Annotated in this window: 79 protein-coding genes and 1 riboswitch (1 of these 80 running past the window's edge); of the genes, 19 read left to right on the top strand and 60 right to left on the bottom strand. The window is 50.5% G+C overall.

What is annotated here, in order from left to right; all coding sequences use genetic code 11:
• The 7 genes from B1728_RS20965 to B1728_RS20935 form a co-directional block, all read right to left on the bottom strand.
• Nucleotides 1-3,465: the 5' end (the start) of a chitobiase/beta-hexosaminidase C-terminal domain-containing protein gene (locus B1728_RS20965; protein WP_079912357.1), read on the bottom strand. 6,045 nt of this gene lie to the left of the window's left edge; only the first 3,465 of its 9,510 coding nucleotides appear in the window; its start codon is at nt 3,463-3,465; its stop codon lies beyond the left edge, outside the window.
• 78 nt (nt 3,466-3,543) lie between these two features.
• Entirely contained in the window at nt 3,544-11,157 is a 7,614-nt protein-coding gene (locus B1728_RS20960; protein ID WP_079912356.1) for an S-layer homology domain-containing protein, read from the bottom strand.
• 97 nt (nt 11,158-11,254) lie between these two features.
• The gene (locus B1728_RS20955; protein WP_079912355.1) at nt 11,255-16,717 is read right to left on the bottom strand and encodes an Ig-like domain repeat protein; all 5,463 of its coding nucleotides are present in this window, start codon (nt 16,715-16,717) and stop codon (nt 11,255-11,257) included.
• 368 nt (nt 16,718-17,085) lie between these two features.
• A complete protein-coding gene (locus tag B1728_RS20950; protein WP_079912354.1) occupies nt 17,086-20,148 on the bottom strand; it encodes a hybrid sensor histidine kinase/response regulator in 3,063 nt (1,020 codons plus the stop codon).
• Nucleotides 20,149-20,167: 19 nt separating this feature from the next.
• Nucleotides 20,168-21,277 carry a response regulator gene (locus B1728_RS20945; RefSeq protein ID WP_256865445.1) on the bottom strand — a complete coding sequence of 370 codons (1,110 nt, stop codon included), beginning with the start codon at nt 21,275-21,277 and terminating at the stop codon, nt 20,168-20,170.
• A gap of 455 nt (nt 21,278-21,732) precedes the next feature.
• Nucleotides 21,733-22,587: an NAD-dependent epimerase/dehydratase family protein gene (locus B1728_RS20940; protein WP_079912352.1), complete on the bottom strand. Its 855-nt coding sequence runs from the start codon at nt 22,585-22,587 to the stop codon at nt 21,733-21,735.
• A complete protein-coding gene (locus B1728_RS20935; protein WP_079912351.1) occupies nt 22,584-23,834 on the bottom strand; it encodes an MFS transporter in 1,251 nt (416 codons plus the stop codon). The genes B1728_RS20940 and B1728_RS20935 overlap by 4 nt, the downstream gene beginning before the upstream one ends.
• Nucleotides 23,835-23,965: 131 nt before the next feature.
• Here B1728_RS20935 and pdxR point away from each other — a divergent pair, with 131 nt between their 5' ends.
• The gene (gene pdxR / locus B1728_RS20930; protein ID WP_079912350.1) at nt 23,966-25,375 is read left to right on the top strand and encodes a MocR-like pyridoxine biosynthesis transcription factor PdxR; all 1,410 of its coding nucleotides are present in this window, start codon (nt 23,966-23,968) and stop codon (nt 25,373-25,375) included.
• A gap of 78 nt (nt 25,376-25,453) precedes the next feature.
• On the opposite strand, the gene B1728_RS20925 is transcribed toward pdxR, so the two are convergent.
• The 3 genes from B1728_RS20925 to B1728_RS20915 form a co-directional block, all read right to left on the bottom strand.
• The gene (locus B1728_RS20925) at nt 25,454-26,014 is read right to left on the bottom strand and encodes a DUF1697 domain-containing protein (protein WP_306293544.1); all 561 of its coding nucleotides are present in this window, start codon (nt 26,012-26,014) and stop codon (nt 25,454-25,456) included.
• An 82-nt stretch (nt 26,015-26,096) separates the two neighbouring features.
• Nucleotides 26,097-26,714, bottom strand: coding sequence for a cyclase family protein (locus B1728_RS20920; RefSeq protein WP_079912348.1), 618 nt, complete (start codon nt 26,712-26,714; stop codon nt 26,097-26,099).
• Nucleotides 26,715-26,800: 86 nt separating this feature from the next.
• Complete coding sequence (locus B1728_RS20915) at nt 26,801-27,271, bottom strand: GNAT family N-acetyltransferase (protein ID WP_079912557.1); 471 nt, start codon at nt 27,269-27,271, stop codon at nt 26,801-26,803.
• A 244-nt stretch (nt 27,272-27,515) separates the two neighbouring features.
• On the opposite strand from B1728_RS20915, the gene B1728_RS20910 reads away from it, so the two are divergent.
• Together B1728_RS20910 and B1728_RS20905 are read left to right on the top strand one after the other, a co-directional pair.
• Nucleotides 27,516-27,827: a PadR family transcriptional regulator gene (locus B1728_RS20910; protein WP_079912347.1), complete on the top strand. Its 312-nt coding sequence runs from the start codon at nt 27,516-27,518 to the stop codon at nt 27,825-27,827.
• Nucleotides 27,828-27,845: 18 nt separating this feature from the next.
• Nucleotides 27,846-28,475 carry a DUF2812 domain-containing protein gene (locus tag B1728_RS20905; RefSeq protein ID WP_079912346.1) on the top strand — a complete coding sequence of 210 codons (630 nt, stop codon included), beginning with the start codon at nt 27,846-27,848 and terminating at the stop codon, nt 28,473-28,475.
• 212 nt (nt 28,476-28,687) lie between these two features.
• Here the strand turns inward: B1728_RS20905 and B1728_RS20900 are convergent, their stop codons facing one another.
• The 6 genes from B1728_RS20900 to B1728_RS20875 all read right to left on the bottom strand — a co-directional run bounded on the left by B1728_RS20900 (nt 28,688) and on the right by B1728_RS20875 (nt 39,786).
• Nucleotides 28,688-29,851 carry an anti-sigma factor gene (locus tag B1728_RS20900; protein ID WP_079912345.1) on the bottom strand — a complete coding sequence of 388 codons (1,164 nt, stop codon included), beginning with the start codon at nt 29,849-29,851 and terminating at the stop codon, nt 28,688-28,690.
• Complete coding sequence (locus B1728_RS20895; RefSeq protein ID WP_079912344.1) at nt 29,848-30,348, bottom strand: sigma-70 family RNA polymerase sigma factor; 501 nt, start codon at nt 30,346-30,348, stop codon at nt 29,848-29,850. Before B1728_RS20895 ends, B1728_RS20900 begins: the two co-directional genes overlap by 4 nt.
• A gap of 234 nt (nt 30,349-30,582) precedes the next feature.
• Entirely contained in the window at nt 30,583-36,102 is a 5,520-nt protein-coding gene (locus B1728_RS20890) for a family 43 glycosylhydrolase (RefSeq protein ID WP_079912343.1), read from the bottom strand.
• Between the two features lie 142 nt (nt 36,103-36,244).
• The gene (locus tag B1728_RS20885; RefSeq protein ID WP_079912556.1) at nt 36,245-37,810 is read right to left on the bottom strand and encodes an extracellular solute-binding protein; all 1,566 of its coding nucleotides are present in this window, start codon (nt 37,808-37,810) and stop codon (nt 36,245-36,247) included.
• A gap of 71 nt (nt 37,811-37,881) precedes the next feature.
• Nucleotides 37,882-38,775, bottom strand: coding sequence for a carbohydrate ABC transporter permease (locus B1728_RS20880; RefSeq protein WP_079912342.1), 894 nt, complete (start codon nt 38,773-38,775; stop codon nt 37,882-37,884).
• A 33-nt stretch (nt 38,776-38,808) separates the two neighbouring features.
• Entirely contained in the window at nt 38,809-39,786 is a 978-nt protein-coding gene (locus tag B1728_RS20875; RefSeq protein WP_079912555.1) for an ABC transporter permease, read from the bottom strand.
• A 379-nt stretch (nt 39,787-40,165) separates the two neighbouring features.
• On the opposite strand from B1728_RS20875, the gene B1728_RS20870 reads away from it, so the two are divergent.
• Entirely contained in the window at nt 40,166-42,421 is a 2,256-nt protein-coding gene (locus tag B1728_RS20870; protein ID WP_256865444.1) for a helix-turn-helix domain-containing protein, read from the top strand.
• 150 nt (nt 42,422-42,571) lie between these two features.
• Here B1728_RS20870 and B1728_RS20865 read toward each other — a convergent pair whose 3' ends face one another.
• The 5 genes from B1728_RS20865 to B1728_RS20850 form a co-directional block, all read right to left on the bottom strand.
• Nucleotides 42,572-43,021, bottom strand: coding sequence for a hypothetical protein (locus B1728_RS20865; protein WP_079912341.1), 450 nt, complete (start codon nt 43,019-43,021; stop codon nt 42,572-42,574).
• A 124-nt stretch (nt 43,022-43,145) separates the two neighbouring features.
• A complete protein-coding gene (locus B1728_RS36895; protein WP_256865443.1) occupies nt 43,146-43,268 on the bottom strand; it encodes an NUDIX hydrolase in 123 nt (40 codons plus the stop codon).
• Nucleotides 43,269-43,293: 25 nt separating this feature from the next.
• Nucleotides 43,294-44,025, bottom strand: coding sequence for an aminoglycoside 3'-phosphotransferase (locus tag B1728_RS20860; RefSeq protein WP_079912340.1), 732 nt, complete (start codon nt 44,023-44,025; stop codon nt 43,294-43,296).
• A gap of 63 nt (nt 44,026-44,088) precedes the next feature.
• Nucleotides 44,089-45,210: a nucleotidyltransferase domain-containing protein gene (locus B1728_RS20855; RefSeq protein ID WP_079912339.1), complete on the bottom strand. Its 1,122-nt coding sequence runs from the start codon at nt 45,208-45,210 to the stop codon at nt 44,089-44,091.
• A gap of 256 nt (nt 45,211-45,466) precedes the next feature.
• Complete coding sequence (locus B1728_RS20850; RefSeq protein WP_079912338.1) at nt 45,467-45,826, bottom strand: winged helix-turn-helix transcriptional regulator; 360 nt, start codon at nt 45,824-45,826, stop codon at nt 45,467-45,469.
• Between the two features lie 134 nt (nt 45,827-45,960).
• On the opposite strand from B1728_RS20850, the gene B1728_RS20845 reads away from it, so the two are divergent.
• The gene (locus B1728_RS20845) at nt 45,961-46,593 is read left to right on the top strand and encodes an NAD(P)H-dependent oxidoreductase (RefSeq protein ID WP_079912337.1); all 633 of its coding nucleotides are present in this window, start codon (nt 45,961-45,963) and stop codon (nt 46,591-46,593) included.
• 116 nt (nt 46,594-46,709) lie between these two features.
• Here B1728_RS20845 and B1728_RS20840 read toward each other — a convergent pair whose 3' ends face one another.
• From B1728_RS20840 to B1728_RS20830, 3 genes are all read right to left on the bottom strand, one after another.
• Nucleotides 46,710-47,036, bottom strand: a complete 327-nt coding sequence (locus tag B1728_RS20840) for an AzlD domain-containing protein (protein WP_079912336.1) — start codon at nt 47,034-47,036, stop codon at nt 46,710-46,712.
• Entirely contained in the window at nt 47,027-47,761 is a 735-nt protein-coding gene (locus B1728_RS20835) for an AzlC family ABC transporter permease (RefSeq protein WP_079912335.1), read from the bottom strand. The genes B1728_RS20840 and B1728_RS20835 overlap by 10 nt, the downstream gene beginning before the upstream one ends.
• A gap of 113 nt (nt 47,762-47,874) precedes the next feature.
• Nucleotides 47,875-48,690 carry a TrmB family transcriptional regulator gene (locus B1728_RS20830; protein WP_079912334.1) on the bottom strand — a complete coding sequence of 272 codons (816 nt, stop codon included), beginning with the start codon at nt 48,688-48,690 and terminating at the stop codon, nt 47,875-47,877.
• A gap of 390 nt (nt 48,691-49,080) precedes the next feature.
• On the opposite strand from B1728_RS20830, the gene B1728_RS20825 reads away from it, so the two are divergent.
• Nucleotides 49,081-49,734 carry a FusB/FusC family EF-G-binding protein gene (locus B1728_RS20825; protein ID WP_079912333.1) on the top strand — a complete coding sequence of 218 codons (654 nt, stop codon included), beginning with the start codon at nt 49,081-49,083 and terminating at the stop codon, nt 49,732-49,734.
• Between the two features lie 163 nt (nt 49,735-49,897).
• Here the strand turns inward: B1728_RS20825 and B1728_RS20820 are convergent, their stop codons facing one another.
• The 11 genes from B1728_RS20820 to B1728_RS20770 all read right to left on the bottom strand — a co-directional run bounded on the left by B1728_RS20820 (nt 49,898) and on the right by B1728_RS20770 (nt 64,472).
• Complete coding sequence (locus tag B1728_RS20820; protein ID WP_079912332.1) at nt 49,898-51,337, bottom strand: 4-hydroxyphenylacetate 3-hydroxylase family protein; 1,440 nt, start codon at nt 51,335-51,337, stop codon at nt 49,898-49,900.
• A gap of 13 nt (nt 51,338-51,350) precedes the next feature.
• On the bottom strand, nt 51,351-51,932 hold the full coding sequence (locus B1728_RS20815) for a UbiX family flavin prenyltransferase (RefSeq protein ID WP_079912331.1): 582 nt from the start codon (nt 51,930-51,932) through the stop codon (nt 51,351-51,353).
• A gap of 33 nt (nt 51,933-51,965) precedes the next feature.
• Complete coding sequence (locus tag B1728_RS20810; protein ID WP_079912330.1) at nt 51,966-53,360, bottom strand: UbiD family decarboxylase; 1,395 nt, start codon at nt 53,358-53,360, stop codon at nt 51,966-51,968.
• Nucleotides 53,361-53,362: 2 nt separating this feature from the next.
• A complete protein-coding gene (locus B1728_RS20805) occupies nt 53,363-55,246 on the bottom strand; it encodes a TRAP transporter permease (protein ID WP_079912329.1) in 1,884 nt (627 codons plus the stop codon).
• A 25-nt stretch (nt 55,247-55,271) separates the two neighbouring features.
• Complete coding sequence (locus B1728_RS20800; protein WP_079912328.1) at nt 55,272-56,330, bottom strand: TAXI family TRAP transporter solute-binding subunit; 1,059 nt, start codon at nt 56,328-56,330, stop codon at nt 55,272-55,274.
• A gap of 47 nt (nt 56,331-56,377) precedes the next feature.
• Entirely contained in the window at nt 56,378-56,722 is a 345-nt protein-coding gene (locus B1728_RS20795; protein ID WP_079912327.1) for a cupin domain-containing protein, read from the bottom strand.
• 163 nt (nt 56,723-56,885) lie between these two features.
• Nucleotides 56,886-57,536 carry a GntR family transcriptional regulator gene (locus B1728_RS20790; protein ID WP_079912326.1) on the bottom strand — a complete coding sequence of 217 codons (651 nt, stop codon included), beginning with the start codon at nt 57,534-57,536 and terminating at the stop codon, nt 56,886-56,888.
• A gap of 229 nt (nt 57,537-57,765) precedes the next feature.
• A complete protein-coding gene (locus tag B1728_RS20785) occupies nt 57,766-59,796 on the bottom strand; it encodes a methyl-accepting chemotaxis protein (RefSeq protein ID WP_179136118.1) in 2,031 nt (676 codons plus the stop codon).
• A 73-nt stretch (nt 59,797-59,869) separates the two neighbouring features.
• A riboswitch (cyclic di-GMP riboswitch) is annotated at nt 59,870-59,968 on the bottom strand.
• A 409-nt stretch (nt 59,969-60,377) separates the two neighbouring features.
• Nucleotides 60,378-60,884 carry an ADP-heptose synthase gene (locus B1728_RS20780; protein ID WP_079912324.1) on the bottom strand — a complete coding sequence of 169 codons (507 nt, stop codon included), beginning with the start codon at nt 60,882-60,884 and terminating at the stop codon, nt 60,378-60,380.
• A 201-nt stretch (nt 60,885-61,085) separates the two neighbouring features.
• Nucleotides 61,086-63,125: a beta-galactosidase gene (locus tag B1728_RS20775; protein WP_079912323.1), complete on the bottom strand. Its 2,040-nt coding sequence runs from the start codon at nt 63,123-63,125 to the stop codon at nt 61,086-61,088.
• A gap of 441 nt (nt 63,126-63,566) precedes the next feature.
• On the bottom strand, nt 63,567-64,472 hold the full coding sequence (locus B1728_RS20770; RefSeq protein WP_079912322.1) for an AraC family transcriptional regulator: 906 nt from the start codon (nt 64,470-64,472) through the stop codon (nt 63,567-63,569).
• 211 nt (nt 64,473-64,683) lie between these two features.
• Here B1728_RS20770 and B1728_RS20765 point away from each other — a divergent pair, with 211 nt between their 5' ends.
• Nucleotides 64,684-66,003, top strand: coding sequence for an ABC transporter substrate-binding protein (locus B1728_RS20765; protein ID WP_079912321.1), 1,320 nt, complete (start codon nt 64,684-64,686; stop codon nt 66,001-66,003).
• Nucleotides 66,004-66,141: 138 nt separating this feature from the next.
• Nucleotides 66,142-66,597, top strand: coding sequence for a GNAT family N-acetyltransferase (locus tag B1728_RS20760; protein ID WP_079912320.1), 456 nt, complete (start codon nt 66,142-66,144; stop codon nt 66,595-66,597).
• 127 nt (nt 66,598-66,724) lie between these two features.
• Here the strand turns inward: B1728_RS20760 and B1728_RS20755 are convergent, their stop codons facing one another.
• The 7 genes from B1728_RS20755 to iolD all read right to left on the bottom strand — a co-directional run bounded on the left by B1728_RS20755 (nt 66,725) and on the right by iolD (nt 74,871).
• A complete protein-coding gene (locus B1728_RS20755; protein WP_079912319.1) occupies nt 66,725-68,194 on the bottom strand; it encodes a CoA-acylating methylmalonate-semialdehyde dehydrogenase in 1,470 nt (489 codons plus the stop codon).
• A gap of 17 nt (nt 68,195-68,211) precedes the next feature.
• Nucleotides 68,212-69,042 carry a class II fructose-bisphosphate aldolase gene (locus B1728_RS20750; RefSeq protein ID WP_079912318.1) on the bottom strand — a complete coding sequence of 277 codons (831 nt, stop codon included), beginning with the start codon at nt 69,040-69,042 and terminating at the stop codon, nt 68,212-68,214.
• A gap of 34 nt (nt 69,043-69,076) precedes the next feature.
• Nucleotides 69,077-70,072, bottom strand: coding sequence for a 5-dehydro-2-deoxygluconokinase (gene iolC, locus B1728_RS20745; RefSeq protein WP_079912317.1), 996 nt, complete (start codon nt 70,070-70,072; stop codon nt 69,077-69,079).
• Between the two features lie 24 nt (nt 70,073-70,096).
• The gene (iolB, locus tag B1728_RS20740; RefSeq protein WP_079912316.1) at nt 70,097-70,918 is read right to left on the bottom strand and encodes a 5-deoxy-glucuronate isomerase; all 822 of its coding nucleotides are present in this window, start codon (nt 70,916-70,918) and stop codon (nt 70,097-70,099) included.
• Between the two features lie 16 nt (nt 70,919-70,934).
• Nucleotides 70,935-71,960, bottom strand: coding sequence for an inositol 2-dehydrogenase (iolG, locus tag B1728_RS20735; protein WP_079912315.1), 1,026 nt, complete (start codon nt 71,958-71,960; stop codon nt 70,935-70,937).
• Between the two features lie 124 nt (nt 71,961-72,084).
• Nucleotides 72,085-72,966: a myo-inosose-2 dehydratase gene (gene iolE / locus B1728_RS20730; RefSeq protein WP_079912314.1), complete on the bottom strand. Its 882-nt coding sequence runs from the start codon at nt 72,964-72,966 to the stop codon at nt 72,085-72,087.
• A gap of 39 nt (nt 72,967-73,005) precedes the next feature.
• On the bottom strand, nt 73,006-74,871 hold the full coding sequence (gene iolD / locus B1728_RS20725; RefSeq protein ID WP_079912313.1) for a 3D-(3,5/4)-trihydroxycyclohexane-1,2-dione acylhydrolase (decyclizing): 1,866 nt from the start codon (nt 74,869-74,871) through the stop codon (nt 73,006-73,008).
• A gap of 534 nt (nt 74,872-75,405) precedes the next feature.
• Between iolD and B1728_RS20720 the strand changes: the two genes are divergently transcribed.
• Complete coding sequence (locus B1728_RS20720; RefSeq protein ID WP_079912312.1) at nt 75,406-76,770, top strand: glycoside-pentoside-hexuronide (GPH):cation symporter; 1,365 nt, start codon at nt 75,406-75,408, stop codon at nt 76,768-76,770.
• A gap of 24 nt (nt 76,771-76,794) precedes the next feature.
• On the opposite strand, the gene B1728_RS20715 is transcribed toward B1728_RS20720, so the two are convergent.
• Nucleotides 76,795-78,012 carry a helix-turn-helix domain-containing protein gene (locus tag B1728_RS20715; protein WP_179136117.1) on the bottom strand — a complete coding sequence of 406 codons (1,218 nt, stop codon included), beginning with the start codon at nt 78,010-78,012 and terminating at the stop codon, nt 76,795-76,797.
• 125 nt (nt 78,013-78,137) lie between these two features.
• Between B1728_RS20715 and B1728_RS20710 the strand changes: the two genes are divergently transcribed.
• Entirely contained in the window at nt 78,138-80,354 is a 2,217-nt protein-coding gene (locus B1728_RS20710; RefSeq protein ID WP_079912310.1) for a glycoside hydrolase family 3 C-terminal domain-containing protein, read from the top strand.
• A 29-nt stretch (nt 80,355-80,383) separates the two neighbouring features.
• A complete protein-coding gene (locus B1728_RS20705) occupies nt 80,384-82,036 on the top strand; it encodes a sulfatase family protein (protein WP_079912309.1) in 1,653 nt (550 codons plus the stop codon).
• 69 nt (nt 82,037-82,105) lie between these two features.
• Here B1728_RS20705 and thrS read toward each other — a convergent pair whose 3' ends face one another.
• Nucleotides 82,106-84,028 carry a threonine--tRNA ligase gene (thrS, locus tag B1728_RS20700; protein WP_179136116.1) on the bottom strand — a complete coding sequence of 641 codons (1,923 nt, stop codon included), beginning with the start codon at nt 84,026-84,028 and terminating at the stop codon, nt 82,106-82,108.
• A 547-nt stretch (nt 84,029-84,575) separates the two neighbouring features.
• The gene (locus B1728_RS20695; protein WP_079912308.1) at nt 84,576-85,580 is read right to left on the bottom strand and encodes a LacI family DNA-binding transcriptional regulator; all 1,005 of its coding nucleotides are present in this window, start codon (nt 85,578-85,580) and stop codon (nt 84,576-84,578) included.
• A 297-nt stretch (nt 85,581-85,877) separates the two neighbouring features.
• Between B1728_RS20695 and B1728_RS20690 the strand changes: the two genes are divergently transcribed.
• Nucleotides 85,878-87,353 (top strand): protein adenylyltransferase SelO, encoded by a 1,476-nt coding sequence (locus tag B1728_RS20690; protein ID WP_079912307.1) that lies wholly within the window; start codon nt 85,878-85,880, stop codon nt 87,351-87,353.
• A 60-nt stretch (nt 87,354-87,413) separates the two neighbouring features.
• Here the strand turns inward: B1728_RS20690 and B1728_RS20685 are convergent, their stop codons facing one another.
• From B1728_RS20685 to B1728_RS20655, 7 genes are all read right to left on the bottom strand, one after another.
• Nucleotides 87,414-88,724, bottom strand: a complete 1,311-nt coding sequence (locus B1728_RS20685; protein WP_079912306.1) for a CehA/McbA family metallohydrolase — start codon at nt 88,722-88,724, stop codon at nt 87,414-87,416.
• Nucleotides 88,725-88,749: 25 nt separating this feature from the next.
• Nucleotides 88,750-89,541 (bottom strand): endonuclease/exonuclease/phosphatase family protein, encoded by a 792-nt coding sequence (locus B1728_RS20680; RefSeq protein ID WP_079912305.1) that lies wholly within the window; start codon nt 89,539-89,541, stop codon nt 88,750-88,752.
• A gap of 351 nt (nt 89,542-89,892) precedes the next feature.
• A complete protein-coding gene (locus B1728_RS20675) occupies nt 89,893-90,777 on the bottom strand; it encodes a carbohydrate ABC transporter permease (RefSeq protein WP_079912304.1) in 885 nt (294 codons plus the stop codon).
• A 22-nt stretch (nt 90,778-90,799) separates the two neighbouring features.
• Complete coding sequence (locus B1728_RS20670) at nt 90,800-91,690, bottom strand: ABC transporter permease (protein WP_079912303.1); 891 nt, start codon at nt 91,688-91,690, stop codon at nt 90,800-90,802.
• A 61-nt stretch (nt 91,691-91,751) separates the two neighbouring features.
• The gene (locus tag B1728_RS20665) at nt 91,752-93,404 is read right to left on the bottom strand and encodes an extracellular solute-binding protein (RefSeq protein ID WP_079912302.1); all 1,653 of its coding nucleotides are present in this window, start codon (nt 93,402-93,404) and stop codon (nt 91,752-91,754) included.
• A gap of 261 nt (nt 93,405-93,665) precedes the next feature.
• The gene (locus tag B1728_RS20660) at nt 93,666-94,469 is read right to left on the bottom strand and encodes a response regulator transcription factor (RefSeq protein WP_079912301.1); all 804 of its coding nucleotides are present in this window, start codon (nt 94,467-94,469) and stop codon (nt 93,666-93,668) included.
• Nucleotides 94,470-94,543: 74 nt separating this feature from the next.
• Nucleotides 94,544-96,280, bottom strand: coding sequence for a sensor histidine kinase (locus B1728_RS20655; protein ID WP_256865442.1), 1,737 nt, complete (start codon nt 96,278-96,280; stop codon nt 94,544-94,546).
• Nucleotides 96,281-96,679: 399 nt separating this feature from the next.
• Between B1728_RS20655 and B1728_RS20650 the strand changes: the two genes are divergently transcribed.
• On the top strand, nt 96,680-97,090 hold the full coding sequence (locus B1728_RS20650; protein ID WP_079912300.1) for a VOC family protein: 411 nt from the start codon (nt 96,680-96,682) through the stop codon (nt 97,088-97,090).
• A gap of 72 nt (nt 97,091-97,162) precedes the next feature.
• Here the strand turns inward: B1728_RS20650 and B1728_RS20645 are convergent, their stop codons facing one another.
• From B1728_RS20645 to B1728_RS20620, 6 genes are all read right to left on the bottom strand, one after another.
• Entirely contained in the window at nt 97,163-99,658 is a 2,496-nt protein-coding gene (locus B1728_RS20645) for an O-antigen ligase family protein (RefSeq protein ID WP_179136115.1), read from the bottom strand.
• A 194-nt stretch (nt 99,659-99,852) separates the two neighbouring features.
• The gene (locus tag B1728_RS20640) at nt 99,853-100,854 is read right to left on the bottom strand and encodes an ABC transporter substrate-binding protein (protein ID WP_256865441.1); all 1,002 of its coding nucleotides are present in this window, start codon (nt 100,852-100,854) and stop codon (nt 99,853-99,855) included.
• 376 nt (nt 100,855-101,230) lie between these two features.
• Nucleotides 101,231-102,160 (bottom strand): cysteine synthase A, encoded by a 930-nt coding sequence (gene cysK / locus B1728_RS20635; RefSeq protein ID WP_079912298.1) that lies wholly within the window; start codon nt 102,158-102,160, stop codon nt 101,231-101,233.
• A 331-nt stretch (nt 102,161-102,491) separates the two neighbouring features.
• Nucleotides 102,492-102,929, bottom strand: a complete 438-nt coding sequence (locus B1728_RS20630; RefSeq protein WP_079912297.1) for a carboxymuconolactone decarboxylase family protein — start codon at nt 102,927-102,929, stop codon at nt 102,492-102,494.
• A 109-nt stretch (nt 102,930-103,038) separates the two neighbouring features.
• On the bottom strand, nt 103,039-104,223 hold the full coding sequence (locus B1728_RS20625) for a multidrug effflux MFS transporter (RefSeq protein WP_079912296.1): 1,185 nt from the start codon (nt 104,221-104,223) through the stop codon (nt 103,039-103,041).
• A 93-nt stretch (nt 104,224-104,316) separates the two neighbouring features.
• Nucleotides 104,317-104,760: a MarR family winged helix-turn-helix transcriptional regulator gene (locus B1728_RS20620; RefSeq protein ID WP_079912295.1), complete on the bottom strand. Its 444-nt coding sequence runs from the start codon at nt 104,758-104,760 to the stop codon at nt 104,317-104,319.
• A 278-nt stretch (nt 104,761-105,038) separates the two neighbouring features.
• On the opposite strand from B1728_RS20620, the gene B1728_RS20615 reads away from it, so the two are divergent.
• On the top strand, nt 105,039-106,538 hold the full coding sequence (locus tag B1728_RS20615) for a discoidin domain-containing protein (RefSeq protein WP_079912294.1): 1,500 nt from the start codon (nt 105,039-105,041) through the stop codon (nt 106,536-106,538).
• A gap of 222 nt (nt 106,539-106,760) precedes the next feature.
• On the opposite strand, the gene B1728_RS20610 is transcribed toward B1728_RS20615, so the two are convergent.
• Nucleotides 106,761-107,357 carry a TetR/AcrR family transcriptional regulator gene (locus B1728_RS20610; RefSeq protein WP_079912293.1) on the bottom strand — a complete coding sequence of 199 codons (597 nt, stop codon included), beginning with the start codon at nt 107,355-107,357 and terminating at the stop codon, nt 106,761-106,763.
• Nucleotides 107,358-107,553: 196 nt separating this feature from the next.
• Complete coding sequence (locus tag B1728_RS20605) at nt 107,554-108,312, bottom strand: 3-oxoacyl-ACP reductase family protein (RefSeq protein ID WP_218672313.1); 759 nt, start codon at nt 108,310-108,312, stop codon at nt 107,554-107,556.
• 743 nt (nt 108,313-109,055) lie between these two features.
• On the opposite strand from B1728_RS20605, the gene B1728_RS20595 reads away from it, so the two are divergent.
• The 5 genes from B1728_RS20595 (at nt 109,056) to B1728_RS20575 (ending at nt 115,259) form a co-directional block, all read left to right on the top strand.
• Nucleotides 109,056-110,447: an N-acetylmuramoyl-L-alanine amidase family protein gene (locus B1728_RS20595; RefSeq protein WP_218672312.1), complete on the top strand. Its 1,392-nt coding sequence runs from the start codon at nt 109,056-109,058 to the stop codon at nt 110,445-110,447.
• A 20-nt stretch (nt 110,448-110,467) separates the two neighbouring features.
• Nucleotides 110,468-111,043: a GerMN domain-containing protein gene (locus B1728_RS20590; protein ID WP_079912290.1), complete on the top strand. Its 576-nt coding sequence runs from the start codon at nt 110,468-110,470 to the stop codon at nt 111,041-111,043.
• A 362-nt stretch (nt 111,044-111,405) separates the two neighbouring features.
• Nucleotides 111,406-112,920: a sensor histidine kinase gene (locus B1728_RS20585; RefSeq protein ID WP_079912289.1), complete on the top strand. Its 1,515-nt coding sequence runs from the start codon at nt 111,406-111,408 to the stop codon at nt 112,918-112,920.
• 6 nt (nt 112,921-112,926) lie between these two features.
• Nucleotides 112,927-113,619 carry a response regulator gene (locus B1728_RS20580; RefSeq protein ID WP_079912288.1) on the top strand — a complete coding sequence of 231 codons (693 nt, stop codon included), beginning with the start codon at nt 112,927-112,929 and terminating at the stop codon, nt 113,617-113,619.
• Nucleotides 113,620-113,753: 134 nt separating this feature from the next.
• Entirely contained in the window at nt 113,754-115,259 is a 1,506-nt protein-coding gene (locus tag B1728_RS20575; RefSeq protein ID WP_079912287.1) for an IMP dehydrogenase, read from the top strand.
• Nucleotides 115,260-115,343 lie beyond the last annotated feature (84 nt).

The following is a 115,343-nucleotide window of genomic DNA, read 5'->3' as shown; positions in this document are numbered from 1 at the left end:
TTCGGAAGTAACGGAAATTTTATCGGAAATGCTGTTATTGGCAATCAGGCTCCGGTTCTCACCGACCATACCGCCGATTAGTGAACCTTCTGCATTTACCAATAAGGTACCCACGGCCCGGCTGTTCTGAAGGGTACTAACCGCTTTGCCCGGATCGGCAGTCGGGTCTCCCGCACGCCGGTCGTTGATCCCAACGATACCGCCTACTGTGGAGGAAACCGCAGTCGGTGTCACCTTCAAGCTGAGTGCAGACGTATTATTATTGATAAGAATAGAGGTCGTTTCCGTCCCTAGATTATAGCCGACCATACCGCCGACTACCGAACCAGGTCCATTTACAACCAAATTAACGGAGCCCGATGCGAGTTTTTCCATTCGGGTTTGGCTGCTATATCCCGCGATACCGCCAATATGGGGTGACTCAGCAGCAGCCGTGCTGATGATAAACAGATTGTTTGCATTGATTTTGACTTCGTCACCAATGATCTTGCTGTTTTCGATGCGACCTGCGATACCTCCGGCCTTGGCATTGATGCCCGCGACAGATAATGTAGCGTAATCAGGAAGCTCCGCATCTACCGAGAAATCCTTGATTTCTGTATTTTTGGCATATCCGGTAATACCGCCAAGAACGTTGTTGGCTCCCGATGATTGGATCAGCACTTCTTCTCCTGCTTGCACCGAGACGCTGTTAATGCTTGCTGGCGATGTACTTCCGTCCGGTGCTTCGGATCGTCCAACGATACCGCCGATTTCTCCTGCTTCACCACTATTCTCAAGATGATGCTTCTGGGCCTGCACATTGGCAATCGCGCCGAGGTTTTTACCGGCAATACCCCCGATTTGGTTCGCAGAACCTGCTGCTGTCATATGAACATTAGAGGCCGAACTCTTAGGCGTGGTCTTGTCGTTTTCCCCAAATAGTCCGCCGAGCTTAAGCGCATTGCCTTGGGAGGTGATAGTGATATCTTTGCCCTCAATGACCAAGCTGCTGTCGGTCCCATTCCCTATTACCGTGTCCTGAACACCGGCAGCACCACCCACCTTATTCTCGGAGCCCGATACTTGAACGGATAGTCCCTCAATAGAAACAAAAGTTTGCGGCGCTCGGTTTAAACCGATGGCTCCACCTGCATTACTTTGATCCGCATTGATTTGAATGTCGACTTGCTTAACCTTTGCGGAAGCCCCTGCCGCTCCAATTTGTGCTTCAGGCGTCAGCATACCCGCCATGGCACCCAAGCTGTAGCCGGTTCTTCCCGCTTCATTCAGCAGGGCGATCCGGGTTACTAAAGTGTCTGCACCCGAAATAGTGAGAGGTCCTTCATTGCGGCCAATGATCCCCCCCGCTGTCAATCGGTCGATGCCGTTGGCAGCAGCAAGCTTCACACTATCGCTGCCGGATGCGTCAGCATCCCCAACGACCACTTTGCCGCTAATGGCTCCTTGCGCGGTACCGGCAATTCCCCCGGCAAAGCCGTCTGCCGTTTGAACAATTGCTGTCAAATACTTGATGGCTGCTGTATCGACAGTACCTTTCAAGTAGCCCGCTACACCCCCGATGAAGCCGTCGGAAGTGATCGCTGCTTGGCTCTCCTTCGTGTTTCCTGCATTGACGTTGGAAAACGTACCTCCATCCACATATCCGGCAATACCGCCGGTATACGTGCTAGCGCCGCCGCCTGTGGATACAATCGTACCACCCTTGTAGGTTTGAACTCCGTTAACTACAGCCGCAGGGGTTCTGCTAAAGGAAGCATTGCTGATGCTTGCACTGCCGCCTGCCATATAGCCGACGATACCGCCCGTACTAACTGTACTTTCGGGAGCGGATGATGCAGCCGTGACGGTAATATCATTGGCAAACGTTACGTTTGCTACCGTTTTATCCGGGCTATCTGCCGGAAGAAGACCAATGTATCCTCCCGTATAGAGCTTTGTCTTACCATCAACCTTAATGTCTCCCTTACTCGTGACATTGCTGATCGTATTCCCTGTTCTCGCATAGGCCCGGTTGGAAATAACACCTCCGGTATAAACGCCGGTTCCGCCGCTTACCGTAATCGTTCCGCTGTTTTCATAAGCCGATGGGGCTGTACTTTCGAATAAAACCCGATTCTCAGCATAACCGATCAATCCGCCGGTATAGGCTTCATCCGGTTTATCCGCTAGAGCTCCGCCTGTTACGCGGATCGCTCCGGTATTTTTGGCATTTCCTTTAAAGCTGAAATCCCCTGTTGCATAACCGATCAATCCGCCGGTATACAGATGATCTTTACCGGATGCCGTCACGTTAACGCTATTCACATAGCTTTTTTCCCAGGAAAGAGCACCTTCGATATAACCGGCAGCCCCCCCTGTGTACACGTTGCTTCCGCCGTTGTTAGTTACAACGCCCGTATTGTTAAACACAATATCTGTACTCGCGGTGCCCAATGCTCCCGCCAATCCGCCTGCGTAGGATCCGCCTGCAGAAGAAGCGTTAATGTTGACGGAGCCGCTGTTGGAAGTATTGGCAGAAAACTTCGCCAGCCCGTTAGCCTTGCCCACGATACCGCCGGCATAATTTTTCAAACCGCCGGATACGGTAACCGTACCGGAGTTCGAGATGATCGTATTGTCCGTATCCATCACAATGGAGATCGGCGATTGTCCGATTATTCCCCCGGCGTACACATCCTGACTGGTCTTGCTTGTCGCGTTCAGCGCGCCTGTATTCCACGTTTTAACCATATTTCCGTACACGCTGCCTGTAACCCCACCGGCATAAACGTTGCCACCGAGAGCAGTTACTGCACCATTATTTTTCAAGTTGGATAACGTCCCTCCCCCTTGACCGACGATTCCTCCCACGTAAGTGTCGCGGGTCTTCGAATCGACTGTAATGGGCATATCATTAGTGATGTCGTACAAAATGCTGCTGTTCACCATCTTACCGACGGCTGCACCCACATAGACATCTTGAGTCACTGAGGTCATGGTAATACTGCCGGTTCCCGTAAACTTAAAGCCGCCTACGGTAGCTCCGTCCATGTACCCAATGAAGCCACCGTACATGGTATTGTCGCTTACGGTCATGCCCCTAATTTCTTTAGTCACTCCGCCTGCGGCAATCAGCGTACCCTTGAAGGGTCTGGCATCCGTTCCGATAGGCACCCATTGGAGTCCGGACAGGTCCAGATCCTGGCTGATCTCCAAAATTCTCCCGCTGAACCCGTTGACAGCTACCCCATTCCGGTTGGTCCCATCGTTAACGAGCTTGGCAACGCCTGCCAGCTTAGCCGGCGTATCAATCGTATAGGTTCTGTATTCTGTTGCGTTGTCAAACCAGCTCGTATCCGCGTTACTGCCATCCGTCCAATGGCTCGCGCCTGCATTGGCACGGAATGTCATAAAGCCAGCTATTAACGCTAAAACTACTATAGCAAATCCAATCGCATAGATGGATTTTTGCTTCAATGCCATCTTTACACCGCCTTAGTTAGGTAAAAATCCGAAGAGCTACCGGCGAAAGTCATTTTGACTTAAGCCGGTAGCTTTCGTTTATGGATTGCTTGTGATCCATGAATCAAGCCTTACCGCAATGGCGGCCGCTTGCGCCCTTGTCAGCTCGTCCTGCGGATTCACTCTGCTGTTGTCTCCCTCAATAATGCCATTCTTGATGCAGATGGCTGCCGGTATTCTTGCCCACTCAGGGACGCTTGCCGCGTCTGAGAAGGTGCTGAGCAGCTGATCGGCCTCCTCCTTGGAGATCTCGTCGGCTAACCCAAGCGCTTTAAGCAATCTACCCGCCATGGTCATCGCTTCGATTCTTGTCAACGTTGCCTGTGGCGCGAAGGTGCCGTCGGCAAAGCCGTTCACGATGCCCATTTGAGCAGCTACCGACACGCTGCGTTCATACCAGTCTCCCGAATTTACATCCGTGAACGAAGCTTGACCGTTCTTATTCATCATCCCCGCTGCACGCAGCAGGATCGTCGGATATTCAGCCCGGGTAATATGGCTTTCCGGATCAAACTGGTCCTTGTCTTTCCCCAATACGAACAGCTTCGCAGCCGCATGGCTGATGCTGTCCTTGCCCCAGTAGCCGTCCTCTACATCAGAGAATGTTTTTTCGTTTCGGATAAAGGCGATATTTCCGTTCCCGGTCAATTGCACATCGACATAAGACCCATTGCCGCTATGATTCAGCTTCCAAGGCAGCGGTGTCCAAGCTCCCTCCGGATTTTTCAGCATAACCGCTGTAAGGTGGCTCGAGTCGATGGAACCCGGTACCGGTACGCGAAGCGGTACGTAGTTGCTCCAATTGGACGCCGGAATATTCGTCTTAATGGAAACGCCTTGTCCTGCTCCCAGTAAGGTCGAATCCAGACTGTCCGCTATGCTGCCCAGTTCTCCCAGCTCGTAGCTTTCGTTCTGGAATATATGGACCTCCAGGTTTCCTTTCAGATCCTGCAATTGGTTAGGCGTTAAGGTCAACCGCGCCAAAGGAACATCGATGACAAGATTCCGCTGCTTGCTTACCGCATGCTGTACCACCGCCGGATCTACCCGGAACGTATAGCCCCTCACGGTATTATCCAAAGAGGTGATCACGATGTCTCCGCTGCCTGCAGTATCCACATTTGCCGCCGTAATGTCGGCAACCAAAACATTATCCTGCTTCTCGGCATTCATGCGCTGCTGATTAATGGTAATTTCCGAGGTTTCCGTTGGCGTTGGAATTCCTCCGAAACCACCGCCACCTCCGGCACCGCCGCCTCCTTTGGACTGCCATACATTGGCGGACAGTCTGCCTGTTGAAGCTACGGCCAGCTTGCCCGTGGAGGTTCTTTTGGCAATGACAACGTCATTTCCGGCTTCTGCATTTATGATTCCGTTTGCAGGCAGGATACTCCAGCTGCTGATATCCTGATTCAGCTTCGGAAGCACTGCGCTTGTTCTGGCAAACACCTTGTACGCCAGCTGATAGCCGAGCATTTCACCAGCATCGGTTACCGTTACTTTCGTTCTGCTGCTATCGTTGCTCAAAGCCGAGGTGGCCGCCATGATGGTTCCCAGCTCTGTCGGTGCTGGAACCTCTACCGCAGCCGCAGCCATAGCCTGCAAGGTAACCCCTTCTGCGACCTCATAGCTTGCCTGAACCAAACTTGCTCCTCTCGATTGCGCTGTGATCGTTCCATCGTCTTTCAGATCGACCGCGTCGCCTGACAGGACCGAATAGCTGACATGCCCTGGAACGGCTACCTCTTTGAACTTCGGCTTGCCTTGAGCGTCCTTGCCATCGGACACACGCAGGAAGGCTTCCAGCTTCTGGCTGTCTCCGCGCTTCATGACCGGCACTTGATGAATGACGAGCCCTGCCGGAACTTCATAACGATCATTCGTCACCGATACAACAGCCGTATTCTCGTTGCCGGCTCCATCGACCGCCTTGACGGTAAGCTCAGCCGTCGGACCGTTGGATTCTACAGCCACCTCACCGGAGAATTGGCCGTCGTCCTGCACTTTCAGAACGGTTTCTTTCCCGTTTCCGCTCACCTTCAGAACGGCATCATTCGAGCTTCTGCCAGAGAATACAATCTTGCCGTCCTTCGTTCTGGCACCTGTTAACGGCTTGTCCAGATACAATACAGGAGCAAGGGTATCCACGGTCAGATACAGCATCTTCACCTTGCTGTCTTTGGTTTTCGTATTTGTGGTGAGCAGCTCAATAGCATAAGTTCCATCCGTCGTAAGCGGCTGCTTCAGCTCAAGCACACCGTGGCTTCCGCTGCCATCATTGTCGAGATGAACCTGGCCAATCGATTGGTTGTCGTAGAAGGCCTCTACGGCAACATCCGGCTGATTCGAGAACAGCTCGATACTTTGCTGTTTCACATTGTTGGTCAGCCAATCGATTTTCGGCTGAGGCTTCTGCAGCAGCTCCTTGCTTGGTTGAAGCTCCGGCTTCACAGGCACCGGAAGCAGCGTATTGGCGCTATCTACCCGGTTCGCATAATGGTAGTTTTCATTTTTATCCAGCTCCTTGGAAGGCTTGACGACAGACGACACGCCTATCGTATACTCCTGGCCAACCTGCAATCCGACATACTTCACTTCAGCCGGATCTACGGGCTTGGCGTCCAGGCTCTTCGGATCCGTCTTGGCTTCCGATGTCGTGGTAGGGGTCCAGCCGCCGAGCATAATGCCTTCGTATTTGCCTGTTGCAGGATTCCAATGGTTTGCAAGCTCTTTTTCCGTGAACATGAGCTCACCGAAATTGTTGTAAGGCTTCAGCTTGCCTCCCTGCTCCTGCATGGCATTAATAACATAGCTGTGTTCGAAATTGTTCAACTCGTCCTTCTTTGCAGCCGGTTTGAAGGATAGACTGAAATACCCGTCCCCTGCCGGCTCTATCGTTACGTCACTAACGGCCTGCGGAGCTAGACGATCGATGATCTCGAATTGCTCTGCCGAGGTTTTGGTACCGAAGGTGGATTCGGATTTGAGCTCGGCACGCAAATAATAATTGCCCTGCTGCAAAAGCCCGGTAATATCTTGTATATCCTCTTCGCCACCGTTTTCGTTCAGGGATACTTTAGTAACGTCAATCACTTTATGGCCGTCGGCAGCCGGAACATTTTTGGCAATCAGAATGCCCGGATCCCCTGGTTCAAGCACATCTTCCCCGTTTGCAAGCTTCGTAGTAGCAGCACTTACCGTATCCTTGGTCAAATACAGATTGACCGTATCTTCCTTCTTGGCATTGGCGACTGTCCAGCTTGCCGTGAATTTGTTCTTGTCGCCGGCATCCTTGGTCAAGCTGACGTTTTGCAGCTGAGGCAGAGTAGGCACATTCAGCAATCGGCTCTGTACCGCCGCCTCGGAGGTAAGGGTCCATGTACCGCCATTCGCTACGCGATCCTGCGGAACTATGATGTACGCCTTCCAATGATCCGCTTTATCTCCGTGCTTGGCGTCGGCCTTGATATGCTGTGTAAAGGCTGTCGCTTGCGGATTCGTATTTTTCTCATCAAAAATGATCGGGTAAGGCTGACCAGCCGCATCCTTCAACGTCAGGTTCGGCAGATCCTTATCATATTCCACTTCAATGATCGCGTTGCCGGATACGTCATTCATCGGAATTTCATGAATACGTCCGCTGTTTTTCACTTTGATGCCGCCGATACCGATATTCATGGCACCGTTATCCAGCACTTTAACACCCTTATCTACATCGCGGTATACGATCTCATGAGTTTCCTTTTCCGATTCTACCCAAGAGGTTGCGACTGTCTTGACCCCTTGCCCGATAACGAGCAGACGCGGACCGCGTTCCGGATCGTCGATCAGCAAATGAGTAAACCCGTCAGGAAGCTGATCGCTGGAGGTTCCGAATTCAACCCCGCCGCCCCAGTAATAAGTAATTCCTAGGGAAATGAACAGGATGCCTACGCTTCCCCATACCTTGTCGTTGTTCACCCCGAAAAATACGCTGGATAACGGCATACCGCCGACAACCGGCACTTCTTCAGGAATTTGTATCTTCGCTCCGATATAGCCTTCAAAGTCCGTCCGGTGCTTCTCCAGATTTTGTCCGACGAACACCCCGACTCTACCTACGATGACATTCCAGCCGCCAATATCGACCTCGGCCTGCATTCTTACGAACCATGGGGTTACCCATTGTGCTTCGATCAGCGCTTGGGTCAGCATTTTGATTAATTCTTTATCCTCAGGATCACTTTTTGGAGAATAATCGAGCTTCCCTTGGAGCGCGATTCCCGTCCGCTTCAGTGTCAGATCGATATCGCCAAAGAAGTACGCAGGAGCAATACCGAACCGCAAGCTGACGCCGGCCTCAATGACAAGCGGGAACGGATCATCCTTGGTTCCCCCGGCAATCGTATCTGCCAGCTCACGGACCGCTCCGCGTATTCCGGTCAAATAAGTTGCTCCGGTAATCAGCACTCCCGGATTTTTCAGCGAAGCACTGAAGCCAAGCACATCCGGCAAAATCCGTCCGTCATCCACTTTCTTGAACGCGATTTCGACCCCGATTTCCGTCATGCTTTTCAATTGGGCATCGAATTTTAATCCGTAAGTATTGGAAATGCCGTCAACCGGCTGCACATAGTGAACAATGTCGATCTCACCGCTCGGCTTCTTAGGACCTTCCGGATCTTCCTTTGCGTCTTTCTTATCCTTGTTCTTTGGTTCGAATAACCCTAACTCTTCATTCAAATCAAATTTCAGTCCGGCTTCAATCCCGACAAAGCCTTTCTCGTTAAATTGGACATTGCGAACTTCAGCGTTCAGCACCTTAAGCGAGATGGTTCCTCCGAAGGAGACGCCGCCGGGTCTAAGAATAAAATCGTTAAACGATAACCCAAAGCCGGAAAAAGTAAAGTTCGGCACGGCGAACAAGCTGTGCTTGTTGAAGTAGACCAGCTCGATCATTACCTGACGCAGCGGATTCGCTTTGTCTCCCAGCGCACCTGAAGCCCATTTTAAGGAGCCGTTTAAGCTGTCGTCCTCTTCATTTCCTTTTTTCTCGGGATATTCCGCTTGCGGAATGGTATACCCTTCACCTAATGTTTTCTCAAAACCGTTGAAGAAATCGAGCGTCCATTCTCCTTTATGGAAAACAAATCCGCTGTTCGCTACACTAAGCGTTCCGTCCCCCTTCACAAAGAGCGTGTCGAAGAATGGCATGCTGTCATAGCCGTTCATCCGCTGTTTGGCACCGAAAATATCCAGCTTGCCACGGGCAAACACCATATCCTTACCCCGATAAGCAACGGCCCCGTTAATAATCGCCGGCTCGGTCTTCGTATCGACAACAACCTGGCGATCGTTACCGGTGCCCGCCTGCTTGATCATCCCGCGGATGTCTACCAGCTTCTCCCGAGCTTCATCCGCGAAAAATTCATCCATTTCCTCTTCCGACTCAAACATTTGGTAATTGTAAGCAGGAACTTCCTTCAGCTTTTCATCGTCCAAGAACGCCGCCAAATCGAATTCCGGATCCAATGCCTTGCTTGCTGTACCGAAAAACGCCTTGGTTTGCTTGTACACCGTTACAGCGCTGTACAAATCCTCTCCCTTTTTAAACGGCTCTCCCGGAAAAGCTTCATTGATCTGTTCCAGCAGCTTACCGTTCAACGAAGGCGTCACATGGCTTAAATCGACCTTCTGCTTGTACACGGCCATCAGCTTCGCCTCACGGACACGGTTGATCTCGTTATCCGTTACGGCAAAGGTTTGGGAGGTCGTGATGTCATACATCGCAGCGATTTCCGGATCGCCCCCGGTATCGCCTTTATAATCAATTTCTACCTGGTATTCACCCAAAGGCAGCTCAGGCCCAAGTCCTGCTTGGATCACTTTTCCCTTGTTATCTACCAAGTCTCCGCCACGATACGTAATGCGCATATCTCCGGAGAACCCGTCATCAGTCGGTTGGATAATGACTGAGCTTTTGACCGGAACCTTATAACGCTTGCCTGTCACCTTCTCCTTAAGGAAGAGGTCAAAGTTCGGCTCACTGGTCTCATTCCCTGTATTGTAGGCATCGATATTGGAAATATTGGCCGTAATGTATTTTACATCGGTGCTGTACACTTCTTTAGGAGACAGACCGTATGCATACGTTGGTACGGCATTGCCGATAGCCGGCAATAAAATAAAGTTGGACTTACTCGATTCATATTGGGCTTTAATCCCTTCGTCCGTCTGCCCTTCGAGCTTGACCTGTGTTTCCGGACTTCTCGCCGTCAGCAAATACTGCTTGGTTGTCGGCCAAGGTCTTCCCTTCGCCTGTATTTTAAAGGATGCGGTAACGGTCTCACCCGGCTTGTATTTCGGAATAATGCCCTTCTCCGCTTCCTCCGGCGTAGCCGTTTTTCTAAACTCCAGCTTCTTGTTTCGAACGGGCTCCGTCAGAGCTTTGCCATTCGCGTCGCGCATAATGTTGCCGGACTCATCCAGCTTGACGAAGCTGAGTCCGGAATCCAAGGTCAGCTCGACCTCGATTTTGGACTGCTCCATGTTGTACATAGCGAGATTTTCTACTTCGGCATACATATCAAATATGCCCTCGTTGGCATAATTGCTGTTGTCGCTTAGAGTAGCCAGCTGCTGCGGGGTATCGAGATAACGAATGGAGAATACTTTATCCGGTTCGATAATTTCCCCTAAGCCGTACACCGTTTCAAACGTTTGTATCGCATTGTTCGCAAGTGATTTCGGATTCCAATAGAAAGCAACGGCCGAATCCTTCGTTCCGTAATCGTTCGTATCTCTCGTAAAATCAAGATTAGGGTTCGGCGTATAGTCCCATTTGGTATTCGCCAGACCGTTCCAATGACCAACGATCATTTCATCGACGATGTTAATATTTTTTTCAGCAAAGTTATTGAAGCCATAAGCCATGACGTTGGTAGCCTGCGGATTCGTCGGATCCAGCTTATCCCGCATCACCCAATAAGGCGGCAATTTATATAACGGTCTGTCCTCCTCCGTAATCGCCGGGTCATTCTCCGGATCGTGAACAAGCTTTCTCTCGACCAATAGAGGCGCCTTGGACGCGGTTCCAATCTGGAACTCAGGACCGTCATTCCCTCCTACCATCGTGTCCAGCAATATCCGGGAGCCAAGCTCTACCTGAGCGCCGCTTCGGTTGATGACCTCATAGCGGATGTTCACATTGCCTGCGTTTTTCTTATCCGAGCTGTCGCTATAGAGCATCAGGATCTGTTTGATTTCTACACCCTTGATCCGCCAAATCGTTTCGATCTGTTTGGTGCCATCGGTGTTCTCAACAACTCGAGGGGGAGTTACCTCTGAGAAAAAATTAGCCCCAAACTTGTACGGATTTCCGAAAATATAATCGGTTCCATCAATCCGAAACGTCGTAAAGGAAGTTTCCGGATCATCGCCACGGAACAGCATGTTGACGTTATCGTCCTTTTTGCGAATCGGCTGTCCGGCTACCGTTCTTATGCCATACCGTCCGGTACCATTATCGACTGTAATTTTAATGAAGTCATTTTGCAGCACCGTCACTTTGGGAGCACTAAGCTCAGCCGCAAGAACGGACGCAACCTGGGCATTCGAGCCCATGATGAAAATGAGTGCGAATAATAAGACAAGCGTCCTTTTGAGAAGCTTCAATTCAACTGCCTCCTATCTTTAACCCGTAAATGCCATCTTTTTAACAAGGACAAGGGCGCCCTTGGCAAGAGGCCCTTGATCCTATCTGTTTTGACGATTAATCTTTCTTGCCGATAAAGAAGGTTGAATATTCACGTTCCCGCTCCTGGTTTCTCACAATGATCGTGTACCAGCCTGTTTCAGGGAAGGTGACCTTAAACTTGCCGTTCACCAAGTCGCTGTACGAAATTTTGCTGGCGATGTACTTCATTTGCCCTTCCCTGTACAGACCCGGCTGATACATCAGATCGTAAGTACCCCATTCGTTAACCTGCTGCTGCCCGTTGACTTCCATGATGTTGTACTTCGAGATGTTGAAGGTCAGCGTATTTTTATCGAACAAGGCCGATTCTCCGCTGGAGGCGGAAATAAGTACATCATCGGCGAAGATGAGCATGCCGTCGCTCGAGACCACAGTCACGTCTTGATAAGCTACCGAAGTATTGCCTACCTGATCCTCGGCGGTGTAAGTCACGCGCTGGCGTCCAAGCTTGGACAGATCCAGTCCGCTGATCGTAACCTTGATGTCTTGTGTGGCGGACACATTGTCGCTTACGGTATATCCACCCAAATCTCTGGTCACATCGAAGTCTTGTTTATTTTGCGTAATGCCGACCGACGACATATTGAGCTTGATCTCCGGCGGAGTGTTATCCAAGCCTTTGATTGTTACAGGAACTTTCCTCGTATTCCCGAGAAGGTCCGTCAGGGCGACCAGGGTCGATCCATCCGCTGAGAACGTACGCGAGTAGCTGTACGATCCGTCCGCATCGCTGATTTGATTCGTATACTGGCCATTTACTTGAATTGGCGTCGTTCCTGCAAATACTTTATTGACCTTATGCTCCTGCTGTCCGGTCAGCGTTACCTTCATTTTGCCCTTGGCATATGGCTGTCCGTTTATCGTTACGATTTTGCTGTCCGGCAAGGCATTGCCGTCTTCATCGACAAAGGTATACGTTATCGCAGCCGGTGTCGGAGCCGTGGAGATGATATTGTTTACCTCGCCCTTCACCACAGTCGTATTGCCGTACTGGTCGGAGACCGTAAACGAAGCGGTGCCGTTGTCGAGCAGCATCACACTATCCTTGCCATCCACGTAGAAGATTTGCTTGTTTTTGTCATTGTCATCTTTTTCTACCGTTAAGGTGACTCCGTTGGAGTACAGCACTTTGCCGTTATCGTCCACAATCGTTCCGAATGTCTTGCTGCCATTCTCACCGTAAGCATAAGAACTCACGACTCTTACTTTCGGCGTGCTTTTATCGATATTACTGACGGTTGCTACGGCTTCGCCTTCATTCCCCGCCTCGTCTTTAAACTTAAATGCGAATGTGCCGTTTTCATTAAAAGTGTAGGTCGAGCGGCCCTCAGGGGCAGTAACCGTAACCGGTTCGGATAATCCGGTCAGCTGAACCGTTACATTCCCGTTCGTTTGCGTTGTCGTCAAATATTCAACCGTGCCTTTCGGTTCAATCGTATCCACATTTTTAACCACAGCATACAGGGTCGCTTTTCTGGACGCATCGGCGTTGTCCGTCAGATCAAAGGAATACAGTCCGTTTTGACTGACATGGAACGTATTGCCGGTACGTACCGGTGTTGAAGGATTCACTGCCGAAGGCACGACTTTGATCCCCAGCGGAGCTGCGATATCAATATCTACTCCTGTTTGTACGTTGACTGGCCTCTCGGTGCTTAAGGTCGCTAAGGCATAGACCGGCATCTGTTTGGATATGCTGCCCGCATCAAGACTCTTGGGTTCACCGACAACTCCCGTAGGCGTTCTGTATTTCACTTGAATATGCAAATCGCTGGTTTTGTTCGTAGGCACCTTAAGTGCAACAAAGTTCGTATAAGGACGCCATCTGAGCCAATTAGCCCCATTGTCGGGAGATACGGAGAAATCGTAACCGCCTTTATCTACCGATTCTTCAGCCAATCCGAGCTTCACAATAGCCGTATAGCCGTCTTCTTCATCGCCGTACAAGTAGATCAGGTCGGATGTCACATCGGCAGGAGGCTTGTCGGCACCCTCAGACTTCGATACAACAAACACTCCGGACGTTTTTGCAATGACGCTGTTGTTCGCCCCATCGGTAGCCCATACATACAGACGGAAGCTTTTTTGCTCCCCTGGCTGAAGCACAGCATTGCTAATTTCAACTTGCCCACCTTCCGGCAAATCGGACCATCCTGGGGACGCTTCGTTAGGAGCTGGAAGCTGATCGTCGATCCATTGATATTTCTTTTGCAGCCCTATATTGCTCATGCGATCATTCACCGTTGCGGTTACCGATTGCTTATCTTGCGGATAACTGACACCGGTCTTGCTGAAAGTAACCGTTGGAGGCTCGTTATCGAAAGCGTATTGCTTGGAAAAATAATACGTTTTCTCAAAACCGCCGTCATTGACCTTGATCAAAATATGAATGTACGGCTTACCATTTAGAGACGTATCGGCAGGTACCGTATAGATACGCTCTCCATTACTCCCGTTGTTATAACTGGCAAAGGCTTTAAATGAAGCTTCTCCCGGGCGCAGCTGGCTGGAAGTAACCGCGTAACCCGCATACGTTGCATAAATAAGATTGTTCACAGATAACAGGGCTTTCCCCTGGTAGGTCGATTGCGTTACAGTTCCCGAGTACGTCGTTTGTGTCACTGTTCTTGTATAAGTCGTTTGGGTGACGGTTCCCGGGTACGTTGCGGATGTCACCGACATCAGCGATAGAGGTCCCTGACTGTTAAGCCCCATGAGCTTAAATTGCACATCGTGGCTTTTTACATAGACCTCCATATTGGAGTCAGGCTCAAAGCGGCCGCTGATTTGATCGGAGGAGTTGACTGTAATCTTCTGGCTGTCAAACATCCGTTCGTTGCCAGCCTTATCACGCGTTTTCACTTTCAGAACATACTCTCCATCTTCAACAACCTCGTTTTGAGTTGTTACTATAGCTTGGTTTCCTGCAAGAGGCATCCATGCCGCTTCTTCTATTGAGTTGGATTCTTTGACCCATTGGTAGAAGCTGCTGTCTACGCCGCTGTGCTCATCCGTGATGCTGAGCTTCATTTGAACCGCAGCCGTATTGTCTCCGCTGATTTCTTCGACAGCAACCGTCGGTGCCTTATTGTCGATCTTGATGGTTCCTACGCTATGTACCCAGTTGGAATCGTCTTGTTTAAAGTCGTCTAATGGCCAAACCTCCAGGTTGCCGTAGTCGCCCACTTGGGCTAAGGCTTTATTGTCAGCATAAAAGATTTTATCTGCTTCAGAGCCCGGAGCCTCTGCTTTCCACGCTTCGTATTGCTCAGGGTGACTCTCAACATACTTCTGTTTTTTCTGGTATTGCATCAGTTCCCTGGCTGAATCCCAGGTCATATCGGCAGTCCAAGTATGCAAGTACCATTCGCCGCTTTTCTCCTCAGCCAATGCCTCGGACGGTACAGCGATCAGGTTTGTTTTGTTGTTAGCGACGTTAAGCTTGATATCCTTTTGTAGTCCTTCAGTATACAAATCTTCCCCAGGCTGCTTGGCCTTGAGAGAGTATCTCTTAAGCGCTGCAAAATGATCCGCTTCTTTGCCTGCAAAAGGATCGTTCGGGCTTTGACTCCACATGTAGTAGACCAGCCCTACAGCAGGTGCAGACGATCCCGTCATATTGGAAGGACGGTAAATCCCTCTGCTTGGTCTAATCTCTCCCGGTTGGTTAGGATCCAGCGGTGGCACGATCAAAGGTGGGTCGTTAGCGTCAATCGTGACCTTGCCTGATTTCTGATAAATCTTGTCGGTAGCTCCGCCCGCTTCATACCGGTAGCTGACCTCCGGATTCGTATTATCGATGGACAGCTGAGCCCAGTCTATTTTGGAATTGACCTTCGAGGCGTCCTCGCCATCCTCCGGATCGGTGAAGATATCGTCATAGTTAGCTGGCTGAATCAGCATATTGCCTGCATAATCCTGAAGCACGTTAGTATCTTTATTCTGATTGGTCGCAGGATCAATGACCTGATTCTCATGGGTCAAGGCTATGACCTTAAGAAGGGGAGCCTCTATGTCCACACCATCTGGAATTTTCAGTTTGAAGGTCCATTTATCCGTCTTATCACCTGAAACATACTTCGCTCTCATCCCGTTATTCAGAAGCAGGTACGTTTGATCTGCTTTCCACCCCGTTTTTACTTTGGCTTCTTCCGTCAGCTGTACCGTGAAATCAAAGCCGTCGTTCCGGTTCAAGGTGACTCCGGTCAAAATTTCCGGCTGAATCCCGTTGCCTACCTTCGTATATTTAGGCCGTACAGCGTCTACGATGACCCGGAAACCGCCTTCCTTATAATTGAAGGGATCGACATTCGTTCCTGCCTTCAAGTGTTTCTCGCCTACTGTAGTTGCTTGGCTTACTTTACTGAAAGCTGAAAAATCACGGACAACATTCCCCGCTGCATCGGCCAGCCTGGCACCAATGAGCTTTTGCTCCAACGAGGAGTCCATCTCGTAGGTATCGCTATTTGCGGCCTCCTCTGCTTTGGTTCTCGGTATTACCGGTTCCAGAGGAAGGTTGCCGCTATGATGATACTTGGTAGCGGTATATTTATACTCAATGCTTGGACTAAGAGGAACCTTGTCGTAGCTTTGAGAAAAATTGGCTGCGGTATAGTTTGTATTCGTTAAATATTGCTGTTCGCCCGCTGCCGGCAAACCGGTACCTGCCGGATTGACAAACAGCTTATGCTTAAGAAAAAGATCGCTAAACGCCGAACTGACCGACGTTGGTCTTACGGGTTCACTGAAGTTATAGGCGATGCTGATAAATTCATCCTTTTTGGCGTATAACTCACGTTGGCCAATTTTTTCATTTACTTCCGACACGCCACTGCCATTAAAGGTATAATCCTGCAAGACAGGAGCGACTTTGTCACTAAATTTGACGAATACGCCATAGGCTCCAGCCCCTTGTCCTTCTATCCCGACTTTAACAGTGATTACCGTTTCCGGCGTAATAGTCTCCGTCATGTCTCTATAGAAGGTATCTCCGCCATGTGAGCTTCCTGACAATTCTTTATCGTCGATGGTTATCGAAGCTGATGTTACCCTAGTTTTGCACCATGCAAGAACGCAATCAAACTCATTGTAGGCCAGCTTGTTCCAACCAACGAAAGCCTTAGCATGTCCACTCTCTGCAAGAGCACGCAAGGCAGGATTATCTTTAACTCTAATTTCGAATGAATAGAAAGCACCATCATCCCCACTAGTTAGTAGATCACCACCACCGACACTTGCTTGGGTACGTCCTAAAGTTTGAAAGCCCGATAAGTTATTCAAAAAATTCGGAAACACATTATCCGCAGAACACGATATATTCTCAATTCGGGCTACACCAACATACACTGGTACGTCTACCGTTCCACACGGATCGCTCGCCGCCTCTACCTCAGGAACATCCCAGGGCAGCAGCGAAAATAACATGCTCAAGCATAAAATGATTGAGCACCATCGTCTTGCCGTCTTGCTGTTAAGCATTAAAACTAGACCTCCTCAGATAAATAGAATCCTTGATGACTAGGCTATCGTGAACGCCTTTTGTCCGGTATGCCGGAGTCTTAGAGAACTACCCCATCTTGCCTACTAGGACCTTCCTAATGTTTTTTTACATCTTACGACACCAAACCTTAAAGAAACCTTAAAAACTAGTTCTTAAGACTCATAATTTATCGAATGTTGTAACAACCTGTATCCTAAAGATTTATTTAGAAAAAAAATGAACCCCGCAAGACGGTGAGTTGGCTTGTAAGCTTAATCAGCTGCTTCACAAGAAGTCCCTAGGCTTATAAAAAAAGACAACCTTCTCCGATTCGCATCGGTGAAGATTGCCGTCTTGGTGCAGCACATCAAACGATATTTGCTTTTGGAATAGAGTCCCGGATCGCTTCCATCGGAATCAGTACCGTGACCTTAGTGCCTTTTCCCGGTATGCTTTCCATCCGCAATTCGGAATGATATTCATATTGGAGGCGTTTCATAATATTTTTAAGTCCGACTCCCCGGCCAGCCTCCTGATTCTGATCCAGCAGCTGCTCGATCTTCTCGGCTTCCATCCCAACCCCATCATCTTCAACCTGAAAGCAATAATGGTGTTGGGTTTTGTTTGCGGTAATTTTCACTGTGCCTCCCTCGGTTAGTCCGCCGATCCCGTGACGGATTGCATTTTCAACAAGCGGCTGGAGCAGCAGCGGCGGGATGCTGACGCCGTGCATCGTCTCCGATACGTTATATTCAACCCTCAGCCTGTCTTTAAATCGGGCACGCTCAATCTCGACATAAGAACGGATCAAGCTCAGCTCTTGAGAGAAGGTAGTCCGCTTCTGAACATTGCTGAAACGGAAGCTGCCGCGCAAATAATCAGCCAAATCCGTTATTAATTTCCGTGACTTTTCCTCATCCGTATAGCTTAAGGCAATGATCGTATTCAGCACATTGTACAGGAAATGAGGCTTGATCTGGGACTGCAGGAAGGCCACCTCCAGCTCGATTGCCTTTTCAAGCGAATCCTTCATCAGCAGCAAGCCTTTGACCCTCGCCTTCAGCTCCATCGCATCGAACGGTTTCGTCAGAAAGTCATTGGCCCCCGCTTCGAAAGCAGCGAGCTTATCTTGAGGCTGAGACGCGGTCGTCACCATCAACACCGGCATCTCCAGCAGCGTATATTTGCTGCGGATCTTCTGGCATACCTCGAACCCGGACATTCCAGGCATCATCAGATCCAGAATAACCAGATCGACCGTGTTAGGCATATCAAGCTGCTCGACCGCCTCATACCCGTTCTTGACGGCGATGACATTACAGCTCAGCGGCTTAAGCGCATCGATCAAAATTTTCAGATTCGCAATATGATCGTCCACAATGAGAATCGTATGCGGCCCTTCGCTCTCCATATAATAAGGAGTGGAGAAGGATTCCGTCAGCTTGCCGCCCAGTTCACCATGTGCCGGTCTCTCCATCTTGACGCCATCGCTATTTCCGGCAGATGGAAGGCTGAAGGTAAATGTAGTGCCTTCGCCTTTGACAGAAAAAACCGAAATGCGGCCATGCTGCAGCTCAACCAGCTGCTTCACGATAGGTAACCCTAAACCAAAGCTATGACTTCCCGATGATTCAAACGATTGAAAGGGTTCGTAGATAAGCGCGATAGCTTCAGGGTCGATTCCTTCTCCCGTGTCTTTGACTGAAATTTCAATAGTCCCGTCCCGTTCCTCCGCAGATACTTCAATGGTGCCATTTTCCGTATGCTTCACGGCATTATCGAGCAGATTGTTCAATATTTGCCGGAACCGGTTTTCATCCGCGAGCACATTCGGCAAATGCTCCGGAACGTTATTGATTAAGCTTATCTGTTTGCCTGCTATTAGGAAGGAAAAGATCCGCAGGACAATATCCACCGTAGTACGCACATCCACCTTCACAGGCCTGACCGTCAGGTCTCCCTGCCTGAGCCTTGACAGGTCTAGGATATCCAAGACCAGCTGCGACAGCTTCTTGCTGATGCTGTGCACCAGCTCCAGCTTCTCCTTCTGCTCCACTGGCAGAGGCTTGTGCTCATCGCCGATCATCGATTCTGAAATCATGATAATGCTCTGCAAAGGCATTTTAAATTCATGCGAGGTTTTCGACAGAAAGTCATCCTTCAATTTATCTGCTTTAAGCAGCTGCAGGGAAAGCTGCTCGTTCTTCTTGAACGAATTGGAAAATCGAAGCGACATCAGCAAGGCAAGCATCAGCAGTACCAGGAACACCTCGAAGGGAAAGGTGAGATATAACGGTACATTCGTATAAACATTGAAGCTTTGAATCATGGAGTGGTAATTAAAGGATATCGCCGCTACGACCAGATATAAGCTGCCTTCCGCCCGATGAAAAGCGGCCAGCACATACACGTACGTCGCATATAAAAAAGGGGCCGTGGCGTAAAAAGTCGTAAGTACCCTAAGATATTTGCTATTGTTAATATCGACAAGCCCGATTAGCATCAGGCACAATCCGAAGCCTATTCCCACATACACCGTCCACTTGGAGCAAAAGGGGCGAAATGCCGTATACACATACAGCAACAGCGAGATACAAGCGGCGTACACCGAAATCGTCTGCATGCGGATATAGAGGCTGTAGGGGACGTTGTCAAATAACACAAATAGCAGTCTTTCTCCGCGCGTCGATAAGTACACGGTCGTAAATAAGCAGAGAAGGCCAAAGGCAGCCAATGAAAAATCGCTTTTCCGCTGCAGATACATGCCGATAAAATAGATGCCGATAATAAAAAAGCAGCAGATTGAGATTAAATCGTGAGCAAGAGCGGTATCCCGCAGCTTGGAAATCTGCTCCGAATAGCCGAAAAATATAGAATTGGAAATTCCGCTGCTGGTGGCGAAGTCGTAATTGGCGGCTTGGACGATAATTTCATTCCAGCCTGGCTTCAATGTAAAATAGCTTACGTACGGCTTGTTACTCCCGGTGTAGGAGCCTTGGTCCGGTCTGCCTGCCGAGCCAATGACCGCTCCATTGACCAGAATCCGATTGGACATTTGAATGGACAGCGTCTTTAATCCATAGGTTCGACTGGTGTCATCTACACGAATTTGCAGACGGTAAGTAGCCATACCAAACATATCCATCCGGCTTCCCCATGAACCGGGTACGTTGATCAGATCATGTGAAGCATCCGAACTAGGGGCAGAAAGCAGGTCATCATGCCCAAGCAGTCTGCCGGGATAAAATTCCCACTCCCCGTCAAGCGGAACCGCTCCATTTTCGAAAAAGAGCCATCCGCTAAGATCCATACGGCCTCCAGCCGCCACCGGAGTACGTTTCTCGTTCGCCATGAACATATGATATAAAAATCCGTAGCTAACAGCTAACATGATTAGAGTTACCGCCGCTGCGGCCAGTTTTTTTCTCATGCTGGTCTCCTCGAATGAATTAGGCGAAGCTTCTGTACAAGCGAACCGTCTCTTCTTCCAGCTCGACACCGAGATTGACTCGAACCGCGTGATCCAGCTGCCGGAATATTTTCATGGCCTCGTTACGCTTGTCCGTATGGAGATACAGCCGGATCAGATCTCTCCCATCCTTCTCCGAGTCGGGGGAAGCTGTCAACACATGCCGCAAGCTGTCCGCAGCAAGCGCCATATTGCCGGTTCTCAAAAAATGGCCGTATGCCGTCCTCAACGTTTGTATGTATTTATTCTTCAGCTCTTCTCCTTTCCACATCGCCCAATGAAAATCACAGCCCTGCAAATACTCCCCCTTATACAGCACGTTCAATTTTTCGTATTGCTTCTCACTCATAGCCTGCTCGGATGCCGTCTGCTCGGCTAGTAACAGGAACTCCGCGACATCGCTTTGAGTTCCTTCCATGTCGATGGCGTAGCCTCTGCCTGCTTTCGTTACCTTCAGCTTGACGTGGTTAGCCTGAAAGCTTTTTCTCAAATACGAGAGGCATGTATACAAATAAACTTTCGCTTTATCCAGCTCAGACTCCGGCCAGATCGAGTTAATCATCACCGCAGCATCTGCTTGATGCCCCGCATGATGAATCAGGAATGCGCAAAGCTCTTTTTCCTTATTCGTCTTCCAGGAAAGCAGACCGTTGGCCGTCTGAATTTGGAAGCCTCCAAAGCATTGAACGTAGGTTCCAGCTCCAGGCTCAGCCTCTGTCGAGCTGTTATTCGGCTGCAGCTTCACAAATCGGGAAATGGTATTTCGCAGGCGTTCCTTTGTAAACGGCTTCAAAAGATAGTCTATGGACTGAAGCTCAAAGGCTTCGACTGCATACTCGGAATAGGCGGTGGTAAAAACAATTTGGGTATGCGGAGCTGCAGCCTTAATCCGTCTCGCTGCTTCTATTCCCAGCATACCCGGCATCTGGATATCCAAAAATACGGCATCCGGCTGCAGCTGTTCCAAAGCATCAAGCGCCTGCATCGGATTCGTATAGCGGCCGGTCACCGTTACACTGCCAATTTCGCGCAATAGGATTTCCAGAATATCCAGCGCATTCTCTTCATCATCGATAAGTATAACGCGCATTAGCTTCATTCACTCCTTGTGAAGGGATAGGGTCAAAGAGGCTGCTGAAAGGGGAGTGGAATCTTTCATGTCTTAGCTAAAAGCATTATACACTGCCGATTCTTAATAAATCTACTAGGTAAAATAACCTGATTCAGGTACTAGCGGGGAATCTCGAAGTTTAAAAATTATATTAAGATCAAATAGGACTGCCTAACGGCAGTCCCCAGATTGTCGAGAAACCTATAAGGCTTGAACTATTGCTAATATACTACGGTGGGGTATGCCCCTCCAGCCGCTGTTGAAACCCGTGAAAGGGATCAGATTTAGTGGTATTTTCACGGGTTTCAAAGGCGGACGTAAACTCTTCCGAGGAATACCCCACCTCCATATTTAGCAAAGTTCTCGCAAAACTAGGTTTCTCGACAGACTCATAGGACTGCCCAACGGCAGTCCCTCACTGATTTTCTACTATATCATTTTAAGCTTTGTGCAAATCCGGATCTCCAGGAAGAGTACATCGGCATCCACCCTAACTCTCCCCGTGCTTTGGTGTTCGATGCCCCGCGTTCACCCCGATTACTTCCAGGTTTATACACGGGGGCAGGAGCATTCAGGGCTTGCGCGTAAACAGGCAGCCACTCCTTACCGGAAGCGGGCTCATCATCTACGATGTTTACCGCTCCTGTGGGCCAATCCAGTGCCTGGACAGCGGCATTTGCCGCATCCTCCACATGTAGAAACGACGTGAGTCCGTCCGTTGCCGGCAGCTCACCATTTCGTACTTTTTCCGCCATGTCTCCCTTGACGTCATACCAAGTATCCGGTCCGTAGAGCATTCCATACCGGAGAATGACGTGGTGCGGCATTTCGGCTACGGTCCTTTCCAATGCAACAATTCCATTTATCATTGATATGCGGGGCAGAGGTGCATGAATATCCAAAGGAACTTCTTCTGTTGCAGGATGATCGCCAGGCTCATATGCCCAAGAGATGCTTTGTGCGATCATATGCCTAACCCCTGCCGCTTGTGCGGCATCCACCAGATTGCGGGTTCCTTCTATTCGAATCCTGGCATTCTCGGCGAAATTCCAGTTGCTTAACGAAGTCAGCTGATGAATAATCACATCCGGCCGCACTTCCCCTATTGCCTCAATCATAGCCTCACGATCAAACACATCGACTACCATAGACCTTGCCCCCATAGCTTCAATGAGGGGCCTCCGTGCTTCATCATGGGTCATTCCAATGACCTCATGACCCGCTTGCCCTAGCTTGGGAAGCAGGAAACGACCGATAACCCCTGTGGAGCCTGCTACAAATATTTTCATCCTATTCCCTCCTGCATGCTTGTAGTTTGAGTCACCGCTTTTAATTTCTTATTCGTATTTCGAGAGCAGATAAGAGCTTGAATCACCATTAATATAACCGTGACGAAGATCAATAGCAGGATCGCCAAGCCAAATTGGTGCGTCATGTCATTAAACCAGCCCAAAAGGATGGGTCCTAATGCCCCGATAATGTATCCCGCCGATTGCGTCATGGCAGCCAGGGAGGATGCTTCCTGCGGACCTGAGGCCGCATCGATCGGGAGCAAGGTTCCAAGAGCAAACAGCATCCCCGATCCAAAGCCTAGCAGCACAGCTGCTAACCAGGGAACCATCGTGCATAAAATCAGCAGGAATCCGATGAGCTGCAATAACGATGCGGTAAGCAGCCACAACAAGCGGGATGGGACACGCTTCAGCAGCAATTGCAATACCCAGCTGCTGGGAATCTGAACTACAGCAAAGATTGTCAGCACATTTCCCGCATAGAGGCGGGAATAACCGAGGCTTTCTGTGATAGGCGACAACCACGCCATTAACGAATAAAATACGAATGCCATGAGACCAAAATGCAAGGTCAATAGCCAAGCCCTCTTACTTCCCCAGGGCAGCTTTGCCGCCTGAGCTGGATCAGCCGCACCCTTGGGAGCCTCCTCCCTTTGTCTGACAACAGCATACCACACCGGTGCTGCTGCCACAGCCAGCATCGCCCAAAAAGCCAGCGACATCCGCCACGAATGGGCGGCCATTTGCAAGGGAACGGATAAGCTGGAGCCTAGTGCGGCCCCCAGAGACAGGGCCATAGAGTAAACGGCGATCATCATGGGGATATTGCGCGGGAAATGCCTCCGGATAAACCCTGATAATAAAGGCCCCATCGCCGCAATCCCCAAGCCTGCCAGGACCGAAGTCACCAAGAGAATGGCTGTGGAATGTACGACCAGGCGCAGCATGGTGCCCCCGCTGATCAGCACCAGTGACCAGGCAATAACCCGCTCGATTCCGATACGTGCGGCAATTTTAACAGCAAGCGGTGAGAAGAAGCCCATGCACAAGACAGGGATGGAGGTCAGCAAGCTTGCGACAGCGGCATTCATCCCCAATTCTCCCCGGATGCTCTCAAGGACAGGCGCTATGCTGCTGATCCCCGGCCGCAAATTTAAAGAGGCCATGAAGAGGGCTGCGATCATGAATCCATCGGCCATCTTGCCCTTCTTACCGCTTCTCTCAAGCTGCAGCCACAGACTCATCGTTTCTACCTTCCTCCCATGTTTTGTTTTCCATTGGCAATGTCCATGTTATCATGTTAAATTGGTAGCATTAAGTACCACATTCCGTTTAAATTAAGCATACCAATTCAGGATCAAAAGGGGGCAGCCTTATGCCAAGACAGCCCATGTCCCACCCTGCCGGGACGAAAACAAAGCAGGTTTATACCCTTCTGCGGGAGAGAATCTTTCTGGGCATATACCCGGCTGGCAGGAGATTGCCGTCAACGAGAGATCTTGCAAGCGAATTCGGGGTATCACGGGCACTTATCGTGGAGGTCTATGAGCAGCTGATCGCTGAAGGCTATTTGGAAGGCCGACAAGGCTCGGGCACTTATGTCGTGGATTTTGGCGGCCGACGGCCCTCTCCGGTTTTTCAGCAGGAAAGCCTCTCCCTTGACGCAGCCAATTCTATAAAAACTACTACAGGCTTCCATCGCATTGATTTCCGCCCAAGCTTCCCGGCACTGGAGCATATTCCCCGCAAAAAATGGAAGGAAACCGCCTCGGCCGTATACGAAACTACAGATGCATGGGAATACGGCTATGACCAAACGGAGGGCCATCTCGAGCTCCGCACGGTCATATGCCAGCTCTTACGAAATACCAAGGGGATTCATTGTCTCCCGTCCCAGGTCATTATTACGGCCGGTGCTACCCAGGGCATAGCCCTGCTGTGCCAGCTTTTATTGAAACCCGGAGCTGCCATGGTCTCAGAGGATCCGACTGCTACCTTTATTTATGAGATGTTTGCCTCTACAGGCGCTGACATTGTACCCGTTCCTGTCGATGACCACGGACTATGCATCGATGATATCCCGTCTTCCGTTCGGCCCAAGTGCGTCTTTGTTACTCCTTCCCACCAATTTCCGTTTGGCAGTATTCTGTCGATAGGGCGCCGTATGGAGCTTCTGGAGTACGCCAGGCAGACGGGCTGTTACATTATCGAGGATGATTACGACAGTGAATTCCGCTATGCGGGAATTCCGGTCCATGCTTTAAGAGAGCTGGATGCAGAACGGGTCATCTATGTCGGAACCTTCAGCAAAAACCTGTTCCCTGCACTCCGGATAGGCTATATAGTAGTGCCTAATGAACTGATCGCTCCTCTTCATCGCCTGAAGCGCCTGGCGGATATGCAAAGCCCGACTCTGCCCCAGCTCACTCTGGCAAGGTTCATAGCCGAGCATCATTTGGAGCGTCATATCGCCCGTATGAAACGCATCTATGGCAAAAGACGAAACCGTCTCATCACCTGCTTATCCGAAGCGTTCGGCAGCGGGGTCCGAATATCCGGCGATGCCGCGGGCCTGCATCTGGTAGCGGAGTTAAACAAATACAAGCTGGATTCCTATGCAGCTGCGCGGCTTGCGGAACGAAACATTACCATTTATCCTGCGGAGAAATATACCATCGCCAAAGGACAGTACGAAGACCGGCTCATTATGGGATTCGGCAACGTGTCGGAACCAAACATTGCGGAGGGGGTTAAAGCCCTTGCGGAGATTTTACAAGCGGAATAGCGGAGGATACACGACCACCCAGGATAGGTTGGAATGAGAAAGCAGGCCCTCAAGAAGGCCTGCTGAGCTTGCCGCGGCTTAAGACTCCATTGCCAGCCCTAGAGCCAGCAGCTTGGATACTGTCTTCCAGTTGCGTACGGTGGTCGGAACCTCCAGCTTGGCAAGATTCGTCGCCAGCTTGGAATCGCGGACGCTGTAGCGGAATAAGAGATAAATCTCCCGTCCCGCTGCATGATATTTATCATCCGCGGTTTGGTACGGCTTTAGTTTTTCGAGCTTCTCCGGCAACGGCTCTTCCAGCAGAAACGCCACATATAAGCTTTCCGCATCGGAGGCCGCATCCGCTTCGGCAATTTCTTCTTCAGTAAATGGGCAATGGGCAGCCACCTCTCGCAGCTCGTCCAAAGTTCTTAAAACGACTGTAATAGCGAAGCCAAATGTGTTCTCCAGCTCCCGCTCCATTCTTTGGCGCAGCGATCCATGCTCTTCATTGGACTCGAACAGCACATTGCCGCTTTGAATATAGGTTTGCACGCGGCTTATGCCGTCCATTTGTTCCATCATTTTCTTCAAATCGGCCATTTTGACTTTATTTTTGCCGCCTACATTAATCCCCCGCAGCAGTGCGATATAGATCATCAATGCTTCATCTCTTTCTTGTTAAAATTATTGAATCCATCGTCTCCGTTAAAACAACAACACCGCCGCTTGACCCTGTCGTCTATTCCGCTTTCGCAACAACCCGGGCTAAAGAAGAGTCCGCTTTAATAGATAACGGCAAGGCTATAATCTCAAAAGATGGCACTTGCAGCAGCTTCTCCACATTCGTCAAATTTTCAATAATCAGAATGTCGTGTTGAAACAAATACTTATGGATTTCAAATGGGTATGAGTCCGGTGACGGGAAATCCAGCCCGATCATTTTCACTTGCTTCCGCACCAGCAATTCTGCAAATTGCAGGGTCAGCACAGGATGATCCGTGTAATACCGGGGTTGTCCGTAATATTGACTGTACCCTGTATACAATAGGACGATTTGCTTTTGCTGAATGTGCTGCTCATATTCCGCTTTGTAGTCGATCGTTCTATTTTGGGAGACATCAAGCAGACATCCTTCCCCTATAAAGGTTTCCACTGGAAATTCATTAAGATACTTATCGCAATCCAAAAGATGCATAGGCCCGTCGATATGCGTACCGGCATGCATATTTGCGGACAACTGATGGTTAGTATAGCCATCTTGCTTGATATGCTTGGAGCGTACTAGCGAGGTTCCGGCGTCTCTAGGATACACAGACATTCCGTCATAAATGGGATGCGAGAGATCTATGATTCTCATTCAAGCTTCCTCCGTTGATTTAATGCGAACCAATATGATTTAGGTTAAGGGAATGAGGTGGCCAGCTCGGGATTTTAACGGCTTCCTCATAACGACTTGATCATTTTATAATTCGCTAATTTCACCCCTCTGCGCTCTACCACCTGCGATTCCAGGACCCGATACCCCCTCTTTTCAAAAAAAGGCTTGGCCGTAATGCTCGCCTCTACATCGATCTCAACCAGCCCCAGCCGTCTTGCTTCCTCTTCCAAACTATCCACCAACATCGAAGCAATGCCTTGTCTTTGATAGTCTTTGTGAACGTACAGCCTGTCCAGATGTCCCTCAGAAGTCATATCCGAAAAACCGGTAATGACCCCGTCAGCCTCAGCAACATAAGTGACATTGCGGCTCATCGAAGCTTCCCAGGCTTTCAGCTTCAGGGCTTGCTCATCTCTCGGCGCCCATGCATCCAGCTGCTCTTGCGAGTAGTCTCTGCCGTTAACCGAATGGACGGTTTCGTAGAACAGCGAGACGATCTGGTTCATATCGGAAGCTTGAAATCTTCTCGTTTTCATAACGGTCCTCCCTAAGGGAAATATTGCCATCAGTCCATTATACGGCTTTGTACGCTTTGAGAAAACCTTTCCTTTCTCAAAATCCTCAAACATAAGAATGACCCCAGACGATGCCCTTTCAACCCCAATAGAGTTCATTCCTCTCTAAGGCTTTTTCCCCATTGTAATATACAGTCAGAATGTATATAGTATAACTATACAGTTCGACGATATACAGTTTGGTTGAATAAAAAGGAGGTCCTATATGAGTCGCGATAAGCATTTACCGCTCACGGAAACCGTCTACTATATTCTCTTGGCTTTGATGGAGCCAGCTCATGGCTATTTGATTATGCAAAAGGTGGAGGAGCTCAGCCGCGGGCAGGTCAGAATGGCGGCAGGAACGCTGTATGGAGCGGTTGAGAATCTGCTGAAGCTTCAATTTATACAGCCCGTTCAAAGCGATGATAGCCGGCGCAAGGTTTACGCTATTACAGATAAAGGCAGAGAGATTTTGCGGCTCGACCTAGAACGAATGATTCATATGATTGAAGTAACCAAACCTATTCTCGGTTAAGAACGGGAGGAATGACAGATGAGAAAATTCAAGTTTTTTTTAAACTTTGATAAAGAAGAGCAATGGTTGAACGAGATGGCGAAGCAAGGGTATCAGCTAACCAATAAATCATCGTTTGGATATGAGTTTCAACCGGCGAATCCTGAACCTGCCATGATCAAAATCGATTACCGCACCTTTAAAAAGAAGGGGGATTTTGAAGATTACCTGGCGCTATTTGAGGATTGCGGCTGGAAGCACATTGCAGGAACGAAGAGCTCCGGCACGCAATATTTTAAAAGAAGCGACGCCCGTGGAAATGAGGATATTTTCTCTGATGCCGACTCCAAAGCAAGCCGCTATAAACGGATATCGGAAATGTGGATTACCCTGGCGGCAACGTTTATTCCTATTTTCGCCGCATTGGTTTCCACCGGGTCGATTAAAGTAGGGGCACTTCTGAACCCCAAGTTGTTATATTACACGCCAGGATTGTGGGAAAAAACCGGGGCTTCCTTTTGGACCGCCTTCTTGTTTGAAACTCCGTTCGCTTTCTTTAGGGGCTTCTTCTGGATGATCATTCCGCTCATGATTATTTTGTATCTTTTCTTTGCCTACAAAGCCAATAAGCAGTACCAGATGACACAAGAAAATAAGCACATAAAATGAAGGTAAAGCAAGCAGGAGCTGACCAGGACCCCAGATGTGGGTTAACCCGGGGCAGCTCTCTTTTTATATTACCGGCTTTCCTGCAATAATCGTCTTTTCGGCGGTAGAGGGAAACGGCAGTAAAATAACCCCACAAAGTGAGCCTTGGCTTCGAACCTGATTCAGGTACTTTGCGGGGAGCCCCGAAAAGCCTCCGGCTGCCTGCTCCTCTCTCATGGACGGTCATGCCAATTCCATAAGCGCACTTCGCCCACCCGAATAGTGGACACCCACGGTTCCTGCTGCAGCTTCAGCAGCTCCTTGGTCGGACCTGTCAGGACGACGCCATACAGCTTAACGCCGTTTGTTTCAAGATATTGAACGGCGGAATCCAGCCGAAGCCACGGGGCAAGACGCTGAGTGATTCTGGAGTATTGCTGCAGAAGATGGAGCGTATCCATAAAATTTTGCTCCCTGACCTGTCCGTCTCCATAAGATTGAATCCCGGGCGAGGAGGAGCTCGTTATGACAACCTTACTGAACCACCCCGTTTTTTGCTCCTCATAGCTGTCGACCTTCATATCCTTCTTATGCCAAATAGGTATGGACGGAAAGCCGACAGGGGCCATCACCGCCGGATCGTCCTCAGTCCTCTTCTCTTGATCCGTGTAAGCGGCGAACCAGACCGGATCCATATTTTGGTTTTCAAGAAGCTTTAGCAGTTCATCGGTCGTGTACAACCGGTCCAAGGAGACGAATACCTCGGAAACCGTGCCCTCCGGCAGCTTATCCAATCGACTCCACTCCGGGTCCGCTTTATGCTTGGCATCAGGAAGCTGGAACAAATAAGCACCAGAAGCAGAGGCTTCATTACGCCACGTCGTTTGTTCAATCCCCGGCCACCCCAGCAAGAACGAGAACTGAAAATCCCCGATCGACGACTCCATCGACCCTATTTTCTTTCGCAGCGTTCCTTTGTAATCCATCGTGAAAAAGGCGCTCGAATTGCTGCCTCCGCTCACACTTAAATTTGGCCTGGTCAGCGATATTGCCGAGGAAATAACGTCTTGGTACACAGCGGAGCGATCGCCAAGCCCGTAAAACAATCCGGTCAATATAGCACTTACCATGGTTAGAGAAATGAGAATCCCGATTGCGGTCAAGGCCGTTTGCAGACGGGCTTTCCATTTGCTCTTGCGAAGCAAGAAGGCCTCTTTGCTGGTTGAAGCCGCCCCATCCTGGAGCGGACCACGTTCCTCCTCCTTGCCCAGAACCTCGTTCAAATAGTTCTGGTAAGCTTCCATTTTATCCAGCTCTTGCTCCAGCTGTTCTTTCTCGCTGCCTGTTAATTTGCCTTCCGCATAGTCCTGTAGCTGACGTTTGAAGTGTTCGCTCATAGCTGCTCCTTCCTTTCCTTATGCTGCCTTAAGGCTTGCCTGGCGCGATACAGTAATATTTTAAAATGTGAAAGTCGGATCTCCATAATATCTGCAGCCTCCTGATAGGACAGCCCGTGAAAGTCATGCAGCAGAATCGCCTGCATCTGAAGCTCGGGCAAAGCATGAATGACATCTCCGATCTGCTCCCACTGCTCTTGATCCAACACATATTGATCTGGGGTACGATGATCCGGCAGCCGGGCAAAAAACTCCGCTTGGGTCGGAACGCTCCGCTTCTGCTTGCGATAGGAATCCACGAATGCGTTGTAAGCAACGCGGAACAGCCATGGCTTTACTTTATCGTCCTTGCAATGCTCCAGATACAGGTAAGCCCGGTAAAACGTTTCTTGAACCAAATCTTCCGCAGCATGATGATCCCGGCAGAGGGAGAACAAATACCGGTAAACATCTTTAACATATAACTGATACAAGCTGTCCAATGAATACCGTTTCATTCCATCCCCCCTCTCTCTATACACGAATGAAATCCGGGAAAGTTACACTCCTTCAAAAAAAGTTGGCGCTTTAACCAGTTCCGGAACAAAACAAAACTAAGGCGGGCCTCGATTTTCCTGGGTTTGGCACTGCAGAAAAAGACCCTCCACCTTTCCCTAGTCGGAAAGATAAAGGGCCATGAGGACTATGCATACGGTGTTGTAAACTAAGATCGCTTATCTAAGTAAGACCGGTTAACGTGCTATTGCACTCGCATCGCGCAGCAAATATCCGGCCGCCTCTTTGGTAATATGCTTGTTACTCTGCGCCTCCACCTCGTGGATAAACGCTTTGATATTGTTATGCTCCAGCTTTACCTGCAGGCTGTTGGCAATTCCGGCGTTATCGATCCAGCCGTTCTGTACGAACCTGGCGACTAAAGCTTTCAGGCCGTCAACGCTTGCATAGGTTTGGAATGTCACGGTGGAGCTCTTCGTGTTGCCGGCGTTATCACTCACGGAGACCGCTAGCGAATGCGAACCGAGCGGCAGCGTATACAGCGCAATGGCCTCTCCAAGCTTGTAGGGTTTCGAATCCAGCGTCGCCTGCGCTGTGCTCTCATCGATCCCCGATACATCGTCCTTCATCGTGATTATGGGCAGCCAGGTGCCGGCATCACTCATACGATCGTATACCACGCCTGTCACTGTAATCGTCGGTGCCTCCGTATCCAGCTTGATAGTGACCTTTTGTGCGGCTTCTACGTTGCCCGCCCTGTCCGTTGACCGGTAGGTGAACGGATTCATACCATTCTGCTGCACCGTCACTGCCCCGGTATAGCTGAGCCACGTGCCGCCGCCGTCCAGGCTGTACTCCGTCTTGAGCGTGCCAGGCAGGTTATCGTATACAGCCAGACTAACCGTCACGGGATGTACGTACCAGCCGTTCTTTCCGTCCGGCAAGACCGGTGTTACTGCCGCTGTCGTTACCGGAGGCTTACGGTCGACCGGGTAACCGAACACCTTCACTTCCCCGAGCTGAGGCGTATACCAGTTGTTGCCCGGGTTGTTCCACAGCGCGGCATCGATCATCTTCACGCGCACGTATCGCGCTTCGACCGACAGCTTATCGGATGTGAACCCGTAATCCTTGTTGTCTGTACGATCCAACGCGGTCGTGAACGTAACGCCATCCTTACTTGTTTCGATCTGGTACCTGTGGTAGCCCTCCGACCCGTTTACCAAATACCAGGAAATCTGGATGCGGCTTAAGTCATACACATCCTCCAAGTCTACCATCCACCACTTCGGCCAGGAGTTATTGGCAGCTGTCCAACTGGTGGTATAGTCCCCGTCGTTGGCATAGGATGCCGGTTTCCCATCGGCCGAGTCCTGTGCCATGGCAGGCTTGCCCTGAGACAGGAGCATGCCATCTTGAACCGGGACAACGACCCCCGTCTTGCGGTTCAAAAGAACCTGATCGTAGTAATCATAAGAAGCATATCCGTTATCCAGCGCTATCGGCAGCCAGCGTTGCTTGGAGCCCATGGCCCCACTGGCCCATCCTTGCAGCCATCGATTCGCTTGCATGACATAGGAGGTCGTATCCGTTCCACGGATCGTCCAGACGCCCCCGGACTGGGCGGAGAAGGTCGTCGAATTCCCGATTCTTCGCAGCTCCGAATACGGCCCCTCAATGGACGTTGCAGACGAATACATTCCCTTGCTCGGATACCATCCGGCCGCCTCGGAGGTAAACAGATAATAAAAGCCGTCCTTCTTGATCATGGAAGGCGCTTCACGATGCTTGCCTTCATGAATTTTGGCCGCTTGCTTCTCGACGGTAAGATAATCCGGACTCAGCTTATACAAGAACAAATCATTGTTATTGTTTCCTGCCGAGATGATATATCCCGTGCCATCGTCATCCTTAAAGAACGTCATGTCACGAGAGTCGTTCCCGTTCGGTCTGAAGCTGCCGTGGAAGGTCATCTCCTCTCCGGGATAGCCCGATAAGACGGCTGCTCTGCCAAGGGAATAATCCTTATTATTTTCATAGTGCAGCCAGACGACAATCTTGCCTGTTCCCTCATGATAAGTAAAGTTCAACGATTCGAACTTGCAGGCAGCCAGCTCCGGATGGGAGTCCCTGGTGAGAACCGCCTTCTTGGGCGTCCAATGCTCCCCGTCCTGCGAAGTCTGGACATTCACCTGCTTGAAGCCGCTGCTGTCCCGTTCGTATTCGTAATAGTAGGATGTCGAGCCCACTTGGATCGTGGGGAAAATCTTCGGATTGCCCGCTTCATCCAGCCACTTCATCTCTACGGTGTTGTCATAGGTTTCGAGCTGATCGGGCACGACGAACGTTCTTACGCTCGCCACGGCCGAATCCTCTGATTCTCCGCCGTTATGGAAGGCTTTCACCTTATAGTAGTAAGTTTGATTCGCCGTTACATTAAGATCGCTGTAACCCGCCGCTCTGCCGGTATAAATCTCGGAATACGTACCGTTCCTGTCGTTCGACCGATACAAAGCATACCACTGCGCATTCGTCACCGAGCTCCAATTGAGATTCACACTCGTTTCCTTGGTTTGGCTTGTGGTGATGAACGGCGTCGCCGTAAGTCCGGCCGGCGGGTCAAGCTTCCTGTCCGAAGTATAAACCCTTACCTCATGCAAGCCTCTGTACCAGGTGACAGGCTTATCCGCATTGTTCGAATGGCCGAATTCGCCCAAAATCGTTACTTTAACATATCGGTAGGTGCCGGACAGCTTATGGCTTAAGAATGAGGTCGTCTTGTTCTTGCTCTGGTCTACCAATGTTGTGTAGGTTACATCATCGTTGCTGGCTTCGACCTTATAGGTGTAATAGACCTCTGAGCCGTTCGTCTCTCTCCAGCTCAAATCGATGCGGCTCAGATCATATTCGCGCTCCAGGTCCACCCGCCAATACGCCGGAAAGGAGGTGCTGTTCCAATCGAAATAATTCGAGTAATTGCCATCATTAGCCGCGGATGCGCCGAAGCCTGATGCCTGCCCGCTTGCTGTCACCGGCTTGCCTTGAGATACCAGCAGGTCCTTGGACGGCTGTACTTCGCCCGTTGCGGCATCAAAATTCCATTCTCTCTCGTAATTCATGTCCGCGATCCCGTTCTCCAGCTGGAGAGGAAGCCAAATATATTGGGAATTGCGCAGCTCCGACGGATTCCAGCGATCCCCCACATAGATCGTATGGGTCTCTTTGCTGCCGTTCAGTGTCATAATAAACGCAGGCTGCGTATAAAAGCTCGTCGGATCGCCGAACAGCTTCAGTTCCGACCAGCTCGCCGGGTCCTTGATGTTCTTCGTCGTCGTGTACTTGCCCTGGTTCGGGTACCAGCCGGATTGCCCCGAGGAGAACATGTAGTAAATGCCGTCCTTCTTCACTAAGGCCGGTGCCTCCCGACGGACATTCTCCAATATGGTGTACATGTGATGGTCAAGGTACAAATAATCGTCAGTCAGCTGAAAAAAGCTGGTGTCGGCTCCGTTATTAGTGGCCGAGATTAAATAAGCCGTTCCGTCGTCATCCTGGAACAAGGTGAAATCCCGGGAACCGATCCCGTACGGCCGGAAGTGATACAGGAAGGTATAGGGACCGTCCACCGTATCTGATACCGCCACGACCACATTAGAAGGGCTGTAGCTGTTGGCTGTTTCCCAATGCCCCCACATGACATACTTTTTCGTGGCGGCATTATAGAGCACTTTCGGGCGCTCAATCTTCGAATAAGCCAGCTCCGGGTGGGAATCGGGCTTCAAGACTGTATTGCGGTATTCCCACGTCTTCAAATCCTTCGAGGCATAGATCGATACCCCGTACAGCACCGCCGAGTTATGCCCCTTGTCCTCGCCGAACCAATAATAAGTATCATCGACCTTGAGGATGCTGCCGCCATGAGCCTGGATCATACCTCCGGACGTATCATACCAATATTCTCCATTGCGGATCGTACCGCTGTATGCGCTTTCGTCAATGACAATCACTTCTGCTTGAACGCGGGTTGTTCCGCCCTTCACTGTTCCTCCGGCTGTGAAGGTACTGACAGCGGCGTAATGCTTCGGGTCTACAGCATCCCATGCCACTTCCAAATTCGCATACAATCCGTTGGTGTAGTCGACCTTCACGAGCTCAGGAAGTCTGGGCGCGATGCCTGCTTTGGTGGTCAGCTTAAGAACGTTCGACGACTTGAGGCTGGAGAGCTCGTTGACAAGATAGCCCCACTCTTTCTCCGAAATGAGCTTGAAGCTGCCGGTGACCGCATCGGCTGGCATGGAAACACTTGAGTTCTCCTTTGACCAGCTGCCAGCTGAATTCAACGCAGAATACAGCGACCAGCTTCCATTGGCGAACTCGTATTTATACCACTTGTCCTCCGACAGAGCCTTAAAGACAGACGGATCTGATCCTGCCGTCCCCAGCGCCTGGTCCAGGATCGATTGCGGTACGGCGCTCCCGCCGTTCAGCCCCGTCCAGGCCTTACCGTCCCGGCTGACGGCATAGAACAGTTCCCCCGGCAAGGAGCTTTTCTTGCGGTATTCCATTAAGTAACCGGTAAAAGGGTCCTGCGCACGGATTGTCACCGTAAAGGATTTGGTGTCCGTTGCGGCCCCCCTTTTAATAGTTGCCGTAAGCTTCACGGGAAGATCCGCCTCTCCGATCATAGGCCGGCTGATGACTCCGTCCGGACGCAGATGAGCTTCATGATCGGACTTCCAGCTGATTTCCGATAGGTACGCTCCCGTATGCGGAAGGCTCAGATGCCCCGTAACGACCTCCGGAACCGTAAGAGCCGCTTTATCCAACGCTACCGAATCAGCATCAGAAGGTGAGGCCGTCGTAACGCTGAGGGCCGGGGAAGGAGGGGATTCGTACCCGTTCTGCTCGACCGAAACGTTGTAATAATACGTAGTTCCCAACGTCAGATTTTGATCCTCGTAGGACGTGCCCACCCCATCATACACCAGCACAAAGCCGCTATCCGGCTTCGCGGAACGGTAAAGACGATACCTTACTTCTCCCTCTGCTGCAGCCCAGCTTAGTGGAATCGTAGTAAAGGTTGGCGTGCCCGCCGTTAATGCCGGGGCGGCCGGCTTCGGATCCGGGATCGGCTTCACGGCAATATCGTCCATCCCCGCTTTGCCCCATTTGGTCCGAAAGCCAATTTTACCGGAGGCTAGCGAGCTGTCGGTCACATTAAAAATCAGATTGCCGTCCAAATAGCACCGTATGGAGGCTCCTTCCAGAGCCATTCGCATCGTGTACCACCGGCCCTTTTGAGTCGGGAAATTGACGGAGGCCAGAGTGGAATCCGTTCCATTGACCTTCTTGTTCAGCTCCAGCTTGTTAATGCTCGTAGGATTCAGCCTGAAGTAGTAATAATTATTGGTATCCTTGAATCGGGCCAGCATACCGGGATAAGGTCCGTCATCAACCAGCTGTATCTTGGTCTCATAGATATAGTCCGTCCAACCGCTATCCCCTGCCGTTGCATAGGCTTCCTGGCTGGTGTTGCTCTGATACAGCATTTTGTTGCCTGAAGCAGTCCCATCATCGGTGACCGACCATGTCCCGCCCGATATCGTCCAGCGGGCAAAGCTTCCGTCCTCGAAGGTATCGGACAACAATACCGCTTGGTTTGCGGCGGCTTCAGCCTGACTAACCGAAGCGAACGAAAGGATTCCAGCCGCTTGAAGCAAAATCAATACTATGGACAGCCATCTTCTTAAACGCAATGCTCACACCCCACCCGTTCTAAAATGGTTTTCGTATACCGAAATAAACCGCTTACATTTTGATTTGCGCCTTCACGCAGGAAAGGCTTTCGGACCGGTACTTACCTATACCTAGGTTCACCGGTCCTGTTCCTATAAACTCCTACTTGATTCCTTTATTCGCCGTGTATTCAAGCCATTGCTTCTTATATTCAGCCTGCACCTTCTCTAGCCCGGCTGTTTTGGCTTTGCTCAAGAAAGTATTTAACCCTTCATCGATATTAGCGACCAGTCCGGCCTGCAGCGGATACAAATACTGCTTCTCTACCTGCTCCAATGCCGCACGCTCTGCCTGATAAGAGGTGTAATCTTCTGCGAAACCGAGGAAAATGTCGGGCTTCTGGATTTTGTCCAGCTCATCGAAGATCGCTTTTACATTGTCATAGCCTTTGTCAAACAGCATGAACTCCGGATTTCTCCAGGCCCATCCCTGCATGCCTTCACGCGGGAAGCCGTTTGTGTTTTTATCGCCCAGCATCGTGTAGTAGCCGTTTTCAATTTCGAAGTTTTTGCCTTGAATACCGTATTGGGTCAGCCAATTATATCGTTTGTCCGTAACCAGCTTCTCGTAGAAAGCCAACGCCCGCTCCGCGTTCTTGCTGCTCTTCGGAATGGCGAAGCCGTTATGAATCGGATGCACAGGCGTAGCAAAGCCGATGGTCAGCCCGTATGGATGATACCCGAGATCCCAATCCGGATGCGCCGATTTCATCTTGATAAGGGAATCGTTGAAGCGGGTCGGGTTATCGCCGATAATGGCCGCCGCTTTCCCGTTGACGACTTGGTCCGGTATAGTGTCTTTAACGTTCAGGACGTTTTTAGGGAAATACCCGTTATCGGCCCAGCGTTTGACCATAGTCAGCTCCTTCTTCTGCTCATCGGAGCCCCAGTAGGAGTACACCTCGTTCGGCTTATCGTATTTGATCCCTATTCCGTAAGGAATCGGTCCGCCGATCCATTTGTTAAACTCGCGAATCCGGTCCGTCAAGCCGGAAATGTCCGAATTGGCGGCAAGAGGCATAATTGTCGGCTCGTTCTTCTTGATGCCGTCCAGATAAGCCTCGAAGGTAGCCAGGTCAACAGGCTTCGGCAGGTTATATTTCTTGCGCAGATCCTCGCGCCATACAAACCCGTTCGTGACATACTCCTTGTAGGTAGCCGGAACGGTGTAAATCTTGTTATCGATCTTGACCGCATCCCACATATCCTTCGGAACATGAGCCTGCAGCTTGGGCGCCGCTTTGGGCAGCAGATCGTCGAGAGCAAGGAAGGCCCCGCTCTTCGCATAAGCCTGGAACTTGGTCCACTCCGCCGTAAAAATCAAGTCGACGGATTGCCCGGAGGACAATAGCAGCTTATATTTTTGCTCCCAATCGGTCCACGTGGTGAAATTGAATTTCACGGTTGCATTCAGGTCGGCCAGCGCCAGCTTATTGACCTCCTCTTCTATAATAGGAAGATCCTTAGGCGCGCTGCCCAGCATGTAAAATTGCAGCTCGACCTTCTTCGAGGTATCGACACCTGCCTTCGCTGGGGTCTGCGAACCGGCGGGGGCATTATCGGAAGCGGCAGGCTTGGGGGTATTGCTAGCGCCCGTACATCCGGACAATGCCGTCGACAGAAGCACGCTTGCCATGAACAGCGATGCGGCTGTTTTTCCTTTATTCATTTTCATGTACATCCTCCCTTAAGTTCACTTGATATATATTAGCCGGGCGGGAATGGAATCCTATCCCGGATTTAACCTTTTACCGCGCCAATCGTCAAGCCCTTGACAAAATACCTTTGAATAAATGGATACAAAAGCACGATCGGCCCCGTTACGATTAGCGCCATCGCCATTTTCGTGGATTCCGTAGGAATATCCTCCCCAAGACTGATGCCGGTGCCCGCCCCCATATTCGTAATAAAGGCAATCGTATTAATGATGTTGTAAAGATAATACTGCAGCTGGTACATCGACCTGTCATTGATGAACAGCGAGGAAGTAAACCAGTCGTTCCAATAATGAAGCGCGAGGAACAGCCCAACGGTGGCAATTCCCGGCAGCGAGAGCTGAAGCACGATCCGGTAATAAATCGTAAAGTCGTTAGCCCCATCGATCTTGGCCGATTCAATGATTTCGTCAGGCACGGCCGAACGGATAAAGTTCTTCATTAGAATTATGAGAAACGGGGACATCAGCCCAGGCAGCACCAGGATGGCATACGTATCCATCAACTTAAAATATTTGGTCAGCATGATGTACCAAGGGATCAGCCCGCCTCCGAACAGCGTGGTGAAATAAATGTAGAAGGAGAAGCGGTTGCGGTACTTGAAATCCTTGCGCTGCAGCACATACCCGGCCATGGTGATGAAGAAAAGACCGAGCAGCGTGCCGATCACTGTCGTGGATGTAGTTACCCAGTAAGCCTGCAGTACCTCTTCCGGAAACTTGAATACCATCCGGTAGCCCTCGAAGGAGAACTTCGCCGGAATCAGGTGATACCCGTCCCGGATGATGCTTTCATTGTCCGTAAAAGAGGCCGAAATAATCAGAAGAAACGGAAACAAGCAGGCAAGCGTGACGAGGGTAACGACAATATAGGCCATCGTTTGGAACACATTGTAATACTTCTCTTCCTTGATCTTCATAGAATCCTCTCCCTGGCGTCATTGGCATGTTCACTAGAACAACGCGTACTCATCGTTAATTTTTCGGATAATATAATTGACCGTCATAATCAGGACAAATCCGAAAAGCGATTGGTATACCCCTGCCGCCGTAGCCATGCCGATTTCAAAGGTCACCTTCAGCGAACGATACACGTACGTGTCGAGAATATCGGTCGTGTTATAGAGCAAGCCGTTATTGCCGACAAGCTGATAAAAAAGGTCGAATTGACCCTTCATGATGCTGCCGAGAGCGAATAAGAGCAGCATGACGAAGGTGGTTCGCAGCATGGGAACGGTAATATGCCAGATCCGCTGCAAAATGTTCGCTCCGTCGATTTTGGCCGCTTCGTAGTATTCGTCGCTTATGCCGGTAATGGCGGCCAGATAGATGACCATGCTGTAGCCGATGTTTTTCCACAGATAAAAGAGGATGATCAGAAAAATCCAAACCACCGGCTTGCTGTACACATCCACAGGCTCCATTCCAAAGCTTTTGAGCGTTGTATTCATTACGCCGGTTTCATAATTGAACACGTTATAGACGATAACACTCAAAATAACAAACGATACAAAGTACGGGAGAAACATAATCGACTGCGTCCATTTCTTGAACCATTTGGTCTTCAGCTCACTGAGCATAATGGCTAAGGCTACCGCAAGCACGTTGCCCAGCACGATAAAGGCCAGATTGTATCCGAACGTGTTTAAGGTCAGCTGAAGCAAAATACCCGACTTCCATAAAAAACGGAAGTTCTCTAAGCCTACGAATTCACTCCCGAACAGGCTCGTATTAAAATCGAAACGGGTAAAAGCATAGTAGATTCCAACCATCGGAAAATACGAATTAATCAAAAAAAACAAAACCGCAGGCAGCAGCATCAAAAACATCACGCGGTTTATTTTCACCTCATGCCAGAAGCCTCTCTTCTTGCTGCCCACCTGCTTATCGGCTTCACCAGCCTGGATCCGGTTATTATTTCCCTCCATCATTGTGCTTGCGTTCAACCTGTATCACCTTCCTTGAATAATCTGCCGTTGTTCTATTCGTCGTTGGAGAATCCCCTGACCATGGCCCTGACCTTGGGCTGGGGTGTTCCCTGATTCGAAGTATAGGGGATGCCTGTTCGGATGGAAACTGAAGCTTCCGGAGGTTTGTGAACTATGCTGCGATGGGGTATATGAACAATAGCTACAGGAATGAATCCCGGCTGCAACCGCCTCAATCTGTTGCACTATGGCCTCACTTCCGGTCCGCAGTTCACAAAAGTAAGAATAGTTCACTTCGGTTGTGTTTTTTAACTGGACTACTTTTTGTCTGGTATAGTATGATTTCTACACGATTTCCTAGTTCGGAGTGGAGGTGCCCCTAGTGAATGTGAATATCCGATCCTTTGTAAAAAACCGCAAGCTCTACACGGTCTTTCTCATGAGCATCACTTTGTGTATTGCGGTAACGCTTATGATCTCTTCATACGTCTATTATAGAAACTACACGGGCATTGCTTTGGAGCAGGCTTACCAATCCGATGTGAACAGCTTGACCGGCAAGAGTAAGGAAGTCATTGGCATGACGGACAGCGCACAGGCCCTTTCCTTTCAGATTTACCGCAACAGTACGATCGGGAAGCTGCTGTACTATCCGGTTCCCAATATTTATGACGTCACAGCCGCTATGGTGGAAATTTCCAACTATTTGAATTCCATGCTGTTTATCGAATCGATTCTGGTGTATAATTCGGCTTCGGATACCTTTTACGTAGCGGCGCATTCCGGGCAGAACGGAATTTTCACGCGCAGCGAGCTGGCGGATACCGGCATTCTTGATATCCTGTCACATTTCAATGAATATAAACCGTTTACACCGATCCCCAGATCGTACGATATCAGTTCTGATACGAAGGAAACGATAAGCGCTTACACCTATCTCTGTTATGACGCCATTAATAAAAATCAGACGATCAATTCGGCTGTCGTAGTGAATATTTCTGCCTCATGGATTAATAAGGACATTGCGCCGGATCATGAGAGCACGCCGGGGCAAGCGTACATTCTGGATGATAAAAACCGGATGCTGTCCATCACGACGCTGCTGCCCCCCCGCTGGTCCGAAGCGGACAATGCTCTGATTCTGAACCATGTGGCCGGCAGCAAATCCGGTTACTTCATCGATAAGATTAACGGGGAGAAAGCCCTGGTCACGTTTACCGAGAAGGATTCCTTGGGCTGGCAGTATGTAAGAATTACTCCTTACCGTACCTTAACGAACAGCATCGGAACGATCCGGAATACGACGATGGCTATTGCCTCCGTTATCCTGCTGGCAGGATTCATCATCTCTTGGCTGCTATCCGGCATCCTGTACAGGCCGATTCGACGAATGATGCATAAGGTCCATTCGCTGGAGACCGAGAGGCGCGACCATTTCCAGACCATCAAGCAAAATGCCCTTCGGCGGCTGCTGCTCGGCACGCGTTCTTTTTCGAGTGAACTGAAGCCGGAAAGCTTGAAAAGCATTGGCATCACCTTTCAATTCCATCAGGATTACCGGGTCGTTATTCTGAGAATCGACCGTTTCCAGAAGCTGAAGGCCAGTAACGGCAAAGATCTGCCCCTTTATAAGTACGCCATGATGAATATCAGCTCGGAAATTATGTCGAGCCCCTATCAAGCGGAAACGGTGGACATGGACGATGACAGCATCACGATGCTGGTGAATCTTTCGGAAGAGCAGACTTCAGTCAGCGAAAAAGGCTTTGTGGAGCGGCTGCAGCAAATTCAAAAAGCGATTCATGATTTCCTGTCCATCAGCGTCTCTATTGCCTACAGTCCGGTTACTAACCAGCCTCACCACCTCCACCCGCTCTATGAGCAGGTAAAGGAAGCGGCGCTGCACCGCATGTTTTACGGTCATGGCTGTCTTATTGATTCAGAGGATATTGTGGCGCTGAAATCAAGGGAATATATTTATCCTGTGGAAAAGGGCAAACGGCTAAGCGATGCCATTATGGCGGGGAAAATGGAGGAAGCGAAGGCGCTCTTTGACGACATTGTTCAGGAGACGTCCCATTATCCGATTCATGTGATGCGGCTTGCGATCTCCCATTTGTCCATGACGATCAATAATTTGATCTATACGATCCAGAAGAACGGGGCATTGGAGTTTCGCAGCGGGCTGGACATTTATATGCCGTCGGTCGAAACCGTGGAGACGGTGGAGGAGCTGACGAGCTCCTTCCATGCTTTCCTGGATGAAATCCAAAGCAAGCTCGTAGAAAAGAGAACGATGAAGCAGGGTGATCTGATCCGCAGCATCAACGAGCTTATTGACTGGCATTATGCCGATCCGAATCTGTGCCTCAACTGGATCGCAGAACAGGTCTCCATGTCTTCTATTTATGTCAGCCGCGTGTATAAACAGCAGACGCTGAATGCCATTGTGGATGTGATTAACGAGGTCCGTCTGAAGAAAGCCAAGGAGCACCTGGAGCAAAGCGACAGCTCGATTGCAGAAATTGCGGAGAAAACGGGATATACCAGCAGCTCCTATTTCCACCGCATGTTCAAGAAACGGTTCGGGGTAACCCCGGCTGAATACCGGAAGGCTGTGAATGTCCGCATGGGGTGAAAATAAAAACACAGGCCGCTTTGCGCGCCTGTGTTTCCCATTTTGCTAAAACTAGCCGGCCTTGGAGCAGTGGGGAACCCGCAGGAGGTCAGCAGCATTTGGGCCATATCGTATCTCCTTAACCTTTCTATAGTAAGCGTTTACAAAAATTTACTGCTTCAGCTTGAACGAATTGCGAATAGACTCCACATCGTGAAACATAGACAGGTACTGCTGCTTCTTGTTCTCGTCGTCCGGCACATATTGAACATCGGAAGGGGTATGAAAAGTAAAGACCGTATCCCCGGTCTCGCCAATCTTCGTAACAGGAATAAGCTTCACAAGCTCCGTCCCATCCTTTTCCCACTTTGCCTTGGGCCATACCTCTACCGTAAATAACTGCCCTGCCGGACCGTTGATCTTGTTGGCAAAGGTAATGCGATCATTCCCCTCTGTTACCGTATATTGATTCTTCCACTTCACAGGAATGTCCAGCGTAAAGCGATGCTTCGTATTTTCATAAACCATGCTCTTGGAGCCGTCAGCCTTGTCGTCGGCACAGGCATTAAGAATACAAAGTGTGGTCAATAGCAGCACTAGAACAAATTGATTGCCTTTCATTCCCTATCCTCTCCTTCGGCATTCATTCCCTTGCATCCTTATACTATGTAGACGTACAAGATTGTAAAAAGTTTCCTTTAGATTACTTCTTTTTTTGTCCGGCAGGAGAGGATTGCGTATAAATTTATTGCGGCTTTAGTTCCAGCCAGCGCTTAACTGCCCAGACATGATGCTCATGGAACAACTCCTCCGCCCGCCCCATATCAATCCATTTCATAAGATGATCGTTCTCTATCGGCTCCGTCACTTTATTGACCAGCTGTGCTGCCCACTCAATCCACCGAATCCATCCACAATGTAAAAAGTTTCAACCGTTCCTCATCCACATCCTGTCTCCCATAGGCATCAAGAAATGCATCCATGTATCGGTCTGTCTTCAAATTATAGGCCAGCGTCCACATGCCCCAGTACAGATCATAATGCCGGTCTCCAACCCCGCCGTATCCGAGGTCGATAAACCCCTTCAACGCGAAGTTATCCATAATGATGTTAGGCAAGCAGTAGTCCCCATGAATTAATACATGATCCTCCGCCGCACTCTGAATCTGCTGTACGATGACCGGACTAAGCCGACTCCCCGTTTCCTCCAGCATTTCCATTGTCCTATGAAGATAGGGGCAGCCCTCTGCCGAAAGGGAGTGAAGCATTCTTAAATACTCCCCGAACACACTGGCTAATTTCATCGGATTTGCGATATGTGCTTCCGCCGTACCGTCTTCTCCCGCTACCGCTTGCGTAACTAAATAGTCGTGATCTTCATCGAAATCATAGGCCATCACATTAGGAGCTAGCCCATGGCAGCGGTGCAGGTATTGCGTCATTTCAAATTCCCGCTTCAGACGCCCCCGCTTGCTTATTTTGAGAAAAGCCCTGTCGGTTCCCTCCACAAGCAGGGTTCTGGCTTCTTCCGAGCAGCTGCTGTCATAAATCACTGCCTTGTCTAATAAAGGTCTAACGGAGGCAGGCACGGTTTCCTTATCGAAGTCCGTTATGGTTTTTCTCATCAATCATCCACTCCATCCCTATTCATTCATAGGACCAAACACGCACACCGCATTAGAAACGGGTTATGGATGCAGCCCATTTAAATAACATTCGAAATCAGCAACCGAATGGAATTGGCGTATAGTCACCTCTTCCGAGCGAAGATGCCGCTCCAGCCGTTCGGCCATCTCCAATACAGCTGTACGCAGCGGCTCAAAATCGTCGGGGTCCAGGAGCGCTATCATGTCCGGGTAGCCGAACCTTTGGTAATAACGGCGATAGTCACCCAGGTCAAGGAGCGAAGGTTTCTGCCCCTCTTCCGCCTCATAAAGAATTTGCGCCAGGCTGTCTTGAACATGGATCGCGGTAAAATGGGCCGTTTCATAGTGACCTTGCTCGCAGGCGGTCAGCATTTTGTTCAGCAGCCCCTTCGTTTCTTCGTAGTATCCCTTCATCCGTTCTTGATAAGAGCGGCTCCTGCTCCCGCGCCTGTTCTTCCTTTTGCTGGAAAGGAGACGCAGCATATCCCCGGTCATTTGTTCGCAGGCCTGCATAATTTCAGTCGTTGAACGGCTGAACATCGCCGTATCGAGGCAGCTGTCCAACGATTCCGGCTGAATCGGCAGGCTTCGTACCTGCTCGCGAAAATGGCCCCACATGCGCGTATAATACGTTTGGTTTACCAAAGCTAGGCTTTCAAAAAGAGACACGATGACTTCGTGAGCCAGCATCCGGCAATAAGATAAGTCCAGGCTGCCGCCGGCAAGGCGCATTTTCGTCAAGTACACCAGCCCGTTGTGCAGTACGGCTTCCGCTTTATCAAGCAGGCCGTCAGCCTGATCCGGCTCCTTCATTGAAGCGATTTTATCTCGGAGGCCCAAAAATCTGGCGTAATCCTCCTCCGACCGGACATACAGCAGCTCGCAGTCCGCAATAATGGTGGTGCTCCAATTCTCGAAGGCCGCCATCTTCTCGGCACGTTCCCAGCGGATTGGCCAGAAATCGAAGCCGATTCCATCTATAATAAACTGAAGCTCTACTTCCTGCCCTCTGTCCGTGGCGGGGATGAAGAAAAAATCAAGATCCGACCGTTCCGTCGCCCTTCCCTGCAAGTAAGAGCCGTAGTAACCGGCAATGGCTATATCCTGCGGATAATGCTTCCTGATCCGTTGGACCAATAGCTCCGCTACAGCAAAAACATCCACCGTGTTATCCCCCTATATCCCATCATACGAATCCGATATTGGATCCCGCTGGAATAACTATATAGGATTTTTTTCCAATAATGTAGTACTATAATCATTTTTTACCTGCCCATTGATGGCCCCACAAAGTGAAGCCTTAGCTTCGGAGCCTATTCAGGTACTTTGCGGGGAGCCCCGAAATATATAAGAAAACCCCACAAAGTGGACCCATGGCTGATTCGATGCAGAATGAAACGGACCAGCGTCGTGTCGAACGCTAGTCCGTTTCTGCTTGTTCATTTTTCGCTTTTTTGAGCTGCTTTCGCTCGACATGGGCCACTCCCCATTGATGTAAGGCTTCCAAAATGGGAGACAGGCTCATGCCGTATTCCGTGATGGAGTATTCCACTTTCGGCGGGACTTGCGGATAAATGACTCGTTTAATGATCTCTTCCTCCTCCAATTCGCGCAGATGGAGCGTAAGCATCCTTTGAGTGATATCAGGCAGCAATCTTCTTAGCTCATTGAACCGCAAAGGTTTACCTTGAAGCAAATGATAAAGGATAATCGGCTTCCATTTGCCGACGATCGAATCCAGCGCCACAACGAATTGGCATTGGGCAGAGTTCTTTTGCATACGTTGACCTCCGTTACAGTACCTTTTTTAATACTATACCACATTTTTGTGCGTACTTAACAAACAAATATATATATTATATGATCAGTCCAGAAACTGTATTTACTCTTATTACAGAAGGGAAGTTTTAATTCATGGCAACAGTACTGTACATCACCGCACATCCTCTTGATCTTCAGGAATCCTTTAGTCTTACGGTCGGCAACGCATTTATTGAAGCGTATCGAGAAGCAAACCCGACAGATGAAGTTGTTCATTTGGATCTGTACAAAGAGAATATTCCGCAATTTGATGCCGATGTTTTACGTGGTTGGGGAAAGCTGCGGTCGGGTTCATCCTTCGATCAACTGTCTGATACCGAGAAATCAAAAGTAGCTCGTCTTGAGGCGATTGTTGATCAATACGTGGCTGCTGATAAGTACGTGTATGTTTCCCCCATGTGGAATTTCTCGATCCCGCCGGTAATGAAAGCATACACGGATGCGACTTCCATTCCGGGCAAGACTTTCAAATATACCAAAAATGGTCCTGTAGGTCTGTTGCCCGGCAAGAAAGCCTTACACATTCAAGCCAGCGGTTCCGTTTATTCGGAAGGTCCCCTTGCTTCAATTGAAATGGGCTACAGCTATCTGAAAAAGATTTTACAGTTCTATGGGATTCCATCTATGGAGGCCATTTTTGTGGAAGGAACGGCATCATTAGAGCGAGCTCCAGCTATTAAGGAAAAAGCAATCGCTCATGCGAAGGAAGCTGCCCAACGTTTCTAACCAGGCGTTGGCATCGTTCTCGAGCCGAAATCCGCAAATACAAAAAAGCCTGCTAAAGTTTTTCAACAGGCTGAGGAGCTTACAAAAAAGACACCTTGCCGGTGTCTTTTTCCGATCTAAAAAAAATGACGCAAAACCATCAGGACGACAACGCCCGATAATACAGTCCCCAAGATGCTGCGGGTCAAGATGGCTACCATAAAGCTCGGGATGGCCGCCCAAAGCTCCAGATTTCGGGAAATCGGAGGCACCGTTCCATCATGAACAAACAGCTCCTGACCTACTAGCGCAGCCATGACTGCAACAGGCACGTAGTTGAGCCAGCGCATGGCCCACGCCGGGAGCTCAAAGCGGCTTAGCACCATCAACGGTACGACCCGGGGAATCAGCGTGACGACAGCCGCCGCGATAATGACTAACAAGACGTACCCTCTTACTTCCACTTTTCCATCCCCATTCCTACCGTAGCCGCAACAACAGTTGCAATGATGATGCCAAAGCTCCCGGAGACGATGAAGGTGCTGCCTATCCCGACCACAACCGCTACGATACCGACAACGAGATCGCGTCTCATATTTTTTCTGCCGGCAAGAGACAGCACCAGTATGCCGATAAACATGCCCACCAAGGCAAAATCAAGCCCCCATTGCTCGGGATTCGTGATCCATTGTCCCAGGTAGGCGCCTGCCAAATTAGCCAGCCACCATCCGAGATAGGCGGTAATGTTCAGCCCATGCATCCATTTCTCGTTGATTTCCTTCGTCTTCACCGCCTTGTTCATGGCGACTCCGAAGGTCTCGTCTGACAGCAGGGTGCCGACCAGAAAATTCTTAAATGAAGAAAGATGCTTGAAATAGGGCGAAATAGCCGCACTTAGTAAAATGTAACGGGCATTCACGAAAAAAGTCGTAATGGCAATAGCCGTAACAGAGCTGCTGGAAGCCATCATACCGACGGCAATGAACTGTGCCGAACCGGCGTAGAGCAGCAGGCAAAACAAAGTAATTTCGGAGATGCTCAAGCCCGCTGTCGTCATCACGACCCCCGCGGCGATCCCTATGCTTACGTATCCGAGCAGGGTCGGCAGGCAGTCTTTGACTCCTTGAAGATAGCTTTCCTCATCCTTTTGCGACAATACGGTCTGTGCGTGAATTGGTTTTGTACTCATAGCAGTCCCTTCTTCATCGTTCATCTTGCGAATAACAGAAGTTATTCAGCTAACTACTACCAAAATTTCAAAGAAAATACGGTTCAACGAATTGAACCGCTTAGATAAACAAATCACTTAAATCGTTTCCCGGTCACTACCTGGTACAAATCCGGCCGATTCGTCCAAAAATCCTTGATTTTGTCCGGACCAAAATGAGTCGCAACCTCCGCAAACATAATGTCATGCCTTATGTATTCAATGGCAACTAACACGAGCGCAGGGTCCTGCGTTTTGACCGCCCAAGCCGTCGCGGCAGCACTCGGATTGAAGTTGGCGATCAGCACCTCTTCATGATCTCTTGTAATCACCGTTAGATGCCCGTTCGCCCTCTGTTCGGGAACTTCGGGAGCCATGTAGTTATGATGGGTCGTGGTACCGAGCTTGATGTCCGGAGCCCCGAACACACAGGAAAACACATCCAGCCCATCCTTCACGCGGCGGTCGACAGCCTCCTTCACCGTTCCGACCTGAGGCTCCCAAATCGACAGCCACAGCTCCTTATCGGCCTTTTCTATCATTTCGATCATCTCTGCGTTCACGAGCTCATCGCTGCTGATACGCCGGATGACGTCAATTTCCTGCTCGCTTTCCAGCGCGGAGAGGCTTTTCTCCAAGTAATCGAACGATTGCTCGAAGGTGCTTCTCAGGCGGCTTATCAGCTCCTTGGCCGGCAATGGGGCATAGGTCACCGGCTCGGAAGGTACCGTATAGACAGCACCTTTATCCAACAGCTTGCCTAACACCTCATAAATCATGGAACGAGGAACTCCTGAACGCTTGCTGATCTCATAACCGGTAATCGGGGAGTTCTTCAACAAGCCTACGTAAGCTTTGCATTCATATTGGGAAAACCCTAATTTTTGCAGCTCTTTATAGATGTCGTCCATAAGACTCCTTATAGTAGTTAGTGTTATACTTACTATACAAACAATCGATTTATTCGTCAATGAGGAAATTCGCCGTATTTCATCCATCTGTCTGTGCTGCCAAGCCGTATTTTTTTACCCTATGCTGACGAAAAAATGACTAAAACAGAAGTTACCTGTTGAATGCGGAGTGCAGGCGTTATATAATTTCTTATGGAGGTGATAACCAGTGGCAAAACACTTTGCCGGGGCTCGCTTCACTCATGCAAAGCCTAGTATTGGAGGCGATACTTTGCATGGGGCGGGACATCAGATAAACATTATATCGCCCATTTGAGCTTAATATCGTTTCTAATAATTGGTTTTGCGCCTTATAATTTTTCATTTTCAAACTATAAGGAGCTGAAACTCATGACTCAACCTTTTATTAGAAACCACCAGTATAACCTTATTCTCAAACAAATGGACCTTCTGCAGCATACGTACAGAACGGTGGCGGACCCCAAGATCATAGAATCCGTCCGGTTCAGCGCAGAGTCCAAAATCATAGAAGTCTTTGAATCACTCACGGAAGAACAGCGGCAATTGCTGTCCGCGATTTCCAGCTTGAAAACCGCGGAGGACTTTCATGCCTATGGACGTTCCTTGGAGCCGTACTTGATCGAATTTCCGCAAGTAACGGAGAAGCAGATCAAGAAGCTGTTTCATAAAAACAAAAAATTGGCGATGCCGGATTGGAGCTCTATCCGCAATGACCGCATCACCTATCTTGGCTGGCTGGATATCTCCACCAACAAGATGTTTATTGTGTATCAGCTGAATGGCCAAATTATCGGTCTGGAAGGAAAATTTACGCCGACCCATAAGAAAGGCGTCTGCTTCATATGCAACAGGCACGAAGAGGTCGCTCTATTCTCCGCCATATCCAAATCCCGGCCTGCAAATGCTTCTTCCGATTATTACAAAGCGGTCGGCAACTATATGTGCATCCATAGCGATGCATGCAACAAAAACATTACGGATCTGACTTCCTTAGAGAAGTTTATCCATCATGTCATAGGCTAACAAACTAGGGCGGCTGTCAGCCGCCCTTTTCACGTTCAAGAGGGGATAAATACGATCTGCGTATTATCCCCTCTTGATTTATTTTCCCGTCCATTTGAAGCTCAACCGGCCATGATGTACCAGAAAAAAGAGTACCCCAGTTCATAGCTTAGCTCATGAAGTATTAGGAGGACGGCAAGCCATAGCTGTCCAAAAAGGCATTGACCAGCGCAAGCGGCTCCTCATAGCCGTAATGACGGAAGGAATAGCCTTTGGCCACATACGGCGCTCCGTTGTAGAACATTTCGTACTGCTGATGCCGCCCGCCGAATTCGGAGCCGATAATATCCCACGCCAGCTTGAACAGCTGGACCTTCTGCTCCGCCTTCACGCCGGTCGAGCGGATATAGCGCTCCATATCTCCCCGGGTCTCCGGATTCACAAGCTCTCTATATGAAGACGGCACCTGAAGGACGCCGCCGCCGACCAGCTCTCGCAGAATGCTGATGACCGAAGAATAGATCTTATCCTGCATGCCGACAATCCCGTACAAGAACCGTCCGTGCGGCCTGGCTACCCCGTTGCCGTCGATGATGCATTCGTACTCGGAGGCCAGCAGCATCCCTTCTACCGAAGCAGCTAACGAAGCCAGCTCCCCGAGCCGTTCCTGCACCTGAGGAAATTTGTCCGTTCCGTTCATTTCCGTTATTTTCCTCGCCACTCCGATCAGGAACTTCATCTTCACGGCCAGACGGGTTTGTGCCTGGTTGTTGCCCAGCGCGTGAGCTGGCGTCACCATAAACTGCGCACGAGTCGCTTCAATATTTTTGTAGACAAAAACATGCTTCCATGGGATGAACACATCATCAAAGACCACGAGAGAGTCACTTTCATCGAATTGGGTCGATAACGGATAATCATAAGTACTCGGCTTATCCGCGGCAAAGCTTTGCCGTGCGTACAGCTTCAGCCCCGGCGCATCCATCGGCACGACAAACGATATCGCATAATCCTCGTCCCCAGGACGCAGAGGGGTAATGCTGCTGCAAAACAAGTAATTGGACACAGCCGAGCTGGTCCCTAGCATTTGCGATCCTCGTACGATGATCCCGTCTTCTCGTTCCTCATACACTCCGACAGGGAGGAATTTCTCCTCCTGCTCATGTGCCGTTTTAGTACGGTCGATTTGCGGAGGGATGATGACATAAGTAACGAATTGATCATGATCCCTTGCGTATTGATAGAAATCGAGAACGTTTTGCGCCCTATCACCGAACACTTCCGGGTGGCTCGCAAAGCCTGACAAAAAACTGGCAACGTGATCAGGGCTCCTCCCGGCAAAACCGCAGGTCGCCTCTGCCCAACGGGTTATCGCTTGACGGCGGTTCGCCAAGTCTTCCCTGCTTCTCGGTATCATAAAGATTCGATTCGCAATGGTACCATCCACAGTGGTGTAGGTCATTCGGTTCGCCGGATCGGCGGCAATATCGTACAGCTTGGAGAATGATTCGACAATACCTGAGAAGGCGGGATGGGTCGTCACATCTTTAACGCGCTCGCCGTTAATATAGATGCAGCGATGATCCTTCAAAGATTCCTTGTATTGCTTGCCGTTCCTTACCATCCTTTTCTTCCTTTCACCTGGCTTCCGGCCCCCGCTCGATGGAGCCCCACCGTTTGACCCAATCCGGATCATAGCCAAACTGGTCGAGAACCCGGCCTACCGTATGATTTACGATATCGTCAATCGTCTGCGGTTTATTGTAAAAAGCAGGCATCGGAGGAAAGACCATCGCACCCGCCAAAATGACCGTTTCCATATTCCGCACATGAATCAGGTTTAATGGGGATTCTCTTGTCAGCAAAATCAGCTTCTTGCCTTCCTTCAGCATGACGTCCGCTGCCCGGGTCACCAAATCGGAGGCTAGTCCGGAGGCAACCCCTGCCAGCGTCTTCATGCTGCACGGAGCAATAACCATACCGTCGACGCGGAAGGAGCCGGAGGATACGCTTGCAGCCTGATTTTTCACGCTATGATAGACGGAAGCCATCTTCTTCACCTGATTGAGGGAATAGGACGTTTCCATCTGAATCGTCTTCTCTCCCCATTCGCTAATAATCAGATGGGTCTCAGCCCCCAGCTCATTCAAGGCTTCCAATAATCGCACGCCATAGATGGCACCTGAACCTCCGGTAATACCAACGATGATTCTTTTCATTCAGGAGTCCTCCGTCGTTTGTCGTTTCGTTACTTAGTTATTTCCAAAATAACGGTCGACGATCTGCTGCGGCAGCCGGTCCGTCACGACCGCGTTTTGCACATATTCCGCAAAGTTCGGAATCCGGGTGACCTCATAGTCATTCGGGGCCGCGCTTAACGGCACCGTACAATCGAAGCCCATCTTGGAACCGACCCCATTGTCCGTCGACGGATCAAGCTTCGAACCCAACGCACGATGAACGACGACCAGATCGTGCTCCGCCTGAAAACGCGTTGCTAAACACCAGTCGACCTGATCCATATCAAAAATATCGATTTCTTCATCCACGACAATCACTTTTTTCACATCGTAATGGCCGGCAAAGGCGGCCAAAATCACGTTTTTCGCTTCGCCCTCGTTCCGCTTCTTCATGGAAACAACCATGTGGAAGCGGCATTTGCCGCCTTTGGTCAGATGAACGTTGCGAACAGTCGGTACCGTATTTTTCAAGGATCTTAACAGCGACGCTTCGCGAGGAATTCCCCCCAGCAGCAGGTTCTCGTCTGAACCGGCCAGGCACGTCTGATAAATCGGGTCCTTGCGGTGCGTAACGCAATGGATCTCTATGACTTCTTTATTGCTCTTGGCTCCGTAATAAGCCGGGAATTCTCCGAATGGACCTTCCGGTTCACGCACCTTCGGCAAAATTTTGCCCTCCAATACGATCTCCGCATGTGCGGGAACATCGATATTGACGGTTTTACAGCGGACTACCGGGATCGGGGCGTTCTTCAAGGCGCCTGCGATTTCCAGCTCATCCTGACCCAGCGGCGCAATGGCCTGCGAGGCCAGCATCAGAATCGGATCGACGCCGATGACGATGGCGATTTCCAATGGAAGCCCCTTCTCCTCCATCTTTTTGTAAAAATTAAACGTATGTCTCGGCAAAATCAGCGCTCCAAGACGATTGGGACCTGAAACCTGAAGCCGGTGAATGGAAACGTTCTGATTGCCGGTTTCCGGGTCCCGGACTATGGCAAGCCCCGCGCTGATATACGGACCGGAATCCTTCTCTTGATGAATCGGAATCGGGAACAGCTTCAACAGATCGATGTCCGTATCGATAACGACCTCATGGACAGGAGCCTCCTCGCTCGACACCGGCTCGGTCGGCAGCGGATGATCAATGGCTTCAAGAAATTTCGGAATCATCTCCTCTTCCTTGCACCCCAGCGCCTGTGCGAAATGGGAACGGGTGCTGGCGATCCCCGCTACAGCCGAAGTGGTGTAGCCGGAAACCTTCGGGAAGAACACCGGCTTGACGCCGTCATATTGCTTGGTCAACGCCGCGATCTCAAATTCCGTAGATACATGCTTGTCTACTACCGCCAATTGACCGGATTCGTTCATATGCTGCAGCCAGGATCTCAAACTATTTGCTATCATCTTTATACTCCGCCTCCATCATGAGATAGTACTTGCTTGACCTGCGGTTTGGTGTACTTTTGATAAATGCACAGCACAATCAATCCGGCCAGACCGACGATGCTCGATATAATCTCGGGAACGATCATGCAGATCGATACAATATAGAAGCCCAATCGGATCAAGATATTCATGTCACGGAACATGTAGCCGACCACGGCTGCACACAGAGCGAATATGCCTGCGCAGGTAAAGAAGACCGCTAACACAATGTGCTGCCAATCTCCGATTAACAGCAATTCCGGACTCATGATGAACGCAAACGGAATGAGCAGTACCGGAATACCATAGTAGAATGCGACAAACCCTGTCTGGAAAGGCTTCGTACCTGCGATCCCCGCAGCACTGTAACTGGCCAGGGCGACAGGCGGTGTAATCATGGACAAGCAAGCCAGGTAAAATACGAACATGTGAGCCGTCATTTTCTCAACGCCGAACTGCTGCAGCGCCGGTGCCATCAAGACGGCGGCCATAATATAAGCGGAGGTCGTCGGCATTCCCATGCCGAGAATAATGCAGGCCAGACATACGAGCAGTAAGCTGATCACATAATTGCCCATGGAGAATTCGATGATCAAGCTTGTAAATTTCAGACCAAGGCCGGAATATACAATAACGCCGACGATGATGCCCGCTACCGCGCACGGTATAGCTACCTGAATCGATTGCTTGGCGCCGCTTTCGAGCGCTTCAAATATTTTCACGAGCGTAAACCTCGTATTTTTGCGGATAAAGCTGGTAATAACAATAACGACGATAGACCAGAACGCCGCTTTTTGAAGGGTGAAGCCGGCGAAGATCAGGACAACCAGCAGAGCCAAAGGAATGAGCAGATGCAGCCTGTTCAATATTTCCTTCTTCTCTACGGCGTGCTCGTCCTCGACCTCGCTGCGGCCCATGCCTTCTTTTCTAGCCTTCAGGTCGACCATGACATAGACGGAAAGATAATACAGGATGGCCGGAATCAAGGCCGCCAAACAAACCGCGCTGTACTTAACCCCCAGCATATCCGCCATAATGAACGCAGCGGCGCCCATAATAGGAGGCAGGATTTGCCCCCCTGTGGAGGCCAGCGCTTCAACCGATGCGGCAAACATACCGGTATAGCCTGATTTTCTCATCAAAGGAATGGTGAAAATCCCGACGCTTGCAACGTTGGCGGCGGCGCTGCCGCTGATCGTTCCCATCAAGCTGCTGGCAACGACTGCCGCTTTGGCCGGACCGCCCACGGTTCTGCGGGTAATCGTGTGAGCAATATCGATAAACAGCTTGCCACCCCCCGATATTTCCAGAAAGGCGCCGAACAATATAAAGTAGAATACGAAATCAACGGATACTCCGACAGGAGAACCAAAGATACCATCAACGGAAAGAAATTGAAGGTCTACCATTTCCGAGAAATTCATTCCGCGGTGCTGAAGAAGACCGGACAAGCTCGGGCCAATGAAGCCGTACAAGAGGAACATGACGGCCAATAGAGTCATGGCGTAGCCAACCGTCCGTCTGGACGCTTCCAGAAGCAGGAGTACGGTCAGTACGCCAATGATCCAGTCTAATGCAGTTATATCGTCGACATACGGAATACGTGAATTTAACCGTTCGCTGGAAAAAGCGATGTAAAATCCGGGAATCAAGCCCAGTACGGCAAGCGCATAATTGTACACCTTGGACAACGTACTGGTGTGTTCTTTCTTCGCATTGAACAAGCTAAAGGTTAAAGCAAGAGCGAATCCGACATGGATCGCTCTTTGGGTGACGCTGGGAAAGCTGCCGAAACTGGCTGTGTATAACTGGAATACGGACCATGCAATAGCAATAAGCGAGGGTAAGCTCAGAAATTTTTTCATACGGCATTGTCCTTCCTTCCAAACATTATTTTAACAGTCCCTTTTCCTTATAGTATTTTTCAGCTCCTGGATGAAGCGGAACGTTGATGCTGGCTGGATCCATCGCCTTCGTCGTATCGAAGTCCTTTAACGCGTCATGGGCGTTAACCAGCTTATCTTTGTTTTCCATAATGGTTTTGGTAATGTTGTAGGCGAGCTCCTCATTCAAGCCGAGTGTCGTCAGGATCATGCTTGAGAAGCCGATCGTCGGTACATCAGCCGTTTGGCCCTTGTAGGAATCCTTAGGCAAGGTTGCTGCCTGGTAACCCATTTTCTTGAATTTGTCTACGACGTCATTCTCCATCGGAATGAAAGCGATAGGAGTATGTACGGCAATTTCGCTGATCGTTGGATGGCCTTTAGGCATAACCAGAATGTGCAAATCGGCTTCACCGTTCTGGAACGCGGTTTGGATTACGTCATTGGAGGTCAGCTCCACTTTGCCGCCGAATTTCTTCACATTGTCATAAGTCAAGCCATAAGCTTCCAACACTTGTCTGGTGGCGAATTCCGCCAAGCTTCCCTTGGTGTTCGTGTATACGCGAACAGGCAGCTTCTTGTCGGCGATGTCCTTGATCGATTTCACGCCGTTCTTATCTACGAACGATTTGGAGGCTACCAGCCCCACATAATATTGGTCCATCGAGCCTACAAGAGCACGCAGGTCCTGTTGTTTATCCGTGTAGGCATTGGTACCCTCATAAGCCCATTTGCTTGTAATACTAAAGGATAACGCAATGTCCGCCTTTTTATCCTTCAGCATGGTCGCGTTGCCGACTCCGCCCGAGAACGGAAGCACGTCCAGGGTGGAATTTTTGAGCACCGGACGCATCATTTCCGCAATGGAAGCGCCATACACATACCATGCGCTGCCCTGCGTATTCGTCGCGAATTTAATATTGGCCGGAATCGTGCTGCTTGGCGCGTTGGAAGCCGGCTGCGCCGCCGGAGTTTTGGCTCCTCCACTGGTGCCGCATCCTGCCGTTGCAACTAACGCGAGACTCAACAAGCCTGCGGTCATAAACTTTTTGCTGAATAATTTCATTACTGCCCCTCCATCAAATGTATTGGTTTAGGCACTACATGCCTTCCCTACTTGGAATAATAACGAACTTCAAACGTTTTGCAGCCGTTAGGCGAAATCCATGGGCCATGCTTCATACCGGGAGGTCTGCATGCCACCATGCCTGCCGTAAACTCTTGATTCAAGCTCAAATCAATGATAGAGCCTTCAATAATGTAGAGCTCTTCCCAGAAATCGTGAACCTGAACGCCGTTCGGGGTCGTGTCCGTATTCGGTGCAAAAATAAGGATGCGCGTGGCCACTCCCGAATCCGGATCCTTGGCAATCACTCTTTCTGTCAGCCCTTCCACAGCACTAAAGGGCTTCTCTTCAAATTGACGGTAATCCGTAAATTCCAGTTCCGGCTTTGCCATCTGCCATACCTCCTCTCATCAAGCTCATTAGCGTTCCACATCAAGTTCTAGCTGTTTCACCCCCAGCCCAAAATAAGTCGGAATTTTCCAAATATTCGGTATTCTGTGTGGTGTATACATAATTTTTTTGGGAGGTCCTGACTGATCATGCCACCGTACCCGTTTATCCGATCGATTGTTTCGTTCTCTGAAGATGCTCAACCATGGTTTGAACGGCCGCCTCGGCGTTTCGCTGCTCCAATGTGGACAGGATCTTCCGATGCTCCTGAAGCACTTCTTGCATGCGGTTATTTCTTTTTATCGCCTTAAGACCGATCAATTGCGATAAGTTATGGAAGCTCAGCAGAATCTGCTCTATAAGCTCGAAGCCTGCCAAATGAATCAAAGTGCTGTGAAACTGCTGATCCAAGTGGATAAATGTAACTTCATCATTGTCTCTCATCGCCTTTTCCTGCTGATCGCAGCTGATTTTCAGTTGCTTGAGCTGCTGCTCCGTAATTGTCTCGGCGAGCTTCTTCATGACTTCGCTTTCAATAGATGCCCTGACGATAAAAATTTGCTCGATTTCCTTGTCGGTTACTTTCCGAATAGACATCCCTTTTCGCGGAATGGAGGTGATAAGCCCCTCCTTCATTAAATCCAGAAGCGCCTCGCGAACCGGGGTTCTCGATGTGTTCAAAGAGTCGGCCAGCTGTACCTCGGTGAAAACCTCTTTGGAGGAAATATATCCGTTGAGAATCACCTTTTTGATCTCGTTATAGACTCTTTCCTTCGTTGTCGTAGGTTTAACAATCGGGTTCATGTTAAATTTCAACTCAACAACTCCTCACACATCTGGTTGTTTCATCCAAATTTATCAATTACTGCATGTACACATCATACGTTAATGCCTAAAGGACGGTCAACCAGTTTTGCGTGGTTTTTTCCTATAAAACGACAAAGCAGGGAAGGGGACTACCAGTACAGATAGTCCGCTATCTTCCTCTTATGCTTGCCTTTCAGCAAAGCTGTCGACCGGCGCTAATTTATGTTTCTTCTTGCTGCTATACCTTGAACCGGCCGATCAGCTCCTGAAGCTCCTGCGCCATTTTGCTCAAATCGCCTGCGCTTGCCGTAATTTCTTCCATGGACGCCATTTGCTTCTGGGCAGCTGAGGAAACCTCCTGCGCCAGCCCGGTAGATTCCTTCGCTATGTTCGCGGACTCATCCAGGGAAGCAGATACCTCCTCCGTACCGGCTGCTATTTCCTGCGCGACGGCGGAAATTTCCTGCACCTGATCCGCCACCTCTTGGGCAGCCTTGTAGATCAGGTTGAAGGTTTCTCCCGCATCGGCCACGACCTGAATGCCGGTTTCCACTTCCTTGGCATTTTCATTCATAGCTTCAACCGCAAGAACCGTATCGTTGCGAACTTCCCGGATCAATTCGGTAATTTCGTTCGCGGATTGAGCCGATTGCTCGGCGAGCTTTCTGACTTCCTGTGCGACTACCGCAAAGCCCCGGCCCTGTTCCCCGGCACGCGCAGCTTCAATAGCAGCATTGAGGGCTAACAGGTTCGTTTGGGCGGAGATTTCCGTTATCAGCTTGATAATGTCGCCAATCTCCTGTGATTTCGCGTCCAGACGGTTAATAACCGCAGTACATTCCGTAACCTTGTCGTGAATATTGTCCATCTGATAGGAGATTTTCTCCACTTGTTCCTTCCCTTTTTCCGACTCCTCCGAGGTTTTTAACGCACTTTCGGCCATGACGGAAGTGCCTTGAGCGATACGCTGTACACCGGTAGCCATTTCTTCCATCGCACTGGCGCTTTGCATGGCTCCATGGGCCTGCACGTCCGCTCCCTCCGCTACCCTCTGTATCGATTGGGCTATCTGCTGGGAAGCGACGGAGTTCTGATCCGCACTGGCGGACAGCTCCTCGAAGGTGGCTGCAAGCTGCTCGGAATTCAGCGAGACTTGCCCGATCAAATTCCTCAAGTTCTCGGTCATGGTGTTAAAGTCCTCAGCCAGCTGTCCTACTTCATTGCGCGAACGGACCTGCAAATGCTGCTTCAGATCTCCCCGCGCCAGTTGGTTCATCGCTTGTCCTACTCTAACAATGCCTTGAGACATCGTTTGTCCCAGCAGCAAGGCGATGGCGATGCCAATAACCATGATGACGAAGGCAATCAGCAGCGTCCGGAGCCACATGCTGTCCAGAGACTCGGTAAATTCAGAATAAGGCGCCGTGACCACCAGCTTCCAGACGCTGTCCGGGATTTGACGTGCACCCACCAGATGCTTGGAGCCATCCTCTTGGATATAGCCGATAAACGGCTCCTGCATTTGCAAAAATTGCTCATAGCCGGCTTTCTGCTCGGGGGTCGCTGCCGTTTCCAGAATGTTCTCCGTCAGCACCTTGCTCGCATCCGGATGAGCCAAAATATCGCCTTTATCGTTAACCATGTAGGCATAACCGGTTTTGCCGAACTGAATGCGCTGAACGATGGCTGCGATTTGCTCGCGTCCGATGGCGCCCGTAATGACGCCGGTTACGGTACCATTAGCGTCACGGAGAGGAGCAGCGACGTTCATGATCATGCTGTTATCGGCCTTGGAAATCATCGGCTCGCTGATCAGCGTTTTCCCCGTTAACGCCTCCTTATAATAATCACGGGAGCTGATATCGAACTTGGCGCCGAGAGCCTTCTTCTCAATCTGCTGCCCCTGCCCCTGCGTATCAAAAAGCGAGAAGCGCAGGAAATCGGAGTTTCTCGATAAGTAACCCTGCAGCACGCCGACACGCTCGTCAAAGGAATTGCCTTTCACAAAAGCCGGCAGGCCGGTAATTCCATTCGCCTCCGCCGTCACTCTGTCGCGCCATTGTGTAATGAGCTGCGCGTTTAGCTCCAGCTGCTGGCTGACGTTCAATTCAATGTCCTGCTTGAGCATATCTGCAGACGACTTGTACATAAAGCCGCCGACGACGGCTACCGTTACAAAAATAATGGCAATAACGGCAAGCATGAGCTGCAGTTTGAAGCTTCTCCAGGTTTGACTCTGGAAAATGACTGACATTCGTTTGGTTTTCATAGTCCTCTCCCCAACTTTTAATAAAAAATGGCTATTCAAAATTGAATAGCCAAAATATACAAACATCCTCTGTTTTGGCAACCCGGCTATCATAGTTTCCTTATTCAGCATCGAAACCTTAGACCCGTGGCTTTGTGTCTCCATCTTTCGAATGGGTTTACCTTTTTGCTTATGAAATTGTCAAATACAGGAACGCAGTCTTGTCTCAACATCACCTCTAGCTGCCGTTGTACTAATACGCTTGCGAGCTTATGTAGGTCTTTGGATGCACGTAGGAGCAATGAAATATTTTACTTTTGTATACATAGTACATAATACTCAATACTACAGTCAATACATTTTTTGACAATCCATTTGTTCTTTCGACAAGAATGCCAGTAAATGTTTGGAAACTTGTCAAAAAAACATATGTGATTCCGTTCCTATAAATCCGCGCTAAAGAAGAAGCTGTCCTTGAAAAATCAGCTGACTATCGCTCTGAAGAACTGGACATACCTTCCTAATGAAACAAAAAAAACCGCTTGTTCAGCGGCTTTTAGTCATAAAAATAAGTTTATTTTCAATATTGTTCCAGAATAGGACTATATTATCCCATCCTCCTCGACCGCAAACTCAAAATCATCCAAATCATAAACCTGGACCTGAATCGCCGCCTCGATTACCTTTTCAATAAAATCCGGCTGATCCGTCAAAATCGGCACCTGCTCTTTTATGGATGTCAAAATCAGCTCCGTTTCGATCGGATCGAACGCTTCGCCAAACTCTTCGTTGTCGTAAGAGTTTACCATTGTTAACGTTACCGCATCATTGATCGGCATCGGTGGACTTTTGGCCCAAGGAACATTCACGGCGCGCTCCATTCTTTTCCGGTTCAACGGCTCCTCCAGCAGCCCGATCAGCTCGGCAATTTTCCCTCTTACATGCGCTTCATCTCTTGCATCCGGCATGATCGGCTCCTTGCTGTCCTTCAGCTCATACAGCTCCCGAATCGTGGTGTAAGGAACGAGGTATTCTACCGGTTGGCTCGGAACGAGCATTTCTCCATACACAGCAAGCATCACAGCCTCTATGACAAAGCTTTTGGGCATCGCTCCGTCCCCCTCTCTATCTGTAATGACTTTTCTTAGATTGTAACGCTCTAATATCCCATTATAGCATTAATGCAGCCTTAACACATCCGAACAAGGCCCTTCCATGCAAATAGGCCCGGCAATCCGGGCCATTGGCCTTCATTGCCGGGCTTTGCGTATACCGTCTTAAGTCAATACACGAGCAACGGACGGAAGCCATCAGCGGGCTTCGTTCTGCAGGATCCAGACCCCTTTGGACGGAAGCTCCGATAGGCCCGTATGCTCCTTTCCTTCCAACAGCTCCCAATATACCGCTTCGCCCAGATCAATTGCCGTTGAACGGTCGTTATGATTAAGCACGAAGGTAAACTGCCGGCCTTCTTTGCTTCGGCGGGTCACCTCAACGCCCTCCGGAGCCACAAGAAGCGGCTCAATTCCGTTCTCCTTGCAAAGACTGAACAGCAGATGGTCCATAAATTCGGCGTCCGGACTCGTTGCGACGTACCATGCCTCTCCCTGTCCGAACCGGTTACGGGTTAAAGCAGGCATGCCTTGATAAAAGTCCGAGCCGTACACGGCGAGCACCTCGGCCCCTTCGGCATGAATCAAATCGCACAGCAGCCTGCAGCTGTAAGAGCTTCCAGCTCCTAATTCCCCATAGCAAGCCTCCATCACGATAGAGTAGGATGCTTCCGGCGGCAGCGCATCGATTTCCTCCGCCCATAGGCCAAGCAACGAACGCAGCTCACCGGGATAACCGCCAAGCGTAACTAAGTCGTTCTCGTTCACAATGCCGCTGAAGAACGTCGTGACGAGCTTGCCGCCCTGCCGGACAAACTGCTCCAGCTTCCCGGCGATCCCCGGCTTCACCATATAGAGAAGCGGTGCCAGGACGATCTTGTACGAATCCAGCGGCGTATCCTCGCCGATCAAATCGACCTGGATGTTCCGGTCGAACAGAGCCTTGTAGTACTTCGAGAGCTCATCCAGATACTTGAGCTCCATGCTCGGCCCTGAGGACATCTCCACCGCCCACCAATTGTCCCAATCGAACAGGATTGCGACCTTGGATTCGATGCGCGAATCCAGCAGCGTGTCTCCTAACCGCTGCAGCTCCTCGCCAAGCTGCGCGCATTCGCGGAAAACGCGGGTATGCTCATGGCCCGCGTGCTCAATGACCGCGCCGTGATATTTCTCGCAGGCGCCGATCGAACGCCGCAGCTGGAAGAACATGACGGTGTCCGCACCGCGGGCCACCGCCTGGTAGCTCCACAAGCGCATGACGCCGGGACGCTTCAGGCTGTTGTAGGCCTGCCAGTTCTGCTGGCTCGGCGTCTGCTCCATCAGCATGAACGGGTCCCCGTTCTTCAGGCCCCGCATCAGATCATGCCTCATGGCCGTTACGCTGACCGGGGTGTCATAACGGGGATAATTGTCCCAGGATACGATATCCATCGATTTGGCCCATTTGAAATAGTCGAGCGTCTTGAAGGTGCCCATCAGGTTCGTCGTTACCTTGATATCGGGGGTAACGGCTTTAAGCTCCTCGTATTCCGCCCGGTAGCACTCCAGCAGCGCATCGCTGTTAAATCGGTTGTAATCGAGAGAGATTCCCTGGAATGTCGTCTTCCCGTCTCCTAGCTGCTCTGTCAGCACGCTGGGCAGCACAATCTCATCCCAGTCATGGAACGTATTCCCCCAGAAGCGCGTGTTCCATGCCTTATTGACCGCTTCCAGCGTACCGTAGCGCTTCTTCAGCCAGACGCGGAACGCCTTCTCGCATTGCTCGCAGTAGCAGCTGCCGCCGTACTCGTTGTTGACATGCCATACGGCTAGCGCCGGATGATGTCCGTACCGCTCCGCCATTTTACGCGCCATGAGGCGGGAAAAATGGCGGTAGGTCGGGCTGCTCGGACAAAAATTATGCCGCCCGCCGAATTTGCGCTTCTTGCCGTCCGACGTGACCCGCAGCACATCAGGGTACCGCTTCGCCATCCATGCCGGCACTGCAGCGGTGGATGTGGCAAGGCAAGCGTAGACGCCGTTCTGCGTCAGCTTATCCATCACTTCATCTAACCAGCCGAAGTCATAGGTGACTTCGTCGGGCTGCAGCAGAGCCCATGAGAACACGGCTACCGTCGCCACATCGATCCCTGCCAGCTTGAACAAACGCATGTCTTCATCCCAGATTTCCTTGGGCCATTGGTCCGGGTTATAATCCCCGCCATAAAATATTTTGGGCAGCTTCGAATGAATCATGATGAACTCTCCTTTTCTTTCATCCTGGGTGTATCTGCTGCTTCCCACCCTGCATCCGGAATCGATCCAGGCAGGATGTGTCGCGGATCAAGCATGGTCTTATCCCCTTGTTTCCATGCGGCTTCGCTCCCTATGGTTCATTTGCCAGGCAAATAGATAACGCTTTCAAAAGGAGAAAACAACCGTTCGGATGACCCGGAAGGTTTAGCGCATGAGGCTTGGGAAAGGATCACAGAAAAAACAGACCCGGCTCAAGCATCTCCTTGGTCCCCGAACTGCGGGGAGCTCCGGGATATCATGATATGAAACTAGTCGACCGGTCATCCCGTGGACGTATAAGACAGGTCCCTGCGATCATTTTTTATCATACCCAGTACGTTCGGACCTCAGCAATCGCAACATCTTAATCTGATAATACGATTTGAAACTAACCGCTTCCCCTTATACCGGACTTCCCTCTCCGCTCCCCTCTTTAAGCCTCGAACGGAACTCTTTGGGCGAGCAGGGATTATACCGCTTGAACATTTTATAAAATTGCGCCACATTCGGAATCCCGACCCTGCAGCCCACCTCTATAATGCTTAAATCCTGAGTCAGCAGCATGCATTCGGCCATCTTGATCCGTTTGAAATTCACGTAATCGAGGAAGGTTATGCCCATCACTTTCTTAAAATATTTCACGAAATAATGATAGCTCAGATTCAGCAGACTGCAGACATCATGCACCGTGATTTTCTCTCCGATGTGCGTATCGACGTAGTTCAGCACCGGCTTCAAGCGGATGATCTCGACATCCTCCGAGCCCTTGAGTGCGCCCTGTTTGTCGTAACGGACGAGCAGCAGCATGAGACTTCTGACCGCTATCGCAATCGCCATTTCATACCCCCGGCGCTTCTCCTGCATTTCCTCAAAAATATGCACAATCAGCCGATGCGCCTCCCTCCGGGCATCCGGATTGCTTGCGAAGATATAATTCAAATCGTCCAGCGGATTCGTAAGCTCGGAGAACCCATGCAGGAAAGGAAGCGTGCTTTGATCCAAATATTGGGTCAAATTCACTTGCAGCACCACATAGCGAAGCGGATCCGCACTTCTCTCGGACCTGTGCAGCTGAGATGCCCCGAGCAGAAAGACATCTCCTTCTTGTAAAGTCATTGCCGTATTTTTGGTATAAATATCCAGCTGCCCCTGCCTTACGGCCAAAAATTCGACCTCCTTATGATAATGCCAATCCCCGATATGTACGTTGCTGCGCTCCAGCTCCCATACCTTCAGGAACAGCAGCGGATTTTGATAAATCACCAGCTCATTTCTTGCCTCTGCCATCGCCCCGACAGGCTTAGCCATTCCTCTTCGCCTCCCGCACTTCTACCCTTAATAGAGCAAATTTGAATGTTATTCAACCCTTGTTTCTTAACATTTTATTAATATTAAAAAATCGTAAATGACAATTTTGAATAAAGAATGATTAAAAATTAGAATATCATTTTTCTTCCGCTGTTTCTATAATTTTACGTAATGGAATCGTTTTCAAATCAACCTAGGAGGTCTTCGAGCCATGATACAATGGAGTGGAAAACAAGGAGCTGCTGTACTCAGCCTCGTCTTATTGGCAGGAATGCTTTCCGCATGCGGAGGGAAGGAGACGGCAACCGGGAAAGACCAGCCGGCGGTGAAGGAGGAAAATAAAGATCCTGTAACGGTAACCTTCGGCATCCGTCCAAGCTACATGACCGATAATGAAATTCAGCGCTACATCATCGATCCCGTGAAAAAGAAATATCCGTACATCACCGTGGACATTGTCAAACTGGACGACAAGAACAATTCCTTCGAGAAGCTGCTCGTCGCCGGGGCTCTGCCCGATATTAACGTCACCAATTCGTTAACGCTGCAAGGAACGAAACTGCTCGGCATTCAAGAGGATATGACCGCCATCATCAAGGAAAACAACTACGATCTGAGCCGCTTCCAATCCGAGCTGCTCGATACGGTCAAGGCGAACAACCAGACGGATTATCTTGTCGGAATTCCTTACTATGTTCAATTCAATGCGCTTTATTATAACAAGGATATTTTCGATAAATTCGGGGTCCCCTATCCGAAGGACGGGATGACCTGGTACGAGGTTACGGAGCTGGCCAAGCAAATGACCCGAATGGATAACGGCGTGCAGTACCGGGGCTTGGAGCCGGATTCGGTCTACCGGCCTGCGTCCCAGCTGTCCCTGCCTCTTATCGATCCCAAATCCTATAAGTCGATTGTAAATACCGATCAATGGAAGACCGTGCTGGAAATGGTCAAGAACGTGTACAGCATCCCCGGCAACAACAAAGTGCAGCCGTTCAGCCCAGGGGTGAATGCGTTCGTCAAGGACCGCACCATCGCCATGCTGGCCGGCTTGAACAACCTTGGGAATTTGGCGGAGGTCAAGGACGTATGGAATAACTGGGACCTTGCTTCCTATCCGGTCTTTGCGGAAAGACCCGGCATCGGTACGCAGGCGGATATGCACATCATGCTCATGTCTCCTTCGTCCAAGGTGAAGGACGCCGCCTTCAAGGTTATGACGACGGTCGTCTCCGACGAGGTTCAGCTGGATATGTCCCATATGGGCAAGGGCTCCGTGCTGAAGGATAAGAAGTTCCAGGAGGAGTTCGGTAAGGATCTCGATTTCCTCAAAGGGAAAAATATTCAGGCCGTCTTCAAAACCAAGCCTGCCCCGGCCTTCCCGCCGACAGAATTTGCCAGCGAGGCGTTCAATCAGATTACCAATCTGATGAAGACGATCATGAAGGAGAACATGGATGTGAATACCGCTATGCGGCAGTACAACGAACAGATGGATAAATTTATCGAGCAGAACCGTAAGCCGTAGCTGAAAAGAAGGCATCCTCACTGCCGATCCCCAGTGAGCCATGACGGAAACTATCCGTATGAACGATACTATCCCATGAAGATGTCATCCCCGTCTGCTATGATGAAGATATCATAGAACGGGAGGAGGGCGTATCTTTTGAGGATTCAGCTAAAAGCCATAACGTCTGACAATTGGGAGCAGTGCGTCCGTCTGTCTGTACACCAAGACCAGGAGCGGTTCGTCGCTCCCAATGTGTACTCGATTCTTCAATCCAAATTCGAACCGGATAAAGAGCCTTTGGCCATTTATAACGAGAATACGATGGTGGGTTTGGTTATGTACGGCTGCGATCCTGAGGATGATTGCTACTGGATTGTTCGGCTGATGATCGATAAGAAGCATCAGGGAAAAGGGTACGGGAGAGCGGCTCTCCTTCGTGCCATCGAGCTTATTCGTTCCCTGCCTGACTGCAGTCCGGACATTAAAATATCCTATAACCCGGATAATACGGCGGCGGAGAAATTATACGAAAGCTTGGGCTTCCGCAAAACCGGTGAAGTGATCAGCCACGGTACGCATAAGGAGGTCGTCGCCAAGCTGGCGCTTGGTTGATCGAAGCCTTGTCTTAATGCAGTTATGCCCCGATTGGGTCAACAAGATGACCGCAATATCAAAAACCAGCTTATGCTCCCGTATGTGATGTTCGGGCATAGGCTGGTTTTTATGTTCAGCTTAGATCCTAGTAACGCGCAACGATCATTTTTTTGCGCGTGTAGAACTCGACTCCGTCCTTGCCGTTGGCATGCAGATCGCCGTAGAACGACTTCTTGTAGCCCGAGAACGGGAAGAAGGCCATAGGCGCCGGTACGCCTACATTGACACCCAGCATACCTGCGTCAATATTCTCGCGGTAATGGCGAATCGCTTTGGCGCTGTCCGTATAGATGCAGCCGCCGTTGGCGAATTCCGAGGCGTTGGCAAGCTCGATCGCCTCATCCAGTGTATCCACCCGTACGATGGATAGCACCGGTGCAAAAATCTCATCGGTCCAAATTTTCATTCCCTGCTTCACATGATCGAATATCGTCGGTCCGACGAAGTAGCCGCTGCCGCTTGCCTCCGGCACCTCGCGGCCGTCAAGAATCAGCTGCGCTCCTTCGCTGGCACCGGCTTCGATGTACTGAAGCGTACGGGCTTTGTGGGAATCACGGATCACCGGTCCCAGGAACACCCCGTCCTTCGAGCCATCGCCTATCGTGATGGCTTGAGCCGCTTCCGCGAGCCGCTTCACCAGCTCGTCAGCGACGCTGCCCACCGCTACGACGACGGAAGTCGCCATGCAGCGCTCGCCGGCGGAGCCGAAGGACGCGTTGATGATCTCTTTCACCGCGAGATCCAGATTGGCGTCCGGCATCACGATGGAATGGTTCTTGGCGCCGGCCAGAGCCTGTACCCGCTTGCCGTGAGCCGCCGCCGTCTTGTACACATACTCGGCGACAGGCTGGGAGCCGACGAAGGAGATGGCGCTGATGCTCTTGTGCTCGAGCAGGCCGTTCACCACATCGTGCGCTCCGTGCACGATGTTGAACACGCCGTCCGGCAGCCCGGCTTCGGTCAGCAGCTCGGCCAACCGGTTGGCCAAGAGCGGCGTCCGCTCCGACGGCTTCAGCACGAAGGTGTTGCCGCATGCAATAGCCAGCGGGAACATCCAGCAAGGGACCATCATCGGGAAGTTGAACGGCGTGATGCCGCCTACGACTCCGATCGGATAACGGTGCATATTCGATTCGAGACCGGTCGCAATATCAGGCAAGGTGCTGCCCATCATCAAGGTCGGAGCGCCTGCGGCGAACTCGACGCATTCAATGCCGCGCTGTACTTCGCCATACGCTTCGCTGTAGCTTTTGCCATTTTCCTTGGTAACCAGCTCAGCGAGGGATCTCCAGTTTTCTACCAGCAGCTGCTGGTACTTGAACAAAATGCGTGCGCGTCTCGGAACGGCCACATGCCGCCATTCCTTGAAGGCTTCGGCTGCAGCAGCGACCGCCGCATCGACATCCTGCCGGGTCGACAAAGGAACCGTCGCCAGCACCTCGCCTGTAGCCGGATTCGGCACCGCCTCGTATTGGGAGGAGGCCGATTCGACCCACCGGCCGCCGATAAAATTTTTCAGAGCGGGAACCGCTGCTGTTTGTGTTGGTTGTGTCATCGCGTATCGTCTCCTTATTAGAACCCCAGAATGGAAAATTTGTGGGCCGCCGCTTCCTGAACGGCTGCCATAGGTCGTCCGAACAAGCTGATCCGGTCAAACGCCTTCGGCTTCTGCTCCATCTCATCGCGCAAGGTGTTGCCGAAAGCCATCCGCAGCGCCGTGCCGATATTGATCTTGGCTACTCGGGTCGATGCCAGTCTGCGCAGCTGATCGTCGGGGACTCCGCTGGAGCCGTGAATGACGAGCGGAATGCTGACCCTGCTCTGAATGCGTCCCAGCAGGTCAAAGTCGATGCTGGCTCCCTGCGTCTCCATCCGATGGACGGTCCCTACGGAGACCGCCACCGCGTCGATCCCGGTTTCGCGAACGAATTGTTCGACTTCGTCCGGATCGGACAGCTGGTGCTTCATCGCGATGGACGGATCGCTATAGCCGACGGAGCCGATCTCCGCTTCGACGGAAATGCCCCTCTCATGGGCATAATCCGCGATTTCCTTCGTCCTGCGTATGTTTTCCTCGAGCGGCAGCTGGGAGCCGTCGTACATCACGGAGCTGAAGCCGTGCTCGATCGCACCGGAGCAAGCCTGCAAATCTTTGCCGTGGTCCAGATGCACGCACACCGGTACCGATGCGCTCTTGGCCGCCTGCAGCATAAGCGGAGCCAGGTATGCGAGCGGCATATGCTGAATGGCCGGAATGTTGGCCGCCAGAATGACCGGGGCTTTCTTCTCCTCGGCGGCTCTGATGACCGGAATGATGTCCTCGTATCCGAATATATTGAATGCCGGAACCGCATAATCCCTCTCCGCGGCTTCATCGGCGATTTGTTTCAAGGTAACTAGCATGAATGGGTCTCTCCCTTCCTATCCCTGGCGCGTTTTATGAATTCGTATGTTTATCGATGACGGCTTGAATTTCCTCTGCCGTCGGCATCGCATCCGAGCAGCTGTGGCTCGAAACGACGATGGAAGCGGAGGCCGCGCCGAACTGCTGGCTGCGTGCAATGTCCCATCCGTTCATAAGCCCGTAGATAAACGCTCCCGCGAACGAATCTCCTGCGCCGAAGGTCTTGACGACATTGGCCGGGAAGGTCGTTCCCGTGAAGCTTTGCCCGTCCTTGGTGAACGCGACCGAACCGTCTCCGCCGTGCTTGACCAGCACGATCTTCGCATGATGGGCAAACCAGCGGTTCGCCGTCGCGGTATCGTCCTTTTGCAGCGGACCGTACGGAGCCTCCAGCAGATCGAATTCTTCTCTGCCGCCCAGGATCACATCACTCTTTTCTGCGACCAGACTGCAATAGATCCCCGTTTCCTCGCGGGATTTCCATGTATAAGGGCGGTAATCGATATCGAAGAAGACGACGACATTATGCTTGCGGGCGAGCTCAACCGCCTTGAACACCGCTTCCCGTGAAGGGCTTGCAGCAAGCGCCGTGCCGGAAATCATGATCGCCTTGGCGTTCTTGATATACTCCTCCCGTACATCGTTCGGCTCCAGCTTCAAATCTGCCACGTTATCGCGGTACATCTGGATACTGCAATCCGTCGGCGATTTGATCTCTGTGAAGGCAAGACCCGTAACGGTCCCGGACTTATCCGTAATGACGCTGGAGGTGTCAATTCCCCGCTGCTCCAGATAGCTCGTAATGAAGCGTCCATGCTGATCATCCGATACTCTGCCGATGAACCCTGCCTTCTTGCCCAGACGAGCAATAGCAATCGTGATGTTAGCAGGCGAACCTCCGACATATTTGGTAAAGGTACGCGTCTCTTCCATCGGACGGTGAATTTCATTCGCGTTCAAATCAATGCACAGACGGCCCAGGCCGATAAAATCCATCGGACGGCTCTCATCAAATGTAATCAGGCTCATATTGGTCCTCCTCGGTAGGGTTTGTTATTTCGTCCATTCCTTAAAGATCCATTCGTGATCAGGATCGTTCTTGAACTTCCACGTCCGGACCGGACCGGCCATAACGTTCAAGTAATACAAGTCGTACCCGGGCGGAGCCGATACCGGATGGTACCCCCGCGGGACAAGTACCGCATCCCCGTTACTTACGGCCAGAGTCTCATTGAGTGAACGGTCGTCCGTATAGACTCTTTGGATGGCAAAGCCATGCTCCGGCTGGATTTTATGATAATAGGTCTCTTCCAAATAAGATTGCTCAGGCAAGCGCTCTTCGTCATGCTTATGCGGCGGATAGCTCGACCAATGGCCGTTAGGCGTTAGCACCTCGACGACGAGCAGGCTGTCCGCCGGTTCGTTCTCCGGTAAAATCTGATGAATTCGCCGCTCGGCATTCCCTTTGCCGCGAATCTCCACCTCGATCTGTGACGGGGTGATCAAGCGCGCCTCGTACGTTCCTTTGCCCGGGGCACGGCATACCGCCAATTCCAGACCCGTCAGCGCTTCTACCTCATAACGGTCACCGGACGGAACATAGACCGCATAGGGCGGAATTTGCTCGAACACGCTCATCCTTTCCCCTATCTGCTCCCAGCTCTGCTCTGCCGTAGCCACATTGGCCTTGCCTCCGATCAGCACAAGGCATACTTCCTCTTCGCCTGTCTCGTGCTGCAGCCGCTGTCCCGCCTCCAGACGGTATACCTCAAAGCCGACGAATTTCCATCCTGCCGAATGAGGCGTTATGCTTAATACGCACCCGTCTTCGCGTGGCGCTGCAGCGCTGCTGACAATCAGCTCGCTTTTGGACATTTCCGCTCCTCCTTTTTCAGCCGACTCCGACTTCGATCTCGCTCAGCTTCACGGGGCGTCCCTCAAGCAGGGACACTTTGGCCGCGTAGGCAATTTTCTCCGCCTGGAATGCGTCGTTGCCGTCTACCGGCACCGGATTTCCATTCAGAATGCAATCGATGAACTGGCGCGTTTCTTCGATATAGGCATCGTGGTACCGCTCCAGGAAAAAATATTTCGGGTTATCCCGAATCACTCCGTTAGCCGTACTGATCTCCGCCGTGTTCGGATGATCGTTCTGCACTCCGATGCTGCCTTCCGAGCCGAATACCTCTACGCGCTGATCGTATCCATAGACCGCTTTGCGGCTGTTATCGATAACGCCGAGCGCTCCGTTCGCGAATTTCAGGCTGATGATTGCCGTATCGATATCACCTAATTCGCCGATTACCGGGTCTACGAGAACCGCCCCTTGGGCGTATACCTCCGTCACCTCGCTGCCGGACAAGTATCTGGCCATATCAAAATCATGTATCGCCATATCCATGAACAGCCCGCCTGATACTTTGATATATTCATGGTTTGGCGGCGCCGGGTCACGGGACGTAATTTTGATCAGATGCGGCTCTCCTATACGTCCTGCCTTCACCAGCTCGCGCACTCTATTGAAGTTATGATCAAAGCGGCGGTTGAAGCCCGTTTGGAGAACGACTCCCGCCGACTTTACCTCCTCTAATGCAGCAGCCGTTTGGCGATAATCCAGGCTGATGGGCTTTTCGCAGAAAATATGCTTGCCTGCCCGCGCCGCTTCTGTAATAAAAGGAACATGCGTATTGGTAGAGGAGCAAATGAACACGGCGTCGATATCCGGGTCCTCTATAATATCCTTGTAATTGCCCGTTACGTTAGGTATGCCTAACCCGGCGGCCCACTCTTTAAGCTCGTCGGTTAAGTACACGTCTGATATGGTACGAATGTCGGCACGGCCGTTGCGTGTCAGATGCTCTGCATGCAGCCTTCCGATTCTCCCCGCTCCGATAATGCCGATTGATAATTTATCCATAGTATGACCTCACTGTCGCTCATATGGGTTAAGCGCTTTATCTTAGTATAAGTGCGTGCTGACCGCCTACTGGAATCGTCTGTACGGTCTTCTTTTTGAAATCTGAACTTGATCTCTCGACAGGCTAGCTGCCGGTAATTTCACTTAAGTAAGCCTTTGCTTTTTGCGCATATTCCACCGGATCGGCGATGGACGGGTCCTGCTCCGCTTCAATGATCATCCAGCCCTCATACCCGCGGGCCTTCAGCTCGTTAAAGATCGGCTGGAAGTCGATGCAGCCGTCTCCAGGGACGGTGAAGATGCCTTTGCGCACCGCTTCTCTGAACCGAATTCCCTCTTGGCGCTTCCAGTCCAGCACCTCCTGCCGGATGTCCTTCAGATGAATATATCGGATACGGTCATAATAGGTTTGCAAAATGTGCAGCGGATCGCTGCCTCCGAAGTAGGCGTGCCCGGTATCATAGAGCATGTGCACCAGCTCGGGATCGGTGGACTCCATCAATCGGGCGATTTCATCCCCGCTCTCAACCACGGTCTCTCCATGGTAATGATAGACCAGCTGCATGCCGTTGTCCCTGCAGTAGCGGCCGGCTTCATTCAAGCCTTCCGCCATATGCTTCCACTGCTCGTCGGTTAATGGCTCGATGTGCACCGAATTGTTCTCCAGATTCTCGAACGCATTGCCTGTTTCGCAGGTCACCACATAGCGGCAGCCCATCGCTTTCAAAAAGTCGGCATGCTCGCGAAACGCCTGGAGCTCCTCCTCCCTGCGCTCCGGCTGGCTGAAGTGGACGCTTTTCCACTGCGAGGTCAATACCATGCCGTGGCGGTCCAGCAGCTGCTTCAGCTGTTCCGTATCGCGAGGGAATTTACGGCAAAATTCCGTTCCTTCAAAGCCCAGACGGGACATATCCCCGAGCACCTGCTCGGCGGTATAATGATCGCCCAGCTCCATAATGTCCTCATTGACCCAATTGATCGCCGAGATTCCATACTTTACTTTCATGGGGAGTCTCCTCTCTTCGTTTAGACGATGGATTACGAGTTACCATTTGGGCGCCGTGCTTAATTTAGCCTGAAGCTCCTTATAGGATTGTTTCACGCTATCCATCTCGGAAACCTCCGCAACGCCTACATGCCACCAGGAATCGTAGCCGTCCGTATTCGTTCCCGGAAGCACCTTCATGTCGATCAGGGTTGTGACTTGCTCTGCCTTTGCCTGCTGAAGGGCTGCTCTCAGCTCCTCTATCGTGCGGACGGAGTAAGCCTTGGCTCCCAAGCTGCGGGCATGAGCTGCAAAGTCAATCGGCATATAGTCCCCGGTAAGCTGGCTGGTCGACTCAGACCGTTCGCGGAACTCGTTGCCGAAGCTGCCGCTGCCATGGCCTCTTTGCAAATTGTGAATGCATTGGAAGCCGTGGTTGTCGAACAGGAGGATGGTGATTTTTCTCCCTTCCTGCAAGCTCGTCACCAGCTCGGAGTGAAGCATCAAATAGCTGCCGTCGCCGACCAAGGCATAAACCTCGTGATCCGGCTCCGCAAGCTTGATCCCGAATGCGCCGGACACCTCATAGCCCATGCAGGAGAACCCATATTCCATGTGGTACGTCTTGGGTTGTGTCGTTCTCCAGACGCGGTGCAGATCACCCGGCAAGCTTCCCGCCGCGCAAACGATGACGTCCTTCTCACCGATGAAGCCGTTAATCTCGCCCAGAACCTGTGTCTGCGTCAAGCCGTCAGGGCGCTCGAGATGATATAAGCGGTCCACTTCGTCATCCCACTGCCGCTTCAGCTCCCCCAATTCCTCAGAAGAGTAATCGGATTGATAACCATGGGCCTTCAGTTGTCCGGCGATAGCCCGGAGAGCTTCCCGTGCATCGGCCGTAACATAAGTGCCGTCCATCTTATAAGCGTCCAGGGAGCTGACGTTCAGATTCAGAAACTCGACGCCTTCCCGGGAGAACGCGGTCTTGGAGGCCGTGGAGAAGTCGGACATTCTCGTACCGACGCCGATGATAAGATCCGCTTGTGCCGCCAGCCGGTTCGCTCCAAGCGTTCCCGTGACCCCTACACCGCCGAAGCTGAGCGGATGCTGCCAGGAGATGGCGCTCTTGCCCGCCTGTGTCTCGGTGACCGGGATGTTGAATGCTTCCGCGAACTGCCTGAGCTCATCGACAGCCAATGAATAATGGACGCCGCCTCCCGCTACGATCAGCGGACGCTTCTTGCCGCGGATCAGCTCCACCGCACGGGATACGGCGCTTGGAGCCGCCGGCTTCCTGTCGATATGATGCACGCGTTTGGCCAAGAATGACTCCGGATAGTCGTACGCTTCACACTGCACGTCCTGCGGCAGGCATAATGTTACGGCCCCTGTCTCAGCCGGGTCGGTAAGCACCCGCATCGCGTTGATCGCCGCCGTCATCAGCTGCTCGGGACGGTTGATGCGGTCCCAATATTTGCTGACCGGCTTGAACGCGTCGTTCGCCGTCATCGTGTAATCCAGCGGATATTCGATCTGCTGCAGCACGGGATCAGGCTGCCTGCTGGCAAACACGTCGCCGGGCAGCAGCAAGAGCGGAATCCGGTTGACCGTAGCGACTCCGGCTGCCGTCACCATATTCAGCGCGCCCGGACCGATAGATGAGGTGCAGGCGAACATCTCCAGCCGGTTCTTCTGCTTCGCGTAAGCGATGGCGGCGTGAGCCATGCCCTGCTCGTTCTTGCCTTGGATGAACAGAATCTCATCCTTGTACTGCTCCAGCGCTTGACCGAGCCCCGTTACATTGCCGTGGCCGAAGATGCCCATGACGCCCTTGAAGCACTTGTGCTCAACGCCGTCGATCTCGATGTACTGGTTGTTCAAAAAACGAAGCAAGGCTTGCGCCATCGTTAATGATACCGTTTTCATAAACCGCTCCCCCACCCATTAGATTTAAGCGCTTCACCTAAAACAATATATTGCATAAGCAAGCTAATAATACATTCAGAGTGTTCAACTATTTCAATATTGGTTAAGCGCTTTCCCTTACCTCAAATTTAACTCATCTTTCCAATGTTGTCAATGAGCAAAAAGAAACTTTCTCTAGAGCCTATCGATCCGTTTAGCAACACGATGGATTGCTGAGAACCCTCAGGCAAGGGTTCCCCGCCGGCTGCTGGAGCTTCGATTTTATGAACCTCTATACGTTTGAAAAAGTTTAGATTTTCATCCAAAAATCTTTGAAAAGTACCATAACGATAAAAATGAATCTCTTATGATGTTAAAGCAGTACAACCACTGCTGCAAGATGAATTGGTGTAAAAACAACAACCCGTAATAAGGGAGGAAGATCATCACAGAGGAAAATAATCAATCCTGCGAAATGGATTCAAACCCTAAATGAATGCGCATTCAATGGAATTGCACGGTTGTGGATATAATTTGTAACAAGGAGGATAGACGATGTCCAACAAATTCAAAGCATCACAGGTCTTTAGTTATGCCACGGGAAACTTCGGATTGAATTTATTTTATATTTCTATTTCAACGTACCTTTTGTATTTTTACACGGATAACATGGGGATTTCGGCCACGGCGGCAGGAACGCTGATGTTTACCGCGCAGCTTGTCAATTTGATCGCCAATCCGTTAATGGGTATCTTTGTTGACCGTACGAAGAGCCGGTGGGGGAAATTCCGCCCGTACTTTTTATTCGGATGTTTTCCGTTAGCCATTATCGGGTTTCTGTTATTTACCGTTCCCGGTTTTGATTCGTCAGGGAAGCTCGTTTACGCTTATGTGACCTATATTTTGTTCAACGTTTTTTACTCCCTTATCAACGTTCCTTACAGCTCGGCGCTCGCCGCCATGTCCGATGATTATCAAGCGAGATCGCGAATTTCCTCCATCAAGGTGTTTTTCGGCCAGTTTGGGGGGCTGATTGTCAGCAGCGCTACGCTGCCTATGGTTCACTCCTTCCAATCGGAGTCGAACGGGTTTCATATGGTTTATATGCTGTACGGTCTCATTCTGGTCCTTACCATGCTGGTTACTTTCCTTGGAACTAAAGGCGTGGGGCACGCCTCCGCTCCAGCTTCATCAACAAGCCAAATGGCCGAACGCGTTACCGTTACTAATCAATTGAAGACGGTGTTCCTAAATAAGTATCTGCTATGGCTGCTGTTGTTTATTTTGGTCAACATGCTGTCGCTTTCTACGAAAAATGCCGCGTCGTTATATTTCTTTAAGTATAACGTCGGCCAAGCCAATCTGTTTTCCGTCTATTCGCTGGTAGGCTTTTCGATTCAAATCGTAGGGATCCTTCTGAATCCTATGCTCGTGAAGAAATTCGGCAAAAGAAATGTGGGGATTATCAGCCAAAGTATTGTCATTCTAGGCTTGCTCGGATTTTATTTCCTTCATTCCAGCATGGAAATGATATTTTTATTTGGCGGAATCAGCTATCTGGGGTTTGGTTTAACGACACCGCTCCTATGGGCGATGGTTCCCGATACGATCGAGTACGGTGTCTGGCGTACCGGATTAAGATCGGAAGGAACGATTTATTCAGCATTCATCTTCATCCAGCTGCTGGCTCAGGCGATCGGCTCCAAGATGTCGGCGACCATCCTGACCGCCATCGGCTATGTGCCTAATGCCGTTCAAACAGCCGGTGCGCTCCATGGAATATTGGTGATGGTGACGATAATCCCGATTATCGGCTCTTTCGTGGGCATCGCTATCCTGGCCTTCTACAAACTGGACGAGAACACCTTTAAACGCTACGTGAAAGAGATTAAAGAGCGCGAAGCGCTGCAACCGAATTGATGCTTAAGGGGCCTTCGGGCCCCTTTATTCGTTTTGAAATTGCTTCGGGGTCTTGCCTGTAAACTTCTTGAATACTTTTGTAAAGTAACTCTGGTCATTAAAGTTTAAGCGGAAGCAAATTTCCGACAGGGAAAGCTCGTTTAATTTCAGCAAGCTTTTCGCTTCCTCCACCTTGACCTGCTGTATATATTCCTTCAGGGAGCAACCGACTTCTTTTTTAAATACCTGGGACAAGTAGTTCGGATGCAGGTGGGTCAGCTCGGATAATTTGGTAACGGTAATGTCCTCATACAGATGATTAAATATATAGTTTTTGCATGTCAGAACGGTTTTAGAGAACGTTTGCTCCCTAAGCTTCGCGACACGATGGGCGAACTCCAGCATAAATTCGTTCTGCTTTATTTTCACGTCGCTGTATGAGGTTACCTCTTCTATCTGTTGAATATAAATATCGCTCATCGTTCGCGCGATTTCATCGTTAAGCCCACCGTCAATGGCGGCTCTGGTTGCCAGCGTAATAGCGCAAATGGCGTAGTTTTTCCCGTTTCTCAGCTGGCTCTTTTTGGCAAGCTTACCAGGCTGATTCGGAAATGAATTCAGAAGCTTTTTCAGCTCCTCCTTCTGCCCTTCTTTAATCATCCGCAGCATTTGCCGCTCAAAATTATAATCCGGATGAAAAACAAAATTATCCCTTTGGTCCATTAATGCTTTGACGACATCTTCATTTCGGATAGGCTCGGAGCCCGGTTGAGCGTATTCTGAAATCTCCTCAGGCCGAAGTTCTTGGCGGAACAGCAGGTAATACAACATCCGGCAGGCATGCTGCATTTGGCTCCTGCTCATAATGGGAATCCGTTCGAAATAATCGATCAGCTCTCCATGATGCTTGAAGTTCAATCCATAGTCGTTCAGAAGTCCCGAAATCGTGTCACCCGTTACTTCCAACAACGTTGCCGGACCAATAACAAAGGTTTCCATGTCTGACCCTCGACGCGCGTGTATAACAGCATAATATTCTACACCTGTGACTGTAATAAGGATCGGCTTGATGGATTTTTGCTTCGACGCCTGAATAGGACGGTACCAGTCTTGCCGATTCATGTAGAACGGTATGGTTTGCTCGCCAAGCTTCCATAGCGTATCTCCCAAATCATCGAGATAATGAACGGATAGTCCGAAATTATCATGAAACAAGCGGCTGATGACTTGAATTTCTGTCATGGTCAGTGGAGTATTCGTCATCCTTCTCCTCCCGTCACGTTTAAAATTTACAAAATTTCTTCGAATCATACCATAAATAATTACGAATAGGGAGTACATTGGATTGTAAGAACTGTACCGAGTGTAAGTCCCAAGGAGGTAAACCTATGAATATTGAAGAACTTATCGGCCAAATGACCGTCGAGGAGAAAATCCGTTTGTTAGCCGGGGCGACATTTTGGAGCACGGAAGCGATAGAGCGTCTGAGCATTCCATCCATTGTCCTTACCGATGGTCCGCATGGAGTCAGACTATCAACGGGTACGGAGCCTGGCGAGATGCTTTCTCATACGAAATCTGCCACTGCTTTTCCCATCGAGGCGGCTATGGCGGCGACATGGAATGAACAGCTGATCCGGGAGATGGCCGGTGTAATGGCGGAGGAATGTCAGTACTATGACGTCGGGGTTCTGCTGGGTCCCGGATTGAACGGAAAACGTTCTCCGCTCGGCGGACGCAACTTCGAATATTTCTCCGAGGACCCCTACTTGACGGGGAAAATGGGAGCCGCTTTTGTCCGCGGGGTGCAAGAAGGCGGAATCGGAACATCCATTAAGCATTTTGTTGCCAATGAGCAGGAAACCAATCGAATGGTGGTCAGCTCGGAGGTAGATGAACGAACGCTGCGGGAATTGTACATGCTCCCTTTTGAAATGGTGGTAAAGGAAGCCAAGCCGTGGACCGTCATGTGCTCCTACAATAAGGTCAATGGAACCCATATGGCGAATTACGACGAATATTTAAATGGAGTTTTGAAGCAAGAGTGGGGCTTTGACGGCTTGGTCATGTCCGACTGGGGGGCTGTGATAGATAAAATAAAGTCCGTACAGTACGGCCTTGATCTGGAGATGCCCGGTCCGGGAACAAGAAACGTAGAAGTCCTGCAGGCATACAAGCAAAGCCTGGTCACAGACGAACAGCTTGACGACCATGTACGCCGAATTTTGAAGGTGATCCAAAAGGTGCTTGAGCATAAGCGGGAAGTAAAATCGATTGATATGCTGCGGCATCATGAAATGGCACGCCAAGTGGCGGAAGAAGGCATTGTGCTTCTGAAAAATGAGAATGCCCTCCTGCCGCTTGCCAAGCAAGTGAAGGTTGCTGTGCTGGGAGAATTTGCAGTGAAGCCCCGTTTTCAGGGCGGCGGCAGCTCCCATATGAATCCTGCGAAGCTGGACATTCCGCTGCATGAAATCTCCAAGTTCGCAAATACCGTGTACGGCAGAGGGTATGATGGTGATTCGGATTCAGAAGAGTACATCAAAGAAGCTTGTGAGCTGGCCGCAGGACAAGATGCAGTGATCCTCTTCGTCGGTACGACTGAAAAAATCGAAAGTGAAGGCTATGACCGAACGGATTTAAACATCCCTCATAGCCATACTCAGCTCATTAAACGAGTATCCGAGGTCAATCCGAACGTCATTGTCGTTGTGAACAGCGGTTCCGCCACACAGATCGGAGCGTACGAACCGATGGCTAAGGCTATCGTGCAGGCTTGGCTTCCAGGGCAGGCGGGCGGCGCGGCCATTGCGAACATCTTATTCGGCGAAGTCAATCCTTCCGGTAAGCTTACGGAGACGTTTCCAATAGCTTTGGAGCATAACCCGTCCTATCTTTCGTTTCCCGGAAATGTCCAGCAGGTTAAGTACTCGGAAGGCATTTTTGCAGGCTATCGGTATTACGACACGAAAAAGCTGGATGTACTCTATCCGTTCGGGTTCGGCCTTTCCTATACCGAGTTCGAGTATTCCAACCTGCGCCTTTCCGGACAAACCTTAACCAACGGAGATGTGTTAACGGTAACGGTTGATGTGAAAAACGCCGGCGGCCGTTCGGGTAAAGAAACAGTGCAGGTGTACGTGCGCGATCTGAAATCCTCGGTTATAAAAGCCGACAAGGAGCTGAAGGGCTTTGCCAAGGTCGAGCTGGCTCCGGGGGAAACGAAGTCCGTGCAAATCGAACTGAATGAACGAGCCTTCGCTCATTACGTGGAGCATCTTTCAAGGTTTGAGGTTGAATCCGGCGAGTTCCAAATTCTTGTCGGGGCCTCTTGTAGAGATATTCGTCTAACGGAAACGGTTGAATTTATTAATGCCCGGGAGGTTCGAGAGCCATTAACGACGCTTCACTCCCTTCAAGCTTGGCTAAGTGATGAACGCTATAAGGATAAGGCTCAAACCCTAATGGATCAAATGAAGATCACAGAAGATAACCCGATGTATGCTCTTTATCTGGGCATGCCGATCCGTACCATTCTGAACTTCCTGCCTTCGTTCGGCTACCCGCAGGAGCTGACGGATCAAATTCGAAGCGCTTTTGAATAGCCCTCGAGGCGTAAGAAAGGAACCGAGCTATGAACAAGAGACCAGACAGACCTAACATCCTATGGATTTCGCTGGAGGATACAAGTCCCAGATTCGGTTGTTACGGAGATTCGTTAGCGCGGACTCCTAACATAGACAAGCTGGCTGAAGAAGGCGTAACGTATCGCAATGCTTTCGCAACGGCAGCTGTGTGCGCGCCAAGCCGGTCGGCTGTTATCACGGGTATGTACCAAACCTCGATAGGAACGCACCATATGCGTACGGAGCATACCAATGTGAATACGCCGGAGCTGCCTACGCCGTATTTTGCCGTTCCTCCAGCCCACGTCAAGACATTTACCGAATATTTACGGGCGGAAGGATATTATTGTACGAATAATTTTAAAACCGACTACCAATTCGCTTCGCCTTTAACCGCCTGGGACGAAGATGGAATGGAAGCCCATTGGCGCCATCGGGAGCCCGGACAGCCGTTCTTCGCCGTATTCAATCATATACTGACTCATGAAAGCTCCATGTGGGGAGATATGGTTCGAAAAGCGTATTATCCGAATGAGACGGTAGAGAAGCCGCTCGTAACCGACCCTAATAAAGTCACCATTCCTCCTTATTTGCCCGATACGCCGAAATCCCGTCAGGCACTGGCCAAATATTATGATCTTATTGAGGAAGCGGACCAATTTGTCGGGAAGCTTCTGCGCCAGCTGGAGGAGGACGGACTCGCCGATAATACCATCGTGTTCCTATGGAGCGACCATGGCGAAGGTCTCCCCCGAGCGAAGCGGTGGCCGTATGATGCGGGAATCCGCGTGCCGCTTATCGTTCGTTGGCCAGGCGCATTAGAACCGGGACAAGTGAGTGACCAGCTCGTGAGCCTGATCGATCTGGGTCCGACGGTGTTATCCGCTGCGGGAGCGGCAATGCCGTATCATCTGGAAGGACAGCCGTTCTTAGGTAAGAACATGCAAGCACGGGATTACGTCTATGCTACACGCGACCGGTATGATGAGGCGTATGACAAGGTACGCGCCGTACGCGACAAAAAGTTCAAATATATAAGAAATTACTATCCGGAAAAACCTTATTTGCAATGGATTCCATTCAGTCACCAGCATCCGATGTTCCAAGAGCTGTGGCGCTTGCAATTAGCCGGACAGCTTGAGGGAGATCAGCAAATCCTGATGCAGAACCGCCGTCCTGCTGAGGAATTGTACGACTGCGAGAAGGATCCGTATGAAATTCGCAACTTAGCGGATGATCCCGAATACAACGGCGTTTTGGAAAGAATGCGCACGGCGTTGGATGTTTGGCAGGACAAATATGATGTCTGGGGCGGAATCCCGGAAGAGCAGATGGTCAATCAGATGTGGCCGGGAGGGGTTCAGCCTGCTGCTGCAGCCCCTATTTACATCCCGATCAATAACGGGTTGTCCGGCGTCGAGCCTTCTCCGAACGGAGTCTTCCATGAGCCCACTGCCGTCATGCTGCATTCCGCAACTCAGGGCGCATCGATCGCCTACACAACAGATGAGGGACCAGAGCCGCGCTGGAAGCTGTATACCAGCCCGATTATTCTGACTGAAGGGGCAACCCGGATTCGCGCAAAGGCCGTGCGAATCGGGTATAAAGATAGTGAGGAAGCCGTTGCGACTTACGTTATCAAGGAAGAAAAGGAAGCGTAGCTGCCTTTCGTAATCGATAAAATGAGGAAAGACCGCCCTTGGCGGTCTTTTTGCTTTGTAAGCCAGAGCTTATTGTTTGTTCTGTATCTCTGCCGAGATTTGTTCAACAAACTGCGCAATGCTCATTACGCCCTGATCCCCTTCTCCGCGGCTGCGGACGGCTGCCTGGCCGGAGTTCTTCTCGCTCTCGCCCAGCACCAGCATATAAGGGACCTTTTCCAGCTGCGCTTCCCGGATTTTATAGCCGAGCTTCTCGCTGCGAATGTCGACTTCCACGCGGATGCCTGCATCCTCCAGCTGCTTCTTCACTTGAAGCGCATAGTCGATATAGTTGTCGGACACCGGAAGCAGCTTCGCTTGTACCGGAGCGAGCCACACAGGGAAAGCACCGCTGTAGTGCTCCGTCAATATCCCGATGAAGCGGTCAATCGATCCGTAAATCGCACGGTGGATGACAACCGGTCTATGCTTCTGGTTATCCTCGCCGATGTAGCTTAGGTCGAATTTCTCGGGCATCTGGAAGTCGAGCTGAATCGTGCCGCACTGCCAGCTCCGGCCGAGCGCGTCAAGAATGTGGAAGTCGATCTTCGGTCCGTAGAACGCCCCGTCCCCTTCATTCAAGCGGTATTCGATGCCGCGGTGCTCCAGCACGTTCTGCAACGATGCTTCCGCCTGCTGCCACAGCTCCTCCGAACCCATCGAATCCTCCGGACGAGTGGACAGTTCGATCTTGTATTCGAAGCCGAACACTTGGTACATCTGATCAATAAGCGCAATAACCCGGCCGATCTCCTCTTCGATCTGATCCGGCCGCACGAAGATGTGCGCATCATCCTGGCAAAATGTCCGGACCCGCATCATCCCGTTCAAGGCTCCCGAGAATTCGTGGCGATGCACCTGGCCGAATTCGGAGAGTCGGATTGGCAGTTCCCTGTAGGAGTGCAGGCTATTTTTGAAAATCAGCATATGCCCCGGGCAGTTCATCGGCTTCAGCGCAAAGCTCGTATCATCCACTTCCGTAAAGTACATATTCTCATGATAGTGATCCCAGTGCCCCGACTGTTCCCACATCCGCTGATTCATCATGAACGGTGTACGAACTTCGTCGTAATCCTTCTTCAGCTGAAGCTCTCTGGAATAATTCTCAAGCTGTGTACGGAGCGCCATTCCCTTAGGCAGGTAAAACGGCATACCCGGCGCTTCCTCGGAAAACATAAACAATCCCAGTTCTTTGCCGAGCTTCCGGTGATCCCGTTTTCGGGCTTCCTCCAGCAGATGAAGATGCTTCTCCAAATTGGCCTTCTTAGGAAAAGCTGTTCCGTAAATCCGCTGCAGCATCTTGTTCTTGGAGTCTCCGCGCCAGTAGGCTCCGGCTACATTAAGTAGCTTGAACGCTTTGATCCGTCCTGTCGAAGGCAAATGAGGTCCACGGCACAAATCGAAAAACTCGCCCTGGTCATACATCGAGATCACCGCATCCTCCGGCAGATCACGGATCAGCTCCAGCTTCAGAGGATCCTCCAGCTTCTCGAACGTCTGGATCGCTTCCTCGCGGCTGACTTCCCTGCGCACAATGGGAAGATTCTCCTGCACGATCTTCTCCATTTCTTGCTCAATCTTAGCGAGATCGTCTGTAGACAGCGGCTTCTCGATATCGATATCGTAGTAGAAGCCGTCGGCAATGACCGGTCCGATGCCGAGCTTCACCGCCTTCTGTCCGTAGATGCGCTTGATCGCCTGCGCCATCAAATGCGCCGTGCTGTGCCGGTATACCTCCAAGCCTTCCTTACTATCGAGCGTTACGATTTCGACCAGACTGTCCTCCTCGATAGGCCGGTTCAGGTCGACCAGCTTGCCGTTCAGCTTGCCCGCTACGGCATTCTTTCTCAAGCTCGGGCTAATGGACTCCGCCACTTGCTCGATCGTGGTTCCCCGTCCAACCTCCTTAACTGCTCCATTCGGCAAAGTGACTTTCATCTCATTACTACCCATGGTGACGCCTCCGTTCTTCCCAATTTTGATTTATTTGAACGCAAAAAAAACACACTCTCCCAAGGGACGAGTGCGTTCAGCTCGTGGTTCCACCCTGATTCAAACCTGCACCAAATAAGCCAAGCAGCGGGCAAGCTGCTTTAAGCATACCGCATGCAAGTTCCTCAAGCATCCATTAACGCGGATGAGACGGTGCTGTCTACTGCTGCAGCACTACAATCCGCAGGTTCGACATCACGGCTGCAAAGGGGTAATTCCGCTTCCGGTCGCTGAAGGAGCTCTCACCTAACCTCCTCTCTCTGACAGTCCTTGAAGGAAATCATGTCTTTGGTCATTGCCTGAAAATATGTTATTGGTTCCCCATTATAATCATCGTATTGCAAAAGGTCAAGCGGCGTTTTCAATCTCCCTGCAAAGTTGTGATTTGGCCGGGAGGCCGATTCAGGCGCTTTACAGAGCGCATCGAACACTCCCATCCGATGCGGGCTTGGTCTGTCGTCATGCAGACTGTATCTCTAGTTCCGCCGCTTAAATCACGCAAATTTTCCTAGTTCAGCTCTGCCGTAGAACCGCGAACGACCAGCTCCGGCATCAGGACGACCCGCTGCTTCATGGACTTTTCGCCTTTAATTTCCTGCACAAGCAGATCCATCGCCTGTCTCCCGATCTCCTGAATCGGCTGGGCGACCGTTGTCAACGGCGGATCGATTATCGTCGCCAAGATCGTATTGTCGAAGCCGACGACAGACAGCTGCTGCGGCAGCTGAAGCCCCCGCTCGCGCGCTCCTTGAATGGCACCGATGGCGAGCAAATCATTGCACGCGAATACCGCGGTTGGCGGTTCTTCCATATCGAGAAGACGAAGCATCGCCTCCTTCCCTCCGCTAACCGTAAAATCGCCTGAGGCCACAAGACGCTCGTCCACCTCGAGCCCTGCCGAAGTCATCGCCTGCTTGCAGCCGCGAATCCGCTCCCGGTTGCTCATCGTGTTCACATCCTCAGCCAGGATGGCGATTCTCCGATGCCCCTGCTCGACCAAGTGGGTTCCTGCCTGATAGCCTCCCAGGAAATCGTCCACCATCACCGTATCTACGGCCAATGTCGGCATTTCCCCGGTAATAAGCGCTATCGGCACATTTTGCTGGATGAGCTTTTTGAGGAATAAATCCTTTTGCGTACGAGTCGCGACAATAACGCCGTCTACCCTTTTTTGTGTGAGCAGCGAAAAATATTTGATCTCCCGGTCGGGATCGTTATCGGTGCTGCATATAAACACGTTAAATCCGTATTCATGCCCCCGATCCTCTACCGCACGAGCGATTTCGGCAAAAAACGGGTTCGCCAAATCCGGTAACGTCAACCCGACGGTGAAGGTGCTTTTGCCGGTCAAAGCGGAGGCTACCATGCTCGGCTGGTATTTTAACTCCTCCATGACGTTCGTGACATGCTTTCTCGTTTTATCGCTAATGCGGCCCGTACCGTTGATCACCTTGGATACCGTGGCAATGGATACGCCGGCGGCCTCGGCCACATCATAAATTGTCGGCTTCATTTCCTGCTCCTTTCGAGCTGTTCCTGTCTTTTACTGTTAATCATACGACATCCACCCGATGACTGTAAACTCAAAAGGATTAGCGCTTACCCCAAAAGCGAAAACGAAGAGCAGAAGCACCGGAACCACAGCCTCTTTTTCCCATGGAAAAAGCTAAAGCTAGGCGAGACATCAAGGAATTGATGGTGCAGCAGGAAAAAAAGGCGATCTTTACAGAAACGGGGTATAATAATGGCAGAAGTACGCTTAGATGGAGCGGCTATTCCAATAGCTCGCAAGAAGGAAGGAGCAAATTTAATGACAGAACCAGTTACTGCAGCAGAAGCAGGATGGCATTTCGACAACAGCTATGCGTGCCTGCCGGAATTGATGTTTACCAGGCTCAAGCCGACTCCGGTCAGATCGCCTAAGCTGATCGTCCTTAATCATGCCTTGGCCTCCTCTTTGGGGCTGAACATCCAGGCGCTGCAAGGTCAGGATGGGGTCGACGTGTTTGCAGGCAATCGGATTCCGGAGGGAGCTTCACCTCTCGCGCAGGCCTATGCAGGGCATCAATTCGGGCATTTTACCATGCTCGGGGACGGCCGGGCTCTCCTTCTCGGCGAGCAGATCACTCCCGGGGGAAGGCGGGTAGACATTCAGTTAAAGGGCTCCGGGATTACGCCTTATTCGCGGCGCGGCGATGGCCGGGCCGCACTGGGGCCGATGCTGAGGGAGTACATTATCAGTGAAGCGATGCATGGACTCGGTATCCCTACAACCCGCAGTCTGGCGGTAGTGACCACCGGAGAAACCATCATCCGCGAAACCGGGCTGCCCGGGGCTGTTCTGACCCGTGTGGCGTCCAGCCACCTGCGCGTCGGAACGTTTCAATACGCCGCCAATTGGGGCTCCGTTGAAGATCTCCAAGCTTTGGCCGACTACACATTGCAAAGGCATTTCCCCGAGGCCGATACACAGGATCATCGTTATCTTGTCCTGCTTCAAGAGGTTATCAAACGGCAGGCCAAGCTGATTACCCAATGGCAGCTGGTCGGCTTTATTCATGGTGTGATGAATACCGATAATATGGCTCTGAGCGGAGAAACCATCGATTACGGTCCATGCGCCTTCATGGATGCTTATGATCCGGCGACCGTATTTAGCTCCATCGATGTCCAAGGACGTTACGCCTATGGGAATCAGCCGAGTATTGCCGCCTGGAATCTCGCCAGGTTTGCCGAGTCTTTGCTGCCGCTGCTGCATCCGGATGAGGATCAGGCTGTCAAGATGGCAGAGGAGGCTCTGGCTGATTTTGTCAAGCAATTTCAGGCCCATTGGCTCTCCGGGATGAGAGCGAAGCTCGGTATCTTTAACGAAGAGCCGCAGGACGAAGCCTTAGTGGATGACCTGCTCCAAATGATGCAGAAGCATCATGCGGATTTTACCAATACGTTCCGCGCATTGACCTTGGAGAAGCCGGAGGAAACGGTTTTCTTCGGCACGACGGGATTTGCGGAGTGGCATGAGCGTTGGTTGGCGAGACTTGGCAGACAGCAAGAGCCCAAGGCATCCTCCCTGCAGCTGATGCGGAGCAGCAATCCGGCGGTTATTCCTCGTAACCATCGCGTGGAAGAAGCCTTGGAGGCTGCAGTTAACCAAGAGGATTACAGTGTGATGGAACGGTTAGTCGATATTGTTTCAAATCCCTACGCTTATAGTCCCGAACAGGAGGAGTATGCGGGGCTGCCCCCGGAATCAGCCTGCCGGTACCGGACATACTGCGGGACTTGATAAGCAAGCTGAACGTCATGAAGGCTGCCGGTTGGTTACCCGACCGGCAGCCTTTTTCACTTACAGAACTTCAAAATATATGGGGTTACAAAGGGCGGCCATGAGCATTGGATCACCCTCGGCAGCATACCGCCGCCAAATCTCCGCTCGGACCAACCTGAGCCCTCCCCATGCAGAGCCTTGTATATTCAAGCTAATGGCGTCACCCGGTTCCGAAGCCAGTACCTCTTCCTTCACAAGCCCTTTCTCCGTGAACCACCTGACCTGGTCCCCCGGCAGCAGCCCTGTACCCGTCATTGTTACGGAATCGTGCAGCTCCCGTTCTTCCTGTGGAACCGAATCTCCGGTTCGGCAGCTTCCGAATCGCAGCTCTATGAACGGGCCTTCCGGCGCATACGATATACAAACATGCCCGCGGTCAATGCCTTTCAGAATCCCTTCCCCTGTTTTCGTCTCTGCATAGACCCAAGTGCAGGGCATCGCATGCTTGACATACTTATCGGGCCGATGTACGTCGCTACCGCCAACAGCAGTTATACGCCGACCGTCTGCTAACTGCTCCTGCCACCACTGCAGCGCCCGGGCGTTACGATCAGTCCAGGGGCCGTTCCATACCTCGAACCAATCAAAATCGATTTGGAACCCCCATTCCCACGGACAAAATTCGCAATGAGGATGATTCAGCACTATCCGTGCTCCCCGCTCCCGCGCCATCCGAATCCGAGCATCCACATCCGCTCGGTCCCTTACGCGAAAGTCGTCCAGAGGATCAGCGATGCCCAGAAAATTGCTGTGTCCATGGTTGGTTGTAAATTCCATTCCGGGAATCATCACCACCGATGTATGGCGGGGATAAGCCTGATTTTGGCTTACCGTATTATGATCCGTCATTGCGATGAAGTCACAGCCGAGCCGCTCCATGATTGCGGCATTTTCCTCTAGAGAATAGGAGCCGACGCTATGTACGCTGTGCGTATGCAAATCGCCTTTGAGCCAGCGAGGCGCCGATAAAAGGACTTCCACAGTAACCGTGACCTGACAGCCCTCCTCAGGCACCCGGTAAGCATTATGCAATACCGCCCAAGAGCCCGGCGACAGCTTGCCGGGCATATAGCCAGGTGTCGCTTTCTCCAGGCCGATCCGGAATTCCCTCCGGGCTCCCCCGCTCCATCCCCGCACCCGTTCCGTATCCCTCACGCCCAGATCAATGACGGCTCTTGTTTCACCGAATGAATCTACCGAGTACGCAACCGATAGTTCCTCCGCATGCTCAGGCACATCAAAGGGAATTTCAATATACATCCCCTGCTCGCCCGGAGTGATGCTCCGTTGGAATATCTTTGTTACCGATGGTCTCGACGCACTCTCCATATCTCTATTCTCCCATCCGTTTTAATTACTCTATCTCAATTAATGCGATGACAGGATAATGATCGGAGGGGTAGGCCCCTCGAATCTGCCTTCGGTCCACTTTCGTCTCCAATATTTTCACGCCGGGCGAAGCAAAAATATAATCGATCGGCTCCCCGTCCCTGCCGCCTTGAAAGCTGTGAGCTGTCCGACCTACGGCCCCTTCATAAACCGAGTAAGCGTCGGTAAGCCAGCCTTGCGGCCCTTCTTCACCCGTTAGTCCCCTTAAGTAACGGATCGGCTGGTCCGTAGGCGCACTGTTCATATCCCCCATTACGATAACAGGAATGTCTTGATTCCTATGTCGTGATACATAGTCCCATATGACTTTTACCCCGTTATCCCGGGCCTCTTGGCTGTAGTGATCCAGGTGCGTGTTAAATACCGTAAATGATTTGCCGCTGTTTCCATCGCGAAAAGCAGCCCAAGTGCACATTCTCGGGAAATAGCTGCCCCAGCTTTTCGTTGCTGCCTCATCAGGCGTTTCCGACAGCCAGAAGTGTCCCTGATCTACAACTTCCAACTGATCCTTTTTATAAAAAATAGCGTTATGCTCATTTTCAAATCCGCCGAAGCGGCCCATGCCAATCCACGTGTATTCCTCCAGCTGCTCCTGCAGCTCCGTCAGCATGGAAAAATAACCCTCCTGCGTTCCGACAACAATGGGATCATGCTCCTTAATGATCTCCGCCGCTCGCTCTATGCGGTTCGGCCATGCGTTGTCTCCGTCGTTTGGCGTGTTGCACCGCAAGTTAAAGGTCATCATCGTGTAGTTCATTTTTTTTATCCTCCTTAGAGTTTTGACGAAGTCAAAACTTGCTTCGTAAGCTTGTGCTTTGAGTTTTGCCGTAGGCAAAACTTGCTTCGTAAGCTTATGCTTGTTACTCGGCTGTTAAGAAGCCCATTTCTTCGAGAAATAGGCCATACGTGAGGTGGGGTATACCTCGGAAGAGCGCTAGCGTCCGCCTTTGTTATCAGGAAATACCCTCTGTAAAACCATTAAATTAAATATTTCCTGATAACAACAGTGGCTGGAGGGGTATACCGCACCGGAAGTAACATAGCATATTTCGAGTTATTTGGGTTTCTCAACAGCCCTATCGGAATCCCATTTTGCCTTCGGCAAAACTCACTCCTTCACCGATCCGAGCATAATCCCATGAATAAAATACTTTTGCAAAAACGGATACACGAGCAGAATCGGCACCATAGAGACGACGATTTTGGCAGCATTGAGCGTTTTATCCGATACCTTCATCAGCAATTCGGCTTGCGACGAATCCAGCTCCACGATGTTCAGGTTCACGACAAGCTGCTGAATATAGGTTTGCAACGGGTAATTTTCCGCACTGCGCATGAAGATCAGCCCGTCAAAGAAGGAGTTCCAGTGACCTACGATACTGAACAGCGTAACAGTGGCCAGTGACGGCAGAGAAAGAGGTACGAACACCATAACCATCATGTACCATGGTCCCGCTCCATCCATGTATCCTGCCTCGCTCAGCTCTTTAGGCATATTGCGGAAAAAATTCATAAGCAGGATCACGTTAAACACCGGAACCGCTCCCGGCAGCACAAGAGCCCAAATCGTGTTAAAAAGACCCAGCGCCTTAACCGTCAGGTAAAGCGGAATGATGCCGCCGCTGAACAGCATGGTGAACAGCATGAACCACATATACAGGTTCCGTTGAGGAAACTCCTTGGTGCTTCTCGACAGCGGATAAGCCATCAGAACCGTTAACAGGAAGTTAATGGCTCCTCCCAGGAGCACCCTTTTAACCGATACGATAAATGAATTAAGAAAATGCGGCTCCTCCATAATCCGTTTGTACGATTCCATGTTAAAGCCCACCGGCCAAAATTTGACGAAGCCCCCGGATGCTGCCGCATTATCGCTGAACGATACGGAGAACGTATGCAAAACCGGTGCAAGCGATAGGATCGAGATCAAGAGCATTATGAGCAGTAAGGCTGCCTCAGCCAGCCGGGCTGAGACGGTTTTATTCCGTACCATGAGTTGTCATCACCTGCTTTATCTAGAAAATACGATAGTTTGCATATTTATAAGCTATCCGGTAAGAAATGATAATCAGAACGAAGCCGATAATGGATTTCAACAAACTGACCGCGGTAGCGAACCCGTACTGCGATTGAACGAGTCCGACCCGGTATACATAGGTGTCGATGATATCCCCGGATTCATAGACCAGCGGATTATACAGGTTAAATATTTGATCGAAGCCGGCGTTCAGCACGTTTCCGATACTGAGTGTTGCGAGCAGCACAACGGTAGGAACCAGGCTCGGCATCGTAATGTAATACAGCTGCTGCAAGCGGCTCGCGCCGTCCATCTCGGCCGCCTCGTACAGCGAGGGATTGATCCCCGCAAGGGCGGCCAAATAAATAATGGCGGCAAAGCCGAACTCTTTCCAAATATCACTGCTGATGACAATGGCCGGAAACCATTTGTTGCTGGCCAGAAACAAGATCGGCTCGTGTCCCATCGCCTTGACGATTTGATTAAAGATGCCGTCAAGCGACAGCATATCAATGACAACCCCAGCCAAGATGACCCAGGACAAAAAATGCGGCAAATAGACGATCGTCTGCACCCAGCGCTTGAATACCATGAAGCGGACTTCGTTAAGCAGGATTGCAAAAATAAGCGGGACCACCAGATGAGCGATAATTTTACAGACGGCAATGAAAACGGTGTTATAAAAGATCAGCCCGCTGTCCTTGATTTGGAACATGTAAGTGAAATTTTCCAAGCCGATCCAAGGGGAATCCCAAATGCCGAGCCCGATCTTGAAGTTCTGAAAAGCAATGACGATGCCGAACATCGGCACGATATGAAACATAATCAAAAACAATATGCCCGGAAGCAGCATCAGGTGATAATGCTTGTGGTACGATTTAATGTTCATAGGCCCACCACCCAGGTTAGATGAAGAAAGCACCGCCTTTCACGGGAGGTGCTCCTTATGTTTATTTTTTCGCCTTATTAATTTCGTCGATCACTTCTTTGGTGATCTCATCTCCGCCTTGCGACTTCCAATCGGTGACGAATTGATCGAACGCATCGAGCGGCTGCTCGCCCATGACAATTTTGAAGAACGTCTCCTTTTCGAGCTTTTGCAGGTTTGCCCATTTTCGTTCCATCGTCTTCGTAACGGCGGTATACTCGCTGTAAATTTTGTTCATATTCGTTCTGAGCAAATCGGCAGGCACCGTGTATCCGTAATATCCGGACCAATCCTTCAGATCGGCCTTCGGATTTTTCTGATCCCGCATCGCCTTGTCGTACAGCTCTTTCATCTCTGGGCTAAGCTCTTCAGGCTTCGTTTGGCCGCTTAGCGCTTTTTTGAGAACATCCGCCTTACGCTCCACAGCGTCGCTGTAATCATAGGTTGCGTTCCCTACCGGCCAGTACTCGGCACTGACGGAGAAGTCCAGCTTCAATGCATCCGGATCGACCTTGCGCTGAGCTGCAATGAAGGTATTCGCATAAATCATCGCCGCTTCGGGATGCTTCATCCCTTTCTTGACGACAAGGAACGTGTTGCTGACCGGAATCATCAGGGTGTTAACGACCCCTTTGGCATCGGGAATCAGATAAGGGGCGAAATCTACCTTCGGATCATTTTTGATCGCATCGGCGATCAGGCCCCCCGACCACCATGGGCCGAAGAAAATGCCTGCTTTGCCGCCAACAACGACCTGGTTCGGATCCTTGCGCAGTGCAAACTCCTTATCGATCAAGCCGGCCGAGTACATCTCCCGCAGCTTGCCGAGCGCCTGCTTCGTCTCGGGCAGAATGGAAGCATACACAATATTGCCCTTGCTGTCTTTAATCCAGTTGCCGGGATAGGCATTGTACGCCTGGAAGAAGCCTTTAAAGTCGATGCGCTGGGCTTTGCCCGGCACGCTGAGCGAGCCTTCGGAGCCCGCCAGGCCTATAGTATCCGCTTTGCCGTTGCCATCGGGATCCTTTTCGACGAAGGCTTTGGCAATGGAGATCACATCGTCGATCGTTTTGGGCGGCTGCAGCCCCAATTTATCCATCCAGTCCTTGCGAAGCCACACCATACTGGCCGCATCCGCCTGAACGCTAATGTTCGGTATGCCCATCAGCTTGCCTTTATAGGTTGCTTTCTCTAACGCTTTATTGTTGGTGGACGCATACAGCTCCTTCGTTAAAGGGGAAGCATACTGCTCGTATACCTTGCTCAGATCCTCAATCTGGCCTGCATCGGCCAATGCCAGAAACATCTGCTCGTTGACGAGCATCATATCCGGCAAATCATTGCTCGCTACAGCCAGCTTCATCTTCTGGTCGTAATCCTGACCGGAGGCGTACCATAAGATTTTAAAATTGATGTTGGTTTTATCTGCGATGTATTTCATGTACTGGTTGCTTTCCACTGTATCACCCGCAGGCAGCTTGGCTCCCGCACTGACGCTCTTGAAGGTCGTTACCTCAACGGGACTCGGCATTTTGAAAGGGTCGATTTTGGCGTTAGGCTGTCCTGACGGGCTTGGAGTGTCCGCCGTTTTGCCGCTTTCGGGAGTGTTGCTGGAACAGGCCGTCATCAAGACGGTGATTGCCGCTAACATCAGCCATACTTTTTTCTTTTTCATACTTCCCCTCCTAAAAGTTTTCGATAGAAAACTTACTTCGTAAGCATCATCCTTGAGTTTTCGTTAGAAAACTATCTTCGTAAGCATCGTCCTTGAGTCTTCGTTAGAAAACTAACTTCGTAAGCATTGTCTTTGTGTTTTCGGTAGAAAACTTGCTCATCTCCATTTTAAGAAAAAAGAAAGACGACCAGGTCAGTTTGCGTCCTGAAGTAGGGCACAAATTATCCTCTGATCGTCTGGCTTTGTGGACGAAATTGCACTTCATGGAAGACGATTTGAGACCTCGTGCTCCATTCTTCGAAACTCGCTCGGCAGCACACCTGCAATTTCACGAAATACTTTGCCAAAATATTTTTCATTCGGATACCCCGATTGGGTAGCGACCCAGCTGATAGTTCTCTCTGTACGGCTGAGCAGCTCCTTCGCATGATTGACCCGCACCTCCCTAACATAGTCGTTGAACGTTTTGCCTACGATATCCCGGAAGCAGCGGCTGAAATAGCTTCGGCTCATGTTCACCCTCCTGGCGATGTCCGGCAGGTGAAGGTCCTCCTGCAGCTCCTCGTGGATGATCTGAACTGCCTTAGCGACGCTCGCCTTTACTTCCGGGGAATAAGGCCCTTCTTCTCCTGTCGGCTCTTGCAAAGAATCCACTAACCCGGCTCGCCAATTCGCTTCCGGTGCATTCGCCTTCATCTTGTCCACGATCCGCTTCAGCACTTCTCCCATATGCTCATGCTCAAGCTCCACCTTCGTAATGTAATCTAACGCCCCGAGACGCAGCGCTTCTTGAATAAATTCAAAATCCTGATGAAAGGTAAGCACCACCATCGCAACATGCCGGTGCCGTTCCTTGACAGAACGCATCAGATCAATTCCGGACATGACCGGCATGGCCAAATCCGTGATCAGCAAATCGACCTCATGGTGTTCGAGAAATTCCAAAGCCTTGCGTCCATTTCCCGCTTCCCCTACCACCTTCAAGCCGTAATTGTCCCACGGCATCATGGAAATAAAGCCTTTGCGTACCAAATGGTCATCATCTACCACCAGTACTTTTATCATCGCTGACACCTCCAATGGTTCCTGTTATCGTGAAGAGGGATGCACATTCCAATGCGGGGTACATCTCTTTAAGGTCAGCTTGCATGCTCAGACTCTGCGACGGGCAGTCGGAGACGAACCGTTGTACCTTCCCCCTTCGTACTCTCGATATGAAAGCTTGCATCCGTGCCAAACTGAAACTTAACCATACGGTATACATACTGAAGCCCTATGCCAAGTCCCACCAATCGTCTCTCCGGGTTATCGTCGAGCATAAGGCGGTCGATCTCCTCCTGAGACATGCCTTCCCCCTTATCCTTCACTTCGATAAGGACATGCGCCGGCCCATCCTCCTTCACAACGACCTCTATGGCCCCTTGATCCTCCATGCCATGGTACAAAGCATTCTCTACCAAAGGCTGCAGGATGAATCTCGGGATCGGCAATTCCAATGCCCTCGGGTTCGCATGAATATGGACCTCAAATTGAAAATGATAACGAATGCCCTGCAGCTCGACATAATGCCGCAGCGCTTCGATTTCGTCCCTGATACGGGCAGGTCCCCCTTTTCCGAGATTGTAGTACAGTACTTTATTCAGCATCGATACAAGGCGGTCAATTTCTTTTTGCCCATGGGCCCTGGCCAGCCAGCGAACCGTATCCAGCGTATTATGTATAAAATGAGGGTTAATCTGCGTCATCAGCTTTTCTACCTCAAGCAGCGCCTTGCCCTTTTCCTTTTGCTCGACCTCTTCAATCAGCTCGAAAATGCGCCTCCTCATATCAGCGAACTCGCGATAAATGACGGCAAACTCCGATATCTGCGATTGCCTCACGGGAAAATGCTCGTAATTATGCTTCACGCTGCGAATGTCTGCATTCAATACATTCAGCGGGCGGTACACGGCACGCCATATGAGCCAGGCGAGACAGCCGCTTACGGCAAGGGTCAGTACGGCAAACATGGCGAACTGCTTGATCCACCGGTTAATCTCAAGCTTGTAGACCCATTCGGGGACGGCAGCCATCACCTTCCAGGACTGATTGCTCGTTTCCTCGAACATATAATAGCCCCCGGACGGCGCCTGCTTCTTTCTGGCCGCAGCGGCACTGGAACCGACGGGAAAATCGGCGGTGTTCTCGCTGTATACCACCTTGCCGTTATTGTCCACAATAAGATGGACCAAATGGCCGCCGAACTGATCGTTATCCTTGATGATGCTTTCCGCCAATTTAAAATTGGTTTCTATATAGACATACACATCGTCCCGATCGGGAAGCTCCACCTTGCGCAGAATGGACAGCACTTCGTTACCGTCAATCGGGTTTAACGACCGATGCGGACCGTAATACGTAATTTTATCAAAACGGATCAGTACGGGGAGCTTCAGGATGTCATCGTCACGGACGTTGAAGTTCTCAAACAGCTTCTGATTGTCGTTGGCGAAGTAATAAAACATCAAACCCAGCGTCGGATTCGTAAAATGGATCAGGCTGAGCTCGCTGCGGATATCGTCATTCAACCTTTTCTTCTCGTACAAGTCGGCGGACAAATAGCTTTCCAGGCTTTTACCGACTCTTCCGTCAAAAGCAAGCTGCTGCGAGGTATGGTTCAGCTGGCCTATCGTATCCTCAAGTGAAATCCGTACCTGATGCAGATTGCTCTGTACTCCGCCTTCCGCCTTGTTCTGCAAAATGGCATACATCGAAACATACGAAATGCTTCCGATCAATATCAGCGGGGTAAGCGAGCTTATGAATAGAATAATGATCAGCTGGTATTTTAACGAATAGGGTTTCGAATAATTTCTTCGCAGCATCGATAGGTTCAATAAACACACCCCGCTTTACGAAACGTTAATAAAGCGCTTTCAAATTCTTTTCTTTGTCCGCGCACGATCTGGATGATCCAATTGTGTAAACCGGTTTCCCCTTCTTTATTGCCTATTATATAGAGCAAAAAATCGGCTTACAACCGATTTTTGTTGAATCCAGGTTAAGTTTCAATTAAGCGCTTAATCTTCGATCTTAAAAGTTCGGTTTCTCCTATAATCCTGATTGGCTTAGTTTCTCTTGCTTCCGGTTTATTGGATTTGGCCATGGCACAATTCTTTTTTACCCAAATAACTATGACAATAGTTGTCACTATTATGGTCTATACTGATAATCAAGTCCAGCTGAAGTTGGCATTACGGATGGACGAACTATAGAAGCTAAAGGAGCTGTCCAAAATGATTTTGCAAATGACCCCTTTTATTATGCTGGATGGAAAAGCCAAGGAAGCAATCCGCTTCTATGAGCAGGTATTGGATGCCAAAATCCTGTTTACGCAAACCTTCGGGGAGGCGCCGGATTCATCTTTACCCGAAGAAGCGAAGGACCGTCTGGCCCATTCCGTGTTAAAAATCGGGGAAGCCGATTTGTTCGTAGCCGATACATCACCCGGTCAAGCCCATCAAGCGGGAAATACCGTCAACATCTGCGTTACTACCAACAGCAAGGAGGAGGCGAAGCAATTATTTGATGCTCTGCTTGAGGAAGGTCAAGTGATTTTCCCTCTTCAAGAAGTTCATTTCAGCCCCGCTTACGGTATGGTAACGGATAAGTTCGGCGTTACTTTCCAAATTTTTACCAAAAGATGAGGTTCCAGCCCATCACCATGTCCAAAAAGACCGTCACGATGGATGTGACGGTCCTGTTTGGCGTCCAGGCGCTTAATAGGAGGCTTGCTGAAGCTGCTCAATAAACATCTTCTCCTCCGGATTTACCTGAATCAGCTTCTCGTAAAGCTCCTTGTCCTCTTTTCCGGTTTTGGCTAGAGCCGCCAAATACCAGCGGGCAATAATTTGCTGAATTTGCTGCTGCATCTGCCCGTTGATTCCCTGCTTCAGGACGGAGGCCGCTTCATCATATTGTTTTTCTATATACATCATTTGACCTACCGCAATGGCCATTTCCGGCGTAACGGAGAACGGAGCCACCACATTGATCGTTTTGGGCACTGCCTCGAGCTGCTTTCTCTTCTCAACAAATTGACGGAATAATTGAATGCCCTCGCCGCGGTGCATGGCAGCTGTTTTGGTGTCTTGAGCCAGCTGTGCCTGCTCGCTTAACTGAAAGCGGACAGATAGCGCCCGCTCATAAAGCGTCTGATCCCATGGAAACTTGTTTAATGCGTCCAACGTTAAGGTTAGTGCAGACTCATAGTCCCTCTTTCTTATCGCTCTCATCCATCTTTCTTCCACAAGCTCCCTCGACCAAGGCTCTACCTTCAGCAGCCGTTCCTCCAGCTTCAGCGCTTCCTGATCGAAGCGTTCATCCTTCGTCTGGTTATAGCCAGAACGCCAAAGATTGATTAACAGCAGCATATAGCCGGGATTGTCCGGCTGCTTATTCAAGGCTTCCTTCATCAAGTCGGTGGTTTGATGCAGATCGACCTCCTGCTGCCCGTACATCGCCTTCATCGCATGCTGCATCGTTCTCCCGCCGGATACATACAATGCCCCGGTTATCATCAGAAAAATAGCCGCGGCTAAAAGCAAGCCTCCATACAGGAAGGCAGGCTTCGTCTTCGTCAGGCTCCACGTTGTATACCGGCTTGTCTCCGCGACAGCGGGCTGCGCCGTACGCTCTCCGCCGACCGCCGCCATTCCGCCCAAGCACAGGTAAACCAGCGAGGACAAATACACAAAGCTTAAATCAAAATCCATCAGGCTGTGCATCAGCAATGCGCCGGCAACGATGAGATACATCACGTGCGGTTCAAAGCTGCTTTTGGACCGAACCAGAGAACGGATATACCGGAAGCCCGCATAGCCGAGCAGAGTCATAAACGACAGAAGACCGACGGTTCCCTGCTCGATCCATAGCTGCAAAATAAAGTTGTGCGCCTGCCGGCTTGTGTAAGGGTAGCTTTGATACGTCGGATATAAGGACGACCAGGCTCCCCCTCCGGCTCCGAACACAGGATAATCTTTGATGATTTTCAAGGAGTCCAGATAAAACACACCGCGTTCCAGCACGCTGTGCTGCTCCAGATTAATGCTTCGTACCCTCTGCTCCAAGGTTTGCGGCAGCAAGGTTAACAGCGGGCTGTCCATGATCACGATCCCTACGGCAACCAGACCGATTAGTACAAGACCGGATGGCAGTACCCAGCGCCGCGTCCACGGCTTCACCGGCCGGCTGTCTTGCCCCTGCTTCTCTTCTTTTCGTCCACGCAGCAGCACGAAATGCTGGAGTGCCCAGCCGATCAGCGCCGCCCCCAAAGAAACGGCGAGCAGCAGCCCCCAGCCCTGCCCTATTGAAGCGGCTGTATGGTTGTTCTGTACGAACAAGGCGGTTTCCGTCATGGGAGTCAGTATCGCCAGCGTCCCTAACCCGGCCAGCAGCAGGTGAAGCAGCATCATCCATTGTCTGGACATGGTTAACAGGAACAGAAGGAGAAGCACGATAACAGGCAGCATTAACAAAGCTCCGCGCGATAAAGTCAACAAGAGCGACAGCAGTGCGGGAACCAGCATTAATGCGTGGGTCAAAGACATGGCCCTGCTTCTCGACGTGACAGCGCCATAAGCGGCACAAGCGATCACGACCAGCAAAAAGCCGGCATTGGCATTCGGGTATTGGAAGATGTTATTTAACCGCAAGCCATAGGCTTCTACCACGACAGCCGCTTGATATTGCGCGTTCCCGAATAAATTAAGAAGTCCGTATATCGTTACGATATAAGTACTTACGACAAGGATCTGCGGCAGCCATCTACGGCCTGAAGCATGCATCGTGATGACCAGGCCTAACAAGAACATCATGGCATAAAACACTTGAACCTGAATCAGCAAAAATGCATAATGGACCGATACGGCTTGTATGTACGACAAAACGGCACTGATCGGCATCAGCCATGCCAGCCCAAGCGATAGGCTGTGGTCCCTCCACTGTACCCGATATTTGACCGCATAGATGGCGATGAGTAATAAAATAAAGGACGCCAGCAGTAAGGTGCCCTGGATCGGCACTTCATAGGCGATATTCGATTTCGGGTCTCCCTCGATTCTTGCGGATAAGAACAATCCCGTTAAGTAGGGAACGAACAGCAAATAGGCCGTTACAAAACTAAAAAACAGCCCGTACATCACCGTGCTTCTTTCTTCCCCCCTTGCGGACTTCAAGCCCGCTCCTCTACTGCGGTACTTCGTTTGCGTTTGCATGTAAATGACCCTCCATCGGTTTCGCTCAACTCCTTGGTTCTCTATTACATAGACGGTAATTTTATGGTAAAAGTTCCTAAAATCATGAAAAATATTGTCAATTTTTGTTGCCATCCGGAATCATCACATTGCTTATAAATAAAATAAGCCGAAAGCTCTCCTTTACGGGGCTTTCGGCTTTCATGTTTAATATCTTATGGCTTTACGTCGTAGATTTTGTACAGGTCATCCAGCATGAGGTTAGCGGCCTTCACGCCACCGGCTGTATTCCAGGTCGTATCGTCGACTTTAATTAATTTGTTGTTTTTAACGACCTTCAGGTTTTTCCACAATGGATCGTTCATCCATTCCTTCTCCTGCTGAGTTCCTTTGCCATCGCCGGTTTCATACGTGAAGTAGAAGACGCGGTCAGCAGCATCCAGCTCAGGCAGACGCTCCTTCGTAATGTCCTCGAACGATTTCTCGTCGCTCTTAGGATCGGAACGCGGAATTCCGATTTGCTGGAAAATGACGCCGGAGAACATGTTGCCATAGTAGAATCTTGTCTTGCCGCCCATGAAACGCACCACGGCTACCTTCTCTTTCAGCTTGTCGCCCGCTTTGCTCTTGAAGTCCTCAAGGCGCTTGTCGAAAGCGGCAATGACCTGCTCACCTTCTTTCTTCTTGTTCAAAGTATCCGCATATAAGGAGAAGTTGCTTTTCCATTCGCCGCGCAACGTCTCGGAATAGACGGTTGGAGCGATAGCTTTCAGCTGATCATAGATTTTCTCATGACGCATTTTGTTACCGATAATCAAGTCAGGCTTCAAGGAAGCGATAATTTCCAGGTTAGGCTGGGATTCAGTACCAACGGTCGTAACACCGGCCATGTCCGCTTTGATATGATCGAACCAAGGCTTGCCGGTATACGATTCTACCGCGCCGACAGGCTTAACACCCAGTGCAAGCAAGGCTTCCGTTCCTTCGTTGGTCAAAATGATCACCTTTTGCGGGTGCGCAGGAACCTCTGTCTCGCCCATGGCATGCGTGATTTTGCGAGGAGCATCCGCAGTCGTCGCTGCACCTGCTTTGTTATCCCCAGCATTAGGCTGCGCCTCTTGTTTTCCGCCGCAAGCAGCCAAAAATACAGACAGCATTAAAATGACAGCGACCAGTGCCGCCGATCTCATTCGAAAGGATTGATTCTTGTAAAGCATTTCTGTCTAGACCCCCCAGGCTCGTTCATATGATAATGATTCTCATTCACATCGATAATACTACTGGAACTGGGCGGAGTTGTCAATGTCTTTTTGTTTGAATGATTTCGGCCGCAAAAAAACACTCCTTTCGGAGTGAGTCTGTTGAGAAACCTGAAAATCTGAAAAATTGCGTCGGTACCCCGGTGGGATATCCCCTTCCGGTCGCTGTTGTTCTTGGGAAATTATTGATTATATTCGCTTATTAGCGGGGATCTCCCGAGAACAAAGGCGAACACTATCGCTCCTACAGGGGATACCCACCTAACACCTTTTACATTTTTCTACAAACAGGATTTCTCAACAACCTGACCCCATCGGAGTGTTTATGGCCTCATCAATCAAACAAAGGAGTGGATAAATATCTTTCGCCGTTATCCGGCATGATGACGACGATGTTCTTTCCCTTATTCTCGGGACGCTTCGCTAGCTGTACAGCTGCGTACGCCGCGGCACCCGAAGAGATGCCTACCAGCAAGCCCTCTGTTTTGGCCAGCTGCCGGGTCGTTTGGAACGCATCGTCGTTTTTGACTTTATAGATTTCGTCGACGACATTCCGATTGAACACACTCGGGACGAAGCCGGCTCCCAGCCCTTGGATCTGGTGCGGTCCCCGCTTGCCCCCGGACAATACCGGAGAATCGAAAGGCTCGACCGCGACAATTTGCACGGACGGCTTCTTCTGCTTCAGCACTTCGCCTACACCGGTCACCGTTCCGCCTGTCCCGACGCCGCTGACAAAAATATCTACGCCGCCTTCCGTATCGCGCCATATTTCTTCCGCTGTCGTCACTCTATGAATTTGCGGGTTCGCGGGGTTATCGAACTGCTGCGGAATGAACGAATGCGGGATTTCCGCAGCCAGCTCCTCCGCCTTTCTCATTGCGCCCGGCATGCCTTCCGAAGCCGGAGTCAGGACAAGCTCCGCTCCAAGCGCCTGCAAAATTTTTCTCCGCTCGATACTGAAGGATTCGGGTAACGTAATAATGAGCTTATATCCTAAAGCAACGGCTGCAAAAGCAAGACCGATGCCCGTATTCCCGCTGGTAGGCTCGATGATGACGGAATCCTTTTGCAGCAAGCCCCGCTCCTCCGCGTCTTTGATCATGGCAAATCCGATGCGGTCCTTAACGCTGCCCGCCGGATTAAAATATTCCAGCTTGGCAATCAATGCCGCTTCCAGTTGGTGCGTTTGGCCGAATTTGGCAAGCCGCAGCATAGGTGTATTTCCGATCAGATCGGTCAAGTTGTTGGCTATATTAGGCATGGAAACCCCTCCTGTGAAACTGCTATTATATGATTCCCTAATGTATGGTATTCAAATCTTAACACCAAAAAAATAGAAAGTAAAATCAGCGGTGCGCCCAGCCGCGTGAAAATGCGTACAAATCATCCGCAACTTCGGGGCTCATACGGTATCTACATGCCTGACAGGCATCTATCTTTCTGCATCCGTCTCATCTTTTTACCGTTACCGCAAAAACACCTGCCGTCTTATGTAACATCAATCAAAGAGGCTCCCCTTTCCGCATGAATATAAAAAGCCCCGCTATGGCTGCAGAAGCCATAACAGGGCTGTTCAAACTGCTTTTGCTCGCTTATTGCGGCATTAATCGGGTCGATACGCCGATCCGGTTCCATGCATTGATCGTAACGATCTGCATAATAATCTCAGCAATCTGCTTCTGATTGAAGTAGCTTTCTACTTCCTCATACACATCGTCTGGAACATGAGTCTCCGCCAGCAGGGTGATGGATTCCGTCAAAGCTAGCACTGCTCTCTCCGCATCCGTGAAGAAGGGAGTTTCCCTCCAGGCGTTCAATGCGTAAATCCGCTGCTCCGTCTCCCCGAGCTTGCGCGCTTCCTTGGTGTGCATATCGATGCAAAACGCGCAGGAGTTGATCTGGGAAGCACGGATTTTGATCAGCTCTCTCAATTTCTTGTCAATGCTTGTGCCTGATACATAAGATTCGAGCCCCAGCATCGCTTGGTACCCTTCCGGAATCACTTGATTCATGACCATTCTTGTTTTCATAAAATAATTGCCTCCTCGTCCCTTGTCGATAGGGGTTATTTTGTCTTTACAATTATTAAGACAATCGGGAAGCTATTTTGTGACATTGCAGCATGATCTATTCAACTTTTTATGCCCTTGCTGAATAAGCCGGTGCGGCTTTCCTGCGGCGGATCATCAGAAGGTAGCAGACGACGGAGCCCACATCCGCAACCGCTATGACAATCCCCATCGGCACGGCTGTGCCGCTGCCGCCCAATCCGACAAGAGGTGCGACAACGCCGCCGGCGATGAACGAGAGCAAGCCCAGGAGCGCCGATGCGCTGCCCGCTGCCTGCGCCTGGTTCTGCATCGCCAGCGCAAAGGAGGTTGCGCTTACGATCCCGACGCTGGACACAACAAAGAACAACGGTACCAGTATCGCATACAAGCCTGCACCGATAAGAATCATTGCAAGCAGCGTTACGCCGCCGAGCATAGCCAGGACGAGTCCGCTAACCAGCAGCTTCTTCTCCCCGAGCCTCCCGGCAAGCCTTCCTGTAATCTGGCCGGCAATGATAATGCCAAGCCCGTTAATGGCGAAGAACATGCTGTACATTTGCGGTGACGCTCCAAATATATTTTGAATGACGAACGGAGAGCCGGAGATATAAGCGAACATCGCTGAAATGACCAATCCTTGACAAAGCGCATAGCCCATGAACATCCGGTCTCCCGCCAAACTGCGGAAGGTCCTGAGCGTGTTTCCGATACCGCCCTTGGAACGGCGCTCTGCCGGCAACGTTTCGGGAAGACCGAACATCACCGCTATCAGCATTAGCAAGCCGAACAGGCTCAATACTATAAAGACGCCCGGCCATGCCGTTGCGCGGAGCAGCTGACCCCCGGCAATCGGAGCGAAGATCGGGGCCACACCGTTAATCAGCATCAGCAAGGAAAAAAACTTGGTCAGCTCCGTACCGGAGTACATATCGCGCACAATAGCACGGGATATGACGATCCCCGCCGCACCGGCAAAACCCTGAATAAAGCGAAGCACTATCAATGCCCAGATGGAAGGGCTCCATGCGCATAGAAGCGAAGCAATCGTATAAACGAGCAATCCGACGATCAGCGGGGTGCGGCGGCCCCTGACATCGCTTAAAGGACCGGCGAGCAGCTGACCGAGCGAGAGCCCTAGCAAGCAGAAGGTAAGACTGAGCTGGGCGAGGGAAGTCGTCGTATGAAGATCGTCGGCCAGCGTCGGCAATGCCGGCAAATACATATCGATCGACAGCGGCCCAAAGGAAGCCAGGGCCCCCAATATAAGAGCCATCCACAGCCTCCGGGCAGGCACGGATGATGATATGGCATCACTATGTTGTTCTTTCACAAAATCCAACCTTTCCAGTTCATTTTAATTAGGCATCTAATTACTTTGGTGTTCCGACTCCAAATTGCTGTGCATTTGCAGCAGCAGCCGCCGGAACAGCATCTTTTCCTCCGGACGGAAATGGTCGAAGCATTTGTCTTCTATGACATGCAGCGCTTCCTTAACCTTCTCCGCGGCAAATCTCCCCTTGTCCGTAAGATACACCCTGGATATGCGCTGGTCGTCCGGATCGGGTCTTCTTTCAAGCAGGCCTACCTTCTCCATCCGGGTAATCATGACGGTAAGGGTCGCAGGCTGAATATGAATCCGGGAAGCCAGCTCCTTCTGAATCTGCCCGTCCTGCTCCGCAAGCCTTAGCAGCAGCGGCGGCTGGCCGGGATACACTTCATATTGCTGAATCAGCTTATCGACATTGTGCCTATGAAGCTTCAGCACATGCTTCATCAAATGCGTCAATGCATCGGTATGTTGAAAGCTCAAGGACGCCCCTCCTCTTATAATTAGCCAGCTAACCAAATGCTAGTGTAGAGGAAGAAGACGTTTCCGTCAACCTTTTTCAAACCGTTATTTTATTAGTTTTCGCGAAATTCATGTGAGTTTTAGCTATGTTGGGACAGGTCTAAATTCGCTAAGCTTAGGGGGAAGACGCATGAAACCGATTGAATCCCCCATCCGGCGTCTTACATCCAATCGGGAGGTGAGCTGTTACTCGCACCACGCATTGCGCAGTCCAAATTATTTTTTAAGGAGGATGCTTAATGATGAAAAGCAATAAGAGAGTACTTGGCTGGCTCAGAAGCCGCGCGATATCGGTATCGGTTCTGTTCTTGCTGTGCTTCGCACTGGTTCCGTTCTTCGCCGTCTCTACCGCATTTGCAGCGACCAAAACCGTCCCTGCAGGCGATGTTGCAACGCTTCGCAGTTATCTGGCCAGCGCGCAGCCGGGTGATATTATCGAGGTTTCCGGTACCTACAATATTTCGAACGGTACGCTCAGCACTTCTGTAAGCGGTACCAACGGAAACTACATTACCCTTCGCGGGACAGGCGGAGGCGCCACGTTCAATTTCACTGCGTCAGCCGGTAACTCCGCTGTGTACATCAAACACAACTATTACAAGCTGGAGAACCTGACGATCAACTCCAACTCCAATTCCAACAAAGGACTCCTGATTGAAGCCTCCCACGGTTATGTAACGAATGTCACCGTGAAGAACACGCTGGCGGAGGGCTTCAAAATCCGCAAAAACAGCCAATATTGGCTGTTCGAGAATTGCTCCTCCCAATATACGGGACAAAGCGGCAAATTCGGCGAGGGCTTCTACGTCGGAGATGCGGATCAGAACTGGACCACTGCCCCCAACGCCGACCAAAGCGGCTATATTACCTTCCTTAACTGCAGTGCCATCCAAACGAAGAACGACGGCTTCGACTTCAAAGAAGGCACTCACGACATTAAAGTCATCGGAGCCACCATCGATTTCCAGAATACCATTCCTGAGAGTTCGGTAGGCAATAACGGCTTGTTCATCCGTGCCAATAACGTGCAGGTCATCAATACGACGATCAAAAATAACGCAGGTCCTGGACAGGGCATCCGCGCTAATAAAATGACCGCCTCGGACAACAATTCCTATGGCAGCAACCTGGAAATGAAGGCGCTGACCGGAATCAATTTAACGGGCTCTCTGATCTACAGCAGCTTCACCAACAACACCCTGTACACCGATTATACGACCACCAATGTAGCAGGCGGACTGTACGCCTCCGGCTCCAAAACCGCCACAACCGCGAGTCCGTCTTCTTTCGTCGAGAAAACCTGGAGCGGTGAAGGCGGCGGAACATACAGCAGCGGCACGACACCAACGCCTGCCAATCTGGCCTTGAACAAAACTGCCTCCGCTTCGACGGAATGGAGCACCACCTATGCGGCAGGCAAAGCCGTTGACGGTACGACAAGCACCCGCTGGGCATCCGCTTCCGGAACCAATGCAGGACAATGGTTGAGGGTCGACCTTGGCTCCAGCCAAACCTATAGCAAGGTCATCATCAAGGAAACCGACTTCGCCAATATTACCTCCTTCAAGCTGCAATCGTCCAATGATGGCACTACCTTCACGGATATAACTAGCGGCACTACTATCGGCTCTTCCAAAACAGTCACTTTTTCTCCTGTAACGTCCCGCTACATCCGCTTATATGTCGTATCCGCTTCCGATGAAGCGAACGTGAATGAATTTGAAGTATACGCTAATTAACCTTGCTGTAAAATGATTGAAGGCCGATATTCCAAGGAGATTTCCTTGAGAGGACCGGCCTTCTTTTTGCTGCTGGCTCCGCATTTGCCCTTATAGACAGCGGTCGAAACCTTCATCCGTGTGACTTCAGGCATAATTTCTCCAGACAAGCATCCAATTGCACGATACTCCCGAAACACCTTTTGAGGCAAAGACACGGCCTGATTCAAGTTCAATTAACGATTATATATATGCTGACAAGGCAAACAGAGCGATGGTGATCACGTCCTCGAGATCTTCACGGCTGGCCCCGTTCACAGCTTGGACCGTCATGCCGGCCACGAGGGTTGCGACATACCGGGCCAGGGCGACAGGATCAGCGTGATCAGGCAAATCTCCATCTTTCTTTGCTTGCTCCAACCGGGTACTTAGCGCTTTTTCGATTTGAACGCGTAGATCGGTCAACAATTTTTTGATAGGATCGGATTCCTCGCTGCATACAAGGGCTCCTTTGATCATTAAACAGCCCGGAGAATGATCGGGATTGACCACCGAATCCGCCGTTGCACGAAGAAGTTTCTCGATGACTGATCGAGCTGTCGGTTCGTTCAGAGCAGCCACTGAAGCTTGAATCGGCCCTTCGTTCATATATAAATCAAACGCCATGTGAAACAGTTTCTCTTTGCTACCGAAGGTCGCATAAAAGCTTGAACGGTTGATCTTCATTGCTTCGGTCAGGTCGGACCATGAAGTCCCCTCATACCCCTTTTGCCGAAAAATCTCCAGGGCACTCTCTAGTGCTTGTTTAATGTCAAACGCCCGAGGACGTCCGGCTGCCATAACTATCCCCCCCCTTTTCATAAATCAGATAAGTGATATTTTACTACACGGCTTAGAATTTGTAATGTTTTCGATATGAAAAAGATCCAAACTGCCCGGAAAGATCGTCGGCAATCCGACCTCCTGACAGTTTGGATCATTAACCTTGCATAAACCGTTCTTCTTTTATCCGGCCCTCGTTGAGAAACCGTCGTTGTTACACGCTACCGCCTCCGTCAATATTCAGGCTTGCCCCGGTAATATATCCGGCTTCAGGCGAAGCGATATAAGCCACCATACTTGCAATTTCGGATGCCCTTCCGTATCTCCCCAGCGGAATCATTTGTGCGGCCGAAGCATAGGGGCCGTTCTCCGGATTCATATCCGTATCGATCATTCCAGGTTGAATGTTATTGACTGTAATACCTTGAGGCGCTAGATCGCGCGCCAGCGCCCGTGTCAATCCGGCTACCGCAGCTTTTGTCGAGACATACAGGCTGTTTCCAGGGAATGGATTAAAATCGGCTGCAACACTACCAATATTGATGACGCGACCGCCTTGTTTCATTTGCGGAGCGGCCGCTTGAACGGCAACGAATACTGCCTTCAAATTAATTGCAATCAATTGATCGAATTCTTCAAGGGTAAAGTGGTCGTAAGGCTTTAAGTTTGTAATGCCTGCATTATTTACAAGAATATCAATACCGCCAAATGCTTGGATCGTCTCTTCGATGGCGCCTTTCAATGCCCCGACATCGGCGCTGTCCGCGCGAATCGCCAAAGCTTGTCCGCCTGCGCTTTTTATTTCTTGTGCCAGTTCCTCTGCCTTGCTTTGTGAACTGACATAAGTAAAAGCAACCGATGCACCGTCTCCTGCGAGCCTTTTCACGATTGCCGCACCAATACTGCGAGCTCCTCCGGTGACAAATGCTTTTCTGCCGGCTAAGGGTTTATTCATTGTGCTTGTCGTATTCAAATGTAAAACTCCTCTCATTTTAATTTTGAACCTTTTGGTTCAAAATTAAGTATGAGGCTATTATAAACCTTTTGGTTCAAATTTACAAGAAGCAATTTTATTCTCGTTAGTGGTCAATATGCATTCATGAAGGGCTTGGATGTTTTTGAGCCACTCGAGCGTCGCCCCGAAACCAGCTACGTGTTAGGTCAGCCTGATTGTCTTCTTCAGCTAGCCGCAGGCGGAGACTAGACAGCGTATAAGAGTGAGCCCCTATCTCGGCGCATCGGTGATGTGAGCAGGGGCACGCTAGCAGGTTATTAAACTGCTACGCGTAGTTAGATGTACAGTTGCCATTTAAAATGCATATTTATGCCGTACCTAAAATCATGCATATGCTTGCCAAAGCGGCATATTATGATTAATTTTTCAATCCGGTATAATCCGATAAGTATCACCGCGGCCGTGTACCCCAGCATGAAACGTTTCCATGGGTTTTCGGGATGCTCTCTTGTTTTCCCAAAACCATACAGTTTCACGTCACTGCGTCCATAGTCCCAATCTGCGAAATAGGCCTTGGAAAAATGCAACATTTCGTCTAAGTGTGAGTCTAATAACATGTACTCTGTCGAAAAGGAGGTTTTTGGATCTACATATTATTGCAAGTTTTACGTTAAGCGCTGTCAGCCGTTAAAGAGCTGCAGGGCAAAATTTCCACATGCTGCTTAAGGTCACAACGATTATTTTTATTTTAGAGGTGAATGATGAAGTTAAGGTTCATTACTACATTGCTATCGCTGCTGCTTATTGCCCTTCTGATACCTGCCTTCGCCTCTGCCGCTCCGCAAGGTTCGGCCGCTGGCATCCCGTTATACTTCAACGGGAAACAATTGAAGCCCGAGGTTGCGCCGCGAATTATTAAAGACGTGACCATGGTGCCTGTCCGCATCATTGCCGAGGAGCTGGGCTCCAAGGTGACCTGGGACCAGGCACAGCAACAAGTTACGATCACGAAGGATTCGCTGAACATACAAATGGTTATCGACAAGCCGTCAGCTACCGTGAACGGGGTCAAGCTTCCGCTGGATGCCGCTCCGCTGCTGATTGACGGAAACACCCTGCTTCCTGTCCGTTTTATTGCCGAGAACATGGGGATCGAGGTCAACTGGAACGACGTCGCCCGTGCGGTTTATTTGAAAGACAAGTCCCGAGAGACGGAAACCGTTCTGCCGCCTGGAGGCCAGCCTGCACCGGACAAGCCTGCCGTCGATGCCAACGGCAGCCCGCTGCCTGTCATTCAATCGATTGAAATGACTCCGAACCAGCTGTTAATTAAAGCCGACAAGGGCGCGCTTCAGCCTAGCTCATTTTGGCTGCGTGATCCGAATCGCATCGTTATCGATATTCCGAATGCCTCCTTGAACCCTTCCCTTTACAAAAATGAAGCGTCCAAAAGCGGGGACACGGTCTCGAATAACGTCTATGTATCGAATGTCCGCTATTCTTTATATAATAATAGTCCGTATACCGTTCGCATCGTATTGGATATGAAGGAACCGGTCGATCTCAAATGGGAATCCGGCCTTAACACGGCCGCACTCGTCGGTGTTCTTAACAAGTCCAAATATAAAGTCGTCATTGATCCGGGTCACGGCGATCATGATCCGGGCGCTAAGGGCGCCAACGGCCGCAACGAGAAGGAATTCAACCTGATGATGGGGCTCAAAGTGTACAACCTGCTTCAGAAGGAGCCACAGATACAGCCATCCATGACGCGCAGCGACGATACCTTCATTCCTCTGGACGATCGCGGCAAATTCGCCAACGACCTGAATGCCGATGTATTTGTTTCTATTCACGGGAATAGTTATGTAGCAACATCGACGGGAACAGAAACGTATTATTATAAGGCGGATAGTGTTGAGTTCGCCAACATCATGCACAAGCATTTAGCGGCTGCGACCGGATTGCCGGACCGCGGGGTGCGTCAAGAAGCGTTCCGCGTGGTAAAAATAACAAACATGCCGGCTGTGCTGCTGGAAGTGGGTTACCTGTCCAACCCGGGGGAATCCGCGCTCATGTTTGACGAAGCATTCCAGAATCGGGTCGCCGCAGCTATTGTGGCCGGCATCAAAGAGCAGCTCAACATTCAGTAAGGAATAAGGCGGTGAACGAAATGAACAAAAACATAGTAAACGGTTTGCTCCTTACAGGTGCTGTCGTAATGGCTTTATCCGGCTGCGGCCAAAAGCCTCTGGCCAATGGAGGAACAACCCAGGGCTCCGATAATCCGCCTATCAATAATCAGGCGACACCGGCGCCGACTCCACAGCCAACTCAGCAGCCCGCGAAGAAAGAGCCTATGACTAGCAAAATCAAGGTATACTATGGGGACGATCAAGCGACGAAGCTGGTGGAGAAGGAAGTCACTATCAGCTATAGCGAGGATAAGGATAAGTACAAGGCGGCGTTGGAAGCTTTGAAGAAAGCGCCGGAAAACGGCAATGTAGTCCCCCTGGCTAAGGCTCTCGGCTATAAATCCGTAGTCTTTAAAGACGGTGCGCTGACCGTGGATGTGAGCCTTTCGGACGAAGGACGCCTTGGCTCCGGAGGCGAATCTATGCTTCTGCAGGCGATCCGGCAAACCGTGTTCCAATTCCCGGAAGTCAACTCCATTGATATTCTGGTGGATGGCCAAGCCGCAGAATCGCTGATGGGTCATATGGATTTGCCTCATCCGATCAAACGGTAGCCTCCTGGAGCCCTGATATTTCCAGGACAGTAATGAAAGCAGATTGCCTCGGCAATCTGCTTTTTTTTTGGGCTGCAGCGGATCTGTGGATGAAAAAAGCTGGGGATAACCCTCGCTGTGGATATGTTCATAAGTACATGCCGATTTATGCACAGCTTGGCTTTGAAGGTTGTTGATAATGTGGATAATGATGTTGATAACTGCATTTTCCTCCATACAGACGAGGTTCCATTATAGTACAAAAACGCTCCGTTTGAAAAGTAAAAATTTGCTGTGCACAGCCTGGGGAGGAATGTCGAAAAAGCGCGAATGACAGGCCTATTTATGTTAAAATAAATGTACTTCATCGCGAGGGTGATTGTATGACTATTCTGCTTATTGTGCTCATGATTGCTGCTATCGTTCTGTTCATTACGAAATCGCACAATCCGTCCGCCTATTGGATGGGCTTCGTTCTGGTCGGCTGGTTTCTCAGCATGGCCGGCTTGATCCTGTTCATAGCCAAGTACGGGGGATTTTACTATAAAGTCAATATCGTACTGTTCTTCAATGACAGCATCCGCAACTTTCTGCTTGATTTGCCTATCAAGATTGAAGGCATCAGCCGTATGATCACGATTGGACGATCTTTATTCGTCTTCAGCCTGATCGGGCTTTCCGTGACGCTTTTCTACTACCGTCCGTTTCAGCAGCTATGGAAAATATTCGCCCTCAACACGCTTCTTCCCATCGCGAATATTATTTTTTACGATCCTATCATTTATAAATGGGCCCTGTCCGTCCTGGACCGCAATGTTACTTACATGATCGGCTGGGTCACTCGCGGCTGGCTCGTCGTCTCCCTTCTCGTTGCGTTGGCGCTCATGATAGGCAAGTACAGGAAAATGACCATTCCCTGGGTCAAGAAGCAGAGCAAGCACATTCTGTACGGTGTGGTCTCTCTGGTACTGTTTTACTTTTATCTCGGCTTTATGGGACCTCTTCAGGTGTTCGATGTACGCACGTATTATGTGCTTTATTCGGACTTTTCCAACTTTAATCCCCCTCTTACTTTGTTCGGCTGGTATGCCAGCATCGGCTTTACCGGTGTTCTATCCGTCATCAGCATCCTTTCGATTTGGCGTTATACTGAAGTGGAGAAAACGATGGGCAAAAGCGATCTGCAGCTGCAGCGCAAGCTCAATACCGCCAATATGGGTGCCCGTGTCTTCACGCACGCTATCAAAAATCAGCTGCTCATGATTCAGCTGCTGATCCGGCAGGCTCAAGAACAGGCTGCGGCTCAGGGAGCTTCACCTGCAAACAGCTCCATGCAACCGCTTACGAAGGCAAGCGATATCGTATCACATACTCTCGGCAGATTGGATCAGCTCTATGACTCGTTCAAGACGAACCAGCTTCATCTGAGACCCGTTGCGGTTCAATCGCTCATGCAGCAAACGCTCGAACGGCTGAAGGTCATTCCAGAGCATGTCGAATTCGAGGCTGTCATGCCCGATGACGGCTGCATGGTTTTGGCGGATGCCGAGCATCTATCGGAAGCTCTCTACAATTTGGTGATTAACGCCATAGAAGCGATTGACGAAGATAACGGAGGTCTGGTGCAGCTGAACAGCTATGTGGAGGAGAATTGGGTTATTATCCAGATTATCGATAACGGACCGGGGATTGAAGCCGAGCTTCAAGAAACGATCTTCGATCCGTTCTATACCAATAAGAACACGACCAAGAACTGGGGAGTCGGGCTCTCCTTCAGCAAGCATATCGTGCTGGGCCACTACGGCCGCATCCATCTGGACAGCAAGCCTGGCGAGGGAAGCACCTTTCAAATTATTGTTCCGCTCTATGTGTTGAAATCCGAGCAGAAAGAGAGTTGAGAATTCATGAATCCGATACGAATCCTTGTCGCGGAGGATCTCGATGTGCTGCGCGAGCATTTTTGCGAGCTGATCAGCCGCGAGACCGATATGACCGTTGTCGCACAAGCCTCCAGCGGAAAGCAGGTGCTGCAGCGCTTGCTAGAGCATCAAGCGGATATCGTCGTTATGGATATTGAAATGGATATGAAAAACGACGGAATCCTGACTGCCGAGAAGGTTCTTGCGCTGTATCCGCACATGAAAATTATTTTTCTGACGGTGCATGAAGATGATGAGACCGTATTTAATGCCTTTGAAACCGGGGCCGTCGACTATGTGCTGAAGACGAGCTCTCCCGAGGTCATCATCTCGAGCATACGCAATTCGTACGACGGGATTGTGCAGATCCGGCCCGAATTTTCATATAAAATCAAAAATGAATTCTCACGCATCCGCCGCAACGAGGAAAGCTTGCTGAAAGCCACTATCATTTTGTCGCAAATGACCCCTACCGAGCTGGAGATCCTGGAGCTCCTTCTTAAGGATATGAAAATCGCGGAAATCGCCAAGCACCGCCAGGTGGAGCTGTCTACGATCAAAACGCAAATGAATGTGATCCTGAAGAAGTTCAACAAAAAAAGGTCCAAGGAAGTCACTGCGATGCTGCGGGAGTTAAATGTACAGCACCTGATCCATAAAGTTAGAGGCCACAGCTAGCCAGCCTTAACGCAGCCGGGCACGGCTGCGATCTTTTTTATCCAAAAGCATTGACCCCAAATAAGGTTCAGTGATAAGATTGAAAAAATTTACCTATCATCCCCACCAAAATAATCCGAGGAGGAATGAATGAAGTGGCCACGTATTACTTGGAACCATCCCGCACCTTCAGCGAATTTCTGTTAATTCCGAATCTGACGACCAAGGACTGTACCCCGGCGAACGTTCGCCTGAGAACACCGCTCGTCAAATTCAAGGAAGGCGAGGAGCCGGCGATATCGCTGAATATCCCGTTCTCATCCGCCGTTATGCAAGCCGTATCCGACCACGGGATGGCGATCGCTTTAGCCCGGTGCGGAGGCATTTCCTTCATCTTTGGTTCGCAATCTATTGAGGAAGAAGCCGAAATGGTTCGCAAGGTCAAAAGCTATAAGGCCGGCTTTGTTGTCAGCCGCTCCAATTTGACACCGGACCATACACTCCAGGATGTACTCGATTTGAAGGAAAAAACCGGTCATTCCACCGTGGCCATTACCGAGGACGGCACAGCCAGCGGCAAGCTGCTCGGGATCGTCACGAGCCGCGACTATCGTGTCAGCCGCGACCCTCTCACCAAGCCTATCCGTGATTTTATGACACCCTTCTCGACGTTAATTTACGGCCAATCCGGCATTTCGCTATCCGAAGCCAACGATTTGATCTGGGAGCATAAGCTGAACTGCCTGCCTATAGTCGATGAACAGCAAAAGCTGGAGTATCTCGTATTTCGCAAGGATTATGACGCGCACAAGGAAAATCCGCTGGAGCTGCTGGACAACAACAAAAGCTATATTGTAGGAGCAGGCATTAACACCAAGGATTATACGGAACGCGTCCCTGCCTTGGTTGAAGCCGGAGTGGACGTTCTGGTCATCGATTCCTCCGACGGCTACAGCGAGTGGCAGCGGGAGACGATTCAATATGTGAAAGCGAATTTCGATGTCAAAATCGGCGCAGGGAATGTCGTCGACCGGGAAGGCTTTATGTACCTGGTTGAATCAGGCGCGGACTTCGTCAAGGTCGGAATCGGCGGCGGCTCCATCTGTATCACCCGGGAGCAAAAGGGGATCGGCCGCGGACAAGCCTCTGCCATTATGGAGGTCGTAGAAGCAAGAGATCAATACTTCAAGGAAACCGGCATTTATATTCCTATTTGTTCTGACGGCGGTATCGTTCACGATTACCATATTACGCTGGCATTAGCCATGGGGGCCGACTTTGTCATGATGGGAAGATATTTTGCCCGCTTCGACGAAAGCCCGACCCGCAAGCTAAGAGTCGGTAACAACTTTGTCAAGGAATTCTGGGGAGAAGGCTCCAATCGCGCGCGCAACTGGCAGCGGTATGATACAGGCGGCAAAAGCAACCTCTTGTTCGAGGAAGGTGTCGATTCGTACGTCCCTTATGCAGGCAGCCTGCAGGAAAATCTGGACAAAACGATCGGCAAAATTAAATCGACCATGTGCAACTGCGGAGCCACCAGTATTAAGGAGCTGCAGCGTGTAGCTCGAATTACGCTTGTTTCGGCGACAAGCCTCGTAGAAGGCGGCGCTCACGATGTCATTTTGAAGGAAAGCAGCCTTTCCGAAGATAGCCATTGAGGAATGGAATCGAGTAGGAGGGGGTGATTAACCCCCGTCCTCTCACACCACCGTACATGCGGGTCCGCATACGGCGGTTCCAAA

Origin of the sequence: Paenibacillus sp. 32352 (assembly GCF_002042965.1) — a bacterium.
Lineage (GTDB): Bacteria > Bacillota > Bacilli > Paenibacillales > NBRC-103111 > Paenibacillus_S > Paenibacillus_S vulneris.
The sequence above is the reverse complement of the archived record's forward strand: the minus strand, read 5'-3'. Positions and strand labels throughout refer to the sequence as shown.

Coding starts and splice junctions, on each gene's coding strand:
- B1728_RS20955 (WP_079912355.1), bottom strand. CDS start 16,717: ATGCTTAACAGCAAGACGGCAAGACGATGGTGCTCAATCATTTTATGC.
- B1728_RS20950 (WP_079912354.1), bottom strand. CDS start 20,148: ATGAGAAAAAAACTGGCCGCAGCGGCGGTAACTCTAATCATGTTAGCT.
- B1728_RS20945 (WP_256865445.1), bottom strand. CDS start 21,277: ATGCGCGTTATACTTATCGATGATGAAGAGAATGCGCTGGATATTCTG.
- B1728_RS20940 (WP_079912352.1), bottom strand. CDS start 22,587: ATGAAAATATTTGTAGCAGGCTCCACAGGGGTTATCGGTCGTTTCCTG.
- B1728_RS20935 (WP_079912351.1), bottom strand. CDS start 23,834: ATGAGTCTGTGGCTGCAGCTTGAGAGAAGCGGTAAGAAGGGCAAGATG.
- pdxR (WP_079912350.1), top strand. CDS start 23,966: ATGCCAAGACAGCCCATGTCCCACCCTGCCGGGACGAAAACAAAGCAG.
- B1728_RS20925 (WP_306293544.1), bottom strand. CDS start 26,014: ATGATCTATATCGCACTGCTGCGGGGGATTAATGTAGGCGGCAAAAAT.
- B1728_RS20920 (WP_079912348.1), bottom strand. CDS start 26,714: ATGAGAATCATAGATCTCTCGCATCCCATTTATGACGGAATGTCTGTG.
- B1728_RS20915 (WP_079912557.1), bottom strand. CDS start 27,271: ATGAAAACGAGAAGATTTCAAGCTTCCGATATGAACCAGATCGTCTCG.
- B1728_RS20910 (WP_079912347.1), top strand. CDS start 27,516: ATGAGTCGCGATAAGCATTTACCGCTCACGGAAACCGTCTACTATATT.
- B1728_RS20905 (WP_079912346.1), top strand. CDS start 27,846: ATGAGAAAATTCAAGTTTTTTTTAAACTTTGATAAAGAAGAGCAATGG.
- B1728_RS20900 (WP_079912345.1), bottom strand. CDS start 29,851: ATGAGCGAACACTTCAAACGTCAGCTACAGGACTATGCGGAAGGCAAA.
- B1728_RS20895 (WP_079912344.1), bottom strand. CDS start 30,348: ATGAAACGGTATTCATTGGACAGCTTGTATCAGTTATATGTTAAAGAT.
- B1728_RS20885 (WP_079912556.1), bottom strand. CDS start 37,810: ATGAATAAAGGAAAAACAGCCGCATCGCTGTTCATGGCAAGCGTGCTT.
- B1728_RS20880 (WP_079912342.1), bottom strand. CDS start 38,775: ATGAAGATCAAGGAAGAGAAGTATTACAATGTGTTCCAAACGATGGCC.
- B1728_RS20875 (WP_079912555.1), bottom strand. CDS start 39,786: ATGATGGAGGGAAATAATAACCGGATCCAGGCTGGTGAAGCCGATAAG.
- B1728_RS20865 (WP_079912341.1), bottom strand. CDS start 43,021: ATGAAAGGCAATCAATTTGTTCTAGTGCTGCTATTGACCACACTTTGT.
- B1728_RS20860 (WP_079912340.1), bottom strand. CDS start 44,025: ATGAGAAAAACCATAACGGACTTCGATAAGGAAACCGTGCCTGCCTCC.
- B1728_RS20850 (WP_079912338.1), bottom strand. CDS start 45,826: ATGCAAAAGAACTCTGCCCAATGCCAATTCGTTGTGGCGCTGGATTCG.
- B1728_RS20845 (WP_079912337.1), top strand. CDS start 45,961: ATGGCAACAGTACTGTACATCACCGCACATCCTCTTGATCTTCAGGAA.
- B1728_RS20835 (WP_079912335.1), bottom strand. CDS start 47,761: ATGAGTACAAAACCAATTCACGCACAGACCGTATTGTCGCAAAAGGAT.
- B1728_RS20830 (WP_079912334.1), bottom strand. CDS start 48,690: ATGGACGACATCTATAAAGAGCTGCAAAAATTAGGGTTTTCCCAATAT.
- B1728_RS20825 (WP_079912333.1), top strand. CDS start 49,081: ATGACTCAACCTTTTATTAGAAACCACCAGTATAACCTTATTCTCAAA.
- B1728_RS20820 (WP_079912332.1), bottom strand. CDS start 51,337: ATGGTAAGGAACGGCAAGCAATACAAGGAATCTTTGAAGGATCATCGC.
- B1728_RS20815 (WP_079912331.1), bottom strand. CDS start 51,932: ATGAAAAGAATCATCGTTGGTATTACCGGAGGTTCAGGTGCCATCTAT.
- B1728_RS20810 (WP_079912330.1), bottom strand. CDS start 53,360: ATGATAGCAAATAGTTTGAGATCCTGGCTGCAGCATATGAACGAATCC.
- B1728_RS20805 (WP_079912329.1), bottom strand. CDS start 55,246: ATGAAAAAATTTCTGAGCTTACCCTCGCTTATTGCTATTGCATGGTCC.
- B1728_RS20800 (WP_079912328.1), bottom strand. CDS start 56,330: ATGAAATTATTCAGCAAAAAGTTTATGACCGCAGGCTTGTTGAGTCTC.
- B1728_RS20795 (WP_079912327.1), bottom strand. CDS start 56,722: ATGGCAAAGCCGGAACTGGAATTTACGGATTACCGTCAATTTGAAGAG.
- B1728_RS20785 (WP_179136118.1), bottom strand. CDS start 59,796: ATGAAAACCAAACGAATGTCAGTCATTTTCCAGAGTCAAACCTGGAGA.
- B1728_RS20780 (WP_079912324.1), bottom strand. CDS start 60,884: ATGCCCAAAAGCTTTGTCATAGAGGCTGTGATGCTTGCTGTGTATGGA.
- B1728_RS20775 (WP_079912323.1), bottom strand. CDS start 63,125: ATGATTCATTCGAAGCTGCCCAAAATATTTTATGGCGGGGATTATAAC.
- B1728_RS20770 (WP_079912322.1), bottom strand. CDS start 64,472: ATGGCTAAGCCTGTCGGGGCGATGGCAGAGGCAAGAAATGAGCTGGTG.
- B1728_RS20765 (WP_079912321.1), top strand. CDS start 64,684: ATGATACAATGGAGTGGAAAACAAGGAGCTGCTGTACTCAGCCTCGTC.
- B1728_RS20755 (WP_079912319.1), bottom strand. CDS start 68,194: ATGACACAACCAACACAAACAGCAGCGGTTCCCGCTCTGAAAAATTTT.
- B1728_RS20750 (WP_079912318.1), bottom strand. CDS start 69,042: ATGCTAGTTACCTTGAAACAAATCGCCGATGAAGCCGCGGAGAGGGAT.
- iolC (WP_079912317.1), bottom strand. CDS start 70,072: ATGAGCCTGATTACATTTGATGAGAGCCGTCCGATGGATTTTATCGGC.
- iolB (WP_079912316.1), bottom strand. CDS start 70,918: ATGTCCAAAAGCGAGCTGATTGTCAGCAGCGCTGCAGCGCCACGCGAA.
- iolG (WP_079912315.1), bottom strand. CDS start 71,960: ATGGATAAATTATCAATCGGCATTATCGGAGCGGGGAGAATCGGAAGG.
- iolE (WP_079912314.1), bottom strand. CDS start 72,966: ATGAAAGTAAAGTATGGAATCTCGGCGATCAATTGGGTCAATGAGGAC.
- iolD (WP_079912313.1), bottom strand. CDS start 74,871: ATGAAAACGGTATCATTAACGATGGCGCAAGCCTTGCTTCGTTTTTTG.
- B1728_RS20720 (WP_079912312.1), top strand. CDS start 75,406: ATGTCCAACAAATTCAAAGCATCACAGGTCTTTAGTTATGCCACGGGA.
- B1728_RS20715 (WP_179136117.1), bottom strand. CDS start 78,012: ATGACGAATACTCCACTGACCATGACAGAAATTCAAGTCATCAGCCGC.
- B1728_RS20710 (WP_079912310.1), top strand. CDS start 78,138: ATGAATATTGAAGAACTTATCGGCCAAATGACCGTCGAGGAGAAAATC.
- B1728_RS20705 (WP_079912309.1), top strand. CDS start 80,384: ATGAACAAGAGACCAGACAGACCTAACATCCTATGGATTTCGCTGGAG.
- thrS (WP_179136116.1), bottom strand. CDS start 84,028: ATGGGTAGTAATGAGATGAAAGTCACTTTGCCGAATGGAGCAGTTAAG.
- B1728_RS20695 (WP_079912308.1), bottom strand. CDS start 85,580: ATGAAGCCGACAATTTATGATGTGGCCGAGGCCGCCGGCGTATCCATT.
- B1728_RS20690 (WP_079912307.1), top strand. CDS start 85,878: ATGACAGAACCAGTTACTGCAGCAGAAGCAGGATGGCATTTCGACAAC.
- B1728_RS20685 (WP_079912306.1), bottom strand. CDS start 88,724: ATGGAGAGTGCGTCGAGACCATCGGTAACAAAGATATTCCAACGGAGC.
- B1728_RS20680 (WP_079912305.1), bottom strand. CDS start 89,541: ATGAACTACACGATGATGACCTTTAACTTGCGGTGCAACACGCCAAAC.
- B1728_RS20675 (WP_079912304.1), bottom strand. CDS start 90,777: ATGGTACGGAATAAAACCGTCTCAGCCCGGCTGGCTGAGGCAGCCTTA.
- B1728_RS20670 (WP_079912303.1), bottom strand. CDS start 91,690: ATGAACATTAAATCGTACCACAAGCATTATCACCTGATGCTGCTTCCG.
- B1728_RS20665 (WP_079912302.1), bottom strand. CDS start 93,404: ATGAAAAAGAAAAAAGTATGGCTGATGTTAGCGGCAATCACCGTCTTG.
- B1728_RS20660 (WP_079912301.1), bottom strand. CDS start 94,469: ATGATAAAAGTACTGGTGGTAGATGATGACCATTTGGTACGCAAAGGC.
- B1728_RS20650 (WP_079912300.1), top strand. CDS start 96,680: ATGATTTTGCAAATGACCCCTTTTATTATGCTGGATGGAAAAGCCAAG.
- B1728_RS20645 (WP_179136115.1), bottom strand. CDS start 99,658: ATGCAAACGCAAACGAAGTACCGCAGTAGAGGAGCGGGCTTGAAGTCC.
- B1728_RS20640 (WP_256865441.1), bottom strand. CDS start 100,854: ATGCTTTACAAGAATCAATCCTTTCGAATGAGATCGGCGGCACTGGTC.
- cysK (WP_079912298.1), bottom strand. CDS start 102,160: ATGCCTAATATAGCCAACAACTTGACCGATCTGATCGGAAATACACCT.
- B1728_RS20630 (WP_079912297.1), bottom strand. CDS start 102,929: ATGAAAACAAGAATGGTCATGAATCAAGTGATTCCGGAAGGGTACCAA.
- B1728_RS20625 (WP_079912296.1), bottom strand. CDS start 104,223: ATGGCTCTTATATTGGGGGCCCTGGCTTCCTTTGGGCCGCTGTCGATC.
- B1728_RS20615 (WP_079912294.1), top strand. CDS start 105,039: ATGATGAAAAGCAATAAGAGAGTACTTGGCTGGCTCAGAAGCCGCGCG.
- B1728_RS20610 (WP_079912293.1), bottom strand. CDS start 107,357: ATGGCAGCCGGACGTCCTCGGGCGTTTGACATTAAACAAGCACTAGAG.
- B1728_RS20595 (WP_218672312.1), top strand. CDS start 109,056: ATGAAGTTAAGGTTCATTACTACATTGCTATCGCTGCTGCTTATTGCC.
- B1728_RS20590 (WP_079912290.1), top strand. CDS start 110,468: ATGAACAAAAACATAGTAAACGGTTTGCTCCTTACAGGTGCTGTCGTA.
- B1728_RS20585 (WP_079912289.1), top strand. CDS start 111,406: ATGACTATTCTGCTTATTGTGCTCATGATTGCTGCTATCGTTCTGTTC.
- B1728_RS20580 (WP_079912288.1), top strand. CDS start 112,927: ATGAATCCGATACGAATCCTTGTCGCGGAGGATCTCGATGTGCTGCGC.